At 33.5% G+C, this 115,343-nt stretch carries 106 protein-coding genes, 2 tRNA genes, 3 rRNA genes and 1 pseudogene (2 of these 112 running past the window's edge); 44 read left to right on the forward strand and 68 right to left on the reverse strand.

Going from position 1 to position 115,343, the window contains the following annotated elements:
• From LO744_RS02825 to rrf, 5 genes are all read left to right on the forward strand, one after another.
• Window positions 1-660: ribosomal RNA gene (locus LO744_RS02825) — 16S ribosomal RNA — on the forward strand; it begins 857 nt to the left of the window's first position.
• 298 nt (window positions 661-958) lie between these two features.
• Window positions 959-1,032: transfer RNA gene (locus LO744_RS02830), tRNA-Ile, on the forward strand.
• An 86-nt stretch (window positions 1,033-1,118) separates the two neighbouring features.
• Window positions 1,119-1,192: transfer RNA gene (locus LO744_RS02835), tRNA-Ala, on the forward strand.
• Window positions 1,193-1,413: 221 nt separating this feature from the next.
• A 23S ribosomal RNA gene (locus LO744_RS02840) occupies window positions 1,414-4,174 on the forward strand.
• Window positions 4,175-4,321: 147 nt separating this feature from the next.
• Window positions 4,322-4,429: ribosomal RNA gene (gene rrf / locus LO744_RS02845) — 5S ribosomal RNA — on the forward strand.
• The 16S, 23S and 5S rRNA genes sit together here with 2 tRNA genes alongside, the layout of an rRNA operon.
• Window positions 4,430-5,177: 748 nt before the next feature.
• Here the strand turns inward: rrf and LO744_RS02850 are convergent.
• From LO744_RS02850 to LO744_RS02910, 14 genes are all read right to left on the reverse strand, one after another.
• Window positions 5,178-5,651 (reverse strand): hypothetical protein, encoded by a 474-nt coding sequence (locus tag LO744_RS02850; protein ID WP_230667084.1) that lies wholly within the window; start codon window positions 5,649-5,651, stop codon window positions 5,178-5,180.
• A 64-nt stretch (window positions 5,652-5,715) separates the two neighbouring features.
• The gene (locus LO744_RS02855; RefSeq protein ID WP_230667085.1) at window positions 5,716-6,249 is read right to left on the reverse strand and encodes a hypothetical protein; all 534 of its coding nucleotides are present in this window, start codon (window positions 6,247-6,249) and stop codon (window positions 5,716-5,718) included.
• Window positions 6,246-8,966, reverse strand: a complete 2,721-nt coding sequence (locus LO744_RS02860; RefSeq protein WP_230667086.1) for a COG1470 family protein — start codon at window positions 8,964-8,966, stop codon at window positions 6,246-6,248. The genes LO744_RS02855 and LO744_RS02860 overlap by 4 nt, the downstream gene beginning before the upstream one ends.
• The gene (locus LO744_RS02865; protein ID WP_230667087.1) at window positions 8,959-9,759 is read right to left on the reverse strand and encodes a WxL protein host-binding domain-containing protein; all 801 of its coding nucleotides are present in this window, start codon (window positions 9,757-9,759) and stop codon (window positions 8,959-8,961) included. The genes LO744_RS02860 and LO744_RS02865 overlap by 8 nt, the downstream gene beginning before the upstream one ends.
• A 98-nt stretch (window positions 9,760-9,857) precedes the next feature.
• A complete protein-coding gene (locus tag LO744_RS02870) occupies window positions 9,858-10,433 on the reverse strand; it encodes a hypothetical protein (RefSeq protein WP_230667088.1) in 576 nt (191 codons plus the stop codon).
• A gap of 222 nt (window positions 10,434-10,655) precedes the next feature.
• Window positions 10,656-11,183, reverse strand: coding sequence for a phospholipase domain-containing protein (locus LO744_RS02875; protein ID WP_230667089.1), 528 nt, complete (start codon window positions 11,181-11,183; stop codon window positions 10,656-10,658).
• Window positions 11,184-11,418: 235 nt separating this feature from the next.
• Complete coding sequence (locus LO744_RS02880) at window positions 11,419-13,023, reverse strand: BamA/TamA family outer membrane protein (RefSeq protein ID WP_230667090.1); 1,605 nt, start codon at window positions 13,021-13,023, stop codon at window positions 11,419-11,421.
• 66 nt (window positions 13,024-13,089) lie between these two features.
• Window positions 13,090-13,887: an SDR family oxidoreductase gene (locus LO744_RS02885; RefSeq protein WP_230667091.1), complete on the reverse strand. Its 798-nt coding sequence runs from the start codon at window positions 13,885-13,887 to the stop codon at window positions 13,090-13,092.
• Window positions 13,888-14,565 (reverse strand): hypothetical protein, encoded by a 678-nt coding sequence (locus LO744_RS02890; protein ID WP_230667092.1) that lies wholly within the window; start codon window positions 14,563-14,565, stop codon window positions 13,888-13,890.
• A gap of 224 nt (window positions 14,566-14,789) precedes the next feature.
• Complete coding sequence (locus tag LO744_RS20515; protein ID WP_449508572.1) at window positions 14,790-14,969, reverse strand: bacteriocin-like protein; 180 nt, start codon at window positions 14,967-14,969, stop codon at window positions 14,790-14,792.
• A 182-nt stretch (window positions 14,970-15,151) separates the two neighbouring features.
• On the reverse strand, window positions 15,152-15,646 hold the full coding sequence (locus tag LO744_RS02895; RefSeq protein ID WP_230667093.1) for a hypothetical protein: 495 nt from the start codon (window positions 15,644-15,646) through the stop codon (window positions 15,152-15,154).
• Window positions 15,647-16,111: 465 nt separating this feature from the next.
• Window positions 16,112-17,332 carry a 3-phosphoshikimate 1-carboxyvinyltransferase gene (locus LO744_RS02900; protein ID WP_230667094.1) on the reverse strand — a complete coding sequence of 407 codons (1,221 nt, stop codon included), beginning with the start codon at window positions 17,330-17,332 and terminating at the stop codon, window positions 16,112-16,114.
• Between the two features lie 70 nt (window positions 17,333-17,402).
• Window positions 17,403-17,729: a nucleotide pyrophosphohydrolase gene (locus LO744_RS02905; RefSeq protein ID WP_066682059.1), complete on the reverse strand. Its 327-nt coding sequence runs from the start codon at window positions 17,727-17,729 to the stop codon at window positions 17,403-17,405.
• A gap of 51 nt (window positions 17,730-17,780) precedes the next feature.
• The gene (locus tag LO744_RS02910; RefSeq protein WP_230667095.1) at window positions 17,781-19,187 is read right to left on the reverse strand and encodes a hypothetical protein; all 1,407 of its coding nucleotides are present in this window, start codon (window positions 19,185-19,187) and stop codon (window positions 17,781-17,783) included.
• A 274-nt stretch (window positions 19,188-19,461) separates the two neighbouring features.
• On the opposite strand from LO744_RS02910, the gene LO744_RS02915 reads away from it, so the two are divergent.
• The 7 genes from LO744_RS02915 to guaB all read left to right on the forward strand — a co-directional run bounded on the left by LO744_RS02915 (window position 19,462) and on the right by guaB (window position 25,728).
• Window positions 19,462-19,713: a type B 50S ribosomal protein L31 gene (locus LO744_RS02915; protein WP_066682062.1), complete on the forward strand. Its 252-nt coding sequence runs from the start codon at window positions 19,462-19,464 to the stop codon at window positions 19,711-19,713.
• Between the two features lie 170 nt (window positions 19,714-19,883).
• A complete protein-coding gene (locus LO744_RS02920) occupies window positions 19,884-21,044 on the forward strand; it encodes a GlmU family protein (protein WP_230667096.1) in 1,161 nt (386 codons plus the stop codon).
• Window positions 21,045-21,140: 96 nt separating this feature from the next.
• The gene (locus LO744_RS02925) at window positions 21,141-21,650 is read left to right on the forward strand and encodes an RNA polymerase sigma factor (protein WP_230667097.1); all 510 of its coding nucleotides are present in this window, start codon (window positions 21,141-21,143) and stop codon (window positions 21,648-21,650) included.
• Window positions 21,625-22,299: a hypothetical protein gene (locus LO744_RS02930; protein ID WP_230667098.1), complete on the forward strand. Its 675-nt coding sequence runs from the start codon at window positions 21,625-21,627 to the stop codon at window positions 22,297-22,299. Before LO744_RS02925 ends, LO744_RS02930 begins: the two co-directional genes overlap by 26 nt.
• A 53-nt stretch (window positions 22,300-22,352) precedes the next feature.
• Window positions 22,353-23,606 (forward strand): DUF4252 domain-containing protein, encoded by a 1,254-nt coding sequence (locus tag LO744_RS02935; RefSeq protein ID WP_230667099.1) that lies wholly within the window; start codon window positions 22,353-22,355, stop codon window positions 23,604-23,606.
• Between the two features lie 11 nt (window positions 23,607-23,617).
• Window positions 23,618-24,118 (forward strand): DUF4252 domain-containing protein, encoded by a 501-nt coding sequence (locus LO744_RS02940; RefSeq protein ID WP_230667100.1) that lies wholly within the window; start codon window positions 23,618-23,620, stop codon window positions 24,116-24,118.
• A 149-nt stretch (window positions 24,119-24,267) separates the two neighbouring features.
• On the forward strand, window positions 24,268-25,728 hold the full coding sequence (gene guaB / locus LO744_RS02945; protein ID WP_230667101.1) for an IMP dehydrogenase: 1,461 nt from the start codon (window positions 24,268-24,270) through the stop codon (window positions 25,726-25,728).
• Window positions 25,729-26,619: 891 nt separating this feature from the next.
• Here the strand turns inward: guaB and LO744_RS02950 are convergent.
• A complete protein-coding gene (locus tag LO744_RS02950; protein WP_230667102.1) occupies window positions 26,620-27,690 on the reverse strand; it encodes a DUF4407 domain-containing protein in 1,071 nt (356 codons plus the stop codon).
• A 212-nt stretch (window positions 27,691-27,902) separates the two neighbouring features.
• On the opposite strand from LO744_RS02950, the gene LO744_RS02955 reads away from it, so the two are divergent.
• Together LO744_RS02955 and LO744_RS02960 are read left to right on the forward strand one after the other, a co-directional pair.
• Window positions 27,903-29,786: a zinc-dependent metalloprotease gene (locus LO744_RS02955; protein ID WP_230667103.1), complete on the forward strand. Its 1,884-nt coding sequence runs from the start codon at window positions 27,903-27,905 to the stop codon at window positions 29,784-29,786.
• 52 nt (window positions 29,787-29,838) lie between these two features.
• Window positions 29,839-30,288, forward strand: coding sequence for a hypothetical protein (locus LO744_RS02960; RefSeq protein ID WP_230667104.1), 450 nt, complete (start codon window positions 29,839-29,841; stop codon window positions 30,286-30,288).
• On the opposite strand, the gene ruvC is transcribed toward LO744_RS02960, so the two are convergent.
• Complete coding sequence (gene ruvC / locus LO744_RS02965) at window positions 30,289-30,846, reverse strand: crossover junction endodeoxyribonuclease RuvC (RefSeq protein ID WP_116093810.1); 558 nt, start codon at window positions 30,844-30,846, stop codon at window positions 30,289-30,291.
• Window positions 30,847-30,889: 43 nt separating this feature from the next.
• On the reverse strand, window positions 30,890-31,417 hold the full coding sequence (locus LO744_RS02970) for a 2'-5' RNA ligase family protein (RefSeq protein ID WP_230667105.1): 528 nt from the start codon (window positions 31,415-31,417) through the stop codon (window positions 30,890-30,892).
• Window positions 31,418-31,506: 89 nt separating this feature from the next.
• Here LO744_RS02970 and LO744_RS02975 point away from each other — a divergent pair, with 89 nt between their 5' ends.
• Genes LO744_RS02975 through LO744_RS02985 form a run of 3 tightly spaced genes read left to right on the forward strand, consistent with a single transcriptional unit; the run spans window position 31,507 to window position 33,153 of the window.
• Window positions 31,507-31,830 (forward strand): PadR family transcriptional regulator, encoded by a 324-nt coding sequence (locus tag LO744_RS02975; protein ID WP_230667106.1) that lies wholly within the window; start codon window positions 31,507-31,509, stop codon window positions 31,828-31,830.
• 4 nt (window positions 31,831-31,834) lie between these two features.
• Window positions 31,835-32,452: a hypothetical protein gene (locus tag LO744_RS02980; protein WP_230667107.1), complete on the forward strand. Its 618-nt coding sequence runs from the start codon at window positions 31,835-31,837 to the stop codon at window positions 32,450-32,452.
• Window positions 32,449-33,153, forward strand: coding sequence for a hypothetical protein (locus tag LO744_RS02985; protein ID WP_230667108.1), 705 nt, complete (start codon window positions 32,449-32,451; stop codon window positions 33,151-33,153). The genes LO744_RS02980 and LO744_RS02985 overlap by 4 nt, the downstream gene beginning before the upstream one ends.
• On the opposite strand, the gene LO744_RS02990 is transcribed toward LO744_RS02985, so the two are convergent.
• The 4 genes from LO744_RS02990 to LO744_RS03005 form a co-directional block, all read right to left on the reverse strand.
• Window positions 33,146-34,231: a serine hydrolase domain-containing protein gene (locus LO744_RS02990; RefSeq protein WP_230667109.1), complete on the reverse strand. Its 1,086-nt coding sequence runs from the start codon at window positions 34,229-34,231 to the stop codon at window positions 33,146-33,148. The genes LO744_RS02985 and LO744_RS02990 overlap by 8 nt on opposite strands.
• Before the next feature lie 325 nt (window positions 34,232-34,556).
• Window positions 34,557-35,267 (reverse strand): Dph6-related ATP pyrophosphatase, encoded by a 711-nt coding sequence (locus LO744_RS02995; RefSeq protein WP_230667110.1) that lies wholly within the window; start codon window positions 35,265-35,267, stop codon window positions 34,557-34,559.
• Window positions 35,268-35,318: 51 nt separating this feature from the next.
• Window positions 35,319-35,516 carry a hypothetical protein gene (locus tag LO744_RS03000; protein ID WP_230667111.1) on the reverse strand — a complete coding sequence of 66 codons (198 nt, stop codon included), beginning with the start codon at window positions 35,514-35,516 and terminating at the stop codon, window positions 35,319-35,321.
• A gap of 137 nt (window positions 35,517-35,653) precedes the next feature.
• A complete protein-coding gene (locus tag LO744_RS03005) occupies window positions 35,654-39,019 on the reverse strand; it encodes a methylmalonyl-CoA mutase family protein (protein ID WP_230667112.1) in 3,366 nt (1,121 codons plus the stop codon).
• A gap of 316 nt (window positions 39,020-39,335) precedes the next feature.
• On the opposite strand from LO744_RS03005, the gene LO744_RS03010 reads away from it, so the two are divergent.
• The 4 genes from LO744_RS03010 to rpsB all read left to right on the forward strand — a co-directional run bounded on the left by LO744_RS03010 (window position 39,336) and on the right by rpsB (window position 41,728).
• Window positions 39,336-39,668 (forward strand): hypothetical protein, encoded by a 333-nt coding sequence (locus LO744_RS03010; RefSeq protein ID WP_230667113.1) that lies wholly within the window; start codon window positions 39,336-39,338, stop codon window positions 39,666-39,668.
• Between the two features lie 238 nt (window positions 39,669-39,906).
• A complete protein-coding gene (rplM, locus tag LO744_RS03015) occupies window positions 39,907-40,362 on the forward strand; it encodes a 50S ribosomal protein L13 (protein WP_076560384.1) in 456 nt (151 codons plus the stop codon).
• 6 nt (window positions 40,363-40,368) lie between these two features.
• Entirely contained in the window at window positions 40,369-40,755 is a 387-nt protein-coding gene (gene rpsI / locus LO744_RS03020; RefSeq protein WP_034678948.1) for a 30S ribosomal protein S9, read from the forward strand.
• Window positions 40,756-40,963: 208 nt separating this feature from the next.
• On the forward strand, window positions 40,964-41,728 hold the full coding sequence (gene rpsB / locus LO744_RS03025) for a 30S ribosomal protein S2 (protein ID WP_230667114.1): 765 nt from the start codon (window positions 40,964-40,966) through the stop codon (window positions 41,726-41,728).
• Window positions 41,729-42,029: 301 nt separating this feature from the next.
• Here the strand turns inward: rpsB and LO744_RS03030 are convergent, their stop codons facing one another.
• Complete coding sequence (locus LO744_RS03030) at window positions 42,030-43,283, reverse strand: kelch repeat-containing protein (protein ID WP_230667115.1); 1,254 nt, start codon at window positions 43,281-43,283, stop codon at window positions 42,030-42,032.
• 211 nt (window positions 43,284-43,494) lie between these two features.
• Between LO744_RS03030 and LO744_RS03035 the strand changes: the two genes are divergently transcribed.
• Together LO744_RS03035 and LO744_RS03040 are read left to right on the forward strand one after the other, a co-directional pair.
• The gene (locus LO744_RS03035; protein ID WP_230667116.1) at window positions 43,495-44,544 is read left to right on the forward strand and encodes a sensor histidine kinase; all 1,050 of its coding nucleotides are present in this window, start codon (window positions 43,495-43,497) and stop codon (window positions 44,542-44,544) included.
• Window positions 44,541-45,230, forward strand: a complete 690-nt coding sequence (locus LO744_RS03040; RefSeq protein WP_230667117.1) for a LytR/AlgR family response regulator transcription factor — start codon at window positions 44,541-44,543, stop codon at window positions 45,228-45,230. The genes LO744_RS03035 and LO744_RS03040 overlap by 4 nt, the downstream gene beginning before the upstream one ends.
• Before the next feature lie 112 nt (window positions 45,231-45,342).
• Here the strand turns inward: LO744_RS03040 and LO744_RS03045 are convergent, their stop codons facing one another.
• The 10 genes from LO744_RS03045 to tsf all read right to left on the reverse strand — a co-directional run bounded on the left by LO744_RS03045 (window position 45,343) and on the right by tsf (window position 63,927).
• Window positions 45,343-46,053, reverse strand: a complete 711-nt coding sequence (locus LO744_RS03045; RefSeq protein WP_230667118.1) for a DUF6759 domain-containing protein — start codon at window positions 46,051-46,053, stop codon at window positions 45,343-45,345.
• Window positions 46,054-46,134: 81 nt separating this feature from the next.
• A complete protein-coding gene (locus LO744_RS03050; protein ID WP_230667119.1) occupies window positions 46,135-46,590 on the reverse strand; it encodes a DUF6759 domain-containing protein in 456 nt (151 codons plus the stop codon).
• A gap of 90 nt (window positions 46,591-46,680) precedes the next feature.
• Window positions 46,681-47,358, reverse strand: a complete 678-nt coding sequence (gene trmB / locus LO744_RS03055; RefSeq protein WP_191179217.1) for a tRNA (guanosine(46)-N7)-methyltransferase TrmB — start codon at window positions 47,356-47,358, stop codon at window positions 46,681-46,683.
• 86 nt (window positions 47,359-47,444) lie between these two features.
• The gene (locus tag LO744_RS03060; protein WP_230667120.1) at window positions 47,445-48,221 is read right to left on the reverse strand and encodes a DUF6759 domain-containing protein; all 777 of its coding nucleotides are present in this window, start codon (window positions 48,219-48,221) and stop codon (window positions 47,445-47,447) included.
• 153 nt (window positions 48,222-48,374) lie between these two features.
• Window positions 48,375-49,163 carry a hypothetical protein gene (locus LO744_RS03065; RefSeq protein ID WP_230667121.1) on the reverse strand — a complete coding sequence of 263 codons (789 nt, stop codon included), beginning with the start codon at window positions 49,161-49,163 and terminating at the stop codon, window positions 48,375-48,377.
• A 137-nt stretch (window positions 49,164-49,300) separates the two neighbouring features.
• Window positions 49,301-52,720 carry a T9SS type B sorting domain-containing protein gene (locus tag LO744_RS03070; protein ID WP_230667122.1) on the reverse strand — a complete coding sequence of 1,140 codons (3,420 nt, stop codon included), beginning with the start codon at window positions 52,718-52,720 and terminating at the stop codon, window positions 49,301-49,303.
• 113 nt (window positions 52,721-52,833) lie between these two features.
• Window positions 52,834-55,671 carry a T9SS type B sorting domain-containing protein gene (locus LO744_RS03075; RefSeq protein WP_230667123.1) on the reverse strand — a complete coding sequence of 946 codons (2,838 nt, stop codon included), beginning with the start codon at window positions 55,669-55,671 and terminating at the stop codon, window positions 52,834-52,836.
• A gap of 143 nt (window positions 55,672-55,814) precedes the next feature.
• Entirely contained in the window at window positions 55,815-58,916 is a 3,102-nt protein-coding gene (locus LO744_RS03080; RefSeq protein WP_230667124.1) for a T9SS type B sorting domain-containing protein, read from the reverse strand.
• A gap of 79 nt (window positions 58,917-58,995) precedes the next feature.
• Complete coding sequence (locus tag LO744_RS03085; protein WP_230667125.1) at window positions 58,996-62,898, reverse strand: T9SS type B sorting domain-containing protein; 3,903 nt, start codon at window positions 62,896-62,898, stop codon at window positions 58,996-58,998.
• Between the two features lie 204 nt (window positions 62,899-63,102).
• On the reverse strand, window positions 63,103-63,927 hold the full coding sequence (gene tsf, locus LO744_RS03090; RefSeq protein ID WP_230667126.1) for a translation elongation factor Ts: 825 nt from the start codon (window positions 63,925-63,927) through the stop codon (window positions 63,103-63,105).
• A 148-nt stretch (window positions 63,928-64,075) separates the two neighbouring features.
• Here tsf and LO744_RS03095 point away from each other — a divergent pair, with 148 nt between their 5' ends.
• Window positions 64,076-64,774 (forward strand): DUF6759 domain-containing protein, encoded by a 699-nt coding sequence (locus tag LO744_RS03095; RefSeq protein ID WP_230667127.1) that lies wholly within the window; start codon window positions 64,076-64,078, stop codon window positions 64,772-64,774.
• Window positions 64,775-64,814: 40 nt separating this feature from the next.
• Here the strand turns inward: LO744_RS03095 and LO744_RS03100 are convergent, their stop codons facing one another.
• Window positions 64,815-65,771 (reverse strand): acetyl-CoA carboxylase carboxyltransferase subunit alpha, encoded by a 957-nt coding sequence (locus LO744_RS03100; RefSeq protein ID WP_230667128.1) that lies wholly within the window; start codon window positions 65,769-65,771, stop codon window positions 64,815-64,817.
• Window positions 65,772-65,818: 47 nt separating this feature from the next.
• Window positions 65,819-67,327 carry a glutamate--tRNA ligase gene (gltX, locus tag LO744_RS03105; protein ID WP_230667129.1) on the reverse strand — a complete coding sequence of 503 codons (1,509 nt, stop codon included), beginning with the start codon at window positions 67,325-67,327 and terminating at the stop codon, window positions 65,819-65,821.
• A 120-nt stretch (window positions 67,328-67,447) separates the two neighbouring features.
• On the opposite strand from gltX, the gene LO744_RS03110 reads away from it, so the two are divergent.
• On the forward strand, window positions 67,448-67,792 hold the full coding sequence (locus LO744_RS03110) for a phosphomannose isomerase type II C-terminal cupin domain (RefSeq protein ID WP_230667130.1): 345 nt from the start codon (window positions 67,448-67,450) through the stop codon (window positions 67,790-67,792).
• A 66-nt stretch (window positions 67,793-67,858) separates the two neighbouring features.
• Here the strand turns inward: LO744_RS03110 and LO744_RS20440 are convergent, their stop codons facing one another.
• From LO744_RS20440 to LO744_RS03160, 11 genes are all read right to left on the reverse strand, one after another.
• Window positions 67,859-68,155, reverse strand: a complete 297-nt coding sequence (locus LO744_RS20440) for a transposase (protein ID WP_394799521.1) — start codon at window positions 68,153-68,155, stop codon at window positions 67,859-67,861.
• A gap of 3 nt (window positions 68,156-68,158) precedes the next feature.
• Window positions 68,159-68,380 carry a transposase gene (locus tag LO744_RS03115; protein WP_230667131.1) on the reverse strand — a complete coding sequence of 74 codons (222 nt, stop codon included), beginning with the start codon at window positions 68,378-68,380 and terminating at the stop codon, window positions 68,159-68,161.
• Complete coding sequence (locus LO744_RS03120; RefSeq protein ID WP_230667132.1) at window positions 68,361-68,861, reverse strand: helix-turn-helix domain-containing protein; 501 nt, start codon at window positions 68,859-68,861, stop codon at window positions 68,361-68,363. The genes LO744_RS03115 and LO744_RS03120 overlap by 20 nt, the downstream gene beginning before the upstream one ends.
• A gap of 47 nt (window positions 68,862-68,908) precedes the next feature.
• Window positions 68,909-69,817, reverse strand: a complete 909-nt coding sequence (locus LO744_RS03125) for a glycosyltransferase family 2 protein (protein WP_230667133.1) — start codon at window positions 69,815-69,817, stop codon at window positions 68,909-68,911.
• Entirely contained in the window at window positions 69,818-70,924 is a 1,107-nt protein-coding gene (locus LO744_RS03130; RefSeq protein WP_230667134.1) for a DegT/DnrJ/EryC1/StrS family aminotransferase, read from the reverse strand.
• Complete coding sequence (locus tag LO744_RS03135) at window positions 70,914-72,296, reverse strand: hypothetical protein (RefSeq protein ID WP_230667135.1); 1,383 nt, start codon at window positions 72,294-72,296, stop codon at window positions 70,914-70,916. Before LO744_RS03135 ends, LO744_RS03130 begins: the two co-directional genes overlap by 11 nt.
• A 156-nt stretch (window positions 72,297-72,452) precedes the next feature.
• Window positions 72,453-72,911 carry an acyltransferase gene (locus tag LO744_RS03140; RefSeq protein ID WP_230667136.1) on the reverse strand — a complete coding sequence of 153 codons (459 nt, stop codon included), beginning with the start codon at window positions 72,909-72,911 and terminating at the stop codon, window positions 72,453-72,455.
• The gene (locus tag LO744_RS03145; protein WP_230667137.1) at window positions 72,908-74,125 is read right to left on the reverse strand and encodes a glycosyltransferase family 61 protein; all 1,218 of its coding nucleotides are present in this window, start codon (window positions 74,123-74,125) and stop codon (window positions 72,908-72,910) included. Before LO744_RS03145 ends, LO744_RS03140 begins: the two co-directional genes overlap by 4 nt.
• Window positions 74,115-74,522 carry a sugar 3,4-ketoisomerase gene (locus LO744_RS03150; RefSeq protein WP_230667138.1) on the reverse strand — a complete coding sequence of 136 codons (408 nt, stop codon included), beginning with the start codon at window positions 74,520-74,522 and terminating at the stop codon, window positions 74,115-74,117. Before LO744_RS03150 ends, LO744_RS03145 begins: the two co-directional genes overlap by 11 nt.
• Window positions 74,519-75,706 (reverse strand): glycosyltransferase family 4 protein, encoded by a 1,188-nt coding sequence (locus tag LO744_RS03155; RefSeq protein ID WP_230667139.1) that lies wholly within the window; start codon window positions 75,704-75,706, stop codon window positions 74,519-74,521. The genes LO744_RS03150 and LO744_RS03155 overlap by 4 nt, the downstream gene beginning before the upstream one ends.
• Window positions 75,707-75,710: 4 nt before the next feature.
• Window positions 75,711-76,685 (reverse strand): glycosyltransferase family protein, encoded by a 975-nt coding sequence (locus LO744_RS03160; RefSeq protein ID WP_230667140.1) that lies wholly within the window; start codon window positions 76,683-76,685, stop codon window positions 75,711-75,713.
• 62 nt (window positions 76,686-76,747) lie between these two features.
• On the opposite strand from LO744_RS03160, the gene LO744_RS03165 reads away from it, so the two are divergent.
• Window positions 76,748-77,827 (forward strand): glycosyltransferase family 4 protein, encoded by a 1,080-nt coding sequence (locus LO744_RS03165; protein WP_230667141.1) that lies wholly within the window; start codon window positions 76,748-76,750, stop codon window positions 77,825-77,827.
• Here LO744_RS03165 and LO744_RS03170 read toward each other — a convergent pair.
• The 5 genes and pseudogenes from LO744_RS03170 to LO744_RS03190 all read right to left on the reverse strand — a co-directional run.
• A complete protein-coding gene (locus LO744_RS03170; protein ID WP_230667142.1) occupies window positions 77,824-78,564 on the reverse strand; it encodes a polysaccharide deacetylase family protein in 741 nt (246 codons plus the stop codon). The two genes, LO744_RS03165 and LO744_RS03170, sit on opposite strands and share 4 nt — an antisense overlap.
• A 3-nt stretch (window positions 78,565-78,567) precedes the next feature.
• A complete protein-coding gene (locus tag LO744_RS03175) occupies window positions 78,568-79,323 on the reverse strand; it encodes a glycosyltransferase family 2 protein (RefSeq protein ID WP_230667143.1) in 756 nt (251 codons plus the stop codon).
• A 69-nt stretch (window positions 79,324-79,392) separates the two neighbouring features.
• The gene (locus LO744_RS03180; protein WP_230667144.1) at window positions 79,393-80,151 is read right to left on the reverse strand and encodes a glycosyltransferase family 2 protein; all 759 of its coding nucleotides are present in this window, start codon (window positions 80,149-80,151) and stop codon (window positions 79,393-79,395) included.
• A gap of 139 nt (window positions 80,152-80,290) precedes the next feature.
• Window positions 80,291-81,541, reverse strand: coding sequence for an ornithine--oxo-acid transaminase (gene rocD, locus LO744_RS03185; RefSeq protein WP_230667145.1), 1,251 nt, complete (start codon window positions 81,539-81,541; stop codon window positions 80,291-80,293).
• 231 nt (window positions 81,542-81,772) lie between these two features.
• A pseudogene (locus tag LO744_RS03190) lies at window positions 81,773-81,907 on the reverse strand (acetyl-CoA carboxylase biotin carboxylase subunit); the annotation flags it as partial.
• An 82-nt stretch (window positions 81,908-81,989) separates the two neighbouring features.
• Here LO744_RS03190 and LO744_RS03195 point away from each other — a divergent pair.
• Window positions 81,990-84,095 carry a WG repeat-containing protein gene (locus LO744_RS03195; protein ID WP_230667146.1) on the forward strand — a complete coding sequence of 702 codons (2,106 nt, stop codon included), beginning with the start codon at window positions 81,990-81,992 and terminating at the stop codon, window positions 84,093-84,095.
• A 58-nt stretch (window positions 84,096-84,153) separates the two neighbouring features.
• Here LO744_RS03195 and accC read toward each other — a convergent pair whose 3' ends face one another.
• The 5 genes from accC to pdxA form a co-directional block, all read right to left on the reverse strand.
• A complete protein-coding gene (accC, locus tag LO744_RS03200; RefSeq protein WP_230667147.1) occupies window positions 84,154-85,509 on the reverse strand; it encodes an acetyl-CoA carboxylase biotin carboxylase subunit in 1,356 nt (451 codons plus the stop codon).
• Between the two features lie 98 nt (window positions 85,510-85,607).
• Window positions 85,608-86,090: an acetyl-CoA carboxylase biotin carboxyl carrier protein gene (gene accB / locus LO744_RS03205; protein ID WP_230667148.1), complete on the reverse strand. Its 483-nt coding sequence runs from the start codon at window positions 86,088-86,090 to the stop codon at window positions 85,608-85,610.
• A gap of 127 nt (window positions 86,091-86,217) precedes the next feature.
• Window positions 86,218-86,421 (reverse strand): 50S ribosomal protein L32, encoded by a 204-nt coding sequence (gene rpmF, locus LO744_RS03210; protein WP_076560319.1) that lies wholly within the window; start codon window positions 86,419-86,421, stop codon window positions 86,218-86,220.
• A 59-nt stretch (window positions 86,422-86,480) separates the two neighbouring features.
• Window positions 86,481-87,002 (reverse strand): YceD family protein, encoded by a 522-nt coding sequence (locus LO744_RS03215; RefSeq protein WP_230667149.1) that lies wholly within the window; start codon window positions 87,000-87,002, stop codon window positions 86,481-86,483.
• A gap of 83 nt (window positions 87,003-87,085) precedes the next feature.
• Entirely contained in the window at window positions 87,086-88,177 is a 1,092-nt protein-coding gene (pdxA, locus tag LO744_RS03220) for a 4-hydroxythreonine-4-phosphate dehydrogenase PdxA (protein ID WP_230667150.1), read from the reverse strand.
• Window positions 88,178-88,226: 49 nt separating this feature from the next.
• Between pdxA and LO744_RS03225 the strand changes: the two genes are divergently transcribed.
• Genes LO744_RS03225 through LO744_RS03235 form a run of 3 tightly spaced genes read left to right on the forward strand, consistent with a single transcriptional unit; the run spans window position 88,227 to window position 90,971 of the window.
• Window positions 88,227-88,823, forward strand: coding sequence for a riboflavin synthase (locus LO744_RS03225; protein ID WP_230667151.1), 597 nt, complete (start codon window positions 88,227-88,229; stop codon window positions 88,821-88,823).
• Window positions 88,813-90,267 carry a sensor histidine kinase gene (locus LO744_RS03230; protein ID WP_230667152.1) on the forward strand — a complete coding sequence of 485 codons (1,455 nt, stop codon included), beginning with the start codon at window positions 88,813-88,815 and terminating at the stop codon, window positions 90,265-90,267. Before LO744_RS03225 ends, LO744_RS03230 begins: the two co-directional genes overlap by 11 nt.
• The gene (locus tag LO744_RS03235; RefSeq protein WP_230667153.1) at window positions 90,267-90,971 is read left to right on the forward strand and encodes a tRNA1(Val) (adenine(37)-N6)-methyltransferase; all 705 of its coding nucleotides are present in this window, start codon (window positions 90,267-90,269) and stop codon (window positions 90,969-90,971) included. Before LO744_RS03230 ends, LO744_RS03235 begins: the two co-directional genes overlap by 1 nt.
• A gap of 54 nt (window positions 90,972-91,025) precedes the next feature.
• Here LO744_RS03235 and LO744_RS03240 read toward each other — a convergent pair whose 3' ends face one another.
• Together LO744_RS03240 and rpmH are read right to left on the reverse strand one after the other, a co-directional pair.
• Window positions 91,026-91,736 (reverse strand): cell division ATP-binding protein FtsE, encoded by a 711-nt coding sequence (locus tag LO744_RS03240; RefSeq protein ID WP_230667154.1) that lies wholly within the window; start codon window positions 91,734-91,736, stop codon window positions 91,026-91,028.
• A 155-nt stretch (window positions 91,737-91,891) separates the two neighbouring features.
• Window positions 91,892-92,050: a 50S ribosomal protein L34 gene (gene rpmH / locus LO744_RS03245; protein WP_054511485.1), complete on the reverse strand. Its 159-nt coding sequence runs from the start codon at window positions 92,048-92,050 to the stop codon at window positions 91,892-91,894.
• A 209-nt stretch (window positions 92,051-92,259) separates the two neighbouring features.
• Here rpmH and LO744_RS03250 point away from each other — a divergent pair, with 209 nt between their 5' ends.
• A complete protein-coding gene (locus LO744_RS03250; RefSeq protein WP_230667155.1) occupies window positions 92,260-93,264 on the forward strand; it encodes a DHH family phosphoesterase in 1,005 nt (334 codons plus the stop codon).
• 41 nt (window positions 93,265-93,305) lie between these two features.
• Here the strand turns inward: LO744_RS03250 and LO744_RS03255 are convergent, their stop codons facing one another.
• The 9 genes from LO744_RS03255 to tilS all read right to left on the reverse strand — a co-directional run bounded on the left by LO744_RS03255 (window position 93,306) and on the right by tilS (window position 101,905).
• Entirely contained in the window at window positions 93,306-94,097 is a 792-nt protein-coding gene (locus tag LO744_RS03255; RefSeq protein ID WP_230667156.1) for a patatin-like phospholipase family protein, read from the reverse strand.
• A gap of 67 nt (window positions 94,098-94,164) precedes the next feature.
• Window positions 94,165-94,947, reverse strand: a complete 783-nt coding sequence (locus LO744_RS03260; RefSeq protein WP_230667157.1) for an alpha/beta fold hydrolase — start codon at window positions 94,945-94,947, stop codon at window positions 94,165-94,167.
• Window positions 94,948-94,959: 12 nt separating this feature from the next.
• A complete protein-coding gene (locus LO744_RS03265) occupies window positions 94,960-95,490 on the reverse strand; it encodes a hypothetical protein (protein WP_230667158.1) in 531 nt (176 codons plus the stop codon).
• 180 nt (window positions 95,491-95,670) lie between these two features.
• On the reverse strand, window positions 95,671-96,192 hold the full coding sequence (locus LO744_RS03270; RefSeq protein WP_230667159.1) for an ExbD/TolR family protein: 522 nt from the start codon (window positions 96,190-96,192) through the stop codon (window positions 95,671-95,673).
• A gap of 207 nt (window positions 96,193-96,399) precedes the next feature.
• Window positions 96,400-98,478: a protein-disulfide reductase DsbD family protein gene (locus tag LO744_RS03275; protein ID WP_230667160.1), complete on the reverse strand. Its 2,079-nt coding sequence runs from the start codon at window positions 98,476-98,478 to the stop codon at window positions 96,400-96,402.
• 104 nt (window positions 98,479-98,582) lie between these two features.
• A complete protein-coding gene (locus LO744_RS03280; RefSeq protein WP_230667161.1) occupies window positions 98,583-98,816 on the reverse strand; it encodes a hypothetical protein in 234 nt (77 codons plus the stop codon).
• A gap of 85 nt (window positions 98,817-98,901) precedes the next feature.
• Complete coding sequence (locus tag LO744_RS03285; RefSeq protein WP_230667162.1) at window positions 98,902-99,882, reverse strand: redoxin domain-containing protein; 981 nt, start codon at window positions 99,880-99,882, stop codon at window positions 98,902-98,904.
• Window positions 99,883-100,037: 155 nt separating this feature from the next.
• A complete protein-coding gene (locus tag LO744_RS03290; protein ID WP_230667163.1) occupies window positions 100,038-100,604 on the reverse strand; it encodes an RNA polymerase sigma factor in 567 nt (188 codons plus the stop codon).
• Window positions 100,577-101,905, reverse strand: a complete 1,329-nt coding sequence (gene tilS, locus LO744_RS03295; protein ID WP_230667164.1) for a tRNA lysidine(34) synthetase TilS — start codon at window positions 101,903-101,905, stop codon at window positions 100,577-100,579. Before tilS ends, LO744_RS03290 begins: the two co-directional genes overlap by 28 nt.
• Window positions 101,906-101,991: 86 nt before the next feature.
• Between tilS and LO744_RS03300 the strand changes: the two genes are divergently transcribed.
• The 6 genes from LO744_RS03300 (at window position 101,992) to LO744_RS03325 (ending at window position 106,894) form a co-directional block, all read left to right on the forward strand.
• Window positions 101,992-102,825, forward strand: coding sequence for an OmpA family protein (locus tag LO744_RS03300; protein ID WP_230667165.1), 834 nt, complete (start codon window positions 101,992-101,994; stop codon window positions 102,823-102,825).
• 365 nt (window positions 102,826-103,190) lie between these two features.
• The gene (locus LO744_RS03305) at window positions 103,191-103,838 is read left to right on the forward strand and encodes an O-methyltransferase (RefSeq protein ID WP_230667166.1); all 648 of its coding nucleotides are present in this window, start codon (window positions 103,191-103,193) and stop codon (window positions 103,836-103,838) included.
• 83 nt (window positions 103,839-103,921) lie between these two features.
• A complete protein-coding gene (locus LO744_RS03310; protein WP_230667167.1) occupies window positions 103,922-104,638 on the forward strand; it encodes a C40 family peptidase in 717 nt (238 codons plus the stop codon).
• Between the two features lie 7 nt (window positions 104,639-104,645).
• Entirely contained in the window at window positions 104,646-105,113 is a 468-nt protein-coding gene (locus tag LO744_RS03315) for a DUF1648 domain-containing protein (protein ID WP_230667168.1), read from the forward strand.
• Window positions 105,114-105,140: 27 nt separating this feature from the next.
• On the forward strand, window positions 105,141-105,656 hold the full coding sequence (locus LO744_RS03320; RefSeq protein ID WP_230667169.1) for a hypothetical protein: 516 nt from the start codon (window positions 105,141-105,143) through the stop codon (window positions 105,654-105,656).
• Complete coding sequence (locus LO744_RS03325; protein ID WP_230667170.1) at window positions 105,656-106,894, forward strand: 3-deoxy-D-manno-octulosonic acid transferase; 1,239 nt, start codon at window positions 105,656-105,658, stop codon at window positions 106,892-106,894. The genes LO744_RS03320 and LO744_RS03325 overlap by 1 nt, the downstream gene beginning before the upstream one ends.
• Here LO744_RS03325 and LO744_RS03330 read toward each other — a convergent pair.
• Complete coding sequence (locus tag LO744_RS03330; RefSeq protein WP_230667171.1) at window positions 106,886-107,512, reverse strand: deoxyuridine 5'-triphosphate nucleotidohydrolase; 627 nt, start codon at window positions 107,510-107,512, stop codon at window positions 106,886-106,888. The two genes, LO744_RS03325 and LO744_RS03330, sit on opposite strands and share 9 nt — an antisense overlap.
• Entirely contained in the window at window positions 107,512-108,264 is a 753-nt protein-coding gene (locus LO744_RS03335) for a glycosyltransferase family 2 protein (RefSeq protein WP_230667172.1), read from the reverse strand. Before LO744_RS03335 ends, LO744_RS03330 begins: the two co-directional genes overlap by 1 nt.
• Before the next feature lie 145 nt (window positions 108,265-108,409).
• On the opposite strand from LO744_RS03335, the gene LO744_RS03340 reads away from it, so the two are divergent.
• The 7 genes from LO744_RS03340 to LO744_RS03370 all read left to right on the forward strand — a co-directional run.
• A complete protein-coding gene (locus tag LO744_RS03340) occupies window positions 108,410-108,877 on the forward strand; it encodes a lipocalin family protein (RefSeq protein WP_230667173.1) in 468 nt (155 codons plus the stop codon).
• A 197-nt stretch (window positions 108,878-109,074) separates the two neighbouring features.
• Complete coding sequence (leuS, locus tag LO744_RS03345; RefSeq protein ID WP_230667174.1) at window positions 109,075-111,888, forward strand: leucine--tRNA ligase; 2,814 nt, start codon at window positions 109,075-109,077, stop codon at window positions 111,886-111,888.
• A 238-nt stretch (window positions 111,889-112,126) separates the two neighbouring features.
• Window positions 112,127-112,990 (forward strand): MotA/TolQ/ExbB proton channel family protein, encoded by an 864-nt coding sequence (locus tag LO744_RS03350; protein WP_230667175.1) that lies wholly within the window; start codon window positions 112,127-112,129, stop codon window positions 112,988-112,990.
• Window positions 112,991-113,051: 61 nt separating this feature from the next.
• Window positions 113,052-113,660, forward strand: a complete 609-nt coding sequence (locus LO744_RS03355) for an ExbD/TolR family protein (protein WP_230667176.1) — start codon at window positions 113,052-113,054, stop codon at window positions 113,658-113,660.
• 13 nt (window positions 113,661-113,673) lie between these two features.
• Window positions 113,674-114,216, forward strand: coding sequence for an ExbD/TolR family protein (locus LO744_RS03360; RefSeq protein WP_230667177.1), 543 nt, complete (start codon window positions 113,674-113,676; stop codon window positions 114,214-114,216).
• A 42-nt stretch (window positions 114,217-114,258) separates the two neighbouring features.
• Window positions 114,259-115,101 carry an energy transducer TonB gene (locus LO744_RS03365; protein WP_230667178.1) on the forward strand — a complete coding sequence of 281 codons (843 nt, stop codon included), beginning with the start codon at window positions 114,259-114,261 and terminating at the stop codon, window positions 115,099-115,101.
• A 79-nt stretch (window positions 115,102-115,180) separates the two neighbouring features.
• A protein-coding gene (locus LO744_RS03370) for a DUF308 domain-containing protein (protein ID WP_230667179.1) crosses the window boundary here: on the forward strand, window positions 115,181-115,343 show its 5' portion. The gene runs 26 nt beyond the window's last position; only the first 163 of its 189 coding nucleotides appear in the window; its start codon is at window positions 115,181-115,183; its stop codon lies off the right edge, out of view.

Here is a 115,343-nt window from a genome sequence, read left to right on the forward strand (position 1 = left end):
AAGTTAGCCACCTGGGGAGTACGTTCGCAAGAATGAAACTCAAAGGAATTGACGGGGGCCCGCACAAGCGGTGGATTATGTGGTTTAATTCGATGATACGCGAGGAACCTTACCAAGGCTTAAATGGGAAATGACCGGTTTAGAAATAGACTTTTCGCAAGACATTTTTCAAGGTGCTGCATGGTTGTCGTCAGCTCGTGCCGTGAGGTGTTAGGTTAAGTCCTGCAACGAGCGCAACCCCTGTCACTAGTTGCCATCATTAAGTTGGGGACTCTAGTGAGACTGCCTACGCAAGTAGAGAGGAAGGTGGGGATGACGTCAAATCATCACGGCCCTTACGCCTTGGGCCACACACGTAATACAATGGCCAGTACAGAGGGCAGCTACCAGGCGACTGGATGCGAATCTCGAAAGCTGGTCTCAGTTCGGATTGGAGTCTGCAACTCGACTCTATGAAGCTGGAATCGCTAGTAATCGCATATCAGCCATGATGCGGTGAATACGTTCCCGGGCCTTGTACACACCGCCCGTCAAGCCATGGAAGTTTGGGGTACCTGAAGTCGGTGACCGTAACAGGAGCTGCCTAGGGTAAAACAAGTAACTAGGGCTAAGTCGTAACAAGGTAGCCGTACCGGAAGGTGCGGCTGGAACATCTCATTTTAGAGCGTCTTCGGACGATAAAAAATAAGGACACAATGTGTCCATGCACTTACTTAAAGAGAAGCTTTAGTTTTTATTTGGTTGATATATAAGTATAAGTAAAAAGGTTAAAGTAAAAAGAGCCAAGTGTAACAGCTTGTATTAATTACTCATTACCAATTATTTATTACTTATAATATATATAAGAAATACAAAACCCACTAGAAATTAGTATTAGGGAAGAGAGATTGAGTATGAAGAAGAGAAAAAAGAGATATGCAAATATTACTTATTACTCATCACCCATTACTCATAACAAAGTCTCGTAGCTCAGCTGGTTAGAGCGCTACACTGATAATGTAGAGGTCGGCAGTTCGAGCCTGCCCGAGACTACTAATTTAAATAGAGGTTAGAATCTAGAAATTAGAAGTTAGTTTTTTACTAATCTCTAACTTCTAACTACTAACATCTAAACTAGCGGGGAATTAGCTCAGCTGGCTAGAGCGCCTGCCTTGCACGCAGGAGGTCAAGGGTTCGACTCCCTTATTCTCCACATTGTTATAGTAATATAACATGATTTATGGTTTAATTTTAAGAAGCAAATAGAGCCAAAAACAATATTTTGCGAATTAGATCAGAAATAGCATAAAGATCATTGACATTAACGGTAAAAATATCACAAAGAGAAAACCGAGCGCAATTAAGCGTTTGAGTTTACAAAAATATTTTAGCAGCAATGCTAAAGCAAAAATACTGAACTAATTAATAATTAGGAAAGAAATCGTTAAGGGCGTATGGCGGATGCCTAGGCTTTCAGAGGCGACGAAGGACGTGGTAAGCTGCGAAAAGCTGCGGGGATTGGCACACACGAATTGATCCGCAGATGTCCGAATGGGGCAACCCGTCTGGTTGAAGACCAGTCACTCCGCAAGGAGAGCAAACCAGGAGAACTGAAACATCTAAGTACCCTGAGGAAAAGAAATCGAAGAGATTCCGTAAGTAGTGGCGAGCGAACGCGGATTAGCCCAAAAGCTTTTATATGTTTAATAGAATGTTCTGGAAAGAACAGCCATAGAGGGTGATAGCCCCGTATATGAAAGGCATATTTAAGTGATAAATGAGTAGGGCGGGACACGTGAAATCCTGTTTGAATATGGGGGGACCATCCTCCAAGGCTAAATACTCCTGAAAGACCGATAGTGAACAAGTACTGTGAAGGAAAGGTGAAAAGCACTTCGAATAGAAGGGTGAAATAGAACCTGAAACCGTACGCCTACAAGCGGTCGGAGCCCACAAGTTGGGTGACGGCGTGCCTTTTGCATAATGAGCCTACGAGTTAATGTTACTAGCGAGGTTAAGGACTTCAGGTCCGGAGCCGGAGCGAAAGCGAGTCTGAATAGGGCGCTTAGTTAGTAGTATTAGACGCGAAACCTTGTGATCTACCCATGGGCAGGTTGAAGCTTTGGTAACACAAAGTGGAGGACCGAACCGGTTGACGTTGAAAAGTCTTCGGATGACCTGTGGGTAGGGGTGAAAGGCCAATCAAACTGGGAGATAGCTCGTACTCCCCGAAATGCATTTAGGTGCAGCGTCGTGTATAAGTTTATTAGAGGTAGAGCTACTGATTGGATGCGGGGGAGTCAAATCCTACCAATTCCTGACAAACTCCGAATGCTAATAAATGTTCCACGGCAGTGAGGGCGCGGGTGCTAAGGTCCGTGTCCGAGAGGGAAAGAACCCAGACCAACAGCTAAGGTCCCCAAATCTCTATTAAGTTGAAGCAACGCGGTTGGACTGCATTGACAGCTAGGATGTTGGCTTGGAAGCAGCCATTCATTTAAAGAGTGCGTAACAGCTCACTAGTCGAGCGGTCCGGCATGGATAATAATCGGGCATAAATAGAGTACCGAAGCTATGGATTTACAACCTTGAGTTGTATCTGGTAGGGGAGCATTCTGTTTGCACAGAAGCTGAGTCGTGAGGCTTGGTGGAGCGGACAGAAAAGAAAATGTAGGCATAAGTAACGATAAAGCGGGCGAGAAACCCGCTCACCGAAAGACTAAGGTTTCCTCAGCCATGCTAATCAGCTGAGGGTTAGTCGGGACCTAACGCGAACCCGAAAGGGGTAGTGGATGGACAATGGGTTAATATTCCCATACTTGCTCACACTAAAAAGGGGACGGAGTGCCGTACTTACTGGAGACTGACGGAATAGTCAAGACCTAGCCTTCGGGCGAAGTTGTTGTAGGGAAAGTGCTTCCAAGAAAAGCCGAAGTGAAGCAACCCGTACCATAAACCGACACAGGTAGTCGAGGAGAGAATCCTAAGGTGCTAGAGTGAATCATGGTTAAGGAACTAGGCAAAATAGTCTCGTAACTTCGGGAGAAGAGACGCCATCAGCAATGGTGGCCGCAGTAAAAAGGCCCAGGCGACTGTTTATCAAAAACACAGGACTCTGCAAAATCGAAAGATGCAGTATAGGGTCTGACACCTGCCCGGTGCTGGAAGGTTAAGGAAGGGCGTTAGCAGCAATGCGAAGCGTTTAACTGAAGCCCCAGTAAACGGCGGCCGTAACTATAACGGTCCTAAGGTAGCGAAATTCCTTGTCGGGTAAGTTCCGACCTGCACGAATGGTGTAACGATCTGGGCACTGTCTCAACCATGAGCTCTGTGAAATTGTAGTCTCGGTGAAGATGCCGAGTACCCGCAATGGGACGAAAAGACCCTGTGAACCTTTACTATAACTTCGTATTGACTTTGAGTAAGTAATGTGTAGGATAGGTGGGAGACTTTGAAGCAGGCACGCTAGTGTTTGTGGAGTCAACGTTGAAATACCACCCTTTACTTACTTGGAGCCTAACTTCTTTTAGAAGGACACTGCGTGGTGGGTAGTTTGACTGGGGTGGTCGCCTCCAAAAGAGTAACGGAGGCTTTCAAAGGTACCCTCAGCACGCTTGGTAACCGTGCGTAGAGTGTAATGGCATAAGGGTGCTTGACTGTGAGACCTACAAGTCGATCAGGTGCGAAAGCAGGACATAGTGATCCGGTGGTTCCGTATGGAAGGGCCATCGCTCATAGGATAAAAGGTACTCCGGGGATAACAGGCTAGTCTCCCCCAAGAGCTCACATCGACGGGGAGGTTCGGCACCTCGATGTCGGCTCGTCACATCCTGGGGCTGGAGAAGGTCCCAAGGGTTGGGCTGTTCGCCCATTAAAGTGGCACGCGAGCTGGGTTCAGAACGTCGTGAGACAGTTCGGTCTCTATCTATTGCGGGCGTTAGATGTTTGAGAGGGCTTGATTCTAGTACGAGAGGACCGAATTGAACAAACCTCTGGTGTATCAGTTGTTCCGCCAGGAGCACCGCTGAGTAGCTACGTTTGGAAGAGATAAGCACTGAAAGCATATAAGTGCGAAACTCGCCTCAAGATGAGACATCTTTTAAGGGTCGTGGGAGATGACCACGTTGATAGGCTATAGGTGTAAAGTTGGTAACAGCATAGCCGAGTAGTACTAATTACCCGTAGATTTATAGCCTAATTGGCAACTGCTTAATTGCGCAATTAAAGGTTCTCTCTTTGTGAATATTCTTATCGATAAAACCAGAAGTTAGAAACTAGATATTAGAAGTTAGTTTTTTACTAATCTCTAACTACTAAAATCTAACCTCTTATATACAACCTTTAGGGTGGTTTTAGCGGTGGGGCTCACCTGTTCCCATTCCGAACACAGAAGTTAAGCCCACCAGCGCCGATGGTACTGCGAAAGCGGGAGAGTAGGTCGCCGCCAGTTTTTTTAAAAGTCTCATACATGAATTTGTATGAGACTTTTTTTGCGATATACCCAAAGATTTATCTTTGCAATAAGCAATAAGCAATAAGCAATAAGCAATAAGCAATAAGGTAATAGGTAATAGGGAATAGGGAATAGGGAATAGGTAATAGGTAATAGGGCGCTCCTTCGGAGCGACACCATTGTAGCATATAATAGGAACCAAATGCCTCAGAGCTCCGGAGGAGCGACACTATTATTCAAATTACATTTATCCTTTATTTTCTTAAAAAACTCATGACAAGCATATTTATCTCTTGAATAAAATATGCTATTAATCTGAATCTTTGTTTTATGCTGGCTCTCCTAGCCCGGATAGCAGTAGCAGGAAATATATTCTATCCCAATCTCTTATAGCTCCTTCGGAGCGTAACCTTTGTAGCAGCAGGGAATAATTCTATCCCAATTCCTTATAGCTCCGGAGGAGCGACACCTTTGTAGCAGATAATAGGAACCAAATGCCTCAGAGCTCCGGAGGAGCGACACTATTATCCAAATTACATTTATCCTTTATTTTCTCAATAAACTCATCATAGGCATATTTATATCTTGAATAAAATATGCTATTAATCTGAATCTTTGTTTTTATGCTGGGTTTCCTAGCCCGGATAGCAGCGACATCCTTTTTCTTGACGAAAGGGAAAAGCGGAGGGTGTCATGAAAAAGATACAGCGGAGAGCCGGAAATAGCTCCTGAAAATTAAATTATTTTAAAGAGAACTTATCGTAAATACAATTTTACTGTTATAAGTTGCTGCGGGAATTGTTACCGAAACTCCACTCAGCTGTAATTGAATAGGAATGTTTGAATAAGTTGCTAATGCTGCTACCGCAACAATTCTAAATAATTCAATATCGGTAAGTGTTATTGTTTGGTAAGTCGTTCCGCCACTTATTGTACATAAAAGACATATTGTAGATCCATCTCCTGTTCTTTTAGTACTCAATATTAAATTTGAATTCCATGTTGGATTAGACTCATAATGTACTGAGACCTTTCCACTCGCTAGCAGTAATGGGACACCTGCTGTTAATAGTATTTGATTGGTTGCACTTTCATAAGTTCCTGCATAGTTTGAACCGGCTGCAGTAATTGATGGTATTGTCACTGTCCAGTTATTTCCTCCTACGGTTAAAGATCTTTGAGCTTTTAGCGTACAGAATAATAGTAAAGAGAGTATCAAAGTTATTTTGAATAAATACCTTCCATAAAAGATAGTATAATTTGTTTTCATCTTCGTTTTTTATTTATTCAGTGATTGTGTACGTAATTATGACAGGCGTATTTGCTCTTTCAGATAGATTACTATAAGTATTTGCCGATAAGCTTATGGTCAGCCGATGGCCGTTGTTTGCGCCATTCCCTGTATATGCACCTCCTATTCCGCTGATTATTGTTTGTGATGTTGTATTTAATGTTACCTGAGCAGATGGTGTTCCTAATGTTCCACCTCCGGAACCGGAAGCTGTTGCTGCCTGAATTTTAATATCGATTCCAGGGATTACTTGGTTGATTGAGGCGGTAATTTTTCTGGTAAGTCCTCCTAAAGCTATTGCGGATGTGTAATTAATCCATTTTGTTGTATTAACAGCTGGTGCAACAATAGGATTTCCTGCTTCTGTAGGAGCTGTGAAATTCATTGTAATAACTCCACTAGGCTTAATATCCATTAAAGTAACAATGGGTAAAGTTACAGCCACAGTACGATTTCCTGTAGTTTGTGAATACAGATTGGCGGAGATCATAAAGCTGACAAAAAAAACTAATTTGGAGTAATTCATTTCCGCTTTTTATTTTCGTTATAACTTACCTTGATGGTTTCCTGCTGATATTTTATTTCTGATGATTGCTTAATGACATTAATGATTATATTTTTAGTTTCGTCAGATTTTAGATTAAATTCAAACTGGTCAATTGGGATTTTATATTTTTTGTCTAAACCGTTTCTGTAAATTTTAACCTTCCAATCTCCGGGACGCAGATATGTAAAATCAAAATAATCTCCCAAAAGTGCCAGTTTTCTAAATATCTGATTACCGTTTGTAACTTCAATAATCAGATTTTGATTTTTCTTTTTATTAGTTGAAAGCTGAGCAAATTGCAAATTACTTTCATGTTCTTTATATTCTATTTTTCCCTGAATCTTTGCAGCACTCGTTAATCCAAAACTGTAAATGTTTTCTTTACCGGCTAAAATTAATGATACTGGGACATTTTGGTCGGCAATATCATTGATTTCTGTAGTTGTTCGGTCGATTTCTAAAACATAATCTCCTGGATTTACATTTTTAAATAGGTAATCTCCGTTTTTGTTGGTGACCGAAAGATGATTTCCCATCATCAGGCGAATTCCTTCAACTTTTTTTACCCCTAAGTTTTTTATGTTTCCTGACAGCGTAGTATATTCTGCAATTTTTTGAGTCGGAATATTCATTCTTAAAGTATAACGCAACGAAAAGATAAAATCTTTATTTCCCAATTCTCCACGCTGCAAATTGTACCTCGTTGAAATATCCACCTCATGCCCTTTAAAAATTTGTTGATGAAAAAGAAGCTCAAAAAGATTTCTATCTTTATAATAATCTTCAGGCATATAATTGTTCTGATAAAAAAGGCTGAAATAAGATTTATCTGAAAAGCGACTTAAAACTCTTGCTCCAAAATAAAATTGCTTCTCATTTTTCAGTTGGTATCGAGATGTGAGTGCATAACTTCCATATATATTAAATGAGGTTTTAAATTTTTCAAAACCAATATTAGCAGTATAAAAACTAGATTTTCCAGAAAAACCAGTCAGAAAATTATCAGTTTTTCCAAATTGCCCATCAATGTTTAGCTGGAATATTCCGATTTGCTGATTAAGAGTGAGTTTAAAAAAACGTTCTTTATAATCAAATTCTTTGGGCATTAAGCGGTCTTCATATCTTTGGGAACCATTGTAAACATAAATATTTCCGTTATTAGAATATTTATATTGAATTCCATATTGCAAAAATTTACGATAAGGCGCTGCAAAAAATAAGGTGTCACGCTGGAAGTTTTTAGCATCCTGCACATAGTTTGCTATCACATTAATCCTCTTAGATAACTGATACTGAAGATTACCGTTAATAGTATTGGTATTATTAAAATATCCCGCATATTCAGGGCTGGCTCTCATATACATTACATTTGCATTTATTTTATTATAATTTGCAATGGTTTGTATCATATACGCTGTTCCATCTGTTTTTTCTGTTTTGCTGTATGCTGTTTCCCCCGAAACTTCAAGATTTTTATTGAGTTTAAATTTTCCTGTGAGGTAAGGTAGATGTGCATTTGAATCTAGTCTTATATTGCTAAAGGCTAAATCTGTATTTTCCTTTCTCGGAGTTTTGTACAAATATCCTACAGTAATTTCCGATTGTTTTGCAATTTTAAATTTAGAATAGATATTAAATTCATCTTTAATATCTCTGAAAAACCTTGGGTGATTATAAAAACCTCCAAAACTTATCTTTTTTAGGTTAAAACGAATTTCTGCACCTCGGCCATATCTGGCATATTCGGTTAGAAAAGAAGAAGAATAATTTTTATCCCCCAAATGAATAAAAAGATTTTTTCGGGTGTAATTCACAAAATATTCTTCATATTGAGTAAAAGAATTAAAGTCTATAGGATTTTTGGTAACGGCATGAAACTCTAAAGTGTTTTTATTTTCACTGTCTAAACTTCCCTTTCCATAAAGCTCACCCTGAAAACCATTTTTATATTGACCTCGATTTTGCATGCCCAGCATAGCAAGAGATGCCGAAACCGGAAATCTGTGGTAAATATCATCTTCAATGGGTTTTATAGAAATGATTTTTACAGTCGAATAGGCAATTTGATTTTCTTGAGGATGGTCTTTAGAATAAACAGAAAGATTTAGATTCTGAAACTCATTTTTACTCAAATTCGATGAAGTAATTTTACTAATGGTAATTTTTTTACTTTCCCCAGGAGCTAAAATTAAAGACGTATTTTCATCAACGACAGCATTTTTGCTTTCTAAAATTAAATTTTCAGAAACGTTTCCATCATTTTTTAAAAAGAAAATAGATTTAATTATTTCCCCAGCTTTTATAAACTCTGGTGAATCTAAAAGGGTGAGGGAAAGCTTTCTGTTTGCAGAAATCAATAATTCTGTAGTTTGGGTAAACTTTTCACCTGTAGTTATTTCGGTTCCTTCCAGTACAACAGAATGTTTGCCTTGTGGTGCTTCTGTTGCAATCTGTAAAGGGACAATGTAGATTTTACTTTCATTTGGGGCAACACGTATTTCACCATTTTTTAAAATAGGAGTGATGAGATGGTGAGAAGTTTCAGCTTTCAAATGATAATTTTTTGCCATGGAACTCTTATTTTCTATTGTAAAAGAAACAGAAGTAGATGTTCCCGGTTTCAGACTATCTTTTTTTTGAGAAAACAGAGAAGCTGGGAATAGCAGGATATAATAAATAATCCATTTTTTAATCATTTTTTACTTCTAGTTCTACATTGAGAGCGAAAGCATTTTCTTCTTCATCGGTAGCAATTAGTACGGCATTATATTTATCTGGAGATATTTTGCTGATATCGATATGATAATATTTTGAAGTTTGGGGTAATAATCCCGACGCCATACTCGAAAAATTTCCGAGTTTTTCTCCTGTTTTTTTGTTGTAAATCTCAACGGTTACGGTTGGTTTACAATAAAGGTTTCCTTTGTTGGCAATAGCTACTTTTAGCATTTGCTTTCCTTCTTGTTTTTCAATCTTTATACCTTCAAATTTTAAATCAGGCTTTGCTTTTTCTGAATCGAAATCTGTAATCACCTGAATTGCATAGCGAATAATCGAGGTAATATTTACACCCTGTTTGTTATTATTGGGATTTATCTCCTCCACGGGTTCTACCATAATTACACTCCAATACGTTCCTGGTTCGGAAATATTGTTGGGAACGTTTATTTCATAATAAACTTCTGTTTTTTGTTTAGCTTTCAGAGTAACAAGATTGGTATTCATTTTTATCCAACCAGAATTTGTCTTACTGTTAGTTTGAGGGGCGGAGTAATAGATGGTACCATTAGATTTATAACTGTAATCTTGAAGAAACAGTTTTACACTTTGTATTTGATTGCCTGTATTTTCTATTTCAATTTTTCCCTTGTAAACTTTTCCGTTTTCTATATTGTAAGAATGTGAAAGCCCATTGATAACCACAATACCGGCTTTCAGGAAACAGAATTGAAGGAAGAAAATGAGCAATACGAGAATGCTCTTTATCATTGTTTTGTAAAGTTTGGTGTTTAAAATTGATAAAACAAAATCAAGAAGAAATAGATTTCTCTTTTTCTTCTTGATTGTAAAAGATGAAATCGGGTAAATTAATTATCCGAAATCGTATACGTGACAGTTGCTACCGTAGCTGCCACTGCTTGTAAATTATCATAAATAGCTACACTACCAGAACCACCTCCCGCGGCCAGAGCATAGGTTAGATTATGACCATTACCGGCTCCGTTACCGGTATAAGCACTTCCTATTCCTGAAATAATGGTTTGGTCTGTTGTGCTTAGTGTTAACTGTGCAGCCGGATTTCCTACTGATCCTCCTCCAGAACCAGTAGCCGCCGCCGCCGTTAAGTGAATATCAATTCCATCAATGATAGGGTTTACCCTTACAGAGACAGTACGTGTAGGTTCTGCAACCGATTTAATAGAAGAATAATTTAACCAAAGCGTGCTGTTGGCAGCGGTTGGAGTCACAGCATTTCCCGCTTCTGTGGGTGCTGTAAATCCTAAAGTAATGTTTTTTGTAGCCTTGGGTTCAATATCAACTAGTGCAACTTCAGGTACAGAAATAGTTACAGTGTGATTGTCTGTGTTTATTTGAGCTTTAAGATTTGCAGATAGAGCAAATACAGCAAAAGTCATAGCTAAGCTAAATGTTGTTTTTTTCATGGTTTTAGTATTTTGAATTGTGAAGTTAATAAAATTCATTAGAATATGATATAATAAATAACAATAATTTATTGTTAAATTTTCATTACTTTATATTTTACCGCATTATGATGAATAATTACTAAAGCTAGTGTGATGGATTTTGTGACCTTAATCACTATAAAAAAGTCTTATACAGAAAACTGTATAAGACTTTTTAAGGTTTTAAAAATGTATCTAAAACTAAATAGAATCTATTGCAGATTTCTCAAATTCTACTCTTCCTGCAAAATGCCAACTGTTGGTATTAGATTTTATTTTGAAATCGTACCAGCCTTTTGTTTTGTCTAAGTTTAGATTTATTTTTTCTTCATGTGCATTAAGAGACAGCTCGCTTATGTAATCGGTATATTTGTTTTCTAAGCTAATGTTTAATGTGTTGGTAGAAAGATTAATGAGTTTTATATCTACTTCATGTGTTGAGATATTGGTAGATAAAGTTACTTCCAGCTCAGTTTTTTTGGTGCCTTTAAACTTTCTTACAAAGCCATTGGAGCCTATTATTTCATAGCTGTATTTTTCGATATCTACAGTATGCGAAATTTCATCATTTGAAGGTAGGGTAAATGAAAAATAATAATCTTTGGTATTAAATTTATTTTTATCATAAATAATTAACGATACCGGAGTCTCTTTAAGATTGGTCATTACAATCTTATTACTTTTGAGATTGACATCGTAGTTGCATGGTAATGGGATAGATGGTTTCATGTCTCTTTTTCTGAATTTCAATAGGTTTTTGCATTGAGTTTTTTCAGCGTATTTTGAGAGATGGTGCGTAATTTTAGTTCGAAAAAAAACTAAATATTTCTGAGACCAAATGTAGATGAATAGTATTACCTGTTCCTTAATTATTTATTAAGTGTGAAATATTATTTCAGTATAAAATGACGATAAGAATTAATGTAATGATAATGTGATAAAGTAAAAATAATAGAAAATCACTTTAAAAACGGCTCAGAATTCCCCAGTGAATTTTGATGTCATTAAACTTAAAAGGGTTACCAAACTCGTTACCATTAGAAAGCTGAAAACTCATTAAACCAAGCGGAATAAAGAAATTAAAACCAAGGCCTACACTGTACAATTTGGGCTTTACATTGAGCGATTTGTTATTGAGCTGTCCGTACTGCCCGAAAACATCAAAAAAGGCCTGATTTCCGATGAGATATCGGTATTCCATACCTGCGTAGTAATAGAAATCGGCGGCGAGAGAGTTTTCATTAAAACCCCGGAGTGAATTCCAGCCTCCAAAACGGTACAATTCGTTGGCGGAGAAATCTATTTTAGAATCCATCATTGCACCTTCTCCTTTGATGTTGAGAAAGTGGTTTCTGTTGATATGATAATTGTATTCACCAAAAAAGTAAAACTGATTTTGGTTGGCTTTTATATTTTCACCGGTGTAGTTTGTGGCCAGAAAATCGTATCCTACATTCAGTTTAGACTTGTAAAGAAAAAGGTCAATGTCGGTAGGCTCGGTCATGTCAAAGAAAATACCAATCCCTTTTTTGTTATAATCTTTCCCCTGAATATAAAGGCTGTCGATGATTGTAGAAGATTCAAAAGTTCCTCGTAAACCAATTTTCTGTCTGCTGTTGAGATGATAATAAAATGCGGGTAAGGCTTTTACATTAGCAAAAGTAGAATCTTGTCTGAAGATATTCACTTTCATATTTAAACCTACATTAGAATTAAGTAGATACGGAATATCGGTTTGCAAATCAAAATTCTGACCTTTGTCAGGGTTTCTCTGCCAGTAAAGATTAACTGTTTCAAAACCGTTGAACATGTTTTTAAAATTCACATTCAAAGTACCATTCAAAGTAAATTTATCTGTTTTATCATTTCCGAAACCGATAACTCCATCAAAAGTATTGGTTTTTTTCTTCTCCATAAAAAGATAAATCTGTGTAGAATCTTTTGTGAAAAGAGTCTGTGGTTGCCGCTCGAGCATGATAAAAGGATGACCCTGAAAATTTTTATTAATGGCAATAAGGTTTTTGTCATCGTAAGTTTTGCCTTTAAATTCTTTTTCAAGATTTTTTATAAATCTTTTCGGAACTCGGGTATAACCTTTTGCTACAAAACCATCGATTGTTCGTTTATTATTTTTATTAATATCAAGTTCTACAACAGGGTAACCGTTTTTCTGCCCTGTAAATTTAGACTTGATTCTACTAAAAGCAAAACCGTCATCTATATATTTTTTGCTGATATTTTTTTTAACTGAATCTAAATTTTTGGTAAAAAATTCTTTCTCTAGTTTAAATCGATTGGTAATAGAATCGGAGAGATTCACATACGTTTCGTTGAAATTTTTTCCTTTATCGTAGAAAATTTCCGTACTGTCGCCTTTTATTTTCACCTCTTTTAATTCAGTGAAAAAATAATTGCTTTGAGCTAAAGAGTCAAGAAATTTTGCAGCAGAAAGGGAGTCTTTTACCTTTTTCTTAACTTTCGTTTCGGTATCAATCAGAAAATAATGCTTCTTCTGCGCTTGTACAAAAACGCAAAATAGAGCAAAAAATATGTTTAAAAATAACTTCAATCTCTTACAAACAAGTAACTAATTTACCTTTAATATTATTAATTTCTAACAACTAACAACTAACAATTATTTATCCAGTTTATTATATTTCTTCATTAAATTCTCATAAGTTCCCTGTGGAAGAATCCACTTCAAAGGAACCCCGATTTTTTGCCCGAATTTACCAAAATAATAATGCGCTTTCCACTTATTTTTAGTTAAAAGTTGGTCAACATATTCTGCGACTTCTAAAGGTTCTGTGCCATCTCCAACGTGAGAATTCATCAAAGCATATACTTTATCGAATACCGTTTTGTAAGGTTCAGAAACTTTTGTTTTTACACGGTTTTCTGCAATATTGGTTTTAATATCACCTAAATGAAGCGAACAAACATTGATATTCCAAGGATAAACTTCGTATCTCATCGCTTCGGTAACTTTATCTAAAGCCGATTTTGAAGCCGAATAAAATCCACGGAAAGGCAATCCCATTTCACTTCCGATGCTGGAAACGTTGATGATTTGCCCAAATTTATTTTCACGCATTTTCGGCATCACGGCGCTCATCATTTGTACAGCTCCTACAAGATTTAAATTGAATAATTTTAAAATATCTTCTTTTGTAGAATCTTCCACAGAACCTACCATTCCCATACCTGCGTTGTTAATTAAAACATCAATCCTTGTTTCTGTTTTTAAAACTTCAGTAATGGCATTCTGAACAGCGTCATTATCTGTAATATCTGTCGGGATAGATTTAAAGTACTGACTTTCGGTAAATTTTCGGCTCAATCCGTAAACGTGATGACCTTTCTTTCCGAAGTATTCTGCTAATACGAAACCAATTCCTGAAGAAGTTCCGGTAATGATGATTGTTTTTGACATTTAATAAATAAAATATTGTTTTGAATTTGGGATTTGTATTACAGTTTCTCCCGGTGTAAAATTATCCATTTTTATAAGTGTTTTCCACTTATATTTGAATTCTTTATGGAAATTTTTTTCAAGAGGTTCTTTATCATCTTCAAAACAAGGATAATATTGGTCATCAACAATAACCTTTCCTGTTGAAAAGTTAATTTCACTGAATCTATTAAATTGGCAAGTATCATCAAATTTAACGACTGATCCAATTAAATAGAAATCATTATTTTGAAACCTATAGGTATGTTTATAAGTATAGGTATGTCTTGAATTTGTACTATATGATTGTGAAATAATTATTACTCCATTTTTTATGCTGACTTCTGGCAAAGTGTTGTATTCAGGCGAAAATCCTGTTTTTGATCCTAAAATTACAGTTGGATTTTTCTTCCAGATTTTCAGTTGCCCATTATTGTTTTTTATAATGAAAATTTCTCTCTGAAAACCTCTATTAAAATCTTCATTATTTCTTTTATCTGAATTAAAAACAATTAGTGTTTCGTCTTTTCCGTCTTTATCTAAATCTCCTTTGGTTTCCAAAATTTTTTCATAGCCTTTTGGGACTGCAAAGTTTTTCAATTCCTGCGATTGAGAAATTGAAAAGAGTAGAATGGCAAAAAAAGAAAAGAGTTTTTTCATTCCTCAATTATTAAGAATTTAATCCAATGTCATTTTTTTTTATAGATCTTTCTTTAATTTACTAATCGTTCATTTTTATGAATGGTAAATTTATGTAAAAGAACCAAAAAATAAGACTTTCAAAATCATAAATCTATAAAACCCTTATAAAATTGATGAAAAGATATTTCCAAAAAAATTCCTGAAGACATGCTTCAGGAATTTTTTAGTATTTAATTGTTTTTTTAGTCAATTGGTCCACCAGGACCTGTGCTTCCACATTGGCTTCCATTAGGAGCACAGTAATAAGCTTGGCGCGGAATACAGCATCTGTAATATCCTGTCAAGCAAATTTGATTACAAACTTGGATGCCCCCGTTAACACTTTTCAATTCTTGTCTTGAAATTTTTTTTAGATTTTTCATAGTAATTAGTTTTTAAATGATTTTTCTGGTTTGTGATGTTTAATGCGCACACTATCAAATATATAAATTATTTATCAACCTTACGAGAAATTTATTTATTTTATTTCTAAAAAGAAATTTTCTGTTTTTTTGAAAGGAATTTTAAAAAATAGAATGATACAGAAAGAAGATATTTTGAAGCTTTAAAAGCTTAATCCAATATCTTCTTTCTGTATCATTCCGGTATCTTCCAAATTACAGATACAGCCTTTTACTGTTTTATAATTTCCATTAATGCGCGTTTCTTTTTTCTTGTTGTCTGTGATGATAATTCCGGCAGTGTAAACTTTGCCTTCCGCATGATAGGTTCTGAATAACAAGTATTCAAACTCATGATTTTTAAAGGAAAGATTATCGACTTCCATTCCTGCATTTTGTATTCCGCCACCTCGCCAATAAGAATTATAATGAAATTTTTTCCAGCTTTCTTTGTTTTTTTCGGAAGGAAATTCCATCTCTACTTTATTTTTAGTTCCAAAACGATACTGGATGTATTTGTTGGTCTTATCTTTCACCAAAGACATTTTCTTTCCATTTTTAGTTTCAAATGAATAGATGATTTCTTCATTAGGTAAAAGATATTGTGCCCAGAATGTCAACGGAACTAAGAGATATAATATAATGAATAACTTTTTCATTTAATTTTTTTTAGATAAAACTTTTTAATTCTAAAAGGAATGATGATAATCCAAATAAGAAAAGTGTTTATTGTGCTCAAAGGTCTAATTATTTTATATAATAGCTTTCTTAAAAAGATATCGAAATTGTTAGCAAAACTTATTAAGACCGAATCATAATGATTAAAAGGATTATCATACCAAGATAAATCTTTTCTTTCAGTGATGGTATAATACCAGAATAATATATTAAAGATTAATAAAACAACTGTCGTAAAATAATTTTCATAATACAAACTGATGATAAATATTGATAAGATTAGAATAATAAATAAATGAAATTGGATACTTATAAATTCATAATATTTAATCATATCAACAATATTCATCAAAATACAACAAACTAAAACCAATATGATGAAAGTTTTAGCAATCTTATTGATTTTGAAAAACTTGCTGGATTCAATATTCATTTTAAAAGTTCAATTATTTTTCTAATAAAATTTTCAAATCCTCCCAAAACATCGGGTAAGATTTTTCAACTACATTTTCATCTTCAATATTTAATTCTTTAATCAAACTAAACGGCGCAAAACTCATTGCCATTCTGTGGTCTTGATAAGTTTTAATGGAAATGTTCTCTTCAGGCTCATTAAAATCAATTGATTTTATGGTTAAATCTGTGATTTCTGTTTCTGTGCCCAGTTTTTTCAGTTCATTATATAAAGCCAGCAATCTGTCAGTTTCTTTTACTCTTAATGTACCCAAACCTGAGATTTCAAAAGGTACTTTTAAAGCTGAAGCTGTTACACAAAGTGTTTGAGCGATATCCGGACAGTTATTCATATCCAAAATAATCTTTTCCGGAAACTGGAAGTTTTCAATAGACTCAAGAGTCAGTTTGTGCTCATTTTCTGTGAAAATAGTTTTAATACCGAAAAACGTTTCATAAATATCGGCAATCGCAGAATCTCCCTGAGTTGACTCCTTGTAAAAACTTTTCAGGTGAATGGTTTCTCTTCCCAAAGCAGCAAAAGAGTAAAAATATGACGCCGAACTCCAATCACTTTCGACCTCATAGTTAATGGTTGAAAGTTGATGGTTGATGAATGGTTCTACCTTAATTGTGTTTCCGATGAAGCTGTTTTTGATTCCAAATTTGGTCAAAATATCCAAAGTCATTTCAATATACGACCTTGAAGTAACCTCACCAATCAGATTTATTTCCAAACCATTTTCCAATTTTCCGGCAATTAAAAGAAGAGACGTGATAAACTGGCTGGAAATATTTGAAGGAACGTCTACTTTTGTTTCTGTGATTTTTCTGCCCGTAATTTTCAAAGGCGGAAAACCTTCATTTTCTAAATACTCAATTTCAACTCCAAGATTTTGTAAAGCGGTAACCAGATTTTTGATTGGTCTTTCCTTCATTCTTCCGGAACCGGTAAGAATCGTGGTTTTACCATCTTGAATTGAATAATAAGAGGTCAAAAAACGCATTGCGGTTCCCGCATGATGAATATCTACAATTTCCGTTTCCTCAGACAATGCTTTTTTCAGCAATTGGGTATCCTGAGAATTCGATAAATTCCCGATTTTTATGTTTGAAAATAGACTTTCCAAAATCAACAAACGATTCGAAATACTTTTCGAACCGCTGATTTGTATGGTTTTGTTTTCTCTTAGTTTTGATTTTTCTAGCTTCATATTCTTAAGATGGAAGTTGGAAGCTGGATGTCTAATATTTCATTAAACTTCCGACTTCCATCTTCCTACATTATTTCAATTTCTCATTATTCTGATGACGGTCTTTGTCGCGATCAGTTTTTATCTTCATTTTTTTGTCAAAAGCTTCCTGTAGATTGACTCCGGTTTGATTGGCTAAACATAAAGTTACAAACAATACATCTGCCAATTCCTCACCCAAATCTTTGGTTTTATCGCTTTCTTTTTCGCTTTGTTCGCCGTATCTCCTTGCGATAATTCTTGCGACTTCGCCCACTTCTTCCGTAAGCATTGCCATATTGGTCAATTCATTAAAATAACGAACACCAATGGTTTTTATCCATTCGTCGACTTGCTGTTGCAGGTTTGTGATTTCCATAATTTTTTAAAGAGCCGTTTTTTTAAATTAACAATTAACAATTAACAATTATTATTGATATGCTCCTAATGTTGGATTAGTTGTTCTTGAAACTCCTACAATATCGGTAGGAACGGTATTGGCAACTGTTACATCACCCTTGTTTTTTGCGGGAGAATCAGCTTTTACTCTTAAATTCATCTTCGCCGCAAAATAATTCATAAATCGAGGGTCTTGATTTTTTATACTTTGAATGACTCCGGGGCCAGTAAAATTAAATCCTGCTTCGTTCTCACTAGTGTACTTTATTAATGAGTTTTGAATTAAAAAATTAAATTGATACGCACCTACTTTTTCTAAATTTATAAAATTATCTCTATCTGAATATACGATACTATTAAGAATACTTAAATTTTCAAGAGCTGCATAGTCATTTTGCCCGGCATCATTTTTCCATTCGTTGGTGGCAAAAATCCCCATACGGCTTCTGTCATTCATGGTAGCAGAATAGTTTGCAATTGTTGCATGGGTAAAAGTATAATTTCCACCATAAAAAATTCCAATACAAGATTCTCCGCAGTTGTTCATGACCAGATTTTCAGCATTTATTTTTGAACCTACGGCATAAATACCGTATTCCTGAAAGGTATGAATGAATGAATTTTTGATTGTTGCATTAGCTTGTTTCATATCAAGACCTCTCGTTCCTCCAAAAAGGCGAGTATGATTCATATTCAAAATAGAAGAAGCTTCCATTTTAATAGAATTCCAGTTTCTTGGGATGGTGTCATAGTAAGTGTCATTTCGGTCTCCACGAATAATTACCTGATCGGTTGCGGTTCCGTTGATATCTAAAGTAGCACCCGCAGAAACTTTCATTCCGCTGTTTTTATGAAAATATACTTTTGTTCCAGGTTGTATATTTAAGTGAACTCCAGTATTTATTGTCAAATCACCATAAATAATTTTAGCTTTATTACTAGACCATGTAGCGTCAGTGGCAATCACATTCGGGTTTGTAGGGGTTTTAATGAAAAACTCGGCGTCTTGCACAACAGAGAATAAAGTTACATGTTGCTGTCCGGCTCCTGTAGTAAATAAAACTCTATCTTCGGCAATCGCTTCCGGACCTGTAGCCTGAGGAGCAATCTCTACAAAAATATAAAGACTGTCTTTTTTTCTAAGCGGAACATTCTGAAAATCGTGTCCTGTTTTTCCATCTACATTTATTTTATATAATGATGCCGCTCCTTTTTCAAGATTAATTCTTGGAATCATCACATCCTTATCTTCATTATTAAATACTTTTACCACATAGGTTTCTGAGCGCACCTGATGATAAACTGTATCACAAAATACGGTATCTCTAGAAAAACTAAGTTCCTGAGAAGGAGCATCAAAAGTAATATCATCTTTGTCACATGAAATGGCTAAAAACAGCATCCAAAAAGATAAAAAGAGTAGTGATTTGAATTTCATAGGTAGAAATTTTTTGTTTTATTTAAGGTCATATGTTATCGCTTATCTTCATTGTTTTTTGTAGTCAGAAGCAGTCTTGGCGATTTCATGGAGGTTAAAATTTATATAAGTTTCAAATTTAACGAAAATACTTTAATTTTCTTATCTTTTAAAAATAGTTGACAAGGTATTTGTATATTATAAAAATTATTGTATTTTTGCAACCTAAAATTTAGCAGAAGAAATACCATTACTATTTCGAAAGCAAAACTTTAATTTTTTAAAAATTTGTATTATGAAAAAAGGAATTCACCCAGAAAATTATAGACTTGTTGTTTTCAAAGATATGAGTAACGACGACGTATTCTTAGGCAAGTCAACAGCTGACACAAAAGACACTATCGAGTTTGAAGGAACTGAGTACCCATTGATTAAAATGGAAATCTCTTCTACTTCTCACCCTTTCTACACAGGAAAAACTAAATTAGTTGATACTGCAGGTAGAGTAGACAAGTTTATGAACAAATACAAAAAATTCGCTAAGTAATTTTTTGTTATTAAAATATTTTAAAGTCTTCCGATTTTCGGGAGACTTTTTTTATGAATTAAAAGACAGAAATTAGAAGTTCTAGGTTAGAAATTAGTTTTACTATTTGTATTTTTGTTGAGTCTCGAATCTCGAAACATTGAACATACAACTTTAAACCCGAAACTCTCATGCAACTCGTATTCTCTGATGCACAATATTGGGAAGATTTTCTTCCGCTTACTTTTACAAGACCTGTCGCTGAAATGCGATGTGGAATTCTTACCTTCTCTGAAAGATGGCAAAAAATATTAGAGAATACCGAAGTTTCTTTTTTTACAGAGGCTTATCTTCAGCATAAATTTGCTGAGCCACAAAAAAAAGAAAGTCTCTTTTTGGTAACCAATTTTTTACCAACCGAAACCGTTATCCAGCAAATTAAAGATTTGAATCAAGGTGAGGCTTTGGTATATGAAGATGAACTGGTTGCTGCAAAAATTAATATGGAAGGTTTTTCTCTACATCAGATTGAAAAAATGACTGATATTAAAGAAGAGCTTATTTTCTTTAAAAAACCGACCGATTTATTTACTTATAATAAAGAAGCTATCAATTTTGATTTTGAATTGCTTACCAAAGGAAAACAGTCTCAGGAATTATCTTCCACCAATGGTTTTTTAGGAAATAAAGAAGATTTGTTTATTGAAGAAGGAGCTGAAGTAGAATTTTCAACCATCAATACCAAAACCGGAAAAATATATATTGGCAAAAACGCAGAAGTGATGGAAGGCTGTAATCTTCGTGGTCCGATTGCCCTTTGTGAAGGTTCTAAATTTAATTTAGGAGCAAAAATTTATGGTGCAACGACGGTTGGTCCACATTCTAAAGTAGGTGGTGAAGTAAGCAACATCATTATTTTTGGGTATTCTAATAAAGGTCATGATGGTTTTGTTGGAAACTCTGTAATTGGAGAATGGTGTAATCTTGGAGCAGATACCAATTCTTCTAACTTAAAAAATAATTACGGAAACGTAAAGCTTTGGAATTATAGAACAAAAGATTTCCAGGATACAGGTTTGCAGTTTGCAGGTTTAATAATGGGAGACCATTCTAAAACAGCAATCAATACCCAATTAAACACAGGAACAGTAATTGGTGTGGCTTCTAATATTTTTAAAGAAGGTTTTCCTCCTAATCATATTGAAAACTTTTCATGGGGCGGTTTTAAAGATGATGAACGTTTTAAATTAGATAAAGCTTACGAAGTTGCCGAAAAAGTAATGGCTCGTAGAAAATTGCCTTTAACAGATGATGATAAAGGGATTTTAAAACATATTTTTGACGAATATTAATCAACTATAATTGAAAACTTCAAATTTTTTGAAGTTTTTTTATTTTTAGTGTAATATATTTCGATTTTAGATTGTCTTACTAATAGAAACAAAATTATGACTCAGGAAACTTTTAGGAGTACGGTATTTATTCTCAGAGATGAGATGTTCCGTTTTGCGAAAAGGTTTGTCATGAGTAGTGATGAAGCAGAAGATGTAGTACAAGATTTGATGATTAAATTCTGGCAGAAAAAAGATGAGCTCGGGCAGTTTGGGAATTTTAAATCCTATGCTTTGAAATCTGTAAGAAATGAATGCCTCAACCGATTGAAGCATCACGATGTAAAGTTAGGTTTTGCAGATATGCAGCTTCATCGTTCAGAATTGTACAGTATGGATGTTAATAATCTGAAAGAACAGATTATCGGGTTTATCAACCAGCTTCCGGAGAAGCAGAAAACGGTGATACACCTTAAAGATGTAGAAGAGTACGAAGTGTCGGAAATTTCTGAGATGTTGGAAATGGAAGAAAATGCAGTAAGGGTTAACCTGATGCGCGCAAGACAAAAAGTAAAAGAACAAATCTCACAATTGATGAGCTATGAGCAAAGACAAATTTCAAGATAAATATAACGAAATCTTCCAAGGGTTAAAGGAAGAAAAGATGAACTGGGATTTTGATGATTTCCTGAAAAAAGCTGAAGGAAATGAAGATGAGGTTTTAGACAATGAAACGCCAGTCATTCCGATTCAAGGTAAAAAACCTGCGCTTCCGAAATGGTTTTGGATGGCGGCAAGTGTGGTGATACTTTTGGGAATTGGCTTCTTGTTTAATGAAAATCAAAACGGAGAGGTTGTAAATCAAGCTAAATTGGTTGAAAACGAAATTCAAAAGCAAAAGTCTGATTTTATAGAGGAAAATCATAATCACGATTCGCAGGTTGCTGCTCATTTTGTTGATTCTGCGTCGGGAGCTAAAAAAGATTCAATTTTTATTGAAAATTCTATTGCTGAAAAAGATGTTTTAGATGAAATTCTCTCTAAAAAAAGCAGGATAAAAAAAGAATCGAAGCCGAGATTTGTTTATAACTCAGAAAAAAACAATCTCAATCAGAAAGATTCTACAGGATATCAAGGTTCTTATGTTATCGTTAACGGAAAACGTATTGATAATATGGAAGAAGCTATAAATGTAACAAAATATTCGTTCCAGGTGGTTGCCAATAATGTGAATCAGGCATTGGCTCCGAAGGTGATGGATAATGTAGATTATTAACAACAGATTATGCTACTGATCAGGCTTATAATCAATTAATTTAAACTGAACTTATGAAAAAAATATTCATTATATGTGCTCTTGTGCTGTCTCATTTCTTTAATGTGTACGGGCAAAAGAATAAGTTAGACCAGCTTTTTGATAAATATCAGGAAACTGAAGGGGTTACCTCTATTAAGATTGCAAAACCAATGTTTGGGATGCTTAGTAATCTTAATATTGCCGATTCAGAATTAGACCAAATTAAGCCTTTGCTTTCAAAGATTGACGGGCTTAAAATTCTGATTACCGAAAATGCAAAAGGAGACCTTGCGAATGTGAATAAAGAAATTTCATCGTATTTAAGTAATTTAAATTACAATGAAATAATGTCTGTGAAAAATGCGGGAAGTAAAGTTAAATTCCTTTCTTCGGAAGCAAAAAATGACGGTACGCTAGATAATATGCTTTTAAGCATTGATAGTGGTGGTGGAGAAAATATTCTCGTGATGTTGGATGGGAAAATTTCTATGGATGACGTCAATAAAATTCTTAACTCCAGCGAAACGAAAACCACTACTACAAGAACTACGGTTACCAATAGTTTTGCCTCAGAAAATACATCTTCTTACCTAAATGGTGAAAGCAGAAATATAGGCGAATTTTCTAAAATCGATGTTAGTTTAGGCATTAATGTAAATTTTAAGCAGGAAAATACATCGAGTGTAAAAGTTTTGGCAGATGCAGATAAGCTTCAACATGTGATTACCAAAGTTGATAATGGTGTTTTGAAAATTTATATTGATAATAAAAAAGAAAAAAACCTGAAATTTAAAAACCTCACGGTAAATGTTTCTTCGCCTAAATTGAGTATGATTAAAGCTTCTACTGGGGCAGCATTTACAACTGTAAATACTTTAAACGAAAATAATTTGGATGTTAATGTAGAGTCAGGTGGTTCTGTAAAAGGTACATTTTCAATTTCGGAAACGGCAAATATTGAAGCCAACTCAGGTGGAGATGTAAAAGCGAATCTTAGAACTCAGAAATTTATTTTAAATAATACAAGTGGAGCGAGTGTAAGATTAGAAGGTTTAGCAAAATCGGCAGTAATGAATGTTAACAGCGGAGCTTCTTGCAAAGCAGAGACATTTGCTATCAATACTGCACAGGCAGAATGCACATCGGGTGCAAACCTTTCTTTATATGTTAAAGACAAATTAAAAGCAAATGTTTCTTCTGGAGGTTCAGTAAAATTAAAAGGAAATCCTGAATTAGATTCTAGGGTAGATAAGGTTTCGGGAGGAAGTTTAAAACAAACCAACTAAAAACCAATACCATGAAAATTTTTAAAAACCTTGTTCTAGTCTGTTGCGCTTTATTATTAATGCAATCTTGTATCGTTTCGAGCAAACCGAATATCGATTTTTTCTCAAAATCAAGTGATGATTATCAGGATGCACAATTTGCAAGCTTTAATGTACCATTATTTTTAGCGAAACCTTATATCAAAAAAGCTTTGAGAGAAGAAGGTGAAAGCGAAGCTGCCATTGCCATGGTAAAAAAAGTTTCAAAAATAAAAATGATGACCGTTGCCAACGGAAGTGAAGCAATGCTGAAAGACTATGCCAATTATCTGAAAAATGAAAATTACGAAGATTGGGCAACTATAAAACATGATGGAGATAACGTCAATATCAGAGTAAAACAAAAAGGAGACGTCATCAAAAATATGCTGATTACGGTCAATTCAAAAAAAGAAATGGTGTTTTTGGATGTTAAAGGGAGCTTTACGGCAGATGATATTTCCAGAATGATTACTATCGCATCAGATAAATAACTTCATATTCAACTATATTTAATTTTGTAAAAGTCACTGTTTAAGGTGACTTTTTTCGATTTATATCATGAATCATTAAGTTTTGTTTAAACTATTTAAATCTATTTTCATATTCCGACAAAAAGACTTAATTTTGCAAGAAAGTAAAGATGTCTATTCATAACAAAATTGTAGAGACAGCCATCACTTTCGATGACGTGCTTCTAGTCCCTGCTTATTCTGAGGTTTTACCTAACCAGGTTTCATTAAAATCAAGACTTACCGATAAAATTACGCTTAATGTTCCGATCGTTTCCGCTGCAATGGATACCGTTACAGAGGGTGATTTGGCGATTGCTTTGGCAAGAGTTGGTGGTTTGGGTTTCATTCATAAAAACATGACGATTGCCGAACAGGCTGCTCAGGTAAACAGAGTTAAGCGTTCTGAAAACGGAATGATTTCTGACCCTGTAACACTTTCGAAAGACCATACTTTAGCAGAGGCTAAAGAAACGATGGCGAAATATAAAATTTCTGGTCTTCCCGTTGTGGATGCCGAAAATACGTTGATTGGTATCATTACCAACAGAGACGTAAAATATCAGGAGAATCTTGATATGAAAGTGGAAGAGATTATGACTAAAAATAATCTTATCACTTCTGATAAAGATACAAACCTTGAAAAAGCGAAAGAAATTCTTCTTAATAGTAGAGTTGAAAAGCTTCCTATTGTTGATAAAAACAATAAATTGGTAGGTTTAATTACTATTAAAGACATCGACAATCAATTAGAATATCCAAATGCTAACAAAGACGAAAGCGGTCGTTTAATCGTTGGAGCCGGAGTTGGAGTAGGTGAAGATACTTTAGATAGAATAGAAGCTTTGGTAAAAGCCGGAGTTGATATTATCGGTATCGATTCTGCTCACGGGCATTCTAAAGGAGTTTTGGATAAAATCTCAGAAATCAGAAGCAAATATCCTGATTTGGATATCGTTGGTGGAAACATTGTAACTGCTGAAGCTGCTGAAGCTTTAATTAAAGCAGGTGCAAACGTTCTGAAAGTAGGTGTTGGCCCGGGTTCTATCTGTACAACGAGAGTTGTGGCTGGAGTTGGAGTTCCTCAGTTGTCTGCTATCTACAACGTTTACGAATATGCTAAATCTCAAAATGTTGCTGTAATTGCAGATGGTGGAATTAAACTTTCCGGAGATATCGTGAAAGCTATTGCAAGTGGAGCTGGAGCAGTAATGTTGGGTTCTCTTTTAGCTGGAACTGATGAGGCACCAGGAGAAGAAATTATTTTCCAGGGTAGAAAATTCAAAACTTACCAAGGGATGGGAAGTCTTTCTGCAATGAAGAGAGGTGGAAAAGAAAGATATTTCCAAAGTGAGGCTAAAAAATTCGTTCCGGAAGGAATTGAAGGTAGAGTTCCAAGTAAAGGTAAATTGGAAGATGTTATTTTCCAGTTAGTTGGAGGTTTAAGAGCCGGAATGGGATATTGTGGTGCAAAAGATGTTGAAGCTTTGCAAAAAGATACCAAAATGGTCATGATTACAGGAAGTGGTTTGAAAGAATCTCACCCTCATGATGTGATTATCACGCAGGAAGCTCCAAATTATTCTTTATAATACATTAGAATATATACATAAAATACCTCCGAATTTTCGGAGGTATTTTTTTAACCAAAAAATTAAATCATGAGAAAAATTGAACTTTCATCATTTGTATTTCTATACTATCAACTGTGTTTTCTTTTTTTTGTACTTATCCGAGAGCCTTTTGGGGGCTCTACGAATAAATACTTTTAAACTTTTTTTCACCATCGAGCTTTTAGCTCCCTCGAAATCTTAGATTTTCATCATTTGTGTTTCTATATTATCAACTGTGTTTTCTTTTTTTTTGTACTTATCCGAAAGCCTTTTGGAGGCTCTACGAATAAATACTTTTAATTTTTTTTTCCATCATTGGTTTTTACCTCCTTCGAAATCTTAAATTTCCATCATTTGTGTTTTTATACTATCAATTGTGTTTTCTTTTTTTTTGTACTTATCCGAGAGCCTTTTGGGGGCTCTACGAATAAATACTTTTAATTTTTTTTTCCATCATTGGTTTTTACCTCCTTCGAAATCTTAAATTTCCATCATTTGTGTTTTTATACTATCAATTGTGTTTTCTTTTTTTGTACTTATCCGAGAGCCTTTTTTGGGCTCTGCGAATAAATACTTTTTAAATTTTTTTTCATCATAGGTTTTTACCTTCTTCGAAATAATTAAATTTTCATCATTTGTGTTTTTAAATTCAAATTAAAAGAAGTGTTTTTTTTCTCTTAACTTTCATAATGTAAATTTATCAACATAATAAACGCCATCATAATAATTCATTTAGATATATATCAATATGATTGTAGATATTTATCTATAGTTTAATATCATTGGATTGTACTTGGGTTTATATGGTTTAAAATAAAGAACTCGCAATTCATTGCGAGTTCTTTATTATGAATGGATTTTATTAAAATATTAAGTTTTTAACTGGTCTTTAAAATCATCAATTCGAAAATCGGTCAGTGCATTTCCTTTTTCAATTTTTTCTTTAGCATAAAGACGGAAGTCATTTTCAGTTTTCTCCAAAAGATAATCATAAGGCCCCACCGACGAAATGAGTTTTACCAAAACCGGAGAGATTTCCAAGGTGATAAATAATCCCATAATAAACGCTGCTGCTGTGGCGATTATTGCTGAGTTTTTTCCCAGTTCATCTAATGCCTGCAATCTTGCTGCAAACCCGTTGAATTTATCTTCAAATGTTTCGGTAGATTTTCTTTCAGTTTCGAGGTTGCTATAGACTTTAGAAATTTCTTTATCGAGATACTCCAGCCTTGTTGCGACTTGTTTTTGATAGTTTTCTAAATCTTGTCTTCGTTGCTCTTTTAATTCCTGCTTTCGTTTGGCATTAGAACCAAATCCTACTTTTCCGCTGGTTAAATTAGATTGTTTTCCTAAAATTTCTTTTTCAAGTTCTACGGAAGCCGAATCATAAGACTTCTGATATTGAGCTATTTTGTCGGAGATTTGTTTTTTTTCAGTTTCAAAAGGGCCGCTCTGCTGAAGGATTCTTCCACTCATTTGCGTTTGAAGGTCTTTTTTGTTTCTCTGAATAATGGTATTCAGCTGTTTATTAACTTCTTTTTCAAAAATTTTAAGCTCTAAAGGTTTAGAAATAATAATTCCTAAAAAAGTTGCCAAAATTAATCTGGGGATAGACATTAGAATCTGATTCCACCAGGTTCCTGTTTTTTTGATGGAAGAAACTATGTACCTATCCAGGTTAAAAATCATTAGCCCCCAAAGAATTCCAAAACCAATGGATGCCCAAATATCATCGAAAATAGTAAACATGGCATAGGTTGCAGAAAGGGTTGCAAATAGGGCGGTAAAGAATACAATTCCTCCTATTCCTGCAAATTTATTCCACTCACTGGGTGTTTTTCTTAAGATGTGGATGTTTCCACCAGAGCAAATCAGGAGAAATTTCTGAAACCAGTTTATTCTGTGATTCGTTTGATATAGAGTTGCTTGTGCGTTTTTCATTATTGAAAATTTATACATAATTAGTATTAAAAACCATACCATTGTTACAGATAGTAATATGTTTTACCAAGTAATTTTAAAATATTAATTATAGTAAAGGTTTTAAAATGTGTTAAATTTCAAATAGTATTTAAGTTTTAAGTCTTTAGTGTATTGGAATTAATAATAAATTAATAGTTTTGCAATCGAATATTAAAAATAAATAAATAAAAATGAAAAAATTCAGTACCCTATTTGTACTTATGTTTTTTATTAATTCATTTTCGCAAGATTCTCATAAAGAATGCGGTTTTGATGAGGTAATGAAAAAATTGGATGCCAGACATCCTGGTCTAAAAAAATATAGGGAAGAAGGAGAGCAGAAGATTCTCGGTATGAATCAACAGGCTTTTCTAAATAAAGTAGGAGCAACAACCTCAAAAAATGCTCTTTATACGGGACAGATTTACGAAATCCCAGTAGTAGTGCATGTAATAGAATCTCAGGATCCCGCAAATGCGAACTTGGCAGTTACAGATCAGGAAATTATCAATTGGATAGGAAGAGCAAACAGTATGTACGCCACGACTTATGGTGGTAACTTTTATCCTGAAGGGACAGGGGCTACAGGAGGAAATGTAATACCCTTTAAACTTGTTTTGGCAAAAAGATCACCTTCATGTATGCCTACAACCGGAATTATACGATATAACGGAAGTGATCTTCCTGGTTATGATGATAGTGGAGTATCAGATACAGGAGCTACAGATTCACAAATTAAAAATCAGTTAGCACCACACTGGCCGGAAAATTCATACTTTAACATTTATGTAGTCATTGGTTTCGATGGTCAGCAACAGTTGTCTTATGGACTTATGGGCTATGCTGCATTTCCAAGCTCGTATGATTATGATTATGAGAGCTTTATGAAGGTAGCAACGATAAAGAATCAAAATGACACGACACTTACCCACGAATTAGGTCATGCTTTTGGTTTGTATCATACTTTCCAAGGAGTTGCTTATACCAGTCAAACAACTTGTCCGGTAAATAATAATTGTGCGACAGATGGTGACAGGGTTTGCGATACTTCTCCTTCTAGAAGTATGTATAGTGGTTCAACACCAAATAATAACGCTATAGACCCTTGTACCAACCAAAACTATGACGGAACCCAGTATAATATTATGAATTATACCAATTCAAACCGTAAGTTTACTTCTGGGCAGCGTGATAGAGCCATTTTGATGATGATGGAATACAGAAAAGATCTTCTGAATTCTTTGGCAGGTACTGATCCTGCAACAATTGTTGCTTCCCCGGTTTCTGTAGTGAATGCACAATGTAGTCCTTCGGGAATAGTTAATCAAACCAATAGTGCTGTAGGACCAACACGAGTAATTTTTGGAGCGATTAATAGTATGAGCAATGGGTATGATTCTGACGAAGCAACTCCTGTTTATTATGCAAACTATGCTACAGCAACCTGCATAAGACCTGCTTTTTTTACAGATATTCCATCAAATACAGCAACAGAGCTGAGAGTAACTTATGCTTATACATTTAATCATGCTGAAAAATTTAAAACGAAAGTTTGGATTGATTATAATAACAATGGTGTTTTTGAAAACTCAGAGCTTATAGTTAATAACTTATCAGCGAATTTAACAAACTCAGGGCTTACATTATCCAATAATATTACACCTCCTGCGAATGCTGTAAAGAATGTATACTTAAGGATGAGAATAGCGGTAGATGCCGCTACATTTAATGGAGTAACTTTCCCTGACTTCGATGCATGTTCGCAGTTACAATATGGTCAAATGGAAGATTACGCAGTGAGGATTTCAGAAACCTTAAGTACTTCTGATATTAAAAAAGATAATTCTGAAACTAAAATTGTTTTTATCAAGACAGATAATAAACTTCAGTTATTTGGAAATAATAACGCGAAATTCGGAAATTATCAAATTTATGATATGAGTGGTAAATTGATACAGAAAGGAAATTCAGATACCAATGAAATTCAGATCAATCAGCAATTAATGAAAGGTTCATATATCATTAATTATTCTGAAGGTGATAAAAAAGTTTCTAAGAAATTTTTAAATAATTAAATTCAATAAAAGCCCTTTTTTAAGGGCTTTTATTATACTTGAATGACATGATATGAAAAAAATATTAAGTGTATTACTTTTCTGCTTCTTCATCATTAGTTGCCAATCACAGAAAATTGTTGACCTGAAAAATGGTGAAGAAATAACAAAGTACTTCTTAGGAACTTGGACGTTTGTAGAAAAAAAATATAAAGACAATGGAGAAATAAAAGTTTTTAACCTTCATGAATGTATGAAACAGTATGAGCTTATCTTTAAAAATGAAAATCAAAAAACGTTAATGACCAAAACATTTGCTACAAGCGAAGATTGTAAAATAAAAAGTAAAACAGATGATTTTTTGGTCACCATAAGTGGTGGTTCTTTTTCGTACAAAGAAGAAGATCTAAAAAAAGTTGAACAGTATAAAATCTACTCAGAAAATAAATTTTCAATTATTTACGGCGATATTATTAATGGAAAGGTTACCGAAATTGAAGACTTCTATCAGCGAAAAAAATAATTACTTCAACCGATCAGGGTTCTGTTTTAAAAAACTATCCCATCCTGAATACGACTTTGTATCTGCAATGGTTCCTGAGTTGAAATGATGACAAACAGCAACGGCTAAACCATCAGAAGCATCCAGATATTTTGTAGGAAATTCTTTTAGGTTTAAAAGACTCTTAAGCATTCCTGCGACCTGTTCTTTACTGGCATTTCCGTTTCCAGTGATTGCCATTTTTATTTTTTTTGGAGAATATTCGGTGATAGGAATATTACGGTGAAGACTTGCTGCCATTGCTACGCCTTGAGCTCTGCCAAGCTTCAGCATTGATTGTACATTCTTGCCAAAGAAAGGAGCTTCTAGGGCTACTTCATCCGGATGAAATTCATCAATTAATGCCAACGTTTTATCGAAAATGTATTTAAGCTTGGTCTCATGATTCGGATATTTTTTTAAAATCAATTCGTGAATGGAAATCATTTCCATTTTTCCTTTTTTTACCGATATTAAACCGAACCCCATAATAGCTGTTCCGGGGTCAATTCCTAAAATTATTTTCTCTACTGAAACCATCGCTTCAAAGATACAGCTTTCTTTATTTTAGCAAACCATAAAATTATTCCTGAGATAGCTTTTTTTCATTAATAGAAATCCACTTTCCATCGTGTCTTAATAATAATATTTTATCAACTATGAATTTAGTTTTGTAGTTTTTATCTTCATAAATCTCCCAGGCTTTTAGAAAGTTTTCAAAAGTAAGATTCCTATATCCTACAGTGACATGGGGACTGAATGAGTCTCTTTCAAAACTAAACTTTTCTTTTACATTTAAATAAAGCTGTTTTAAATATTCATTTTCTTCAGGTTTTACATATAAAACAGGATTAGCAGGGTTGGGAAAACTACCAAAGCCATTGAGCACCATTTCAAAAGGAGAAATAGTAGTATCGATTTTTTGAAATGCAGTATGAATGTCTTCTTCTAATTCTATTTCTCTTGAAAATGGTGGAGCTAATGTAATATGCGCATCATTAGTCAATGCTTTAGAATTTGCAAAATTCCTTGCTAAATCTTCTTTAAAAACTCTTATCTCATCAATGATTTTCTGGTCGGGATAAATAGCAATGAAGTACATTTTTTTCATGTGGTAAAGGTAAGATTTATTTCAAGTTGATAATTTATTTATATACATAAGAAAATTATGCATATATTTGTTAGGTATTAATATTACGAATGAAAAAAAATAGCCTTTACAAAGGAACGCTTCAAAACATCATTTTAAAATTGCTTTCAAAAGAAGTAAAAATGTACGGATATCAAATTACTCAGCGTGCAAAAGAACTGACGGAAGGAGAATTGGAAATGACAGAAGGTGCCTTGTATCCTCTTTTGCATAAATTGGAGGCCGACGGAATTATCAGATCTGAAGTGCAGGAAATCAACGGTAGAAGCCGGAAATATTATTTGCTCACTGATAAAGGTAAAAAACAACAGGCAACACAGGAAGATGAAATGAAATCTTATCTGTTTAATCTTAAAACCATTTTTGATATTTAAAATTATGATGACTAAAGAAAATCTTACAGAAATAGAAAAATATCTAAAAAGCAAAAATCTAAGTACTTCTGTGTTTGTTGAGGTTTACGATCATTTTGTAATGCAGATTTCAGAACTAATGAATAAAAATGAAATTACTTTTCAGGAAGCTTTCCTACAGACAAAAATCAATTGGCAAGATGAACTGAAAATGGTGAAGGCTGATTTATTTTCTTTTAAAAGAATTGCGAAAATTGAGAAAGGTATTTTACAAGACCGCTTCAGAAGAATGATGACTATTTCTTTTGTGTTTTCGGCGATTTTGGGAATAATATTTTATTTTAACGAAGGTGTTTATTTATATATTCAAGGGACTTTAATTATGATGCATTTATTCTTTTTGATCTATCATTTTATATTTAAGAAAATGAGTTTTTTAGAATATCAGAAAATGTCTTTTCATCCATTATTGCTAAGAAATTTATTGTTGATGTTAATTATTCTTTCTATAAGTACGATGTTTTTTACAACTGAAAATTTATGGGAGTTTCCTCTGAATCATATGGCTGTCACATTTGCAGTAATCCTTCAGATTCAGTTGCTTTATTTCAGAGCTAAAAAAATAAATGTTTTACTATCATGACGAGCGAGCAAAACAACGAAATAAGAAATTATCTTTTAGCTAAAAAGCTTCCGGTAGATCTAATGATGGAAGTAGAAGATCATTTTGTAAGCCAGATTAATGAACTGCAGGTAGAAAAAAAAATATCTTTTGACGACGCGTTTAATGCTACGATAATTTCATGGTATGATGATCTTAAACTTTTTTGGGAGGGAAGCTGGAGCCAGGAAAATACTTCAACTCTCATCAAAAAATCTACAAAGCAGAAGATGTTTTTTATCCTGAAAAAATCTGCGGTAGTTGCTGTAATAAGTTATGTTGTAATGCTTCTATGTTATTTTTTACTTCCTTTTGAGGTGTTTAGAATTAGCTTTGGCGTTTTAATAAGTTTAATAATGATTTTTCCTCTGATTATTTACATTAAAGAAAAGAAGTATTTTGATTTACCTAAACAGTATAAAAATATTCGTCTCTCGGCGTATCAAGATATGGTTGTTGCCTTTTTTATTTTTCCCATGTCTTCAGGTTGGCTTTTCCGATTTGTTTTGGAAATGAATGATGGTTTTTTAGATGTAAACTTTATGAAAGGAATTGTCGCCAATTTCTTATTTGCCTTCTTTTTCTTTTTTGAAGCCGCGATTATTATCTGTCAGCAAAAATATCTTGAAATAATAAAAAAAATAATCCCTTATCTACAGGAGAATTTTAAGATTTCTAATTAGTATTTTCCAGTATATCTGAAACCTCTTTAATCTTTAGATGAGGTCTGAAAGACGTCGATTTGCCTTTTTCTTCATCAGCGATATTAGATAAAATAATGACCGAAGTTTTGGTTTCGGGATAGTAAATATTAAGCGAAGGAGCGCCTTTCACATAACCACTGTGAAAATACGAAACAGGCTTGTTGTCATTCATCATAATTCCCAATCCGTAACCCATCGTCCCGAAAATGGCGTGCTGTCTTTCTGCACCTTTAGAGGTGAATTTTTTCAATGTTTCTGGTTTGATGATTTTTCCGGAGTATAAAGCATTGTTCCATATGAGTAAATCGTCAATGGTTGACAAAACTCCGCCTGCCGCAATTCCTATTTCTTTATTACTCAATCTTTTTGGCATATTTTCTATCGCTTTCTGAGTTTTTGAATTTCCTACATAGGTTTTAGCAAAATTTTCTCCTTTGAAAGATGTTCCGGTAGATGAATTTTTCATTCCTGCTTTTTTTAATAAATCGAGCATGTTTTCATCAAATGATTTTCCTGAAACCGTCTCGACAATTTTACCTAAAGCATTATAACCGTCATTTGAATAATTAAACCCCGAACCGCTTTTAAACAGCAGCTTTTCGCCAAAATTGTTTAAACCTGAACTGTGATTTAAAAGCTGTTGAATCGTAATGTCTTCGTAATCTTTTTTTTGAAAATCTTTGATGTATTTTGATGCTTTGTCATCGAGATTTAGTTTTCCCTGCTCCATTTGAAGGAGAATAAGAACTGCTGTAAATTGTTTGCTGATTGATGCGATAGAAAATACAGTCGTATTGTTGATTTTAATTTTATTGCCAAAATCAGAGAAACCATTATTCTTTCGATAAATCTCAATACTATCTTTAAAAATACCGACACTTCCGTTAAAATTATATTTGTTAAAAACGGAATCAATCTGAGTTTTGTATAGTTTTTTTTGAAATACGGTAACTGCAGAATCAGCGATTGCTTTTTTGTTGATGGGTTTTGATATTTCAGCTTTTTGGCAGGAAAATAATAGTAAAAAAGCAAAAGTAATGGATATTAAAAATTTCATATTTGGGTCTTGGTTTCTCTAAAATAAGAATTTTTTTTCAATTTAAACTTTAAGTACTTGTTTCAATTTAAATAAAAAAACTCCGCAATCTGCAAGAGTTAAATAAAAATTACTTTTAGAGCCTGTTTAAGTTTTATTGATTTAAATTCTGTAAGATTTTTTTCAATCATTTTTTTATATAATTCTCGCAGATTTTGCTGATTTAGCAGATTAAAAACAGAGAAATCAATCTGCTTAATCAGCGAGATAAATTATTTCCATTTAAATTTAAACAAGCTCTTAAAAAATCAAAAGTTAAGCCACTAAAATTTAGAATAATAAAAAGTTATTTTAAAATCAAATCACAAAACCAGAAAACGTATTCTCCTTCTTCTTCATTTTCATCAGATTTTGGTTTCGGATAGGTTTTCTTTACTGTTTCACCAATTTCGAAATCAATTGGTTTTTTAAAAATAGGACCATCAAAAGTGAAAGTGTGAAATTCTCCATTTTCACCGCAAGGGTCAACGTTTTCGGGTAAATCTTTAATGAAATCTTTATCAATAATTCTTCCTGCAAAGCTTTTATCAAGATAAGTTTCGTTCACACAGGTGACAATTGTTTTAAAACCCAATTCTAAAAATTCATGGATGAGGTCTGATGTATTCTGCTTCCAAAGCGGAAAAACGGCTTTCATCCCAATAGCTTCTAATTGGTGTTCCCGGTATTGTCGTAAATCTTCCAAGAAAATATCCCCAAAAATAGAATGAGTGACTCCTTGAGACTGTATTTCACTCATCGTATGAGTCATAATCTCCGTATATTCCTCCATTGATGGTTCTGCAGGAATTTCCATTTTGATTAAAGGTAAGCCTAAACTTTCAGCCTGTTTTTCCAATAGCGAAACATGAACGCCGTGCATAGAAATCCTCTGAAACTCTTTATTTAAGCTTGTAAGTAGGGCGGTAACCTGAAATTGGTCCTCTTTTAAAATTTTATATAAGGCAAGAGCAGAATCTTTTCCGCTGCTCCAGTTGAATATGGCTTTTGGTTTCATGCAATAAATATGAACTTAACGATTTCAAAATTTAAGTAGTTTAAGAATATTTTATCTATTATTCGGCTTTCCGAAATTATTTAGTTCGTTAGGTTCTGTCTTGCTTCTTTCGGCTTCTTGCCTTTTTTGCAATTCTTCAGTATTCCTGTTCATATCACTTTTATGCGTGGTGTCCATAGGATATGAATTACAGCTTTTTAAGAATATTACAGCGAAAATTATCAGTGTCATGAAACAGAATCTTTTCATTTAATTTTTTTAAAGAGGGTTAAAATGAAATATACAAATCATTCAAAAATACAAAAAAACCTCAAAGAAAAATCCTTGAGGTTTACTTTATAATTATTAAAGCAGTTAATAGTCAATAATTGGCTACGGCCCTGCCGTTACATGTTTCTTCTGTATTTACCGCCTACTTCAAACAAAGCATTGGTGATTTGTCCAAGAGAACAGTATTTCACGGCATCCATCATCACTTCAAATAAATTTTGCTGATTGATGGCAGCATGTTGTAAAGTTTTCAAGGCAGCCTCAGATTTATCATCATTAGATTGTTGGAAATTATGAAGCGTTTCAATCTGAACCTGCTTTTCTTCTTCAGTCGAACGGATAACTTCTCCCGGGCGAACCGTTGGTGAACCATCTTTTCCAAGGAAAGTATTTACCCCGATAATTGGATATTCTCCTGTGTGTTTCAACCATTCGTAATGCATTGATTCTTCCTGAATTTTTGAACGTTGGTACATCGTTTCCATCGCACCCAAAACACCACCTCTTTCTGTGATTCTGTCGAATTCTGCATAAACCGCTTCTTCCACTAAATCAGTTAATTCTTCAATAATAAATGAACCTTGAAGTGGATTTTCGTTTTTCGCTAAACCTAATTCTTTATTAATAATCAACTGAATCGCCATTGCTCTTCTTACCGATTGCTCAGTAGGAGTGGTGATTGCCTCGTCATAAGCATTCGTGTGCAATGAATTACAGTTATCGTAGATTGCATACAATGCCTGAAGAGTCGTTCTGATATCATTGAAATCAATTTCCTGAGCATGAAGTGAACGACCTGAAGTTTGAATATGATATTTCAACATCTGGCTTCTTTCGTCGGCACCGTATTTCAGTTTCATGGCTTTTGCCCAGATTCTTCTTGCGACACGTCCGATTACCGAATATTCAGGGTCGATTCCATTCGAGAAGAAGAAAGATAAGTTTGGAGCAAAATCATTGATGTCCATTCCTCTAGACAAATAATATTCCACGTAAGTGAAACCATTTGCCAAAGTAAATGCCAACTGAGAAACCGGATTTGCGCCCGCTTCTGCAATGTGATAACCAGAAATCGAAACCGAGTAGAAGTTTCTTACTTTTTCAGTGATGAAATACTCCTGAACGTCACCCATCAATCTCAAAGCAAATTCTGTAGAGAAAATACATGTATTTTGAGCCTGGTCTTCTTTTAAAATATCAGCCTGAACAGTTCCACGAACGGTTGCAATCGTTTTAGCTTTAATTTCAGCATAAACATCCGCAGGAATCACTTCGTCTCCTGTAAGTCCTAATAATTGTAAACCTAAACCATTGTTAGATGGTGGCAATTCTCCGTTATATTTTGGTCTTGCTAAACCTTTATCGTCAAATTTTGCTTTTAAAGCTGCTTCAACCTTAGCCTCAAGCTTATGTTCAGCAATATATTTTTCAACATTTTGGTCGATGGCTGCATTCATGAAGAAAGCCAGCAACATTGGCGCTGGACCATTAATCGTCATTGAAACTGAAGTCAATGCATTTACCAAATCAAAACCTGAATATAGTTTTTTAGCATCATCCAAAGTTGCAATAGAAACTCCTGCATTTCCGATTTTACCATAAATATCTGGTGGTAAAGCAGGGTCTTGTCCGTATAAAGTTACAGAGTCAAACGCTGTAGATAAACGTTTTGCAGGCATTTCCGCAGAAACGTAATGGAACCTTCTGTTGGTTCTTTCAGGTCCGCCTTCTCCGGCAAACATTCTTGTCGGGTCTTCTCCTGTTCTTTTGAAAGGATAAATTCCCGCGGTGTAAGGGAATCCTCCAGGAAGATTTTCTTGGCCTTTCCATTTAATCAAATCACCCCAGTCGGTATATTTTGGTAATGCAATTTTTGGAATTCTTAAGTGTGATAAAGATTCTGTTGAGGTTTCAACTTTTATCTCTTTTCCTCTTACAAAGTATGAATAAAACTCAGTCTTGAAAGCATCTTTCGTATCATCCCAATTTTTTAAGAAGTCGATATTTTCCTGTTGAAGCGCTTTTTCTGCTTTTTGATATTCTGCATCTAAAGTTTCATTGGAAAGGAATTTTTTCACCCCTTCAATATGATACATTTTTCTCGCAAGCTCAGCTTGTTTCTCGATGTTTGCATCATAAATTCTATTGTTTTCAACAATTTCAGAAAGGTAACGAACTCTTTTTGGTGGAATAATCGTGATGTCTTCAGAAACTTCTTGCTCAACAAAACCTTTAAATTGAGGAGCATTGTCACCCTGAGCTTGTCGAAGGGTATCATTTACTTTTTCTACTAATCTATTGTATAAATCGGTTGTTCCGTGGTCGTTAAATTGAGACGCTTTTGTCGCATAAACCGGCATGTCATCCAACGGACTTTCCCACAATAAATGGTTTCTCTGGAACTGTTTTCTTACGGCTTGAAGTGCATCTAAAGCTCCTCTTTTGTCAGATTTATTTAATGCAACTAAATCTGCATAATCTAACATGTCGATTTTTTCCAACTGCGTAGAAGCTCCATATTCAGGAGTCATCACGTACATTGACACGTCAGCAAAATCAGAAACTTCCGAACCTGACTGCCCAATCCCTGAAGTTTCCAAAATGATAACATCAGGATGAGCTAATTTCAATACATTTAATGCTGAATGGATGAACGGAGAAACTGAAACGTTATTCTCTCTGGTCGCCATCGAACGCATATAAACTCTTGGGTCATTAATCGCATTCATACGAATTCTATCGCCCAAAAGTGCACCTCCGGTTTTCTTTTTCGAAGGGTCGATAGAGATGATGGCAATTTTTTTATCGGTGTTTGAACGTAAGAAACGTCTTACCAATTCGTCTGTTAAAGAAGATTTTCCGGCTCCACCAGTACCTGTGATACCGATGATTGGAATATTTAAATCTTTTGATTTTTCGTCAATCGCTTTTACTAAATCTGGTTTTTCTTCTGAGAAGTTTTCAACCGCAGAAATGATTTTAGCAATGCTTGTAGAGTTTTCAAAACTGATAGAGTCTAAATCTTCAGTTTTAACGTCTCTTCCTGTTGGGAAGTCGGATCGTTGAACCAAATCATCAATCATTCCCTGTAATCCAAGCTCACGACCGTCGTCCGGAGAATAAATTCTGTCGATTCCGTACGCCATAATATCTTCGATTTCTTCAGGCAAGATGACACCGCCACCACCACCAAAAATCTTGATTTGCGAAGCGTTTTTTTCTCTTAAAAGATCGTAGATATATTTGAAATATTCATTGTGACCACCTTGATAAGAAGTCAATGCAATAGCGTTTGCATCTTCCTGAATAGCAGTGTTTACCACTTCTTCGGCAGATTTGTCGTGACCAAGGTGAATGACTTCGCATCCTGTTCCTTGAATCACACGACGCATAATATTAATCGCAGCATCGTGCCCATCGAATAACGATGCGGCTGTTACGATTCTTACTTTGTTTTTAGGAGTATATTTTTGGGTTTCCATATAAGTTCTCGAAAATTTCTTGAAGTTTCAAATATAACAATAAATTAAAAATTGGTATATTGAGTTTAATGTGTTGATTTTCATTGGTTTGTTTTGTTTTGGGTATGTTGGTTTTCTCCAGTTTAGCAAACAATCGTTCGGTAGCTTAGGTTCGCATAGATTGGCCTTCATTTGAAAGGATATAATGAAATTTTAAAATTTACATTTACCAACATTGAAAATAAAATGGATGTATGATTGTTGTAGGGATATTTTGTTTGCTTCTTAAAGTGATTGCAAAAGTTTAATTCTTTATTTTTGCATTATATAATATAGTATGAAAAGAGCATTGATGTATTTTGTGTTGGGAACCGGAATTATTTTTCTGATTAATTATTTATTCATGGAAGTTCAGGATCTTGGCTTAGAGCTTTATTATGCTATGGCCTTTGGTCTCGCATGGGGATTGGCTTATTTTTTAGATGATGCTAAATTTTCACTTTTCCAAAAAATGGGATTGTCTTTTGGTGTGATGGCGCTTTTGGTTGCCGTTGGTGCGCTTATCTTTAATTTAGAATTGGCGATTCCTTCTATTATTAAGTTTTCGACTGTTTTCGTAGCTTATTATTTGTTTGCAAGTTTCAGAGGAAGTAAATCGTTGCGTAATTAATCTATACGTTATCATTTTGTAATTTAATTAACGGGTTGTTTTTTCAACTTTATTGAAGATTAAATTTCTGATTTCTAATTATAAACAATGATATTGTGATTCTTTTTAAGGGACTAACTTATTAAATATCTTTATTTTCAATACTTTAATTCAAAATATATTTTCAGATTAAAAAAATATGCTTACCTTTGCACACCCTTTTAAGGGAAAAATTATGTTTAATCTTTAACTAAAACGTGTGAATACATTAAGTTACAAAACTGTTTCAGCGAACAAAGCTACTGCTAATAAAGAATGGGTTGTGGTAGACGCTGAAGGACAGCCGTTAGGAAGACTAGCTTCTACGGTTGCAAAGATTTTGAGAGGTAAGCACAAAGCAAACTTTACACCTCACGTAGATTGTGGTGATAATGTTATTGTTTTGAATGCTGGGAAAGTTACTCTTTCAGGAAATAAGTGGAACGATAAGACTTACATCTGGCATACAGGTTACCCTGGTGGTCAGAAGTCTATGACAGCTCTTGAACTTCAGAAAAAAGATTCTTTAAAAGTATTGGAAAAATCTGTAAAAGGTATGCTTCCAAAAACAAGATTAGGATCTGCATTGCTTAAAAACCTTTATTTATATGAAGGAACTGAGCACAAGCATGAAGCTCAACAGCCTAAAACAATTAATGTTAACGAATTTAAATAATTAATTATGTCTATAGTTCACAAAATCGGAAGAAGAAAGACTTCTGTAGCTAGAGTTTATGTAAAGCCAGGAACTGGTAACATTACAGTAAACGGTAAAGATGCTGCAACTTATTTCTCTACAGACGTGATGGTTTACAAACTAAACCAGCCGTTTATCCTTTCTGAAACTGTTGGTCAGTATGACGTTACCGTAAATGTTTTCGGTGGTGGAAATACAGGTCAGGCAGAAGCTATCAGATTAGGTATTTCTAGAGCACTTTGCGAAATTAATGCTGAATTTAGATTAGCATTGAAGCCTGCAGGTTTACTTACAAGAGATGCAAGAATGGTGGAAAGAAAGAAACCAGGTCAGAAAAAAGCAAGAAAGAGATTCCAGTTCTCAAAACGTTAAGATTTGCTGTTGGCGAATGGCTTTTGGCTATTGGCTACAGAAAGTTACCAACTTTTTATCAACTTATTAACTCGGCAAAAAGCCAATTGCTATTAGCAATAAGCAAATGCCAAATTGCCCGTTACGTTTAGCATCCAAACGCTTCTCCCATCTAAAGAAGTTGTTGATTGTTTAAAAAGCGGAAAGTAAACTAACAAAAACAGAAAACATGGCAAAAGCAAATGTAAAAGACCTTCTAGAGGCTGGTGTACACTTCGGTCACATGACTAGAAAGTGGAATCCAAATATGGCTCCATACATTTTTATGGAGAAAAATGGTATTCACATTGTAGACTTACATAAAACAGCAGTTAAATTGGATGAAGCGTGTAGCGCTTTAGAAAAATTAACTTCTGCAGGTAAAAAAGTTCTTTTTGTTGCTACTAAAAAGCAAGCAAAAGAGGTAGTTGCTAAGCACGCTGCTGAACTTAATATGCCTTATATTACAGAAAGATGGCCGGGAGGTATGTTAACGAATTTCGTTACAATCAGAAAAGCTGTAAAGAAAATGAACCATATCGACAAAATGAAAAAAGACGGTACGTTCGAAACTTTATCTAAAAAAGAAAGATTACAAGTTGACAGACAAAGAGCTAACTTAGAGAAAAACTTAGGTTCTATCTCTGACATGGTGCGTCTTCCTTCTGCAATCTTCGTTGTAGATATCATGAGAGAACACATCGCTGTAACTGAAGCTAAGAAATTAGGTATTCCAGTTTTCGGTATTGTTGATACTAACTCTGACCCTAGAAAAGTTGACTTCGTTATCCCAGGAAACGATGATGCTTCTAAGTCTATCGATATGCTTTTGAGCGTTGTTTCAGAATCTATCAAAGAAGGTCAGACTCAAAGAAAAGCTGATAAAGAAAAATCTAAAGAAGAAGGTGAAGTAGTTTCTGCTGATAAAGATGCAGATTTCGACGCTGCTGAATAATTAGAGACTTCTCAGAAATATAAAAGCGACTCAGTTAATCTGGGTCGCTTTTTTTTTTGCTAAAACCCATTGTACATTTTGTAAATACCTTTAAATAATTTTATTTCTTTACTAAATGAAATGTCTTTGTTTATTTTAAAGAAAGAATTTAATGTAAGAATTCTGTCTTTCTTAGCGATTAAAAAACGCAAGGCTAAACAAAGAAATTAAAAAAATGCTGAAAATAAAGATAAACCAGGCGGTTTCAATTATTTTCGAAAGACAAATCTTCAAAATATACAACAGGTTATTTAAAGTATAATTAGTGAATAATTTGAATTTTCTTAGATTGATGATTCCCGTTTTGAGATAAGGTAATAAAATAAATTCCTGTTGCTAGATTGAAATCAAGCAGTGATATGATTTTGGAACCTGCACGATTTTCAATTTTATTATTTTCTCTTACCAAACTACCTTTTGCATCCCATATTTTCATAGAGATATTACCATTTTCTGATGTACAAAAACTTATCTTAGGATTTCTTCCACTAATGGTTTTCATATTTCTAAGATGGCATGTATCGGTTTGAATATCAGAAACGGATAAATTCTCTTCAGCATAGATTTCAGTATTGGTTAAATAACTAGTTTGAAAGCCACCGGTACAAAACAGTTTCCATGTTCCATTTAATAATATTGATGTAGAATTGCCGGTATTCCATGATGTAGGTTTAGATGTTAACGTAGTCCAAGTATTAGCTTGCGGATCATAGAAATAATTTTCATCGGAAAACGTATTGAAAGTATTATCTGTTGTACCTCCAATTAAGATTAATCCGTTTTTCCAAGGTTTTAATTCAAAGAAAGTTGTTGTTGATCCGGGAAAAGCAGCACCTTGCGTCCAGGTGATGTTTGTACGGTTGTTTTGATTGATTTCTCCTATCCATACATTGTTATAGTATGTTGGTGAGAAAGTACCATTAGAACCTCCTACATATACAAGCTTGTTTCCATGTAGAGATAATGCGCCGTATGATAATGCACTTCCGGAAGAAGGTATAGGAGTGGCAGCTTTCCACTTGTTTGTATGGATATTATAAACAAAAGATTCTTCACTATTGTAGCTTCCCACAGTATAGATTAAACTGTCCTGATAGGCTACTGCATCTCCATCTGTATAAGGATTTAGAGTATCTGCTGCCTGCGTCCAAATATTATTCGGAATATTGTATTTATAAACTTTTTTTGTAATAATTCCCGGCGTAGTTACCATTCCACCAATAATATAGATATTATCACCAATTTTAGCGCTGGATGAACCTAAAATTGGTGTAGGAACGTTTGCCATTGTTTCCCAGATATTGCTTCCAAGGGTGTAACGGTATGTTTTATTGGATATGATTTCCTGATCATTTCTGCCCCCCATCACATATATATAGCCTGTACCATTTTGGATGTGGCTTTCTGTATTAGCGGCACGAATTCCTTCAGGTAAATTAGCACCTAAAGACCATTGCGCAGAAAGCGCACTAAAAAATACACAATGGATAGATAATAAGAATAGTAGTTTTTTCATAGTTTTTTTGTTTAACTAGTTTAAAGGTAATATTACTATTCATTGTAATTTTTTTGTGAAACAGACTTCCAGTGAATGCGAATATTTAGCGTCTTAAAGAGTGTAAAAGCACGCATGATACATTGATTGATGATTATAGATATTTGGTTGATTCAAACCGGTTATTTATTACAAAATATCTAACAGAATATTAAAAAAGCTACATTTGTTAATGCAAAAAAAATGGCTATGGCATTTTCTATTATGGCTTCCTTATTTAATTTTGGAAGTCAATACCGAATTCTATTGGATGCAACTACAATATCAGCAGCCGGTTTGGTCAACACTCATCCATGCATTTTCAGAAGAATTTTTACAATTGATACTGCTAAAAGTTCCTATGGTGTATTTAATGTTTTATTATATTGAAAAATATAGATATCAACGTAAAAATAATTTGAAATTAGGTCTTATTTTAAGTTTTATTTTGATGTTTTTTTCATTAGCAGGATATGTTTTTTTGATGAAGTTTACGGTACCTTTTATTTATTCACACATGAAAATTGTTGGGCTTGGGGGCTTTGGAACTTTGATAAATTCATTTATGGATAAAATTTTTGTTGCTGGTATTGCCATTGCCCTGAATGAATATGATAACAGTCAAAAATTAAAAAAGCGAGAGCAAGCCTTGTTGAATGAAAAGATGCAAAGTGAGCTTGGCTTTTTAAAATCTCAAATTAATCCTCATTTTTTATTCAATACACTGAATAATATTTATTCTTTGGCGAGAAAAAAATCAGATGAAACCCCGCAAATAGTTATAAAACTATCAAAACTTTTGCGCTATGTGCTGTATGGTACAGAAATGAAGTTTACCGAAATTTCGAAAGAAATCGATTTTTTGATTGATTATATAGATTTACAAAAAATAAGATTCGACAAAAGATTAAAAGTTGATTTTCACTTTAATATAGACGATGATAATGCTCAGATATTACCTCTATTAATGATTCCTATTATAGAAAATGCCTTTAAGCACGGTGCCGCCCAAAGTACTAAGAATTCTTTTATCAATATTGACTTGAAATTGAAATCGGGAATGCTGCAATTTAAGCTTAATAATTCTTTCGAAAACGCAGATGTAGAAACAAAAAAAGGAATTGGCTTGAAAAACTTAAAACGACAATTAGAGTTGGTTTATTTTGATTATAGTTTTATAGAAGAAATCAAAGAAAATATTTTTTGTACAGAACTTAATTTAGATTTAAACAAGACTTTATGAGAATAAAATGTTTAATCATAGAAGATGAGCCACTTGCTGTTGAAGTTTTAAAAGACTTTATAAAAGATGTTCCCTTTTTGGAACTGGTAGGCGTTTGCCATGATGCAATTTGTGCGATGGAGATTTTGAAGGAAAAAAAAGTAGATCTTATGTTGTTGGATATCCATCTCCCTAAAATAAAAGGATTAGATTTTTTACAAACACTTAAAAATCCACCCAAAGTAATCATTACGACTGCTTACCACGAATTTGCAGTAAAAAGCTACGAATATGATGTGGTAGATTATCTGATGAAACCCATAGAGTTTTCCAGATTTATGACAGCAATACAAAAAATTTTAAAAATACAAACCACAACAGAATCTTCTCCCAACGAAGTTTTAGCAGATCTATATTTTACAGTTAATAAGAAAAAAGCAAGAGTACCCCTTCAATCTATTTTGTACATTGAGAGCCAGAAAGAGAATATTAAAATTGTGATGGAGGACAAAATCTTGATAACGAGATACTCCATTAGTGATATAGAAAATAAGCTTCCGGACGACTTTATCCGAATTCATAGATCTTTTATTATTGCTAAATCTAAAATTGACTTTTTTGATGCTCAAGATGTAGAAATTAAAGGGAAAGCGATTCCTATTGGAAGGAATTATCGAGATTTTGTCCGAATGAAATTAGGAGTGTGATATTGGTCGTCGCTTTGTGATTCTAGAAAAATTTAATTTGAAAGCTTTATCTTTAAAAATAATAAAACCGCTGAAGAAATTCAGCGGTTTTTGCTTGTTTATAGTATAGGAATTATTTTTTCTTCTTTTTTTTAGAAACCAGGATGGGTTTGTTTTGTACATTTTCTAAATCTTTGCTGGCTTTGTTTTCAGCAATTAAATCTGATTTGAATCCTGGGTTTTGTAAAACGACAACAAGGCTTTTATCAATGTCTTTTGAGCTTTTATATTTTACATCACAAACGTTTCCTGAGATGGTGTATGAATCTTTATTCATCACAATAAAATTTTCACCTTTTGCAGGTACCGCAAGATTATAAAACTTCTTTCCGGATATTTCTAAAACCAAATCGCAGTCAGAATTATTTTTGAGCAAGAGAATGACTTCGTTATTGCTAATATCTTCATTAAACATATTGTTTAGGAGCTTTTTTGTCTTCTCCTTATGTTCTTCCGGTGTTTCAGACATTAGCTTTCTAAAAACTTCCTGATTGGCTTCAGTGTCTTTTTTATGGCTTAATTGATCGGGTAGTTCTATGAAAACAGGTCTTGCTTCCATTGGTTTTGCATTTTTTGCACCTTTTGTCCATTCAGCATTTTTCAATGCGATGACATGCTGCTTTAGAATTCTTTTTTTCGGATCTTCGGGATGTGCGTTCCCAAGATATTCTTCAATCTCATTGATGTTTGTACTTTTCAGTATATCACCTTTATCAGTATTATTACTGGCGCAAGATGATAAAATGAGACTAAAGAAGAAAAAAGCAAGTGTTTTTTTCTTCATCAAAATGTGTTTTAATAAATTCTGAATGTTAATCAGAACTTTTTGTTAATCACAAAGTTAAACAATTATAGCTATAATTGTTTAGTTTGATAATTTTATATTGAAAGAATTTGTGATAAATTTTGTTTTCTCATAAACTGAGTTGCAAAGCATTCCCGACAAATTGTAATTCTGATTTTTAGGCACCATTGCTGCTCCCGTTTTATGAGCACCAATAGGAATTTTTTTGAAATAATTTTTACCGCTGATTGTTAAAACCATATTACAATTTGATTGGTTTTCTACAGTGATTGATACATTCGGACTGTTTGAAGAATCATTAAAAAGGCTATTTAAAACCTCTGCTGTTTCGGGTTTGTAAACTTTTATTAAGGCTTCATATTCTCTTTCTGTTTGTGCTGCAGAACTAGTCTTTGTTCCGGTGTTTGAGATGGGAATAGAAGGCTTTCGGATAGGTCTCTTAATGCTGTGATTGACAGTGCCGCAACTATTCAGAAATAGAAATATAAGAAGAGTAAAGAGAAAAAGCTTTTTCATGCTATAAATTTAAACTTTTTATTAAACTTAGAAATGCTTGCTTTATTGCTAAAAAAAGCTGCAAAAATAATTTGCAGCTTCAGTATAGATTTAATTAATCTTAAATTTTATATAGGTAATTGTTTTCCCTTTTGCTGAAAACAACTCTTCGTAATACGTTCTGATATCTCTTAAATGAGGCGTATTGGGCTCGTATTCTAAAGCTCCGTAGATGTCGTGATGTGCCGAAATGATTTCGTAACCTGCACCTTGCAAATATCCCAAAGTATAGCCATGCAAAAATTCTGAATCAGTTTTTAAATGTACAATTCCTCCGGGTTTTAAAAACTTCTTGTATCTCTCTAGAAAGTCAGGGTGAGTTAATCTATGCTTGGTACGCTTAAATTTTATCTGCGGATCTGGGAAAGTAATCCAAATTTCATCAACTTCATTTTCTGCAAAATAATACTCAACCAATTCAATTTGAGATCTTAGAAAACCTACATTGTTCATGCCGTTTTCCGCTGCTTCTTTGGCTCCGAACCAGAATCTTGCGCCTTTAATATCTATCCCGATAAAGTTTTTATCGGTAAAAGTTTTTGCAAGACCTACCGTATATTCTCCTTTTCCACAACCTAATTCCAAAACAATGGGTTGGTCGTTTTTAAAGAAATCTTTTCTCCAGTTTCCTTTAAGTTGAAAACCGGTAAGGGCTTCATCTCTTGTCGGTTGAATGACGTTTGATAATTTTTTGTTTTCAGCGAATCTTCTTAATTTGTTTTTGCCCATGAAATATATATGAAATGCTGCAAAATTACGAAAATTATGCAGCATTTAAATTTTTAATTGAAACGAAAAGTTACAGATTATTATATCTATTTTGATGAGCTTCCTAATGCCACCAATAATGGTTTTTTTATGGTTTTTTGAGAAGCATATTGTGATCCACAAACAATACTTGTGAATAGATAATCTCCTTTTTCTACCACGATAGAATTGTCTCCATGAGCCGGAACCGGAAGTCTGTATTTTGTATTTCCGATACCTTCAATTCTTACGATAATGTTACAGTCAGACTTGTTTTCAATCATCACGATACACTCTTTTGCAGTAGGATCATTGTCAAATAGAGAGTTCAGGATTTTTACTGTTTTATTTTTATGCTCTAAAGGGTTTTCTCCCATCAGCATATTAAATTCTGATGCTTCTGTATCTGCAATCAACTTAGTATTCTTACCTCCAGCAGAGGTTACGTAAACGCTTTGTGCCGAACTGGGTGTATAGGCAATCGCAGATTGACCAACTTGCAATTGTTTTTGGTATTTTAAAATTTGTTTCTGCTTTATTGTCGCATTTATCTCCTCGAAAGAAACTTTTGTAGAAGGTCCGGTTTTTAGCCTTGCAAGATTTTCTTGCATCTCGCGTACTTTTTTATCTCCTGGTGGAGCATTTTTAATATACTCTTTCATAAAATCCATTACTCTCGGTTTCAAAACAGATCGGCGAGGGTCGTCTGGATGGGCATCTCTCAGGAAAGCATTGAGTTCATAAATATTCTTGCTTTTAAGAATGTTACTGTAATCTTTAGCCTTGTTTTGCGCAGAAAATGTAAGAAATAGTAAAGGACTAAAAAGTAAAAATAACTTTTTCATGGAATAATAAATTTTAATTATGGGGTATGAACCAATTTTTAAATTGTTTAAACTCGTTTTGAATTGACGATATTATTAAAATTAAACAAATTTAAAAAAAGCACTACCGTTTAAAGTGTTATGATTTTTTTTAATTGAAAACTCTCTGCAATATTATTTTACCACATCTTGAAGATGAGAGTTTTTTAATCTTCTTTGATAAATTGGAAGGTATTTTTCGATAGGTAATTTTATGGCTTCAAAATTTCCTGTTTGTGCATATACTTCAATGTTTTCTGAAGTGTAGACAAATTGTAAAAAGTTATCGATAAGATTTTCAGGAATTTTAAGTCTTGTGAAATAATCAGTTCCCAGGTAGTTTTTGATATTGGTTATAGAATTATTCATTCTTTCATAAGCTACCAATCGCTGCTTTTTCTTACGGTCACCGGAAAGAATATCAAATATACTTTCTAAACTAAAGGTAAGACCACCGTCTCTCAGTCCTGCAACAGGAAGAACGGGTGAAGTACCATCGCCCTTAGGTTCTGGAAGACCAATGACTTTTTTTAAGGCAAGTACTTTATCTTCTTTGCGGATAGAGTTGACATCATATCTCAAATTTCCGGTAGGTCGGAATCTGCTGATGACAACTTCCTGAATATCGTAATAGGCTACTTTTAATTCAACTAAATTTCTAGTAGTAAGCATTTGTGGTGTTAGTTTTACATCTTTTCTTTCGGTAATGATTGATGTAAAGCGAATAATATCTCCGGGCTCTGCTTTTAAATTAAATTCTCCACTATAGGAAGTCAATACAGTTTTGAGTGTCGTAAGATTGGTGACATAAACCTGATTAAGATAAAGCACAGAATTATCTCGTAAAAAGACTTCACCAGAATAATTCTGTGCATTCATTTTACTTATAAAAACCAGTAATATAATTAAAAAAAGTTTCTTCATATGTCGTGCAAAATTACATAAGAATTGTGTCAGTTTTTATGTGAGATTTGTCAGAGTGTGGTTAAAGTTATATTAAACTTTATAATAAACTGTTAATGTATGTTATAGAAAACAGTTTTTATCATTAAAATTTTAAATTATTTATCCCAAAGACTGTTATTTCTGTGTTTCACCAATAACCAACTTGAATATTTTACACTCGTTACATTGCCAAGTTCCGTCCAGCTTATAAAATACCAATAAGTTGCCGTAGAAACTGGTCTTCCTTTTACGTTTCCATCCCAAGTAAATTTATTGGCAGGCGTTCCCCGGAAAAGTTCGGCTCCGTAACGGTCAAAAATTCTAAATTCAAGATTGTCTTTGCTCATTAATGCAGAATAATCTATCTCGTCATTTCTGCCATCACCATTGGGTGTTATGGTATTAATTAAATTAATGATGACAAAGTCTTTTTTCACAATATCGCACTTCAGAGAATCTCTCACATAGATGGTATAAGTTCCTCTTTTTACATTGGTAAATACATTAGAAGGCTGCCAAAAAAAGCCGTCTAGAGAATATTCATAAGCTGGTGTACCGCCAGTTACAGTGATTGTTACGGTAGATTCGTTAATGTCAATTAATGTAATTACCGGTAATGTAGAGGTAGAAACATTTACAAACTGTCTGTAAACGCAGCCGTCAAAAGTAAGTTCAACCCAATAGTTGCCAGCTGGAACATTAGAAATCGATGGCGTTGTATCTCCTGTGCTCCAAAGATAAGCGTCAAAACCGGGACCTGCATCTAAGGTGGTTGTGGTATCAGGACAAACTATTTGATTTAATAAAATATCAGATTTTTTAGGTGTTTTAAGAGTAATTCTTAAGGTTGCTACATCAGGACAGAAGCCACTTTTTTCAAATCTTATGTAATATACATGAGATCCGGTGAGTGTTACAGCGCCACTAATTGGGGCAACATCATTTTGTGCATCTGAAAGAGTTGTATGATAGCTAACCACTACCAATGGATCTATGGTAAACTGATCTAAGAAAACGGATAAATTCATTGGTTTTACTCCGTCTAAATCATCATCGCAGAAAGTAGTGGTAAATAAATTTTTAATTAATATCAGTTTGGTACCTACGGTAAAATTAACCTGCTGAATTACGGGAGCACATCCATCCGGAGACTCTACGCGAATGTAAATTGTAGTATTGGTATTGTAACTCCAGTTATTGGGAAGCGTAGCAGCATTTCCTAAATTGGCATCTGCTAAAAGGGCATAATATCTTACATTGGTAAAGTAGGCGGGGTTATTTAATATCAATTGGGTAATATCTGATAATACGATGTTCACCGTTCCATCCATATTTTCATCACACTGATTTCCCATATTTGCAGGAATTACTATCGCTAAAGGAAATAAATTTAAAGTAATCTGTGCAATGCTTTTACAGCCTGTAGTATTTTTTACGACAACATAAACGATAGTTCCATTCGGAGCAGAATAGGTAGTGGGAACAGTTATTAATGCAGCTAAATTTTCGTTTTGTGCGTCAAGTAAAGATGGATAATAAGTAATGGTTACCGGTGTGTTTGTAGTAACAATTGCTGAAGTAAGATTATAAGTTCCACTACCATTAATGTTACAAGCGTTTAATGTCGCATTATTTACGGTTACCGGATGAATATTGAGGGTTACTGTAATGGTTTCGCAATCCGGAAAGTTAGGGTTATTTCCGCAGAAAGTATACACAAAGGTGTCTGTTCCTGCAACAGCAGGATTGGTTACGGTGTAGGTGATAACTCCTGTCGCAGTATTAATGGTTGCCGTTCCTAAAGCTGGTGCGGTGGTAATGGCAACTGTTGAGGCAACTGGAGTTTGGGTAGACGTTGTAAATGCTGGAGTAATAACTTTTGTCTCACAGATGTCATAAGTGACAGCCGACTGTTTCATACAATTTAAAACCTTGAAAGGTGCTGTAATCAACGGAGCACAAGTTCCCATGGTCACCGAACAGGTATAATTTCCAGATGCGGTAGGAGTGTAGGTAGGAAATACAGCTCCTACAATAAGAACTCCACCTACATACCATTGATAAGAGTCGTAGATAACAGGGTCTACAGTAAGAACGATTCCCGGTACACAATCTCCGCCGGATTTTAAAATAATTGGTTGTGTTGAGAATCCTGCAAAGAATCCTCCATATCCTACGGCATCACTTCCTGCTGTAATTCCTGCTGTAATTGCTTTTGTTGAGTTTACGGTAATTGTTCCTGTTGTATTGGGAATGCCATAGGTTACCCAATTGGTTGTTCCTGTCATGTCAAACGGTCCAGTTCCTGCTGGAGGAGGGGTTCCGTTTACAAAAACAGTGGCTCCTCGTTCGGTAATAAGATTTAATTTCGTGGGAATGGTAAGAATTCCTAAAGGATTATTATTGGTGTGCACCAAATTTTCATTAATAAATCCTATTTCGTCAATCTGTTTTGGCAGATAGCAGTTGAGTGCAGGGATAAAATTAAAACCACCCGTTGCGACTTCATTCACTGTAGCAGCAGCTCCTGCGAGCATTTGGTAAACGTAAGCATTTTTGCTTGTTACAATATACAGGTTATAGTGGGAAGTTCCTTGAAGTTGATATTTCGTATCTGGAATTACAAAATATTGCCCCGTATTCAGGTTGGCAATGGGTAGCAATTCATTATTTACATATACGGCAGTATTATCTTGAGTGGCAATTACCAATGCGCTTTCCATATTGCTGCCGATATTTCCGTTACCTTTTACAAGAGCAAAAGTATTCCCTAGCTGGCTTACTGGTATCGACTGATCCATCAAAATATCAGAACTGGTAGGATTGTTTCCGGCATATTGTCCGTTGAAGTTTCCGTTGGTGATATTTACAGGTTTTGTGGCTACTACTTTAGCTCCAATAAATCCATCAAAATTTCCCGCAATATTTCCTATACCATCAAGAATATAAGACTGCCCTTTGTTTAAGGTAAATGTAAGCGTGGGATTGGTTGTGCCTGTAGTTCCGTTTGAAAACTGTACTGTATTTCTGTAGCCAGAGATGGTAACCGTTGTATTGTCTTCGGTTGCTAATACACTCGTCATAAAATTGAGAATATCATTGCTTACCGTAATAGGAGCAGAGGCTATATGAAAAGTTGTACCGGTGGAAGCAATTCCTTTGGAAGTAATAATTTCTGCGTGGTTAAAAACCGAAAACCTTAGATTGGCATAAAAAGGAAAGTCTGCTTTTACATATAAACCTTTTGAAGTAGAGGTGAAAAGATCGGTCTGCAGAGTCGTAATAATGTAATCTCGAAGTACATCAAATTTTTGAGGATTGTTTTTGCTAATGGTTACTGTACCGATAACGACGTTGTTATTGTATATACTAACAACAAATGGAGTCGTACGGTTGGTTGATAGATAAAGTGTTTGATGTGGGTTTGGGTTTGTTGTACGATCTACCATAGGGGCAAACCAATGTTCTCTATCCAATTGAGCGAATGTAGTAGAGAATATATAAAAAATAAGAAAAAAAGATAGAATTTTCTTCATATTGGACTTGATTTTACTACAAATTTAATAATAAAATACGTTAATAGTTTTAAAAAAAAACAAAAACCACGATTTGATATCGTGGTTTTTATAATATTTGATTTAAAAATTGATTATTCTCTATTTTTCAATAAAATCCAGCCTGAGAATTTAATTGGCGTTTTGGCTTTGCCATTTTCATTCCAGCTGATGTTGTACCAATAGTTTCCTGTAGAAACTTTCTTTTTATCATTGGTAGTTCCATCCCAAGTATAATTATTTTCTTTATTGCCTTGATGAATTCTGTTTCCGTATCTGTCAAAAATATTGAATACCAGATTTGGCTTATTAGCAAGAGCAGAGTAGTCTAAAATATCATTTACTCCATCTGAGTTTGGAGTGATTACATTCACAATATTCGGAATGGTAATACTTACTTCAATCGGTACACAAGTGAATGTGTCTCTTACGTAAACTTTAACATCACCTCTAGGAAGATCTGTAAATACGTTTGAAGACTGGAAGTTGTTATTATTTATTGAATATTCGTAAGGGCCAACACCTCCGGTAACATATACTGTAATGCTTGTATTAGACACCTCAATGTTTGTAATAACCGGCTGCTCAGAAGCGTAAACTTTTACCGCTTGTTTTACCGTACAGTCTCCTGTTTTCAATTTTACCCAGTAAGTTCCTACTTCAACGTTTGAGATTGTTTGTGTAGTAGCTCCTGTGCTCCATAAGTATGATGCAAATCCTGGCCCTGCATCTAATACCGTTTTGTCTTCAATACATATTATTTTATCAACTAATACAGCAGACTCTACTGGTGCTAAAACTATCAAGGTTACTTTTGCCACACGATAGCATCCATTTGCATTCGTTACTCTGATGTAAACAACACCATTTGGAGCAATATAATGATCTGGAACCAAGATTTCATTTGTTTGGTTATTAGCATCAGTTAATGAAGGATAATAAGTTTTAGTAACTCCAGGTTGACCGGTTACGTTAGCGTTTATCAGATTAAATAATCCTGTTGCGATATTTTCTTCTAAGAAACAAGTTCTTAATGTGGTATCATTTACCACTGGGCTTTCTGTTACAGTCAGAGTAAGGGTAATTTCCTCACAATCTACAAATTCAGGATCGTTTCCGCAGAATTTATAAACAATGGTATCTGTTCCTACAAAACCATTGTTTGGAGTATATCCTATCACTCCGGTTGTAGGATTGATGATGGCGGTACCATTAGCTGGTGGTGTAATAATCTGAACGCTACTTGCTGTAAATAGCTGTGGAGACGTCGTAAACTGTGGAATAATATTTAAATATCCTTCACACACGGTTTTAGTCTTAGCTGTTTTCTGAAGACACGTGAATACTTTAAATACAGGAGTAGTTGCCGGCAGACAAGTACCTACGGTAATTCTTACAGTATAATTTCCTGCAGTAGGTGGATTATAAGTGTTCGCGTTGGCTCCAGGAATTGCAACATTATTTCTGTACCATTGATAAGTGTCGTAACTATCATCAACTTCTAAGATCAATCCTGGAATACATTCTCCTGTTTGTCTTGCAATAAGTGGAATTGAAGAGAAACCTGCAAAATATCCGCCATATCCTGCTGAGCTATATCCGCCATTAATTCCTGCTGTTACTGCTTTTGTAGAAGTAATCGCTAGGTTTCCTGTAACGGGTTGTATGGCATACGTTACCCAGTTGGTATTTCCTGTAAGTGGGAATGGACCTTGCGCGGGAGTAGGAGTTATTGCTGGACCCCCATTAATGGAATAAGTAACAACAGCACCTGCTTCGGTAAGGATATTAAGCTTTAAAACAATTGCTCCTGATGAACCAGGCATTTCTTGTACTTTACCAATCTCGTCGATTTTTCTTGGCAAAAAGCAGTTCAATGGTGGGATATAGTTGTAACCTCCTGTTTCTGTACCTGTTCTTCCAACTAATTGATATAAATAGATATTTTTAGTTGCCTTTATATACATATTGTAATGCCCGCTTGTACCTTGCTGTACGTAATTATTCTCTAGAATTCTATAATAGTCTCCTTCCGCTAGCGTTGCTACTGGCGTTGCGTTTCCATTAAGATAAATTTCGGTATTGTTTTCGGTCGCAACAATTATACCTCCCTCCGTATTAAATGAAGGAATTGGAGATAAACTTCTTACCATGGCAAATTCGTCTCCAAGACGGTCTACAGGAACCGATTGATCCATAATAAGATCCGATCCGTTACTTGTTTGTCCTGTAGCATACATTGCATTAGCATTTCCATTGGTTACAGAGATTGGTTTGTTAGCTACAATTTTAGATCCAATAAAACCATCTCTATTAGCTACAACATTGGCTTGCCCTGCTAAAATATAAGACTGTCCTTTATTTAAATTGAACGTTAATGTAAGTGGAGGGGTTGTATTATTTACAAACTGAACATTTGCATCATACCCCGAAACTGTTACTGTTGTAGCATCTTCGGTTGCCATAATTCCGGTTGTGAAATTATGAGTGCTAGATGTGGTTGTGATAGGAGCCGCCGCAGCATAAAACTTTGTTCCTATTCCTGCCTTGCCTTTTGAGGTGATAATTTCACCATGGGCGCTCATTGCTGCTCTTAATGATGCAAAATAGGGCTTGGTTCCTTTGGTGTAAACTCCCATATTGATTGCGGTAGATGCCATATTGTCATTATCTGTCCAAATAAACTGTGCTGGTAGAGGGAATGATTGTGGGTTATTTTTACTAATTGTAACTGCTCCTATCTGGATATTGTTATTAAAGATTTTTACTTCAAAAGGAGCGACTGAATCTGTAGAGAAATAAAGGGTGTGAGTGTATGGAGTGCTGTTTTGACTATCAAAATATGGCGCAAACCAATGATCTGTATCTCTCTGAGCAAAGAGTAAATTGCTACTAAAGAGCATTAATAAAAAAGTGAGTAAAAGTTTTCTCATAATGTAGAATTAGGATTTTTACAAAAATAATAGAATAATTTAAAAGAACTATGAAAAAAGTTTTAAAAAATGAAAAATAATTAAGAAATAGGTAAGAAAAAGCCACAACCGTTAAGTTGTGGCTTGATTGTAAGAAGTTATTCTTATTCTCTATTTTTCACTAAAATCCAACCGGTGTATTTAATTGGAGTTTTTGCTTCATTAGGTTCATTCCAGCTGATGTGGTACCAATAAGTTCCGGTAACAATCTTTTTATTAGAGTGGGTTCCGTCCCATCTATAATTATTAGATTTATCCCCTGTGAATATTTTGTTACCATATCTGTCATAGATTACGAAGGTAAGATTTCCTTTATAAGCCAGCTCTCTATAGTCAATGTAATCATTTAGATTATCCCCATTAGGAGTAATTGCATTGACTAAATTAGGTACCGTAATTTCTACAGAAATAGGATTACAGTTGAAAGCATCTTTTACATAGAATGTATGTTGCCCTCTTGTAAGATTGGTGAAGACATTAGAATCTTGCCAAGCGGCTACTCCGTCTACAGAGAACTGATACGGTGCTACTCCTCCGCTTACAATCACAGTCGCTGTATTGTTGGCAATTTCAATTGAAGTAATGACAGGATCTTGTGCTTTCTTCACACTTACAAACTGTTTTACAGAACATCCAGAATCTTGAAGAATTACCCAGTAATCACCTACGGCAACTCCTTGTATTGATTGTGTGCTTGCTCCTGTGCTCCAACGGTAAGATTGGTAACCAGGGCCTGCATCTAGTGTTGTTTTGTCATCAATACAAATGTATTTATCAACCAATATCGGTGATCTTTTTGGAGGAGTCACTTTCAGATTGATTTTAGTGATTGCATAGCATTTATTTGAGTTGAAAACTCTTGCATATACTGATCCGTTTCCAGAAATATAAGTGTCAACTCCTACAATTTCATTAGTACCATTACTTGCATCTACCCATGTAGGATAGAATTTTTTTGTAACCGGTGATTCAGCAGTTACATTAGCGCTCAGTAGATTAAATTTACCTTTAGTTTCGTTGTTTTCTAAGAAACATTCTGTTAAAGTATCTTCTTTAACTACTGGAGTAGGGTAGAAGTCTAAAGTGATTTTTGCATTTCCTACGCAGCCTTCACTTGTTGTTACTTTTACATACACCGAGCCTAATGCTGAGAAATAATTGGTAGGATCAGGAATCGGATTTGTATTAGCTTCTAAATTGGCTAAAGTAGTATAGAATTTTTTTGTTGTTGGTACCGCATTGTCAGTAACATTTGCGGTCGTCAAATCAAAAAATCCGTTTCCTGCATATTGACAAGCATAGATTGTTCTGTCTGTAAGTACAAAAGGAACTACGTTTAAGTTTAAAGTTATCTGTTCGCAATCTATAAATTCAGGCGCATTGCCACAGAATTTATAAACAATTTTATCTACTCCTAAGTATCCTACATTTGGAATATACGTTATTACTCCTGTAGCTGGGTTAAGCGTTGCTGTTCCTTTTGTAGGTTGGGTAATAATCTGAACTGTACCTGGTACAGGAGTTTGAGTTGAGTTTGAAAATACTGGAACAATTGCTTTGGTACCACAAATATTTATATTTTTTGTAGTTTGTACCAAACACGTAAATACCTTGAATATTGCTGTTGTTAACGATTGGCAAGCTCCCATAGTTACCTTTACGGTATAGTTTCCTGCAACGAGAGGTGTATATGTATGAGTCGTTGCCCCAGGAATTAATACTCCATTTAAATACCATTGATAAGTATCATATCCATCATCAACCTCTAAGATAATTCCCGGAATGCATTCTCCTGTTTTCTTTGTAATAATAGGGATTGAAGAAAATCCTGCAAAATATCCTCCATATCCGGATGTGTTATATCCGCCATTAATACCCGCAGTTACTGCTTTATTAGATAGAATAGAGAGATTACCCTGTGCCCCTTCAATCGCATAAGTTACCCAAGCAGTGTTTCCTGGCAATGGGAAAGGCCCCTCTGCGGCAGTAGGAGTTATAGGTGCACCACCATTAGTAGTATAAGTAACAGTGGCACCTGTTTCTGTGATAATGTTGAGTTTAATTAACATATCCGCCGGAGTAGGGTTGCCGGGAAGTGGCATTTCGTTAATTAATGCTATTTCATCAATTTTTCTAGGAAGGAAACAGTTCAATGGTGGAATATAGTTGAAGCCACAAGTTGCAGTGTTGTTACCTACAGAAACCAATTGATATAAATAAACATTTTTAGAAGTACTTATCAACATATTAGCATGATTCCCTGTGCCTTGAGCAATATATTGATCACCCATGATTCTATACCATTGTCCTTGTTGTAGCGTAGCCACTGAAGTAGTAGATCCGTTAAGGTAAACTTCAGTATTATTTTCTGTAGCTACAATAATACCTCCTTCAAGATCGGGGGTGCTAGATCGTGTTCTTACCATTGCAAAAGTATTTCCCAATCTCTCAACAGGAACAGATTGGTCTAAGATGGCATCAGATCCACCCGTTAATCCGGTAGCTCCGAAATTTCCGTTAACGTTTCCGTTGGTTAATGTAATGGGTCTATCCGAAACGATTTTGGCACCCATAAATGGAGCTGCGTCTGAAGCACTTCCTGCAAAAATGAAAGATTGACCTTTATTTAATGTAAAAGTGTGAGTATTAGCAGGAGCAGGGGCAGTAGGCGCTCCAAAAAAAGTGATATTGCCATTCCAAGTTACTGTAACTACCGTGCTGTTTTCTGTAGCAAGTACCCCGGCTGTAAAATTATTTGATGTAGCTCCTGAAGGAGTATTGGCTACATAAAACTCTTTACCAAGGCCTGCCCTTCCTTTACTGGTCACAATTTCTGCGTGTGTTTGGTTAGAAACCATTCTTAATGTACAGTAGAAAGGTTTTGCTCCTTTAAGGTATATACCCTTTGTGATGACATTAAATGTGTCTGCGTTAGAGTTTGTTGAAATAACTGGGCTTGGAATTGCCAAAACACCAGGATTATTTTTACTGATGGTAATGGTAGAAACCGCTGGTGCAGGTAACGGCGCATTGTTACTGGTAACAGTTACTTCAAACGGAATTACCGAATCTGTAGATAAGTAAACCGATTGTGTGTAGGCTTGCGTAAAGTGAAACGGTGCTATCCAATGCTCTGTATCTCTCTGCGCAAACAGAGACGTAAACATACTGAGTATTAATACTAAGCTGAGTAGAAATCTTTTCATAAAATATAGAATTAGGATTTATACAAAATTAAAATAATATTTAATATATTGTTAATAAATCATAAAGAAAATTTAATATCTACTCTCGATTCTTTATTAATAGCCATCCAGAATGAGAAACTGGTAATTTTGTATCGGGCTCAATCCACTTAAGAATATACCAATATGTCCCTGTTGATAGATTTCTTCCGTTAGATTTTCCATCCCATTTGTAATTATTGCCCGAAGATTTATAAACTGCTGCACCATAACGATCAACAACTTCAATACTTACCTGCTCTTTTATTTTTAAATCTGAATAATCTAATACATCATTTCTTCCGTCGCCGTTTGGAGTGATGGTGTTGATTAAATTTAAAATTAAAAAATCTTTAATAACTGTCTGGCAGCCGTCTCTTCCGATTACATATGCTTTGTAAGTGCCTCTCGTTAAACCGGTAAATACATTAGAATTTTGATAATCTGAACCATTTAAAGAATATTGATAAGGAGCTGTGCCTCCTATAACATTAATTGTTGCAGTAGTTCCTGTAACTATAATGCTTGTAATAGTAGGAGCTTGTGCCGCAGTTACGCTTACCGTTTGTCTGTAGGTACAGCCATTAAAACCTAAATCTACATAGTAAGTTCCTATGCCAACTGTAATGGTTGAGGTTGTTGCTCCCGTGCTCCATAGATAAGATGTAAAGCTATCTCCGGCATTCAATATTACTTTGTCATTTGAGCAGATAATCTGATCTTTCAAAACATCAGATTTCTTTGGAGACTTTAAGCCAATGATTAATGTGGCTGTATTTGGACATCCGTTAGCGCTTGTAAATCTAATATAAAATGTTGTTGCTGTAATAATGATTTGGTTAGCGGATACAGCGTTGTTTCCTGATTGAGCGTTTGCTAATGTGGTGTGGAAAGTTAATGCTACAGACGGATCTGTAGTAAATTGACTTTTATAGTCATTAAGATTTGCGCTTTGCGAACCGTTTAAATCATTATCACAAACTTCAGCGGTGACGTTTGATGAAAGTAATGTGATTTTATTCCCGATTTTAAAATCGATTTGCCCAAAAGATGAAGGACAAATAGTGCTTGATCCATCTACTCTTACAAAAACGGTAGTGTTTACGGTGTAAGTCCAGTTTGTTGGGAGAGTGTTAGTGTTACCCGCATTGGCATCGGCTTGACTTAAATAATATCTTATCGTAAAATTTGCAGAGTTTGTTACAATTTGTGGACTTACAGTATTGAAGTTTACGTTTACGATTCCATCAAGATTATCATCACAAAGAGTACTATTAAAATTCGCAATATTGATAGTAGGAACAGCATTTACTTTTATAGCTAAATTAGCGGTATTAAAACACTGTGTGGCATTAGTAAATCTTAAATAAAAAATTCCCGTTGCTCCATTATTAATTGTTTGTGTTACAGGGATTACGTTTGCGCCAGTTTGTGCATCTGCCAAACTACTGTGGAAAGTAACGGTGGTCGCAGCATCTGTTGTGAAAATGCTTTTATAATTATTTAGATTGACCGTTTCAGAGCCATTCATATCAGTGTCGCAAATTCCTAATACTTGTGTTGGAGTTAACAAAGGAACTTTGTTTTTAATAACAAAATTAATTTGCCCAAAAGCTGGAGGACATCCGTTTGTGCTCTCAACTCTTACATAAACTGTTGTATTTGTAGCGTAGTTCCAATTAGTTGGTAATGTATTGTTGTTTCCTGCAGTCGCATCAGCTTGATTTAAATAATATTTTACAATAAAATTAGCTGAATTAGTAACAATCTGTGGAGTAACAGTTGCGAAATTTATGTTAATAATCCCGGAAAAATTATCATCACAAAAATCTGCATTATAAGCAGCTGTATTGATATTTGGTGACGGATTCATTGTCAGCGTAATCTGTGCTACTTTAGAACACCCGTAAGCTGAAGTTACGTTAGCATAAATAATTCCTGCAGGTCCTGTGTAATTGGTTGGATCAGTAATTTGACCCGTTAAATTTACATTGGTAAAATAAGTAATATTGGCTCCAGCAGCCGATGTGATATTTGCAGTAGTTAAATTGTAAGTTCCATTTCCTGAAGCACTATTACAAATGCTTATGGAGGCGTTGTTTACTTGAAGAACATCAGTATTGATAATAATTTTAAAATATTCAAATGCGAAAGGATTTCCATTTCCCTGAATATAATAAATAAACTGGTCTGTTGTATTTACTGTTGTCGCATTTGGTGTGTAAGTAATCTGACCGTTGGCAGGATTTACTGTCGCAGTTCCTGATGTAGGTTGAGAAATAATTGCAGTAAATGAAGGAACAATTGTTTGGGTAGCATTGGTAAATACAGGAGTAATGACTTTGGTATTACAAGATCCGATGGTATAAGTTGTTGTCGAAATTGGTGGACAAAGTATATAATTATATATTGCAGTCAATTTTGTTTCACAATTATTCTTAGTAACTGAGCAAGTATAATTTCCGGCACCATACAGTTCCGGATTAATAGAAAAACTTGTAGCTCCAGGAATTGCAACTCCATTTAAATACCATTGATAGCCGTCGTAATTATTGTCAACCTTCAAAAGAATTCCGGCGTAGCAGTCACCGGTTTTTGTAATCGCTGGTACTGATGAAAATCCTGAGAAATATCCCCCATATCCTACAGCACCACTTCCGGCAGCAATTCCGGCAGTCATTGCTTTGGTAGAATTTAAGGTCACATTCCCTGTCACATTCTGTATAGAATAGCTTACCCAGTTCGGATTTCCTGTTACAGGATAAGGCCCGTTTCCTGCTGCAATATTACCTCCGTTTAAGGTTACAACAGCTCCTGTTTGAGTAATAATATTTAATCTGGTGGCAAAAGTTTGACCTCCAATTCTGTTGATAAATCCTATTTCATCAATTTTATTAGGCATAAAACAGCTCAATGGCGGGATGAAATTCATACCTCCTGCAGCATATTCATTTCCGTTGGTAGCGCCAGAAAGCAATTGATACACATAAACATTTTTGGTTGCAGAAATATTCATATTATAATGACCATTTCCTTGGTTGATATATCTTGTACTAGGAACTAAATAATATTGTCCTTCATTTAGAGTGGTAACCGCTCCCGTGCCATTGAAAGTGATTTGCGTATTGTTTTCTGTAGCAATAATCAAGGCTGTTTCCATTTGAGAAGCTACGGTACCATTTCCTTTTACCACAACAAAATCTTTTCCTAAACGATCTACTGGAACCGCCTGATCCATCAAAATATCATTGTTGGTAAGATTTTGAGAAGTATAGGCCGCATTAAAGTTTCCGTTGGTCACAGAAATTGCTTTTGTAGCAACAATTTTTGCTCCTACCAATCCTGTTTTATTGGCATTTGACCAAGAACTAACAACATCTAAAATATAAGATTTTCCTTTATTAAGAGTAAATGTTCTTGTGGGCGAAGATATTCCGTCTGAAAATATGATATTCGGATTGTAACCAGAAATCGTAACAACCGTGTTGTCTTCTGTTGCAGTAACCCCAATTGTAGCACTCATATGATCTTCAGATCCTGAAATAGGAGCTACCCCAGCATAAAATGTTGTCCCTAAACCTGCTGCACCTTTTGAAGTAAGGATTTCAGCATGATTGGGCATTGCAAATCGATAATTGGCAAAGAATTTTTTAGAACCTTTTACATTCAATCCCATGTTATTCGAGATGAATAATTGGTTTTGTGCTGATGTTATCAAAAAATTGTTGGGAATAATTACTTGCGTCGGATTATTTTTACTTACCTGTACCGTTGTGTACAATGTATTATTGTTGAAAATTTGTACCGGAAAAGGTATCGTTTCATCGGTAGATAAATATAAATATCCTTCAAGACCGTTTGTTCCAGCTTTTGCAGACATTGGAGCGAACCAATGCTCGGTATCGAGCTGAGCATTGAATAATAAACAAAAAAAACTGCAAATAAGTAGTAAATATTTTTTCATGCCTAAATTTATCGGGCGACAAATCTAAGTATTAATAATCACATTTTTACGGTGTTTTTTTAACGCTTTTTTAATATTTATAGAAATGTGGAAAAGTTAAAATTGCCTTCATATATTGTTAATATTGTAATGTGAAAATCAGAGACAAAAAAAATCCCGATGAAAAACTCATCGGGATTAATATTTTAAAACTTGAAAAAGTTATTATAAGCTAACTCTTACAAATCCTGTTACTTTAAGATCTCCGTTTACAGATTTTACATAGTCAGCAACTGAAATAGAGCTGTCTTTAATGAAATCTTGGTGTACCAAAGTGTTGTCTTTGTAGAATCTCTGCATTTTACCTTTCAAGATATTCTCGATAATGTTTGCAGGCTTACCTTCTTCAGTAAGTTTGTGTCTTTCGATTTCCAATTCTTTATCAATCGTTTCCTGAGAAACAGAAGTTTCGTCAAGAGCGATAGGGTTCATTGCAGCAGCTTGCATAGAAACAGATTTAGCAGCCTCGTCAGCACCGTCTACTTTAGCAGAAAGTGAAGTGATTGCAGCGATTTTGTTTCCAGCGTGGATGTAAGCTCCCAAGAAAGGTCCTGTAATTCTTTCGAATGCACCAATCTCGATTTTCTCACCGATAACTCCAGTTTGCTCGATTAATTTCTCAGCAACAGTCATTCCGTGGAAATCTGTAGCTAATAATTCTTCTTTAGTAGCAGCGAAAATAGCCATTTCAGCAATTTCGTAAGCTAACTCGATAAACGCTTCGTTTTTAGCAACAAAGTCAGTTTCGCAGTTTAGAGAAATAATAACACCTAACGTGTTATCTTCATTTACTCTAGCGATTACAGCACCTTCAGAAGAATCTCTGTCTGCTCTGTTAGCTGCAACTTTCTGTCCTTTTTTTCTAAGGATGTCAACTGCTTTTTCGAAGTCTCCTTCTGCTTCAACTAGAGCTTTCTTGCAGTCCATCATACCTGCACCTGTTTGGTTTCTTAATTTTGCTACGTCTGCAGCAGCTGGTGAATAAGACATAATATTTATTATTTTTTTATTTAAAATTATAATTAACTTTAATAGTTTATTTTTGAGCAGGGCAAAGATAATGATTTTAATGATAAACTAAAAAATGACTTTTAACGTTATAGTATTAATTTAATAATTTTTTAAAGGTTTTTACTCCATGAATAAAATATTTCTAATCTTATTTCTATCCATTTTCAGTTTGGGGTTTTCTCAAAAAAAGAAAAAAAGTAAGTCTAAAGTAGTTGCAGAAAAGGAAACTGTAATTATTTATACGCTAGAAGAGGCGCAGACAAGTGCAGAAGCAAGAATAATTGCAGGCTTTATTAAACAAAATCCTGGGCACGAAAAAAATGATGAACTTAAAAGAAAATTAATTACCATCATCATGGCAGATAACTCTATTGAAGCCAAACCTACGATTAAACCAATCAGCAAAGACAAAATTGAAAAAATTGTAAGCAACAGTGAGCTCAATAAAGGCAAAACGATAGCTTCTAATTCTAAAACAACAACTCCTGAAAGAACAGTTTCTTACGCTTCAGCAGGCAGTTCGAGTAAAAAATCGGCTCCTAGTGAAGAGGGAAAGAAAACGGCTTCTTATTTGACGCATCTTTTTAATAACGATCCAAGTGATAAAGAAGCTTACATTAATATCAGAAATAAATCAAAATGCAGATTGATTGTAAAAATAAGCGGAAAAAAATATTATAATCTTGATGTTCCCGCCAACGGACAAAATTTTATAATGGTAGAAAAAGGTGATTATGTTTTAACAACCTCGGTTTGTGATGCCAAATATTCTTCTCTGAAGAAAATAAATAAAGATATTGAGATACAGCTCGATGTAGCTGAGTAAAAATAAAAAAGCGGTTAAGAAAATTCTTAACCGCTTTTTTTTATCCTTTAAATTGCCCCATGGCAATAAACTTGTCTTGTCTGTGCGTTTCAAGCTCTTTTCCTGTAAATTTAGAGAATGCTTTAATATTTTGTAATATAGAAGCTTTTAAATTTAAATAAGCAACTTCAGGATCGTAATGTGCTCCACCAAGTGGTTCTTCTACGATTCCGTCGATAAATTTTTCTCTTAATGCATCTGCAGGAGTAAGATTTAATGCATTTGCAGCATCTTCTTTATGGTCCCAGTTTCTCCAAAGAATTGAAGAACAGCTTTCTGGTGCAATTACCGTGTACCAAGTGTTTTCTAACATATACACTTTGTTACCAACACCAATTCCTAATGCACCACCACTTGCTCCTTCGCCAATGATGTAAGTGAAGATAGGTGTTTTAAGCATTGTCATTTCAAAAATATTTCTTGCAATCGCTTCACCTTGTCCTCTCTCTTCAGCTTCCAAACCAGGATACGCTCCCGGTGTATCTACTAAAGTTACTACAGGAATTTTAAACTTCTCAGCTAATTTCATTAGTCTTAAAGCTTTTCTGTAGCCTTCCGGATTTGGCATCCCGAATCTTCTGTATTGTCTTTCTTTGGTTGTTCTCCCTTTTTGGGTTCCCAAAATCATGATTCTTTGGCCATCAAGTGTAGCCAAACCACCAATCAATGCTGGGTCATCTGCGAAGTTTCTATCACCGTGAAGCTCAAGGAAGCTTCCTTTATCTACCATACCTTTAATGTAATCTAAAGTATATGGGCGATCCGGATGACGCGATAACTGTACTCTTTGCCAAGGCGTAAGATTTCCATAGATCTCTTTTTTGGTATCTCTGATCTTATCTTCGATTTGACTGCATGCTAATTTTACATCAACACCACTTTCTTCTCCTACCAAAGAACATGTTTGATATTGATCCATCAGCTCTTTTATAGGAAGTTCGAAACTTAAATATTCCATTCTTGAAGTAAATTAAATCTTTCAAATGTATGAAAAATTATGAAAACCTATTTAAAATTATTTACAGCATTGCTTATTCTAGCGATACTTTCTTCTTTTCCAATGAGTTCTAAAATATCCGGAACGTCTGGTCCTTTCAATTCTCCTACCAAAGCTAGACGTAAAGGCATCATTACTTTTCCCATTCCTAAACCTTTGTTTTCTGCAAAATCGTGTAGGTTTTGCTTAATGTTTTCAGAAACGAAATCATTAATTGAATTTAAATTTTCAGCAAATTCAGTTAGAAGAGCAGAAGTTTCATCATTCCAAGCTTTTTTTGAAGCTTTCTCATCGTAAGAAGTAGGCGCTTCGAAGAAAAACTTTCCATTTTCGTAAATATCTTTCGGGAAAGTAGCTCTCTCTTTCATCAGATGAATGATTTTTAATAACTTTTCATCTTCGATTGTTAAATTTGATTCTGAGTTTTTAAGAATATTCATCAATTCTTCAGCAGAAGTTTTTTGAATATACTGATGATTAAACCATTCAGATTTTTCTTTGCTGAATCTTGCGCCTGCTTTATGAACTTTATGTAAATCAAATTCTTTGATCATTTCTTCCAAAGACAAAATTTCTTTATCATCTGCAGGAGACCAACCTAAAAGTGCCACCATGTTGATGAATGCTTCAGGCAAATATCCACTTTCTCTGTAGCCTTTAGATACGTGTCCTGTTGCAGGATCTGTAAAATTTAATGGAAATACTGGGAACCCAAATTTATCACCATCTCTTTTGCTTAATTTTCCTTTTCCTTCTGGTTTCAAAATCAAAGAAAGGTGGGCAAACTCAGGTGCTTCCCAACCCATTGCTTCATATAATAAAGTGTGTAAACCTAAAGAAGGCAACCATTCTTCTCCACGAATAACGTGAGAGATTTCCATTTCGTGGTCATCGATGATGTTGGCGAAATGATACGTCGGCATTCCGTCGTTTTTTACTAAAACTTTATCGTCTAAAGTATCTGTATTTACGGCAGTGTTTCCACGGATAATGTCTACTAAACCTAAAGTTCTGTCAACAGGCATTTTGAATCTTACAACGTAAGGGGTCTTTGCATCCAATAGTTTCTGAACTTCCTCTTCAGAAAGTGAAAGGCTGTTTTTTAGACGGTTTCTGGTTTTATTATCATAAGAAAAAACATCACCTTTAGCTTCATATTCAGCACGGATGGCGTCTAACTCTTCAGCAGTATCAAAAGCGATGTAAGCATAATCAGTCTTAAGAATCTGCTCTGTGTATTTATCGTAAATATCTCTTCTTTCAGATTGTCTGTATGGAGCAAATTTTCCGCCTTTTTTAGGGCTTTCGTCCGGAATAATTCCGCACCATTCCAAAGCTTCTTCAATGTATTCTTCAGCGCCCTCAACATATCTTGCGGTATCTGTATCTTCTATTCTCAATACAAACTCGCCACCTTGATTCTTCGCAAAAAGATAATCATATAATGCGGTTCTTACGCCTCCCAAATGCAAAGGTCCTGTAGGACTTGGTGCAAAACGGACTCTTACTTTCTCCATTTTAAATAAAATTTCTGCAAATTTACTTAAAATTAAATATTTTAATGATGTTTAATGTTTTCTATATTGGTTTTTTTAATCTTAATATTTACATTTGTATAAATTTAGAATTCAAAAAATATGTTAGAAATTGGCGAAAGACCTTGGGGGAAATATTATGTTTTGGCAGACGAACCTAATTATAAACTGAAAAGAATTGAAGTAAATCCTGGGCAAAAGCTATCCTATCAATATCATCATAAAAGACAAGAACAATGGACTATCATTGAAGGAGATGCTACCATCATCTTGGATGACAAAGAAATAAAGTTATCTTATGGAGAAAGTATTTTTATTCCATTAGGAGCTAAACACAGAATCATGAATCTTTCAGAAAAGCCGGTTATCTTCATAGAAGTACAAACAGGAACTTACTTTGGAGAGGATGATATCGTGAGGTTGGATGATGAATATGACAGAAAATAATTTATTTTCTGATAATCTCCTCTTTTGTTTAGTAAGTATCATTCGTTAATTATTCATCATTTTTTTTTAAGGTTTGAAAATTATGTTATAAATATTTCCAAATCCTGAAAAGATATTCTCCAACGCTTTTTCAAGAGTTTGCCAAGAGGTATAATCTTTTGCACGAAGCCATTCATACTTTATTTTTCGCCAAAGAATTTCAATAGAATTAAGATGTGGACTATATTTTGGAAGATAAAAAATTTCAATATCTAACTTCTTCCATTTTGAAATTTGGGTTTTAAATTCCTTAGAATGATGTATCTGTGCATTATCTAAACAAATAACAGTCTTCTTTGTGATTGTTTTTGAAAATTCATCAATGGCCTAAATCACAAAATCAGAAGTTATTTTTCCCATATGATGACGCTGAAAAAGATTATTATTCTTAGACATAATCCCAAAAACATTGATTCTTTTACTGTGCCTGGGTATGATTTTTACATTTTCATTTTTTTGTTGCCAGTGGTAAGAAATGGAGGGAGTTAAAGAAAATCCGCTCTCATCAGCAAAGTATACATCCAAATAATCATCTTTCGTCAGATTCATTAAACTCTTCAATTGCTCTGCTTTCAATAGATATTCTTCCTGATTTTGTAGAGGTTTGAGCCAACATCGTATTCTTTTCCAGACATAATCTTTTTTTTAGAAAGATTTTTAGCATTCTTTCTGTAACACGTTCTGAAAGATTTTCATTGATAAAACAGGTCGTTTCTTTCACAGAATCTCCCTGATCTATTTTATCCAAAATACTTTTTTGTTCTTCTGAAGAAAATGAAGAAAAAACACTTATCCTTCCTTGTCCCTTTTTCGTATAAAGGCCTATAAACCCTTTATCTTCATATGATTTAATCCATGAATAAACAGCTCTGATTTGTACTGAGAAAATATCCGAAATCTGCTTTGCTCTAATGCCATTATGATTCATGATCAAACTTTTGGCACGGTCTCGAACGAAAGAATTTGGATGGTGGCTGGACATCATTTTCAAGGTTGCCATTTCATTTTCATTTAAAACTATAAATTTCATCCTTTAAAGTTGTAAAATATTGACGAATAATTAGAGCGTACTACTTATTAATTTTTTAACATTAAAAGTTTTAAAAATAAAATAGGATTTTTATATTTTAATTTATACTTTTCTTTTTTCCATTCTATTTTTAAATGATTTTTTTCTTTTTCAGTAGCTTCTGACAGTAAAATTTCATACTTAAAGTGAAGAAGTTTTAGTTTATATCTTTTATGAAGTTTTTTGTCGTTTTTTATATAATCAATATATTTATTGGTTACTTTTTCATATGAATCTTTCATTAGTCGCCAATTTCTGGAAAGGCTGGTAGAAACAATTCTGTAATAAAATAGCTTTTTATTTATAAATCCTAGTTTAAAACCTTTTGATATTAACCGAAGGTTCATATCCCAATCTTCTGTATTTACGTTTTCGTCAAATGGATATTTTATTAAAATTTCTTTTTTTACGAAAGTTCCAACATTTACAGTTTTATTTTCAGTAACATTATCGTGAAAAAAATTAATAATATTTTGCGTTATATACTCTTTTTCTTTTTGACTATAAGCATCTGTTAATTGATCTTGTTCCTGATAATATTTATATCCATCGGTAAGGAGAAAATCTGTATTAGGGTTTTCTTTGAAATATTTTATTTTCTCTTCTACACTATTTTGTGTATACCAATCATCACCCGAAAGAATGGATATAAATTCACCATTAGTGTTTGAAACTAATATGTTAAGATTTTTTGAAATTCCAAAGTTTTCTGTATTTCTGAGAATTTTATGTTTTATAGCTGATTGAGAAAGTACTTTTTTGGCAATTTCGAAAGTTTTATCATTAGAATTGTTATCGAGAAAAATTATTTCAATATTCGGATAAGTTTGTGATATTGCAGAAATACAAGCTTGCTCGATGAATTTTTCGTGATTCATCGTTATAATAATGATACTTACAAGAGGATTGTTTTCCATTTATTCAAAGCTATTCATTGCATCAATAATATAAGTTACTGATTCTTCATCTAAAACAGGACTTATTGGAAGACTCAAAACTTCGTCGCTTAATTGTTCGGTAATTGGGTATTTGAGGTGGTTGTATTCGGGGTAGCATTTTTGTAAATGTGGCGGAATAGGATAGTGAATTAATGTTTGAATTCCTTTATCTGCTAAATATTTTTGTAATCTGTCTCTTTCTGCGCTCCTAATTATATATAAGTGCCAAACATGTTCCAAATCGTTCTCTTTTGTGGAAGGTAAAATAATTTTAAAATTGATTATTTCGTTGGAATATCTTTCTGAAATCTGTCTTCTTCTATTGTTTTCTTGATCAATATATTTTAGCTTTATATTTAATACACTTGCTTGAATTTCATCGAGTCTAGAGTTTAATCCTTTATAAATATTAACATATTTTTCGTTTGATCCATAATTAGCAATTGCTTTTATTGCAGACGCCAACTCATCATCATTTGTTGAAACCGCTCCTCCGTCTCCTAAAGCGCCTAAATTTTTTCCGGGATAAAAGCTAAATCCTGATGCGTCTCCAAGATTACCTGTTTTAACTCCTTTGTAAATAGCTCCAATTGCTTGAGCATTATCTTCAATCAATTTAAGATTATGTTTCTTTACAATTTCTGAAAGTTTGTTATTATAAGCTATTTTACCATATAGATGAACGGTCATAATAGCCTTAGTTCGTAAAGTTATGTATTGGTCTATTTTATCAATATCAATATTTTGAGTATTAATATCCGGCTCTACAAAAACAGGTATAAGATTATTATCTGAAATTGCTAAAACAGAGGCAATATAAGTATTTGCAGGAACAATAATCTCGTCACCTTCCTTAAATGTTCCTAATTCTATATAAGCTCTAATGATTAATCTGAGAGCATCAAGACCATTTGCTACTCCTATAATGTGTTTTGATCCTATATATTGTGCAAGATTTTTTTCGAAACTTTTTGTTTCATTACCTTGAAGATACCATCCGCTACGGAATGTTTTTAGCAAATTGTATTCAATTTCTTCTTGGTGAAGTAGATTAATTTTTTGTAGGTCAAGAAATTTAATTTCCATAAATGGTAAAGTATTTGGTTTTCTTAATAATTTTTTTTTGTTTTATTTGCTCAAGAGTAAATGAACTTTTATAGAATCCTTCTTTGTAATAACTTTGTTGGTTATCTACAGCAATAATATTAGTTTTTAATTTTTTTAAATCCGTTTTCCAGCTAGGATATTCTACATCCATTTCCCAAGATGCCCGATTATGAAATCTTGTATTGATGATGTCTAAAATAGGAGATCCAGGTAAAAAAATAATTTCTTTGTATTCTTTACTTATTTGCTGGGCTTCTAAAATGTAAAAATACTCATTTTCTGAAATAAGTAATCCTGATACCGATCTGATATTTTGTGTGAAAATGTGTTTTTGATTTAATAAGCTGTCTGATAAGTAGGTATATTTTATTCTATGGATGAAAAAAGTTGCTAATACCAGACCCCATAAGAATAAAAAGAAAATTTTTCTTTTTTCTATAAATTTATAAAGAAAAATTAAAATAAAAAAAATAGGAGTGTTATATCCCCACGAAATTGAGGATGACCAAGCTAAAAATAAAATTAAAAAAATAAATTTATCCTTAGGTTCATATTTTAGAAATAACACGATGAGTATTAAAAATAATGAATGTATTCCTAAAAAAATACCTTCATTAAGAAATGGAAAAATAATAATGATGGGGAAAAGTATCACTAAAAAGTATTCGACAGTTTTTCTGTTTATTTTTATAAAGTAAATTAAAATTAATGAGAAAATAAAGGCGAAGGTTAATTTTTTTTGCTCTAAAAAATAAACAGCAATACTACTTTCATAAAAGTTTGAAGATGCAGATGAATTAAAAACCTGATTAAAAAAAAAATCAAAATTGTTTAAAATATCATAATGAAATAAAGAGAAAATTAGAAATAACGTTGTAAAAATGAAAGTTTTTAAGTCGCTTTTATTTAATAGCCTGTTATGATATAAATCTTTTATAATAATTAGGCTCATTACAAAACCAAAAATAAAAAAAGATTGCTTTGTCAATGCTGCAAAGATTACAAAAATAAGAGCACTTAGATACCATTTTTTATTATAAAAAAACAGGGATAAAACAGAAAAAAAAATTCCATCAATAGTATGCCATGGCATAATGGGAAAAGAATGAAGAAAACAAATAAGTAAGAATATGGTGACCTGAATATGTGAGTTTTTAAAAATAAGTCTTTGAATAATATGACAAATAATAAAACTTTCTATAATAACAAATATTCTAGAAATTAATATTAAAAAATCCGAATGATCAGGGATTATTTTAAGTAAATAATCCCAAAAAAATAAACTAAAAAACGGCCTTATATAATCGAAATCTTTGTATATTTTTTGCCCTATTTTAATTCTCTCAATCATCGAAAGCTGGTAACCGAGATCAAACTGATTTATAGAATAAATAGATATAAAAACAAGATATAAACAAGATAAAAATAATAATAATATATTACTACAAGTTTTTTTAGGGAAATTGTATGGCAATATATTCATAATAAATTAATGAAAATATGAATTTTAATGCTGAATTCTTTTTCGTGCAGGGTTACCAAACCAAATTTCTCCTTCTGGTATGTCTTTAGTTACTACACTTCCTGCTCCGATTATTACATTTTCGTGAAGAGTTATTCCTGGTAATATAGTTGAATTTGCTCCAATCGAAACTCCTTTTTTTATAATGGTTTTTAAAAGATTAAAATCTTTATTTTTTGAAACAGGATGTTTGTCATTAGTGAAAGTTACATTTGGGCCTATAAAAACATTATCCTCAATTGTAATCCCATCCCAAATTTGAACTCCTGGTTTTATGGTTACATTATTTCCAATAATAACATCATTTTCAATAAAGACATTATAATTAATATTGCAATTTTCGCCAATTACTGCATTGCTAAGTATTACACAATATTGCCAGACCATAGTGCCATCTCCAATAGAATTAGTTAAAACTTCAGCGGTAGGATGTATTTTTATCATAGAGTCAATAGTTTTTGTATTTGATCAGAAAAAATTTCAGGATCTAAGCTATAGTCTTCATGGAAATCCTCCGAAACTTGAGGGTAAATGTAAAAAAACAAATCAAAATTCATATGTTTAGCCATTGTAGAATAAATTGAAAAGTCTCCCCATACAGAACTAAGCCAAGTTAAACCTTTTGCATTAGGTTTTGTAAATAAAATATTAGTCCATGCTGCACCACTTGGTCCAATAATGTAATCTGCATTATTCATCAAGAATATTTGTTCGTGTATATTTAGTTCTTCAAAAAAGACTTCTTCAAACCCATGATTTTTAGCTATTTTAGCTATTTCTTCTTCATTATATTTTCTAAACTCAGATTTTCTTGAAATAAAAACCTTTTCTATAGGTTTTATATTTACCTTTTGATAATTAAGATTTTCGAAACTTGTTTTTCTTAAGTATTCCAATGAATCTTTTGAAAGCTTCGTAAAGCCCGACTCATATTTTTCTCCGGGCATTATATTAGGAATCGTATAGTTAGGACTTGTTATATGCCACAGTTTGTCAAATTGATAATAATTTTCATGTCCAAGAAATAATATTTTATAATCTTTTAAAAAAAATAGTAATAACTCTTTCAGATTTTCTATTTCTTCAACTTTCTTATCTACTATAATTATTTTATTCTTGGAATCAGGTATGTATTTAAAAAATTCAATTTTTGAAAGAATTTCTGTAAAAAAGTGATAGTAATTGAATGTGAAAATACCTCCCAAAAAAATTCCTTCAGTGCTGAAAGTGATTTTTTTATAGTTTTTCACCTTTGCTAGTGTTATGGAATGCTGAACAAGATTAGTTGTATTGTACACATATATAATTCTATTATCGCTATGCCATTTTTCATAAAAAATTTTTCCTTTTTTTATTTCTAAAAAGTAAGTTGAATTAGGAATGCATAATATATCTTTAAGTACGAAAATTTCAACCGCATTTACATTGGTTTTTACTGAAACTTGAGGTTTTAAAAATGTTTTAGGTAAAAAAATATCTACATCTTCCGATTTTTTTACGATATATCTTTTGATGAAATATGAAGAATTAATTAAATTTAGAGGAATGAAATCTGTTACTAATCTCTTTGCTTTTCTAAAAAATGATTTTACATAGTATTTTTTTCTTAAAAATATAAGCTGCTTTTCTAAATTTTCTATCTGTTCCCTATTGTCCATATTTTAAAAATTCAGAATAATCTCTAATGTAATCTTGTTCATCATATTCTATACTCGCAATACAGATCTGAACAGCATTATGGCTATACTTCATGTCTCTCCAACACATTTTTGGAATATAAAGACCTATATTTGGTTTATCCAATAAAAAAGTTTCTTTATCTCCATTGCGTAATTCTGTAGTTACTTGTATTCTTCCAGCAACAGCTATAAGTATTTGTTGTAAATCAAAGTGGGAATGGCCACCTCTTTCCACTTCTTCAGGTGTATAATAGGTCCAATAAATTCTTTTAGGGACAAAAGGGAGGTTGTCATTTTCTGCAATAGAAATATAGCCTAAAGAAGATTCTCCAATCTTTGGAAATTCTATAAGAAAAGGTGATGTATAGTCTATCATATAATTTCTTTATAATAGTTAATAGTTTCTGTTACCATTTTATCAATGCCAAAGTCAGATTCTATTAATTTTCGCGCATTTAGTGATATTTTATTTTTTAAATCGTTATTTTCGAAAATAAGACCTATTTTTTGGTGAAAATTATTTTCGGTAGCAATTAATCCATTTTCGTAATTCTGTATGATTTCTTTGAAAGAGTCTATATCAGAGCATATTACAGGTTTTTGCATTGCCATTACTTCTAACAAAGATAAGCTAAAATTTTCACCTTTTGACGGAAAACAAACAATTTCTGCCTTGTTGATAAGTTGTAGGATATCTTCCCTATTTTTGTTACCATAGAAAATAATAGATTTTTTTATAGTTAAATAACTAATATCTTGCTCAATAAGATTTTCATAGTGATTTGGATTTCCTATAAAATGTAATGTTGCATCGGGATAAATTTTTATTACTTTTAAAAAAGATTTAAGAAGAGTGTCTGCTCCTTTTTCGAATGATACATTTCCCAAATAGAAGATAGATTTAGAAATTTGTTTTATGTTTTGAAGAGGTTTATAGAACTTTTCATCGATACCATTATAAATTAATTTTGTATTTTTTATTTCGAATGTATCCTTGTTTATTTTTTCATTATATTTTGAAATTGTTATAATGTTTTTTGACTTTTCAAGAGTCAATTTTTCACAAAATACACGACCTTTATGTACTTTTTTATAACCGAAATATTTCTCCAAAATTGTCCAAGAGCCATGACATCTTATCACAGAAGGTAAACTATTGGGAATTGCTAAGGCTAAGCCTTCAAAGTCATGTGTTTCTATAATGTTAAAAGTGTAATTATTGTCTTTAATCCAACTTTTTATCCTTTTTGAAATTATTTTTTTTTCAAATAAATAAATTTTATTGTGTAATTTTTCTAAAAAATTAAATTTGCCTGTAAATGATCTTAGCAATTCAAGGATAGGGTTTGCTTTGAAAATATCTTTTATTGAGTATATATTTATATCATGTTCTTTAATTTCAAAGTATTTTTTTGAAATTAAAAAAACATTTACTTCTATCCCTCTTTTTTTTAACTCTAAAGAAAGATTTTTATAAAAAATTCCAGTTCCTCCAACTTTTGGGTTGAGGGAACATTGGTACTCTCTAGTTAAAATAAGTACTCTTTTGATTTCGTTCATTTAATTAGCTTAAATTAAAAACAGTATTTACCCAATTGTCTAAAGTGTATTTGTAATAAATATCTTCTGAAAGTTTCTGATAATCCGTTTCAAAAAAAGATTTTTCAATATTACTTAAATCATCATTCAGAATCAAGATGTTTTCTGGATTATAAAAATCGTAATTTTTAATGGTTTGATTATCTGTAATGAATTTCTTCTCAAGTGCCATCGCTTCAAAAATACGGAAACTAAGCCCCATCTGATTATCACGTTGAAGATCAAGAATTACTTTCGTGTTTTTATATAGCTTAGGTAATGATTGCTGAGGAATATTTTTGGTTCTGAATTTAATAATATTCACATTTTTAGAATCTACAATCTGTGTAATCTTATTTTTCCAGCTTTTTTTTCCGGCAACAATGGTTTTAAAATGAATCTTCAAATTCTCAATCTGATTAATTAAAATATTAAGTTTCTGCAATCTCTGCGTATCATACGAAGTGATATAAAAAAGATCAAGATGTGGATTTTGCTGCTCAAAAGGGCAGTGTGTAAGATAATTATAATTGGTTATTTTTTTAAATCCATGCTCTTTTACATCTTCATCATCAAATGAAAAAACAGTGTCAAAAAAATGTAAAATATGATTAGCTGGATTTCTAGACATGCTGTCGTATAAATAGGCAATATTTCGGTCAGTATATTTTCTTATTACTTCATGCACACGTTCTTCTATACTTTCAGGATTGATAACTAAAATCTGATCCTGCTTTCCTATTTTCTTGAGAGAATCGATAATGAAATTCTGCCTTTTCTCATGTTTTAGGTTTTTTCCGATAAAAACTTTGCTCATGGCATTTTTGAACCTTGCTCCAAAATTTTTGTGCGTAAATGCTCCAATGTTGATGTGGTAGGCGTCTACGCCTTTCTCTTTCAGTTTATTTACGATATGTTCATCATAATGCCAAAAATCAAAACTGATTAAACAAATTTTCATAAAACAAAAGTAAAGATTTTAAAGTTTAAATTTCTAATTTTGGGGAAAAGCCCGTGTTTTTCATGAAAAAGAATATCCTTATCGACGTTGAACGACTAAAATATCCTAAATCAGGAATTGCAAATGTTTGCATTTCATTAATAAGAGGGATAGACGAAAAAGTGTGCCATTTCAATTATACGCTTTTCGGGCCAGAGAAAAATATTCCTGCGACACCATCTGATTTTAAGATTATTAACTGGAAGTTTTGGCATAAAAAAATTAAAATAAATACATCGGATTTCTCATTAATTCATGTAACACATCAGCTTTCAGATTATTTTCATTCTAAAAAAAGTAATCAGAAAAAAGTGGTTACTTTACATGATTTGAATTTTCTTCATGATAAAAGTTCTGCCAGAAAAATTGAAAAATCCCGAAAACTGGTTCAAAAAAACATTGGAAATGCTGATGCCATAGTTTGTATTTCAGACTTTGTGAAAAATGACTTCCTTAAAAATAAGCATTTGTTTACTTTAAAAAAAGACGTAAAAGTCGAGACAATTTACAATGGATTGATTTTTCCTGAAAATGAAAAGTTTAGTTCTGAAAAAAAATATGAATTTATCGACAGAAAATTCATTCTGAATATCGGTGTTCTTTTTCCCAAAAAAAATCAGGAAGTTTTGCTCAATCTAATCATTGATAACGAAAGGGAGTTGGTTTTAATAACTTCTTCGGCAAAGTCTGAATACAAAGAAAAGCTTCTTGAGAAAGTTAAAAATTTAGGTTTAGAAAAAAGAGTTCATATTTTAGAAAATGTAGAGAATGACGAAAAATATTTTCTTCTTCAGCACTGTGAATCGTATTGTCATCCTTCATTGGCAGAAGGTTTTGGTATTCCTCCGGTTGAAGCAATGTTTTTTGGAAAGCCCATCTTTCTAAGCAATTTAACCAGTCTTCCTGAAATTGGCGGTGATCTTGCTTTTTATTTTAATGATTTTACATCAGCTTCAATGAAGAAAGTATATGATGAAGGAATTGCAAAATTTAATGCAGATAATGAAAATTATATAGCAAAATTAAAGGAAAGAGCTTCAAAATTCAGTTATAAAAGCATGGCTGAATCTTATGAACGGTTGTATGAAAATTTACTGAATTAAAGCTTCGTTTTGCCAAACTTGAGCTTCCATTTGAATACTTTTAGCGAATCACCATATTTGATGTCGATACGATTGACTTCAAATCTGTTTTTAAAAGGATAAGATGCTACATTGTTCCCGATTCTCATCGCAGAAATAATTCCAATGCTGTCGAGCATTTCGAAAAACTTTTTTTTGCGCTCTTTTTCTTTCGGAAATTTTCCATAGGGATAAGCAAGAACTTTTGTGAAGTTAATTTTCTGTTCTTCTAAAATTCTAATGTTTTTTAATAAATCCTCTTCCGATTCTTCTAAGCTCATTTGAGCAAAATTCTTGTGAGAATGACTGTGTAAGGCAATTTCTACCAAATTAGAATCTAAAGATTTTATTTCATCAAAATTCATATAAATGCGTTCGTTTTCATTTATGTTGTTCTGAATGAAGTAGGTAGGAATAAAGATAGTAGCTTTTAGTTGATGTTTTTTGAGTAATGGAATCAGATATTGTAAATTATTATAATATCCGTCATCGAAGGTTAAAATAATTTTATTTTCAATAGATTCTGAAGACTGCAAATCTTTGAAAAATACTGTTTTGAAATTATTTTTGATGTAAATTAACTGTTCCTCAAGATTCTCTACTGTTACAATCAGATCGTTTTTATAAGCAATTGATTGCGGTAAAACCTGATGATACATCAAAATTGGAATTCTTTTTTTTCGTGAAAATCCCAAAATCCGTTTTAAAAACTGAATCATGATTTATTTGAATTTATGGATTTCGTGAAGCTTCTTATATTTAAGAAAAGTGTAAAAAGCTGCTGTTGCTGCTGCATAATAGCCAACCAACCCGTCAAGAAAACCTAACCGTAAAAAATAAGATTTAAAGAACTGAAACATAGGTTTAAAGAGAATTTTAAAAATATTAGATTTTTTGCCATTCTTATACATTTTTTCAGCCATCATCGAGGTGTACTTATTAGACTTTTCGATGTGGTGATAAATGTCTTTGTAGGTGTAATGGTTGATTTTTCCTTTCAGTTTTCCTTTAGGTTCTGTCGTAATGAAGACTTCATGTACAATGTCTTCAGAATATTTTCCGTACCCTTTTCTGAAAAGTCTTTCTCTTTTTATGTTTCCCCAACCTCCATATTTTAAGGTTTCTCCCAAGAAAATATTGTTGAATTCAGCGTCATAAACATTGAATTCGGGTTGAGGTTCTGAAATTATTTTCTGAATTGAATTTTTTAACTCTTCATCAGGGATTTCATCAGAATCTAAAAACAAAATCCATTCTGAATTGCATTGTTCAATAGCAAAGTTTTTCTGTTTTCCAAAACCCAGAAATTTTTGCTGAATAAATTTTACTTTCGGAAATCTGGAACAAATCTCTTCTGTACAGTCTTTGGAAAAGCTGTCGACAATAATGACTTCGTCTGCTAAATCGTGAATTGCATTCAGATTTTTTTCGATTATTCTATCTTCGTTAAAAGTAATTATTGCTACCGAAAGCTTCATAGATTGATGACTTACTGCTGCAAAAATACAGTTTATTTTCAGAATTTTAAAGCTGAAAATAAATAATCGTTATGCGTATTCTTCTTTTAAGAATTCGTACGTTTTAAAAGAGCTTAAAGCACTTAAATAGGAGAGTATTAACCCTTTTTTTCCGTCTAAAATACCTAGTTTTAGAAAGTACATTTTAAAGAAATTGAAAGCACTTTTTGATAATTGCTTAGCCATTTTATAGTGTACTCCTTTTTCATGCAAGTCTTTTGCTTTTAATTTTGAATAGTGAATGACCTTTTTGTAGTAAGCATCATAAGAGTCAAAAGAAAAATGAAGAAGATAGTTCTGTAAAGTCCCCGGATTGTCAACATTACTTAACCCTTCATGTACTCTTTTATTTTCATCATAATGGGCCACTTCTTTTTTGAAGAGACGGATGTTTTTATCATTTTGAGTTCCTGAATAATTTACCTTCTTGCCCATGAAAAAGAATTTTCTTTTAAAAAAATATGCTTTTTGGGTAACAGGTTTTTTTATTTCTTTTAAAATTTCACTTTTTAATTTCGGAGTGATTCTTTCATCAGCGTCTAAAAAGAGAATCCAGTCGTTTTTTGCATATGAAATGCAGAGATTGCGCTGTTTGGTAAAATCTTCAAATTTATTTTGATAGAGTTTTACGTTGGGATATTTATTTTTTATAATGTCAACGGTTTTATCTGTGCTAAAAGAATCTAAAACAATGATTTCGTCGGCAAAGGAAACTGATTTTATAGCATCTTCAATATTTTTTTCTTCATTAAAAGTAATCAGCAAAGCGCTTATTTTCTGATGTTGCATAGCATTCACATTATATAAAAATCTTAGATGAAAAATAAACACAAAAGTTAAACAATCGTTTGTTCTATTTTTTTAGATAAAAAAATAACACTCTGATTTAGAGTGTTATTCAATTGGAAATATTTTTAAATATTTGAATTTATTTCTTATAATTCAAAATTGTTTGCTCAATAATCTTCACGCAATCTAATAATTGTTCTTCTGTAATAACCAATGGTGGAGCGAGTCTGATGATGTTTCCATGAGTGGGTTTAGCTAAAAGTCCGTTTTCTTTTAATAGTAAACAAAGATTCCAAGCAGTAGAGCTTTCAGGAGTGTCATTAATTAGAATTGCATTTAATAAACCTTTTCCTCTTACCTTGGTAATTAGGTCTGATTTTTCAATCAATTTTTCAATTTCACTTCTGAATAATTTCCCTAGTTCTTCAGCTCTTTCAGAAAGTTTTTCTTCTTCTACCACATCAAGCGCCGCAATGGCAACCGCACACGCAATAGGATTTCCTCCAAAAGTAGAACCGTGCTGCCCTGGTTTGATGACATTCATAATTTCATCATTCGCCAAAACTGCAGATACAGGATACATTCCTCCAGAAAGTGCTTTTCCTAAAATTAAAATATCCGGTTGTACATCTTCGTGATGACAAGCAATCAGCTTACCGGTTCTTGCAATTCCTGTTTGTACTTCGTCTGCGATGAAAAGAACATCGTGTTTTTTACATAGTTCTAAAGCGTTTTTTAGGAAGTTTTCATCCGGAACATAGACTCCAGCTTCACCCTGAATTGGTTCTACTAAAAATGCTGCAATATTTTGAGCATCATTTTGTAAAACTTCTTCTAAAGCAGCAAGGTCATTGTAAGGAATTTTCACAAAGCCAGGCGTGAAAGGACCGTAGTTTTTATTGGCATCAGGGTCGTTTGAGAAAGAAACGATTGTAGTGGTTCTTCCGTGGAAGTTGTTTTCACAAACTACAATTTTAGCTGCGTTTTCAGAAATTCCTTTTACTTCATAACTCCATTTTCTCGCTAATTTCACTGCCGTTTCTACAGCTTCAGCTCCAGAATTCATTGGTAAAACTTTATCAAAGCCGAAAAGGGTCGTAATTTTTTTCTCATACTCTCCCAAATTTGAATTGTAGAATGCTCTTGAAGTTAAAGCCAGTTTTTTTGCCTGATTTACCAAAGCATCAACAATTTTCGGGTGTGAATGTCCTTGGTTAACCGCTGAATAAGCCGAAAGAAAATCGTAATATTTTTTACCTTCAACATCCCAAACAAAAACACCTTCTCCTTTATCTAAAACCACAGGAAGCGGATGATAATTGTGTGCACCATGTTTTTCTTCGAGTTCGATGAAATATTGTGAATTTTTTGTTTGTTCTGTTGTTGACATATTTTTGCTTTTTTACAAAATTAAGGATAATAAACCAGATGGTTCAACAGAATAATGGTGCTGAATATTAGATGTATTTAAGTGTGTTTTGGTGATATGAAATGATACTTTAGAAGATATTGCTCAAACTCATTATGACTAGCAGTTTTTATATCTTTTATAATCAAATTAAATCATAAATAAAAAAACCGCCTCAAAAACTGAGACGGTTTAAACGTATATCAAAAAATCTTAATGATTTTCATATTTTCTGTCCATTACAAAACTCTCCATGAATTTTGTCGTGTAGTTTCCTGAAAGATAATCTTCATCTTCCATCAACTGTCTGTGGAAAGGAATGGTCGTTTTTACATCTTCAACATAGAATGATTTTTTGCTGGTGGATATTTTTTATTAAGTTTTCAATATCTTTCATTTATTTTTTAAATTTACTTTTAATCTATTGGTCATGAAATTTCTATTATTTTTTTCTTTTTTCTTTTTGACGATCTGTATTTCGGGACAAAGGAAAAGAGAAGCGGAAGATTCTGTCAGAATAATGTTGCGGCAGAAATTTTTTTATGAAGAAAAAGGGAAATTTGGACTTAAAGACAGTCTTGATAAAAAGCTTACTCATGCGATATTCGACAATATTGATTTTTTTGATGAAAATTTATTTATAGTCGAAAAAGATTCGCGGTTTGGAGTAATTAATCATTTGGGAAAAACAATTGTTCCGGCTCAATACAAGAGCTTGAAAACAGGCAAATCTAATTTTGCAAATCAAAATCAAATCGACAAAGAAGAAATTGAGAATTATTTGAAAGATTTTATTTTTTCTTATACCAATGAAGATTTATATGAAGAGCAGTACGGAATTTATTCGAAAGATGGAAAATTGCTTTATCCTCCTATAATTCACCGTTTTTCTGAGGTTAAAAAATATAAGAATATTGTTTATTTTATTGTTGTTGAATATCCTATAACAGAAGGATTTGTTGGAGAGTACAACGGAAGTACATTAAAAGTGAGTCAGCGAAGACTGGTAAAATTTCAAAATAACCAATTTAGCAATCAACCTATACAGGTAGATTATGATGATTTAGGTTTTTTGCCTATTGAAAATAAAAACATTTTGTTCTACAGAGAGAGTTTAAAAGGAGGTTTCTACAATATGGAAACCGCTCAGAAAACAGAACGGAAATATAAAGGTTACGAAGTTTTAAACAATAAGATTTACGCGGCTAAAGAAAAGTTCTATAATTACATTCTTGATGAGAATTTCAAAGAGACCATTAGTAAAGACAGCATCAGCAAAATCGTAAACGGCTATCTATATCTAAATGAAGGCGGGAATTTTCGTCTGATGAAAGATGATGTAAAATCTAAATTTTCTTATCCATTAATTGAACCTGTATCTCATTACTTTGATTACGGTCATTATTCTAAGAACGAAAAATATGAAAATTATCTAACTGAGCTATTTAAGTTTTATCCTGATAAAGGTAAATATGGACTTATTGATTTTAATGGTGAAATATTCGTCGAACCAAAATACAGAGACATTAATATTTATCCATTGCGACAATATGTAGGAGAAAGTTACAATGAAAAGCTGGAAAATGAGTACAAGAAAAACCATCTTGAGTATCTCATTATTCCAGGAGGGCTTTTTGCTCCTGAAAGAGTTTGTTTTAATGAATTTAAAATCATTAATTCTCTAGGTGAAGAAATCGTTTATCTCGATGAAAAAAACTACAAAACTTACGTAACGAATGATAATTTCGGGACGTACAGCAAAAAAGGAATAACAAAAGATTTTTTTTACAGCAGTTCTAATCGTCAGAGTGGTTTTTTTGTGTATGATATAAAATCTGGAAAGATAATTTTAGCATCAGATAATGGTAATTTTTCTCTGAGGAAAAACGGTGGTTTCGTACTAAGGGCTTACGATGAAAACATCAACGTGCATACAGTTACGTATTACAGCAACAGGCTCAATAAACTATATGAGGAAAAAACACCAATAAAAGAATATTATGAAATAGAGAGAAGTGTCATAAAAAGCAAAGAAATATACTTCTTTAAAAATAATAAAGTAGGGTTGATTGATTTTGAAGAAAAGGAAGTTTTGCCTGCGAAGTATGATAACATTAAAATCGTGAATTTTCATTATTATAACTATTATCACAGAAGCGAAGATGATCTTGTAACTTCATTTATCGTGACCAAGAACGGGAAAACTGGTTTGCTTAATGAAAAATACAAGAAAATAATTCCACTAGAATATGATGAAATTAAATACCTGAGCAATCCTTATTTTGAAGCTTATCTAGTGAAGAAAGACAACAAATACGGTTTGGTTTCTAAAAATAATGTATTGCTTGCACCCATCATTTACAACAGTGAAATTTATTTTGATGAGGAAAGAAAACAGTTTGATCTGAAAAATGAAAATAGGGTAGTTTTTATGCTTGATTACTCAAAACAGGATAAGAATATCTGGTATAATGTTTACGACGACAAAAAATATTATATGTTTAAAGATGGAATTATCTCAAAGATTGAACAGTAAAAAACACTACAAAAAAACCGCCTTAAAAAAGGCGGTTTCATGTTTATCTCAAAAAATCTTAATGATTTTCATATTTTCTGTCCATTACAAAACTCTCCATGAATTTTGTCGTGTAGTTTCCTGAAAGATAATCTTCATCTTCCATCAACTGTCTGTGGAAAGGAATGGTCGTTTTTACTCCTTCAACATAGAATTCTTCCAAAGCACGCTTCATTTTTGCAATTGCTTCTTCACGGGTTTGAGCCGTTGTAATCAATTTTGCAATCATAGAATCGTAGTTTGAAGGAATGGTATATCCTGAATAAACGTGTGTGTCTACTCTGATACCGTGTCCTCCAGGAATATTTAATCCAGTGATTTTTCCCGGTGAAGGTCTGAAATCAGCGTAAGGGTCTTCTGCGTTGATTCTACATTCGATTGAGTGTAATTTTGGATAATAATTAATTCCTGAAATTGGAGTTCCAGAAGCTAATAAAATTTGCTCACGAATTAAATCGTAATCTACAACTTGCTCAGTAATAGGGTGCTCAACCTGAATTCTCGTATTCATTTCCATGAAATAGAAATTTCTGTGCTTGTCAACCAAGAATTCGATAGTTCCTACCCCTTCATAACCGATAAATTCTGCTGCTTTTACTGCTGCTGCACCCATTTTCTCACGAAGCTCGTCAGTCATGAATGGAGAAGGAGTTTCTTCAGTTAATTTTTGGTTTCTTCTTTGTACAGAACAGTCTCTTTCAGAAAGGTGACAAGCTTTACCAAATTGGTCACCTGCAACCTGAATCTCGATATGTCTAGGCTCTTCAATCAGTTTTTCCATGTACATACCTCCGTTTCCGAAGGCAGCAACAGCTTCCTGAATTGCAGATTCCCAGTGTTCTTTAAGGTCTTCAGCTTTCCAAACAGCTCTCATCCCTTTACCACCACCACCTGCAGTAGCTTTGATCATTACCGGATAGCCTGTTTCTTCTGCCGTTTTTACTGCGTGCTCATAAGATTCAATTAAACCTTCAGAACCAGGTACACAAGGTACATTTGCCGCTTTCATGGTTGCTTTAGCATTTGCTTTATCTCCCATTCTCTCGATTTGCTCAGGACTAGCACCAATAAATTTGATACCATTTTTCTGGCAGATTCTTGAGAAATTAGCGTTTTCAGATAAGAAACCATACCCTGGGTGAATTGCATCTGCATTTGTAATCTCTGCAGCAGCAATAATATTAGAGATTTTAAGATATGAGTCTTTGCTCATTGCAGGACCAATACAAACAGCCTCGTCAGCAAATCTTACGTGAAGACTGTCTTTGTCGGCAGTAGAATATACTGCAACCGTTTTGATTCCCATTTCTTTACAAGTACGTAAAATACGCATTGCAATTTCGCCACGATTGGCAATTAATATTTTTTTGAACATCTTCTTAAATTTGAAAATTAGATAATTTGAAAATTAGATTAATGTTATTTGAATGTAGAATTTTAGTCTAACATCTAATGTCTAACATCTAACTTCTATTAAGATGGATCTACTAAGAATAAGGGTTGGTCATATTCAACAGGAGTAGCATCATCAACTAAAATCTTCACGATTTTACCGCTTACTTCAGACTCAATTTGGTTGAATAACTTCATTGCTTCGATTACACAAACTACTTTTCCGTTAGATACTTCGTCACCTACATTTACAAAAACATCTTTATCTGGAGATGGTTTTCTGTAGAAAGTTCCGATCATTGGAGATTTAATAGTTACATATTTACTATCATCAGATGTAGCTTCTGCTTTTTCTGGAGATGCAGATGCTGCTGCAGGTGCATGTCCTGGAGCTACTTGTTGTGGAGCTTGCTGATACATTGCTGGCTGAGCTACATAGCTTACTTCATTACCTCCTAGTGGAGTTTTAATAGTAATTTCGAAATCTTTAGTTTTATATTTTACTTCTGAAACTTCAGCTTTAGATACAAACTTGATAAGATTCTGTATGTCTTTAATGTCCATAAAATTGATATTTGATTTGCTGTCAAAGATACCAAAAAAACACAAAAAACAACAAAAAACCGCCAAATTTTATAAAAATTGGGCGGTTTCTGTATTAAAACGAGTGTTTTTCGATGAAAAGCGACTCTTAGTTTTCTTCAGTAGTTGCTACTTCTTTTTCCATAACTATTTTACCTCTGTAATATAGTTTTCCTTCGTGCCAGTGAGCTCTGTGGTATAAATGCATTTCTCCTGATGTTGCATCTTTTGCTAATTGAGGAACTACAGCTTTATAATGAGTTCTTCTCTTATCTCTTCTTGTAGACGATTGTCTTCTCTTTGGATGTGCCATTTTGTAATAACTTTTTTAATTGATGAGTGATGAGATTCATCATCTCATCATTAAACTATTTAATTTTTATTCTTTAAATTTTTTAAAGCGTCCCATCTTGGGTCACTTTTTTGTTCTTCCTCTTTTATTTCTTCTGGACTGAATTTTTCAAGGGTTTCCAAATCTTCATCACTTATATTAGGTGATACTTTTTTCATGGGTATTGAAAGTGCCACATTTTCATATATCAATTGTGAAATATTAAAAGCGTGGTCGTTTGTAGGAATGGTGATAACGTCTTCTTCGCTGTCATCATACTCTTCCCCAAACTTTACCAAAATACCAATTTCGTTTTCAATAGCGTATGTAAAATCTTCGTTGGTGATATCACAAACCAATTCTACTGTACCATCTACTCTTATTTCAAATTCTAAAAAAGTAGTGTGTTTATCAAGTAAAACATCTACTGCAATTTTAGGATCTGTAAATTCTTGATCAGTCTCAAATAATTGAAAGAACTCTTTATCTATCTCAAATTTGAACTCGTGCTTGCCGGTTTTTAAACCAGAAAAGCTTACATCGTAGTTTCTTAACTTGTCCATAAAATGAGTGTGCAAAAATATGCATTTTTTTTAATATTACAAATAAAATTCATAACAAATTAATTTTTATTCATTTACAGATTTTATATTTCGCTTTCTATAGGTAAATCTTCATCAATTCCATTGTCTGAAGGCATCCTTCTTGGCTGTAGACGATTGCTCATCAAATCTTTATAATCATTTCTATGATTATAGATTTTAATTGCCGTAAAAATGGCCTCCATGAAGCTTTGTTCATCGGCAATATTTTTTCCTGCAATATCATAGGCTACACCATGATCGGGAGAGGTTCTGATAAATGGAAGTGCTGCCGTATAATTTACACCTTCTTCATAAGCCAGTGTTTTAAAAGGAGCTAATCCCTGATCGTGATACATCGCCAGTACAGCGTCATAGTTTTTGTATTTTGCCGGCTGGAAGTAGCTGTCTGCAGGGAAAGGGCCAAAAGTAAGAATTCCACTATCTGAAAGTTCTTTTATTGCCGGAGAAATGATTTCTATTTCTTCATTTCCGATTACTCCACCGTCGCCTGAATGAGGATTTAAGCCTAAAACAGCAATTTTGGGTCTTCTGATAGCAAAATCTTCAATCAATGTTTGATTTAAAGCGCGAATCTGTTTTTTTATTTTTTCTTTAGAAATGTTTTCAGCAACCTGAGAAATAGGAATGTGGTGAGTAGAAACCGCTACTTTCAAATCTTCCGATACCAAAAACATTAATCCTTTTTTATTAAATTTTTCTTCAAAATAACCGGTGTGACCTGCATGTTTAAAGCCCATTTTCATCATTTCATCTTTGTTGATGGGTGCGGTTACCAAAACGTCAATTTCACCCTTCATTAAAGCTTCAGTTGCAGCTTCTAATGAGTCTATTGCCATTTTTGTAGATTCTTCTGTAGGTTTCCCCAGTTCTACATTAGAATTTTCTTTCACCAGATTTACCATATTGAGCTTTCCGCTTTGGGCTTGCGAAGCTTCAGTAATGTAGTTGAAGTTTAAATTAAGCTTAAAAAGGTTTTTTTGATAGGTGAAAAGTTTACCCGATCCAAAAATAACTGGAGTGAAAAAATCTGTAATGGTTTTGTCAATCAGAGACTTCATGATGATTTCGGGGCCAATGCCGTTGAAGTCACCAATTGAAATTCCTACTCGTACTTTATGGTTTTTTGGGCTCATTTTGATTATCTTTGAAGATTATAATTTTACAAATTTAGCAAAAAATAATATGTTCACAGGAATTATTGAAGCAGTAGGAGTTATTGAGAAGATACAAGAAAACGGAACGAATATAGACTTTACCCTAAGTTGTCCTTTTACAAACGAGCTAAAGATTGACCAAAGTCTTGCGCATAACGGCTGTTGTTTAACGGTTGTTGAGATTAAAGATAATCAATATGTGGTTACCGCAATCAATGAAACGTTAGAAAAAACCAATTTAGGCAAATGGAAAAAGGGGAGTGTGGTAAATTTGGAACGTTGCATGAAGATGGATGGAAGGCTTGATGGGCATATTGTACAAGGGCATGTAGACAAAACCGGAGAAATTGTAAGCATCGAAAACAAAGATGGCAGTTATTTTGTTACTGTAAAATATAATTCAGAAGGTAATTTTGTTACAGTTCCTCAAGGCTCAATCACGATGAACGGAATTAGTTTGACGGTAGCTAAAAGTGAAGATTTTCAGTTTTCTGTAGCAATCATCCCATATACTTGGGAATTTACCAATATGAATACTCTTCAGGTGGGCGATAAAGTCAATCTTGAGTTTGATATTATTGGTAAGTACATTTCAAAACTAATTAGCAGGCAGAATGGCATTTAATAAATATAAAGGATATAGCTTAAGGAACCGTGTATTTTTCGGATTCTTATTAATATGTCTTTTAAGTGTTGCCGCATCTTCTCTGGTTCCTTACTTTGTTTTGCGAAATAATGCATTGGAGCAAAGTAAAATTGATATGCAGGAGAAAACCAATGCGGTGATGGCCTATTTTGATTATGCTTTGAGTCGTACTACGGTACAAACTGAAGATCTTAGAAAGGTTTTAGGAAATAAGATATTCGAAATTGCCGATATTAACCAACATGATATCATTGTTTATGATCTGAAAGGGAATTATTTGCTGTCAAATAAAGATTTGAATCTTGTTGATCGCAAAAAAATCCCAATGGATGTTGTTAATAAGCTCTTATCCAAAGAGACTCGATATGATGTTCGTGGGTATGATGCTTCCAAAGATGCGGTGTATACTTCATCGTATCTTGTTCTGAAAAATAATATGTGGGAACCTATAGGGATTATCTATATTCCGTTGTATCATAATGAGTCTGCTTATATGGAGGTTTTGCATAAGTATGTGATTTATATCCTTTTAATAGATTTAATTATTATTGCTTTCAGTATCTGGCTGAGTTGGGTTACTTCAAATAATTTAGCGAAAAATATTACGAAATTCTCTGATATGATTACGCGTATCACTCTTTTTGAGAATGAAATGCGCCCGATTAAATATTATAAAAATGATGAGTTGAATGCTTTGGCGAGAGCCTATAACAGGATGATTCTTCAAATTCAGGATCAGAAAGAAAGGCTTCGTTTTAAGGCATCAGAAGAAGCGTGGCGTGAAATGGCGAAACAGGTTGCTCATGAAGTGAAAAATCCTTTAACACCGATGAAGTTGACTATTCAGAATTTTGAAAGAAAGTTTGATCCTCAAGATCCAAATATTACAGAAAAAGTAAAGCAGATGAGCAAAACAATGGTTGATCAAATTGATGTTATTGCGACGGTAGCTTCTGCCTTTTCAGAATTTGCAAAACTTCCCGAAAAACATAATGAAGTCATTAATCTGAATAATGAAATAGAGGATATTTTAAGAGTTTTCAATGATGATCAGATATTTGTTCATTCTAATAAGAACAATATTATGATTACGATGGATCGTGTTTTCCTTTCGAGAATTATTACCAATTTGGTGACCAATGCTAAGCAGGCTGCAAGTGATGATAGAGATCTTTTGGTGAATGTAGATATTGAGCAGCATCAGAGAAGGGTGATAATTTCTGTGCAGGATAACGGAATCGGAATTCCTGAGGATATGTATGAAAAGATTTTTGAGCCTAATTTTACCTCAAAAAACAGTGGGATGGGGCTTGGTTTATCAATGGTTAGAAAAATGGTAGAAGATTATAAAGGAGAGATTTCTGTGAAATCTGAAGTGGGGAAAGGTTCTACATTTATCATTACTTTACCGACTAATTTATAGTGAAGCCTTTTACATTTAAACAGTTCGAAATTCAGCAGTCGAAAAACGTTTTCCGTGTAGGAACAGACGGTGTTTTGTTGGGTGTTTTAGCAAATGTTAATCATGCTTCAAAAGCTTTGGAAGTTGGAACCGGAACGGGCTTGATTTCTTTAATGTTGGCTCAGAGAAATGCTTCGGCTCAATTTTTAGGAATTGATATTAATGAAGATGCAGTAGACCTTACTCGAAGTAATTTTGAAAATTCACCTTTTACTACAAGATTAAAAAATAATCATCAGGATTTTAAAAGTTTTGAATCGGCTGAAAAATTTGATTTAATTGTTTCAAATCCACCTTATTTCGAAGAATCTGGTTCTGAAAAAGATAAATTGGCACGTCAAACCGTAGAGTTAAACTTCTTACAGTTGATTGCGAAATCATCAAAACTGCTTTCTGAGAACGGTATTTTATCAGTTATTATTCCTTTTGAAGCAGGAGTTGATTTTACGAGAATTGCTTTAGAGAGTCAATTGTTTTTGAGTCGAAAAATTAATATTATAGGAATTGAAAACTCAAAAATAAAACGATTGGTCTTAGAATTTTCTTTAGAAGAAAAAGAGGTTGAAGAATCTGATTTTATTATAGAAAAAAGTCCGAGACAATACTCGGACCAATATCTTGAACTCACCAAAGAGTTTCATGTTTTTAAAGAAGTTAGAAATTAGATTTTAGAGGTTAGTAATATTTTAATCTCTAAATTTTTCAATCTTTTAATAATTTTATTCGAATAATTCAGACGTATCAAGTACTGTAACCTTTCCATCTTCGCATCTGATTGCTTCTCCCGGGAAATTTTGAATCATATGATAATCATGGGTTGCCATTACGACAGCGGCGTGATTTTCTTCAGCTACTTTTTTCAGCAGCGTCATAATTTCGTTAGAAGTTTCAGGGTCTAAATTTCCTGTTGGCTCATCCGCTAAGATTAAGTCAGGGTGATTCAGAAGAGCTCTTGCAATGGCGATACGTTGTTGTTCTCCACCAGAAAGTTCATGCGGCATTTTGTGCTTTTTGCCTTTCATGTTTACACTTGAAAGCACTTCATTGATACGCTCGTCAATTTTTGTTTTGTCGCTCCATCCTGTAGCTTCTAAAACAAATTTTAAATTTTTCTCAACCGTTCTGTCAGAAAGCAACTGAAAGTCTTGGAAAACAATCCCTAACTTTCTTCTTAGGTTAGGAACTTCTGATGCTTTTAATTTAGCCAAATCAAAACCTACAACTACTGCTTTCCCTGAAACCAATGGGATGTGTCCGTAAAGGGTTTTCAAAAGAGAGCTTTTTCCGGAGCCTGTTTTTCCGATAAGATAGCAGAATCTTCCTTTTTTTATAGTAAGGTTGACGTCAGAAAGTACCGTGAAACTTTTTTGGGCAATCTTTGCGTGTTCCAGGCTTACAATGATGTCTCCGGTGGTATTTGTATGTGGCATAAATTTAATTTTTATAGGCTTTACAGAAAGCTCTTTTTTCAGATTTTAAAAATAAAAAAAGATATTTTATAAACCTAAAAATTAAGATATTTTAACAACAAAAAATGCCTGAAAAAGTACTTTTCAAGCATAATCTGTATATTGTAACTAAAGAATTATCTTTTAGCTCTTGCAGAACTTACTGAAAGGCTTTTTCTGCCTTTAGCTCTTCTTGCAGCTAAAACTCTTCTACCGTTTGGTGTAGACATTCTTTCTCTGAAACCGTGTTTGTTTCTTTTCTTTCTTTCTGATGGCTGGAACGTTCTTTTACTCATTACTATATATTTTAGTCGTAATTATCTATTAATTTTCAGGTTGCAAAGATATCAATTTTTTTATTAGATACAAATATTACCTTTCTTTTTTTGAAATATTTTTAATTGATTTATAGATAGGTTAATGAAAAAACTGAGCGCATGCTGTTTTATATTTACTATTCATTCCGTTTAAAACCTTTATCTTTGGAAACTCAAATTTAAAGAAAATGTTTACACCTGCAGAACTTTTAGAAATCAAGCAACTTCTAGTACCGGAAAATAAAATTGTTATTCTTACCCATTACAATCCGGATGGAGATGCTATTGGCTCTAGTTTAGGCTTAAAACATTACTTAAAAGCTAAAGGTTTAGAAGCTGAAGTTGTTGTTCCCAACGATTTTCCTAAGTTTTTGAAATGGATGCCCGAAGCGAAAAAAAATATTGTAGGCGAATACAAAAGAAAAATAGCTTTTGATATTATTAATGAAGCCGATGTTATTTTCTGCCTTGATTTTAATTCTCCGGCAAGAATTGGGATTTTAGGAGATTGGTTAATGAGAGCAAAGGCAAAAAAAATCCTTATCGACCATCATCAGCAACCCGAAGATTTTGATTTCGTGTATTCGGATACCGTTATTCCGGCGACTTGCCAGATGGTTTATCATTTCATTGAAGCGATGAATGATGAAGATTTAGTTAATAAAGATATTGCAGAATGCCTTTACACGGGTATTATGACCGATACAGGAGGTTTCCGTTTCCGTTCTACAAGTGCGACTACGCATAGAATTGTTGCTAATTTAATTGAAAAAGGAGCAGACCCATCTGTCATTACATCTAATACTTGGGATACCAATACCGTTTCACGTTTACATTTACTGGCGCTAATTCTTGGTAGAATAGAAGTGGTGAATGACGGAAAAGTGGCGGTTTTATATTTAACAAGAAAGGAACTTCAGGAATATGGCTTCCAGAAAGGCGATACAGAAGGTTTTGTAAATTACGGACTGAGTATTGTCGGAGTAAGAATGGCTGCATTCTTTATGGAAGATTTATATGAAGATTTCATTAAAATTTCTTTCAGAAGTAAAGATGAGGTCGATGTTAACCAGTTTTCAAGAAAATATTTCAGTGGAGGAGGTCATATCAATGCTGCAGGAGGAAAATCTATGGAATCTTTACCAGACACCATCGAAACCTTTAAAAGCAGAATTGCCGAAGAGAATTTGTAATTAGTTACAATAATTAACAATTGACAATTAAAAATTAACAATTATAATTTCTTATAACCTCTTTCCTCAAGTTCGTTACAGGTATATTCGTACACTTCCTGAAACATCACATCCAGAAACTTTTTATTGAAAAGACTGAATTTGGTCATCTTGGGTGGGTCTAAAAATATATCACAATGGCTTACTTTCGAGTAAACAGATTTGGCGATGGCTAAATGTAAAATACGGTCAAATTCTTTCATGAGACTCATGTTTTCAAGCCCGTCATAGCTGATGGAATTGACATGTGAAGCAATCAGAAAATCGCATTTGTCAATAATCGGTTCTATCGGAAGATTATCTAAAACTCCGCCATCTACATAAATTTTCTCACCAATCTTTACAGGAGGTAAAACAAAAGGTACGCTTGATGAAGCCAAGAGAGGCCCAAAAAGCTCACCTTCAGAGAAAAAATCTACAATGCCGTGAGTCATTTCTGTAGCCGCAACATACATCGGAATTTTTAAAATCTTAAAATCATCTTCAGGAAAATGGTCATTAAAAAGTTTAAGAATAAATTTTGAACTAAAAATTCCGTTTTTGGAAAGCTTAAGATATGAACGTGAAAAAAATGTGGTTTGTCTTACAATCTCCATCATTTCGTCAGGTGTTTTTCCGAATGAGTAAAATGCGCCAACAATAGAGCCCGCGCTTGTTCCCGAAATAATATCCGGTTTAAGGTTGTATTCTTCCAGTGCTTTTAGAACAGCAATGTGGGCAATTCCCCGCATTCCGCCGCCGGAAAGTGTAAGTCCTATAATGGGTTTCTTTTTTTTGAAAGAAAATAAATTCATTGAAAAATTTAAGCCTTACTAAGATATGATTTTATATATAAACGGAACTCAAGATTGATAAATGATTTTAAAGAACCAATTTTTTTGGTAAATGATGCAGAAGTTCAGTATTGATAATTTCGGCACAGATAGAAGGTTTTTCCCAATGTCCGTTGTGTCCACAGTCAAGTACGTATGATTTAATATTGGTGCGGTCTGGAAGGTTTTTAATGGTGTTTTCTGTTTTTACGGCATTGTCATGTTTTCCGGCAAGAACTAGAATTTTACATTCCAAGTTTTCTAAAATATGTTTTTTATCGGTTCTTTCCACCATTCCTTTTACACAAGCCAAAGCTCCAAGATTATTCGTTGAAAGGGCAACTTCCAAAGCGGTCTCTATTTTTCCTTCCAGAACGTCTCTTTCGTTAGGATTAAATAAATTCGGAATTCCTACTCTTGCATAATGTGCAAAAGCATCTTTTATCACTCGGTAGCTTTTTTTACGCTGCTCTTTTTTCTCTTCATCATCCGGAAAGTAGGTAGAGAAAAATAAAGTAAGACTCTTTAAATACTCCGAAAATTGCTCGGCAAACGCCAAAGAAACATAGCCACCCATTGAGTGACCAAGCAAATGGACATTTTTTAAATTTTGATCATCTAAAACTTTTTTTACTTCTTCAGCCATCATTTCCATGGTATGAACTTCAGCTAAAATATCCGATTTCCCATGTCCCGGAAGATCTATTTTCAGTAAAGTAAAATCTGCGGAAAGTTTTTTCTCCAAATCGCTCCAGATTGAAATGTTTTCCATAAAACCATGAAGTAGAACTAATGTTTCTTTTCCGTTTCCTTTTTTTTCAAAATTGAGCATAGCTTTAATATTTTAGTATTTAATATCGATATAGTCTACAAATCCTGAACCATTTACCATATCCTGAAGTCTGTATGTTTTTCCGCCGTCTTTAGAAGCAAAAGTTTTGGTGCCTTTTCTGGTGTATGGTTTTCCGTTGTCATTTTCAGTGATTTTTTGTGTAATCTCACCGGTAAAATTCATGTGTTTTGGTGAAACGACTTGTATAAAACCTTTAATAGTTACCGAATTATTTCCTGATTTAATACTTCCTGAAACATCATAATTATCTCTTTCACCCTCAATTTGTGTAAACTTTACAGTTCCTGAGTATTTGAGTGAACTGTCATTCTGATAAGTGAATGCATGTGTTCCGTTAAAATCTTTAAAGCGATTTTCACTGTTTTTGGCTTTAATGCTGTCGTTCAGTTTTGTTCTTGCTGCATTAATGGAATCTACAATTTTTGTGCTGTCAACTTTGTTGTTAACTTCTGTAGTTTCTTTCTTTGAGCATGAAAAGCTTAGAATTCCGATTCCGGCTGCAATTAAAATGTTTTTCATCATGGTTTGAATTTTTTTACGCTCAAATTTATATAAAAAAAGAGCATTATAAAAATGCTCTGAGGTTTTTAAAATTTATTAGCCACTCAAACACGAATATTTTACTGAATAAGATTTGTGCATTGGTGGGAAAAAATATAAATAAGTGTACTTTGAAACTAGGAATTTGTATTCCCTAGAAGTTTATTTTATTACGTTTTCATAAACTTTCTTTTCCCAAGGTTTGATGTCACTTATTCCGTAACGTTCTTTTTTAGAAATCGAAATATTATCCATCATATCAACGAAATTTTTATAATTAGCATCATCTGTAGGTTTTACAATAATGGTGAAAATTTCTTTTTTCGGAGCGTTCTCATAGGCTTTAGAAATAATTTTAGAAACGTTTACTCCGCTATAGTCTGTTTCTTTTAAACCAGCTTCTGTAAGGTCATTTTCATTGCTTTGATGATAAAAAATACGGTTATTTTCTCCGATGATAAAGGTGATTTGATTTTTCTCATCAATATTGTAATTTGTAGGATATGGATCATCATTTTTTGCAGGCAAGCCTAAATCCATCACGTTGGGTTTTGAAAAACTTGATGTAAACATAAAAAACATTAAGAGTAAAAAATTTAAATCGACCATCGGTGTCATATCGATTTTAATGAGTTTCTTGTTTTGTTTGCCTTTAGATTTTTCTTGGGTAATAACTTCAGCCATAATTCAGTTTTTTAAATGTTGAACGAATTTTTAAAATCAATGAAATTTTATTTCACTTTAAATTGATTCGATGCAAAGTTTATACCTAAACATTAGCTTTAGTGTTAAATTGTTAAAATAAATTTTGATTTGGTAATTGATTGGTGTTTTCATTAAAAAAGCCTTATCAAAATGAATTGATAAGGCTTAAATTTATAATGGGTTGTCTTATTTATTATTCTTAAAATAATTAACACCGCATTCTAAGAATTTTTTAAACTTCTCTTTTTCCATGTAACCAGAAACGGGAGTATTGATTACTTTTCCATCCGGAGTCAAAAGAACGTAGTGTGGTTGAGAATTATTATTAAAATTAGCGGTCTGGAACAAACTCCATCTGTCGCCAATTGTTTTTACTTTTTTCACCTGCCCGTCTCCCAAATCAATTTTGGTTTTTTGGTCTTCAGGAAGTTCTTCTTTGTCGTCTACATAAAGAGAAGCAAGAACAACATCGTTCTGAAGAATTGGTAAAATGTCTGGTTCGCTCCAAACGAATTCCTCCATTTTTCTACAGTTTTCACAACCGTAACCAGTGAAGTCAATAAGGATTGGTTTGTTTTCTTTTTTTGCCAATTCTATAGCGTTAAAGAAATCATGTTCCGGGTGCATTCCCAAAATTCCGTCTTTTTCATTGTGGAAATAGCTAACATTCAATGGAGGCAAAATTCCGCTTAATAATGATAGTTTTGGTCTTTCTGCAGGAACTAATCCTTGAATTAAATATACTACAAAACCAATTCCTAAAACTCCAATAATTTTTCTTGTTATAGAGATTTTCGGCTTTTTGTCATCGTGAGGGAATCTTATTAATCCGAATAAATAAATAACCAATCCGATGGCAATCACAATCCAGATTGCGATGAAAAGTTCTCTTTTAATTAAGAATGTTTTAGATACTAAATCTGCTTTTGATAAGAATTTTAAAGCTAAAGCCAATTCTACAAAACCTAAAACAACTTTCACGGTATTCATCCATCCTCCAGATTTTGGAAGACTTTGTAAAGCTTGTGGGAAAAGTGCCAGCAATCCGAAAACAATTGCCCAAGCCGATCCGAAACCTGCTAAAGCAAAAGTAAGTAGCATAGGAACGTTTGCCGAACCTGTAATGGCGCTTCCCAATAAACCTCCTAAAATAGGTCCTGTACAAGAGAAAGAGACGATAACTAAAGTTAAAGCCATAAAGAATATACCAATGATACCGCCAGTTTCTTCTGCTTTTGAAGATTTGTTGGCGATAGAGCTTGGTAATGTAATGTCATAATATCCGAAGAAACTTCCTGCGAAGAAAATAAAGATGATAAAGAATACAATATTTAACCAAACATTGGTCGAAATTTCGTTGAAGACATTTCCTGCAATTCCATCAATTAAATGGAATGGAATACTTAGTGAAACAAAAATCACAAGAATGAAAAACCCGTAAACCAAAGCATCTCTTTTACCTTTTGCCGGATTTTTATTTCCTTTTGTAAAGAAAGAAACGGTAAGCGGAATCATCGGAAAGACGCATGGCGTCAACAAAGCAATTAAACCGCCGATGAAGCCTAGTAAAAGATACGTCCAGTAATTTTCAGCTATTTTTGAAGAGCCAGTTCCGCAATCTGTTAATGGTTTTGAGATGTCAATTGACGCTACTTTTAATTGTTTAGGGTCTAATTTTGAAGCCTCAACGATGGTAGAATCTCCTTTTACAGGATTTCCGGTAAGAGTTTCTACAACTTTGGCAGAATCTTTAGTTGCCTCAGTTTTATCATCAGCTAGAGTTTCTTCTGTCGCTCCTGTTGGAGTTATTTTTTTATTGAATTCTAAAGTATTCGGAGCCAAACAAACTCTGTCATCACAAGTCTGATACGTGATTTCAGCAACTACGTCTCCTACTTTTGTGGGGTCTTTTAGTTTAAATTTTTGCTTAAAACCTGCAGAATTTGAATAGTAGATAATCGTTCCACCAAAAGCTTCCGAAAATTCTTCATGCTTTTTCCCAACTTCCTGAAATTTACCAATCAGTTCTATATTTTTACCAGAAACTATATATTCTGTAGGAATCCCTGTATCTTCTGGGATATCTCTAGAGTAAATGTGCCATCCGCTTTCAAGCGTTGCATTCAAAACGGCTTCGTATTGGTTGTTACCCAATTCGTTGACGGTGAATTTGAATTTTACTGGATTTTTTATTTGTGCCGAAATTCCTATAAAAAGGAAAAGAAATGTCAATGTAAAGAATTTCAGAATTGTATTAGATCGCATACATTAAAATGATATTTAATTAAAAAGATTATAGATACCTACAAAAATAAACGTTTAAAATGTTTTACCCAAGTTTAATTTGTATTTGGTAGTGAGCTTCTGGGTTAAAATGTAAAACCGTATTCAAGATTAGCGACAAAACGTCGCGTTAAACCATCAGGTCTTACATCACGTACCAGAAATGGTGCTCCTATACCGAGTTGAAAACCATTGCTTTCATTGATTTTGTAGTTGAGAAATAAATTTCCATTAACCGTAAGTCCTTCCGAATCTTCTATCGTTCTTTGTACACCTTCATCACTGGTAAATTTATCTTTTGAAAGATGATAAATACTCAATAAACCCGGTGTAATCTGTAATTTGTTGCCAATTTTGAAAGGATAAGATGCCCGAAACAAGAGGTTTTCGTTACGTTTGAAGTTATTATAATTGTGAAAGAATATCTACTGTAGATGCTCTTACTTTATAATCTGGATCAAAGTGTCTCCAGGTAATTTCTTTGTTTTCATTGAGAATGAAAGTCGCAGAAACTGGAAGCCTTCCAGATTGGTCTGATCTACTGTTGGCAAAATCATCCTTTAATTTTGAGTTGTAAAACTCCAAAGTTTTTTGATCAGGAGTGTATAAAACATCAAATGCTTCGGCTATTTTGTACCCTTCATCATATAAAACGGTATATTTTGTATTGGTTTTCTCGATCGTTTTTTCAATAAACTCGGGTTTCTCTGGGGAGATAATCACCAGCTTTGCATTTTTGTTTTGTAATTCAGGAGAAAGGTCTTGTAAATCTTTCACATATTGATTACAGTAAGGGCACCATTGTCCGCGGATAAATACCAGAATGATTTTTTGTTTTTGATTATTCAAAGAAAATGATTCACCAAACTGATCTTTTGCAGTGAAGTTTTTTATTTTGTCTCCCACCATTTTCCCTTTTACCTGATCGATAGCTTTCATTGCGCTCTTAGGTTTTTTGCTGGTCATGCTTTTTTGAAGTACCGCATTTCCTACCTGTAAAAATTGCTGGGCATTATAATATCCAAAATCATATTGTACAAGTTTACCTTTGCCATCCAAAAACAGAAATGAAGGGTAATTTGTGATTCTGAATTTCTTCACCAATTCAATGCCTTCTTTATTATTTTCAGCATCTATTGCGAGATTTACAAAATGTTCATTAAAAAATTCTCCCAGTTTCTCATCGGGAAATGTATTCTTCTTCATCAGTTTACATGGGCCACACCAGGTGGTAAATAAATCGATAAAGATGAGTTTGTTTTCTTTTTGGGCAATCTTTTTTGCTTCTTCCAAGTTTACATTTTGAAAATTGATGCCTTTTGCTTCTTGCGCACTTACAGAAATCCCTATGAACAGGAAAATACTGTATATAATTGTTTTGAACATAATAATTGTTTTTTAAGTTCTTGTTAGTGTTTAATGATACATTATTAGCTTTTGGAGATGTTGAATGCCAATCAATCAGCCAAAAACGAACAGCTACTAATTAAGTTCCTCAGAAAAAGAAAAAATCACCCGAGAGTCAAGTGATTTGTTTTAATTTATTGATTTTCAGGTTGAAAACTTTCGTTTTTTATTTTTCGAATCTGTTCTACGCATTTGTACTTTTGGTTTTGCGCATTATGCTTGCTAGAATATTGATATTTATCTTGAATCTCCTCAATGCTTTTATTTCGGATGAAAATATCATGAATCAGATTTTGGCAATGAACAGATATAGATTGTAGGTAGCCGGTAAGTTTTTCCCAGTAATATTTTTCGTTTTCTATCGCCGAATTTATTTCCTGTTGATGTTCTATAAAATAAGTGTCAGGAAATTCAATATAAAAACTTCTGTTTTTTAGTTTTTTCAACCACAGATTTTTAGAAATCCCCACAATATAATTGCCAAGACAGGTGTAGACTTCAAAATGATCGGCATTTAGTTTCTCATAAAGAATCAACAAAGAATCCTGGAAAACATCTTCTGCGTCTTCCAAACCTCCTTTGTTATTGAGGATGAATCTTTTGGTAAAGACAAAATACTGTTGGTATAAAATACCAAAGGCTGCGTTGCTATCTGCTATAAAATCTTCGATGGCTAAAGAATTGGCAGTTCTTCTATCCATTGTACAATTACTTTTTTGGGTGTATCGTTGTTTGCCTGAAATCTGCGGTCTTGTCGGTAAGGAATTATTCCTAAAACCTGATCTTCACCGTCGCACAAAATCCAGATTTTTTCTTTTTCTAAAACAGAGATTTTTTCGTCTTTAAAAAATTTGGATACTTTCTTTTTTCCTGCAAATTTTACAGGATAAAAAATGTCACCCTCTTTTTTTGTTCTTAATTTCAGTGGGAAAATAAGTTTTTCAGCATCAAATTGCCAGATGAAATCTTTTGGCGCATTGATGTGCTTAGAAATATCAATGTTTAATCTGTTTTGATTCAAATCAAGACCATTAGTTAAAATGATTTCTTTATAAATTGTGTTTTTTGAATTTAAATTACTGAAAATCAATTCTTTTCTATTGATCGTTAATTTGAATTCTTTCGAATAAAATGAACTTCCCGTTTCTGCCAAGAAGATTTTTTCATTTTCTTCAGGCTGTGTAAATCCATGTTTTTTAAAAATCTCAAACTTTACAAAATCACTTTCCAAAGCAAGTTTTTCTTTCGATAAAATTTTATATTCTTTATCGCTAATTAAAAGCTTTGTTTCAATCTCCTGAATTTGTTTTTGTACAAAATCTTTTGTTTGATTTAAATAGGAAATACTTTTAGCAAAATTTTCCAGAAAGTTTTCATTGGTTTCAGATAATTTAGGAACAATTTCGTTTCGTATTTTATTTCTTAGATAATCACTTTTTTTGTTGGAAAGGTCTTCACGAAATTCAATCTTATTTTCTTCTGCAAAATGGTAAATCTCTTCTTTTGAAAAATTTAATAGTGGTCTGAGGATATTATTTTCATTGGCAGGAATTCCGCTTAAACCATTGATGCCCGAAGCTTTTGATAAATTAATGATAAAGGTTTCCAGCTGGTCATTTAAGTGATGAGCTGTTACCAAGAAATCTAAATTCTCTTGCTCCTGAATTTTTCTGAAAAACTGATAACGAATTTCTCTCGCCCAAAGCTGAATAGAATTTTCAGGCTTGTTATCAATCTCCGAAACTTCATATAAATGAAATTTAATATGGTTCTTTTTACAGAAATCTTCCACTACTTTTTGATCGGAAACAGAATCTTTACCTCGAAGTTGATAATTAATATGAGCAATCTGAAACTCGTAACCCAAATCTCGTAACTCATTAAAAAGATACGCTAAAACCATAGAATCTGCACCTCCGCTTATGGCCAAAAGATAGGTGGATTTGTCTGACGACTGAGCAAGATTTTGAAGCTGTTTTTTGAAAGCGAATCGTGTAATCATAGTGCTCAGAATTTCTTTTGTACAAAGATAATCCTATTTATTAAAATGAATTTTGTTACCTTTGAAATCGTTTAAAAAGTTTATTTATGAAGATTTTTAAAGTTTTATTAGCTTCAGTAGTGGTGTTGGGAATGACATCTTGCGTTAGTAAGAAGCAGTATGATGCCCTAAGTGGCAACTACAAACAGTGTATTGAAAATATTGGAGAGAGACAACGTGAAATTCAGGATTTGAAAGGTCAGAATTCTACATTGGCGGCGGAAAATAACTTATTAAAAAGTCAGCACGATGCTTTGAAATCATCTTTGGATGCTTGTCTTTCAAATACAGGAAAGAGCTCATCGAATATTGATAAATTGGTTGGTGAGATTAATGCATCAAACTCGTATATCAAACAGCTTATTTCTGCAAATGCGAAAAATGACAGCTTAAATTTAGCGTTATCAAACAAGCTAAAAAGATCTTTGGATAATATGGCTGATCAGGATGTTCAGGTAAAAGTTCTTAAAGGTGTTGTAATGATTTCATTATCAGATAAATTGTTGTACAAAACTGGTGACTTCAATGTTTTACCTGCAGCTCAGGAAGTTATAGGAAAAGTAGCAAAAGTGATCAACGATTATGATAAATATTCTGTATTGATTGAAGGAAATACAGATAACGCACCATTAAACTCTGCAAACGTGCCAAGAGACAACTGGGATCTTTCTGCATTGAGAGGTACAGCAATTGCTAAAGTATTGCAAAGTCAGTTTGGAGTAGATCCTGCAAGAATTACAGCGGGTGGTCGTTCAGAATACAATCCTAAAGCAACAAACATGAGTGTTTCTGGAAGAGCTGAGAACAGAAGAACAGAAATTATCATCATGCCTAAGCTAGATGAGTTTATGAAATTGATGGATATTGCTCCTAAGAAGTAATAAGACAAAATTTAAATAAAAAATTCCGATAAGTGATTATCGGAATTTTTTTTTGTCAAACTACATCTTCTTTTTTCAAGAGTTTTATAATTTGATCCCAGAAATAACTGCGTTTTCTTTTTGGGAAACTATGTTTTGTGGATGACTTGGTGGTCGTGTAATTCTTATCGTCATTCACGGGTAATAAATTTGTTTTCATCATCTTCATTTAAGTATTTTTACCTCCTTCTCTGTTTTTGCAGTGCCGCAAAGTTATTGAGCTTTCATCAACAAAACAATCCGTATTTTTACGGATGTTTTTTTGAGAAGCATTCGTAGCAAGACACCGAATTATTTTAATTAAATTTGAACAAATAAAAAAAATAATGAGTTTTTTTGAAGAAAAAAATCCTGAAATGGATCGATATTTGGAAAATCACGCTTCTTCTGAGCCTGAAAATCTTAAAAAATTAAGAAGAGAAACTTTTCAGAAAACCACTCAGCCGCATATGATTTCCGGTTATCAGCAGGGAAGGCTTTTAACGATTGTTTCTAAAATGCTAAATCCTAAAAATGTTTTAGAAATAGGTACTTTTACAGGATATGCTACGCTTTGTTTGGCAGAAGGCCTTTCTTCTGATGGGAAAATAACGACCCTTGATGTTAATGAAGATTTGGCTTACCTTCCCAAAAAATATTTCTCTGAAAGTAAATTTTCAACACAAATTAATTTTCAAATTCAGGATGCAAAAGAGTTTCTGCGAAATACCGATGAGGTTTTTGATTTGATTTTTATTGATGCTGATAAAGAAAATTATGCAGAATATTTTAGATTAATTAAACCAAGAACAAAATCGGGTTCTGTTATCCTATTTGATAATGTACTTTGGTATGGTAAAGTTTTAGAAGAAAACCCTAAGCAAAAATCTACGCAGGTCATTAAAGAGCTTAATGATTTGGTGGCAAAAGATGAAGATTTTGAAAATCTTATTTTACCTTTGCGTGACGGAGTAAATTTCCTCAGAAGGAAATAATTTGAGGTTGAGTGTAAGGTTAAGAATTTTACAGCGTTATTTTTCTAAACCTCAACCTATAGCTGACCTTTTAATAAAATACAATGAATAAAGGAATTTGTACAGTAACTGTCGCGCCTGTTCGTGCTGAAAATTCAGATAAAGCAGAAATCGTTACCGAAATTTTGTATGGTGAGAGTGCTGATATTTTGGAAGTAAATAAAAACTGGACGAAAATAAAAATGCACTACGACGGTTATGAAGGCTGGATGGACACCAAGCAAATTAAACCCGTCACTGAAGAATATCTTAGTAATAGAAAAGTAAATTTAATTACCGAAGATTTTTCGTCGGTAATGACTCTGGAGGGAAAAACGCTTTTGTCAATGGGTTCTGAAGTAGAGTTTCCGGCGGTTGCATCGAGAAGAAGCCACGATACTCGTGAAAGTATTGCTTTGACGGCAAAAGAATTTCTCAACATCCCTTATTTATGGGGTGGGAAAAGTTTTTTTGCAGTCGACTGCTCTGGTTTTGTACAATTAGTTTATAAAATTCACAATGTAAAAATGCCCAGAGATACTTATCAGCAGGCAGAAGTGGGGGAGACTTTGAGTTTTGTAGAAGAAAGCCAGCCAGGAGATTTAGCCTTTTTTGAAAATTCCGAAGGCAAAATTATCCATGTCGGAATTATGCTAGAAAACCAAAAAATAATTCACGCTTCCGGAAAAGTGAGAATAGATACGCTCGATTCTAGTGGTATTTTTAATAAAGAGATGAATAAACATACGCACAAACTAAGGGTGATTAAAAGCGTTCTATAAATCTCTTATGGAAAGCGTTATTTTTTTTGTTTTTGATGTGCTGACTTTGGTGTTAATCCTTTTTTTATGGATTTATACTGTAAGAGTATTTAAAAAACTTCCGGAAAAAATCCCTACCCATTTTGATTTTGAAGGGAAACCGGATTCTTTTAGCGGAAAAAGATTTATTTATTTTCTGCCTATTTTATCATTGATATTTTACATAGCTTTCTATTTTATTACCAGAAATCCCGAGTCTGGAAATTTTCCAGTTGAGATTACCACGGCAAACGGTGAAACTCAATTTTTCATCATGATTTTTTTGATGAAATGGCTTCTGTTTCTCATTGTACTTCTGTTTTTAAACCTTCATGATTATACGATAAGATATAGTTTTAATGCTGATTCAAAAGCGAGAGTTCATATCTTATTATTTATTCCCTTTATTTTTATAAGTGTAATGGTTGCGATTGTCACAGCTTATATTTATGAATAAAAACCAATATATTTTTTTTAACTAATAATGAAAACCACAAAAACATTAGCTCAAATCTCAAGTTCAAAAGGGTTTCAGCTCTCGGAGATTTTGGTGAGCTGGCAATACTATACCGAAGAAACGGTAATTTTAGCATATTCTGAAATCAAAAGAAGAGGAATTCAAATCAATGAAGAAATAGAAAAGCTAATTACTGCATTTTCTGAAGCTCAGGGAAAACCTATTTCCCAACTTGAAACTGAATTGTTTGAAACTAAAAATGTAACCAATTATCAGGAATATTATAATTCTTTACCTAAATTCTCAGAAACGTCGAATGACGAAACTAAAAGGCTTGAAAAATTGAGAAGAGACCAAATGTTCCAAAGAGAAGTGATAGAAAAAAAACAGGCTAATAAAGATATTCTCTATGGTGGATTATGGTTTGGAGGTGGTCTTGTGGTAACCTTAGTTTCTGTGGCAAGCGGAAAAGGTGGTCCTATTGCTTACGGAGCGGTAATCTTTGGGGGAATTCAGTTTTTTAGAGGTTTAATGAAAAGCTAATGATTTTTTTATACAACATATTTGTAAACTGTCTCATTTTAGGAATGAAGGTTTTGTCGTTGTTTAATGATAAAACTAAAAAAGGAGTTGAAGGTCGACAACAATCTTTAGAGATTGTGAAAACAGCATTTTCTGCATCAGATAAAGTCTTGTGGATGCATGCCGCAAGCTTGGGAGAATACGAGCAAGGTCTTCCTGTTTTAGAAAAACTTAAAGAAGAGTTTCCTACTCATAAAATTTTAATTACCTTTTTTTCTCCGTCGGGATATGAAAATGTAGTTAAGAAAAAACATATTGCAGATGCTATTTGTTATCTTCCTTTCGATAGAAGAAATACCATAAAAGAATTTACCTCTCAGTTTGATTGCGAGTTGTTTTTTACCGTTAAATACGATTACTGGTATAATCTCTTGAATGAGCTTAAAGAGAAGAATATTAAAATGTTTGTGATTTCAGCATTATTTTATGAAAGCCAGTCTTTTTTTACCACCTATGGGAAGTGGTTTGTAAAACAGCTGAAGCAGAATATAAGCTGGTTTTTTCATCAGACGCAGCATTCATATGTTTTAGCTAAAAGTATTGGTCTACTAAACTCTTCGGTAACCGGAGATACCCGATTTGATAGGGTAAAGCAATTAAGACTTAGAAATAATCATGTTGATTTTGTTGAAGAATTTATAGGAAAAGAAAAGGCAATGGTCTTTGGAAGTTCATGGCAGGCGGAAGAGAAAATTGCAAAAATAGTTTCAGAGAAAAATCAGGATTTAAAAATAATTATCGCTCCTCACGATTTGAAAAGAGTAGAAAACTTAAAGCAAATTTTCCCTACCGCAATTTTATACAGCGAATTAAAAAACTCTAAAACGTTCCAGCCCTCCAACTATCAAACTCTCATCATCGACAGTATCGGGCTTCTTTCAAAACTCTATTCTTACGCTGATGTTGCAGTTGTTGGAGGTGGTTTTCACGATTCTGGTCTTCACAATATTTTGGAAGCGGCAACCTTTGGTGTTCCTGTGATTTTTGGCAATAAGTACAAGAAAAACCCTGAAGCTGATCAGTTAATTTCGGCTAAAGGAGGAAAGTCTTTTGAGGATGAAAATGAAGCGGCTCATTTTGTTTTAGAGGTATTTAAAAATGAAAAAATACTCATTGAAATGTCTGAAAATGCAAAGCAATTTATAGATAGACAGCCGGAGTCTTCAACGCTTATTCTTCAGAAAATTGTATCACTTTAAAAATCCCTGATTCTTAATATCTTTTATAATCAAATCAAAATGCTCTGGAATTCTTTCGACGCTAAACCAATTAAAGTCTACGCCGTTATTGATAAATAGTTTCTCAAGATAAATATTGTTGGTGATTTTGTCGTGTGCAACTGAAAGATATTCATCAATTTCCATCCAATAATCTTCATCTAGTTTTTTAGTTAAAGCTAAAGCTTTTACGATTTTATTGATGATATAAAGATAAAGTTTGTACATGTCGTTGAATCTCTGACGGCTCAGTTTTTCATTGCTTTCAAGTATTTCGTTGATTAGTAAAAGGTTTAAACTAATGTCTCCAAATTTGTCAGTCGTTACTTTTACGTGCTCTGTAATTTGTGAGCTTATTTTTCGGATGAGCCCGATGAAATATTTTTGATTGCTGATGTATTTAGAAGCATATTCTACTTTCTCTTTTATCAATTCTTCCATGGCATCACGCTTCAGGTCTACGGTTTCGTGATCGATTAATTCAAAATATAATTTTTTAGATAAAATCTCATCCTTCCTTAATAATCTGAAAATTAATCGGTCTTTTTCTACCGGTGAAAGTTGGCTTAATGCTGTTTTAAATTCTTTAGAATACTCCATTAATTAAATATTTTCGAATATTTTATAAATCCGTTTAATGCCCAGTTTGCGGTGTAATAAAGAGATTTTAAGGTAGAAAATTTCATGAAATCTTTATAAACAAGATACTGATCTTTTACAATATTCTGTTTTTTTCTAGAAATGCTGTTTTCTCGCATCCTGTATTTTGCCATTGTTTTTGGAAGTGGTTTGCCTACAGGAATTTTCTTTAATAAATTCAGCCACATCACATGGTCTTCCCTTTTACTACCTTCCGGAAAATATTCTTTTCCCACCCTTTGTGAATCGTACATCGATGATAGAAGAGAAAATCTGCAGGTTTTAAGCAAATTATTAAAAGTAACTTCTTTATCAGCTTTAAAATCTTCAATTTTTGGAACTAAATTTTCATCACATCTTGCATAATTAGAATAAGCAATTTCTGCATTTTTACGCTTCATAAAGTTAGTCATTTCTTCAAGAAAGTTGGGTTCCCAAAAATCATCAGCGTCAAGAAAAGTAATAAACCTTCCTGAGGCCTCTTGTAATGATAGATTCCTAGCATGGCCTGCACCACCATTTTTTTTAGCAATAATTAATTTTATTCTAGGATCTTTATATCTTTGAATGATTTCAACTGAGTTATCTGTCGACAAATCATCTGTAATGAGCCATTCCCAATCGGTAAACGTTTGATTCATTACCGAGCTGATTGTTTCCTCTAAAAAAGGAGACGAATTGTAACAAGGGGTAATGATAGAAACTTCTGGCACGTGTTTTTTTTTGCAAATATAACGCTTTGTGAATGTATTTTCTTCGGAGAATTTTTAAGGAAATGTAAATTATAATTCAAAATTCAAAAAAAATGATTGGATTTTTAAAAAAAATCATAATTTTAACCCTTGAAAAATTTGATCTATGAAGAAATTAGCATTATTTGCAGGATTATCATTATTAGCTTTTACAGGATGTAACGACGACGACGTACAAGAACAGATATTTCCTATTGTTGGAACGTGGTCTCCTACCAAAGAGGTAAGAACACAAGTTCCCTTAGATGGAATTGGTTTTTCTGACGAAATTGGGTATACAGACTGTCAGAAAGAAGGAAGGTGGGTTTTTAATGAAAATATGTCTGGGCAAAGAACAAATAGAGATATGGCTGGTATGACTCCAACCTGTACTACGACTTCACAGCGTAATTTTTCCTATGTATATAATTCTTCTGAGAAAAATTTCGAGATCAAATATCAGGGAACTGTTGTTTCAGATAAAGGTAAAGTGACTTTGTTGGATGCAGAAACGTTAAATCTGAAAATTGAAGATACTACAGATCCTACTATTTATAAGTCTACAACCTATACTTTTAAAAGAATTCCGCAATAATAATCAGTGTTTCAATTCTAATATATAATCTCATCGCAAGGTGAGATTTTTTTTGTTTATAAGAATTACATTGTAATTAATTAAAAATTCAATTTACATTAATTTTATAATCATTATTTTTGTGAAACTAGATTGAGAATTGATAATGAAATTAATTCTAATATCTAAAGTCTAACATCTAACATCTATAATAAAAAGTGTTTTACGATCATCAGCAGATAGAAAAAAAGTGGCAGAAATACTGGGAAGAAAACCAAACGTATAAGACTTCCAATAACACAGACAAACCAAAATTTTATGTTCTCGATATGTTTCCGTATCCGTCGGGAGCGGGGCTTCACGTAGGTCATCCGCTTGGATATATTGCGTCAGATATTTACGCGAGATATAAAAGACATCAGGGGTTTAATGTTCTCCACCCGGTTGGTTACGATAGTTTTGGGCTTCCTGCTGAGCAGTATGCCATTCAAACCGGAACCCACCCCGCTGTTACTACTGAGCAAAACATTACAAGATACGAAGAGCAGTTAAGAAAAATTGGTTTCTCTTTCGATTGGAGTAGAGAAGTGAGAACTTCTGACGCTTCTTACTATAAATGGACACAATGGATTTTCATTGAATTGTTCCATTCTTGGTATAATAAAGATACAGACAAGGCAGAATCTATCGATACTTTAATCAAGCATTTTGAAGAAAAAGGAACAGTAGGATTAAATGCCAATCAAAATGACGAATTAAATTTTACGGCAGAAGAATGGAAGTCTGCTTCTGAAATAGATAAAGAAGATATCCTTCTAAATTACCGTTTAGCCTACAGAGCGGAGACGACGGTAAACTGGTGTCCTGCTTTGGGAACAGTTTTAGCCAACGATGAGATTAAAGACGGAAAATCTGAAAGAGGAGGTTTTCCTGTTTTCCAAAAGAAAATGATGCAGTGGAGCATGAGAATTTCTGCTTACTCTGAAAGATTATTACAAGGTTTAAAAACTTTAGACTGGCCACAACCTTTAAAAGATTCTCAAGAATACTGGATTGGGAAATCTCAAGGCGCTCAAGTGAAATTTAATGTTGAAGGTCATGACGAGATTGTAGAAGTTTTCACCACAAGACCTGATACAATTTTTGGAGCAACATTTATGGTTTTAGCTCCGGAAAATCCTTTAGTGGAAAATATTACGACTGATACTCAAAAAGCTGAAGTTGATACTTATATTGAAGAAACTTCCAAAAAGACTGAGAGGGACAGAATGTCTGACGTTAAAAACGTTTCAGGTGCTTTCACGGGAAGTTATGCAATCAATCCGTTTAGCGGGGAAAAGATGCCAATCTATATTTCAGATTATGTATTGATGGGCTACGGAACGGGAGCTGTAATGGCTGTTCCTGCACATGACGAGCGTGATCATAGATTTGCGAAAAAATTTAATTTAGAAATTAAAAAAGTTGTAGAAACAGAAGAAGATATTCATGAAAAATCTTTTGATTCTAAAGATTCTGTTTGTGTAAATTCTGATTTCTTAAACGGATTAAAATATAAGGAGGCTAAAGCATTAATTATTGATGCTATTGAAAAGAAAGCAATTGGCCACGGAACTACAAATTACAGACAGCGTGATGCAATTTTCTCAAGACAAAGATATTGGGGCGAGCCCGTTCCTATATACTATAAGGATGGAATGCCTTACACGTTGCCAAATTCTGCATTGCCTTTAGAACTTCCTGAAGTTGAAAAATATTTGCCAACTGAAGATGGTGATCCGCCATTAGGAAATGCAAAGACTTTTGCTTGGGACGAAGCGAACCAAAAAATTGTTGATACCAATTTAATAGATGATAAAAATGTATTTCCATTAGAATTATCTACAATGCCGGGTTGGGCGGGAAGCTCTTGGTATTTCCTTAGATATATGGATCCAAAAAATGATGAGGTTTTTGCTAATAAGGAATTGTCTGATTATTGGGGACAAGTAGATTTATATATCGGAGGTAGTGAGCACGCAACCGGTCACTTATTATATTCTCGTTTCTGGAATATGTTCTTAAAAGACAGAGGATATATTAAAAATGATGAGCCTTTCCAAAAGTTGATTAATCAGGGAATGATTTTGGGGATGAGTGCTTTTGCATATAGAGTTGAGGGGACTAATCAGTTTGTATCTAAAAATCTAGCAAAAGATTATCAGACTCAGGAAATTCATGTTGATGTATCTTTATTAAAAGGAACATCTGATGAATTAGATACTGAAGCGTTCAAATCTTGGAGACCAGATTATGCTGATGCAGAATTTATTTTAGAAGATGGAAAATACATCACAGGTCGTGAAGTAGAAAAAATGTCTAAGTCTAAATACAATGTGGTAAATCCTGATGACATCTGTGAAGAATATGGAGCAGATGGTTTAAGATTGTATGAAATGTTCTTAGGTCCATTAGAACAATCAAAACCTTGGAATACACAAGGATTAAGCGGAGTTTACGGTTTCCTTAAAAAATTCTGGAATCTTTATTTCAATGAAGATACTTTTGAAGTTTCTGAAGAAGAACCTACAAAAGCAGAATATAAAGTATTGCATACCTTAATAAAGAAGGTGGTGTACGATATCGAAAACTTCTCGTTCAACACTTCTGTGTCATCATTTATGATTGCTGTAAATGAATTACAGAAATTAAAATGCAACAAACGCAATATTTTACAGCCTTTAGCCGTTATAGTTTCCCCTTACGCACCACATATTTGTGAAGAGGTATGGAATTTGCTGGGGCATAACTCTTCAATTGAGTTTGAAAAGTTCCCAATTTTGAATGAAGAATATTTAGTTGAAGATGAGATTGAGTACCCTGTAAGCATAAATGGTAAGATGAAATTTAAAATTGCTCTTCCTGCAACATTATCAGCCAAAGAAGTAGAGGATTTAGTGCTTCAAAATGAGAAAATGGGAATGCTTTTAGAAGGTAAAACCCCTAAAAAAATCATCGTAGTACCAAAAAAAATCGTTAATATCGTAATTTAAAAGAAATTTAACATTGATAAAATCAAAAAAATAGAGGTTTTAAATTTTTGATTTTCTAACGTATTTTGTGAAATTAACAAATATTAATAAAATATTCAAAGATAATTACGATATCGGAATCTTATCAAATTATCATTATGAAAAAAAGGCAAAATCTTATATGATACTATTGTATTTTAATTAATTTTGCCTTTATTTTACAACTCTAAAATTTTAAAACAATATAATTTAGTTAAATATGGAAATGAATGTTTCAAAAAATGATGAGCAAGTAGTTGCTAGAAAAGCAGGAGGTCTTAATCCAGCTGTAATTCTTCCTATCCTTTTGGTTTTAGGATTTTGTGTTTGGTTATTTGTCTTAGGTAACCCTGGTAATTTTAAGGCTGATCCAAAATTGTCTGGACTTTCAGCTGCCTTTACAGATGTAGAGCGTAAAGACTTACATCCATTAGGGTTTATGGGTATGATTTATATGGGAGGGATTATTGTACCATTCTTGGTTTCATTCATGATTATTGTAATCGTTTTCTCATTTGAAAGATATTTTGTATTAAGCAAAGCTTCAGGTGCAGGTAACGTAGATAACTTCGTAGTGAAAGTAAGAAGCTTATTAAATAGCAATAAAGTTGACGAAGCTTTAGAAGAGTGCGACAGACAGCAAGGTTCTGTAGGGAACGTTGTAAAAGAAGGTCTTATTACTTACAAAGCTTTAGCTCACGATACTACTCTAAATAAAGAGCAGAAAATGGTAGCTCTAAACAAAGCTATCGAAGAAGCTACAACTCTTGAGATGCCAATGTTGGAGAAAAATATGATGATTCTTTCTACTTTAGGTACTGTTGCAACATTAGTAGCACTATTAGGAACAGTAATCGGGATGATTGGAGCGTTCTTTGCTTTAGGTGCTAGTGGTGGTACTCCTGATGCTGCTGCTTTATCAATTGGTATTTCTGAAGCATTGATTAATACAGCTTTAGGTATTGGTACTTCTGCGGTAGCGATTATTCTTTACAACTTCTTTACTTCTAAAATTGACGGATTGACTTATAAGATCGATGAGATCGCTATGAGCATTCAGCAGTCTTTTGCAGAATTTCACTAAGAAATAGTGATCCTGTGTTTTTACACAAAAAAAAGAAGTTTTAATAATTAGATAATAAATAATGGCGAGAATTAAACCAAAAAGACATGGTGTAGTGACCGATATGACGGCAATGTGTGACGTTACGTTCCTACTACTTACGTTCTTTATTATGACCACTCAGTTCAAAAAACCTGATGTGGAGCAGATCAAACCGCCATCTTCAATCTCAGAGAAGTTACTTCCTGATGCAAGTTTAATGACTATTAACGCTACTCCGGACGGGAAATTTTATTTTCAGCCAGTAGAAAATGCAAAAGAGAGATTAGAGCTTTTAGAAAAAATGGGTGAAAAGTACAAAGTTACTTTTGATGATAAACAAAAAGCTGCATTCCAAAAAGTACAAGCTATTGGTGTTCCTATGAGCCAATTGAGAAGCTATTTGGATTTGCCAGAAGATGAGCAAAAAAATTATAAGAGCCCTACTGGGGTTCCTATGGATAGTACAAATAAGCAGTTAACTGACTGGGTAGAACAAAGTTTAAGCGTAAATCCTGATTACAAATTAGCAATCAAAGGTGACGTTACAACAGAATATCCTAAAGTGAAAAGTTTATTTGAGGGTTTAAGAGATATTAACTTTCTTAAATTTTGGTTGATTACGTCACAAGAAGGTAAACCTAACGAATAATTAAGAATAAGAAATGGCACAAGTACAAGTACAGGATAAGAGCGCCAAAGGTGGCAAAGTTCGTTCCAAGAAAAACAACCCTGCCGTCGATATGACGCCAATGGTTGACCTTAATTTCTTACTATTGATGTTCTTTATGTTTACATCAACGTTTAGTAAACCCAATGTGATGGATTTAGGGCTTCCGGCAAAACCGGATCCTACAAAGCCTCAACCACCACCAAACGAAATTGATTTATCCAATTCTATCACTTTGCTTTTAGGAAAAGATAACAGAGTGTTCTGGCACCAGCAAGACCAAGCAGGTCTTAATGATCAGACGATGACTGAAACTTCTTTTGACAGAGAAGGGATTAGAGAAATTATCAAGCAAGCAAAAGCCAGAGCTAAAAAGAAAGAGCTGTTTACAGTGATTATTAAGCCAACGGATGATGCGGTATATAAAAACTTTGTAGATATTCTTGACGAGATGGCAATTACAAAAAGCGAAAGATATGGGGTAACCGATCTTAAGCCTTATGAAAAAGCTGTGTACGATAAGAAAGTGGGTAACTAATTCGGTTACCGCAAAGTGTTTAACATTTAAATTTGCAATACAATGGCAGATGAAAATATATACGGTCAAAATCTTACTTTAGACGAGATTGTATTTGAAAATAGAAATAAAGCATATGGTGCTTACGATCTTAGACATCAGTATCCTAGATTACTGACAAAGTCTTTTATTATTGGTACAGGATTGTTCTTGGTTACTGCTTTATCTCCTTTAATTTATATGACTATTAAAAGTATGAATGAAAAGGAAGCTGTAGAGGTAAAATCTGATTTGGTGGAAATCATCGAAGAAGATCCTATCATAGAGCAACCAAAGGAAGAGGAACCACCACCACCGCCACCACCAGTGGTAGAGGAGAAAATTGAAATTATTCAAAACGTAGTTCCGGAACCGGTGAAAGCTCCTAAAATAGAGACTCCACCACCTCCGATTTCTGAACAGTTAAAAACGACTACTGGTGCGGTTTCTCAAGAAGGAGTAAAAGCTCCTGCTTATACGCCACCACCACCACCACCATCTACAGGTACTAAAGCTTCAACAGCTGAAGTTAAGCCACAAGTAGATGAAAAAGCGATTTACACTGAGGTAGAGCAGACTGCAGAATTCCCTGGAGGAATTAATGCTTTCAGAAGAAAAGTTTCTGAAAACTTTGATAGTTCAGCTATTGAAGGTGCAGATGGAGTGGTAAAAGGAGAAGTTACTTTTGTTGTTGAAAGAGATGGTAGTATTACAGATGTTAAAGTGAGCGGTAAAAACCCTGACTTTAATTCTGAAGCTGTAAGAACTGTAAAATCGATTAAAAACAAATGGGCTCCTGCAAAAATTAATGGTCAATCTGTACGTTACAGATATAGACTTCCATTAGCGATGCAACCGCCAGAATAAGTTATTAGTTTATTTTAAATAATAATTAAAAAAGAGAAGCTTATGCTTCTCTTTTTATTTTTTTTAATATTTTTGTTGTATGATGTTCAACTGGTTATCTTTAGTCGCAGGAATTTGTTACGTAGCCCTAGGAATCGTAATGATGGTTTATAAATTCCTCGAGCCAATATATGCATATGCTCTGGGAGCTGTATTAATACTTTATGGAATCTTCAGAATCTGGAGAGCAATATCAAAATTCA

Origin of the sequence: Chryseobacterium turcicum (genome assembly GCF_021010565.1) — a bacterium.
Classification (GTDB): Bacteria; Bacteroidota; Bacteroidia; order Flavobacteriales; family Weeksellaceae; genus Chryseobacterium; species Chryseobacterium turcicum.

Excerpts from the sequence above, each read along its gene's own strand:
- LO744_RS02855 (WP_230667085.1), bottom strand. The coding sequence starts at position 6,249 with ATGAATTACTCCAAATTAGTTTTTTTTGTCAGCTTTATGATCTCCGCC.
- LO744_RS02860 (WP_230667086.1), bottom strand. The coding sequence starts at position 8,966 with ATGATTAAAAAATGGATTATTTATTATATCCTGCTATTCCCAGCTTCT.
- LO744_RS02865 (WP_230667087.1), bottom strand. The coding sequence starts at position 9,759 with ATGATAAAGAGCATTCTCGTATTGCTCATTTTCTTCCTTCAATTCTGT.
- LO744_RS02870 (WP_230667088.1), bottom strand. The coding sequence starts at position 10,433 with ATGAAAAAAACAACATTTAGCTTAGCTATGACTTTTGCTGTATTTGCT.
- LO744_RS02875 (WP_230667089.1), bottom strand. The coding sequence starts at position 11,183 with ATGAAACCATCTATCCCATTACCATGCAACTACGATGTCAATCTCAAA.
- LO744_RS02885 (WP_230667091.1), bottom strand. The coding sequence starts at position 13,887 with ATGTCAAAAACAATCATCATTACCGGAACTTCTTCAGGAATTGGTTTC.
- LO744_RS02890 (WP_230667092.1), bottom strand. The coding sequence starts at position 14,565 with ATGAAAAAACTCTTTTCTTTTTTTGCCATTCTACTCTTTTCAATTTCT.
- LO744_RS20515 (WP_449508572.1), bottom strand. The coding sequence starts at position 14,969 with ATGAAAAATCTAAAAAAAATTTCAAGACAAGAATTGAAAAGTGTTAAC.
- LO744_RS02895 (WP_230667093.1), bottom strand. The coding sequence starts at position 15,646 with ATGAAAAAGTTATTCATTATATTATATCTCTTAGTTCCGTTGACATTC.
- LO744_RS02900 (WP_230667094.1), bottom strand. The coding sequence starts at position 17,332 with ATGAAGCTAGAAAAATCAAAACTAAGAGAAAACAAAACCATACAAATC.
- LO744_RS02905 (WP_066682059.1), bottom strand. The coding sequence starts at position 17,729 with ATGGAAATCACAAACCTGCAACAGCAAGTCGACGAATGGATAAAAACC.
- LO744_RS02910 (WP_230667095.1), bottom strand. The coding sequence starts at position 19,187 with ATGAAATTCAAATCACTACTCTTTTTATCTTTTTGGATGCTGTTTTTA.
- LO744_RS02915 (WP_066682062.1), top strand. The coding sequence starts at position 19,462 with ATGAAAAAAGGAATTCACCCAGAAAATTATAGACTTGTTGTTTTCAAA.
- LO744_RS02920 (WP_230667096.1), top strand. The coding sequence starts at position 19,884 with ATGCAACTCGTATTCTCTGATGCACAATATTGGGAAGATTTTCTTCCG.
- LO744_RS02925 (WP_230667097.1), top strand. The coding sequence starts at position 21,141 with ATGACTCAGGAAACTTTTAGGAGTACGGTATTTATTCTCAGAGATGAG.
- LO744_RS02930 (WP_230667098.1), top strand. The coding sequence starts at position 21,625 with ATGAGCAAAGACAAATTTCAAGATAAATATAACGAAATCTTCCAAGGG.
- LO744_RS02935 (WP_230667099.1), top strand. The coding sequence starts at position 22,353 with ATGAAAAAAATATTCATTATATGTGCTCTTGTGCTGTCTCATTTCTTT.
- LO744_RS02940 (WP_230667100.1), top strand. The coding sequence starts at position 23,618 with ATGAAAATTTTTAAAAACCTTGTTCTAGTCTGTTGCGCTTTATTATTA.
- guaB (WP_230667101.1), top strand. The coding sequence starts at position 24,268 with ATGTCTATTCATAACAAAATTGTAGAGACAGCCATCACTTTCGATGAC.
- LO744_RS02950 (WP_230667102.1), bottom strand. The coding sequence starts at position 27,690 with ATGAAAAACGCACAAGCAACTCTATATCAAACGAATCACAGAATAAAC.
- LO744_RS02955 (WP_230667103.1), top strand. The coding sequence starts at position 27,903 with ATGAAAAAATTCAGTACCCTATTTGTACTTATGTTTTTTATTAATTCA.
- LO744_RS02960 (WP_230667104.1), top strand. The coding sequence starts at position 29,839 with ATGAAAAAAATATTAAGTGTATTACTTTTCTGCTTCTTCATCATTAGT.
- ruvC (WP_116093810.1), bottom strand. The coding sequence starts at position 30,846 with ATGGTTTCAGTAGAGAAAATAATTTTAGGAATTGACCCCGGAACAGCT.
- LO744_RS02970 (WP_230667105.1), bottom strand. The coding sequence starts at position 31,417 with ATGAAAAAAATGTACTTCATTGCTATTTATCCCGACCAGAAAATCATT.
- LO744_RS02975 (WP_230667106.1), top strand. The coding sequence starts at position 31,507 with ATGAAAAAAAATAGCCTTTACAAAGGAACGCTTCAAAACATCATTTTA.
- LO744_RS02980 (WP_230667107.1), top strand. The coding sequence starts at position 31,835 with ATGATGACTAAAGAAAATCTTACAGAAATAGAAAAATATCTAAAAAGC.
- LO744_RS02985 (WP_230667108.1), top strand. The coding sequence starts at position 32,449 with ATGACGAGCGAGCAAAACAACGAAATAAGAAATTATCTTTTAGCTAAA.
- LO744_RS02990 (WP_230667109.1), bottom strand. The coding sequence starts at position 34,231 with ATGAAATTTTTAATATCCATTACTTTTGCTTTTTTACTATTATTTTCC.
- LO744_RS02995 (WP_230667110.1), bottom strand. The coding sequence starts at position 35,267 with ATGAAACCAAAAGCCATATTCAACTGGAGCAGCGGAAAAGATTCTGCT.
- LO744_RS03000 (WP_230667111.1), bottom strand. The coding sequence starts at position 35,516 with ATGAAAAGATTCTGTTTCATGACACTGATAATTTTCGCTGTAATATTC.
- LO744_RS03005 (WP_230667112.1), bottom strand. The coding sequence starts at position 39,019 with ATGGAAACCCAAAAATATACTCCTAAAAACAAAGTAAGAATCGTAACA.
- LO744_RS03010 (WP_230667113.1), top strand. The coding sequence starts at position 39,336 with ATGAAAAGAGCATTGATGTATTTTGTGTTGGGAACCGGAATTATTTTT.
- rpsI (WP_034678948.1), top strand. The coding sequence starts at position 40,369 with ATGTCTATAGTTCACAAAATCGGAAGAAGAAAGACTTCTGTAGCTAGA.
- rpsB (WP_230667114.1), top strand. The coding sequence starts at position 40,964 with ATGGCAAAAGCAAATGTAAAAGACCTTCTAGAGGCTGGTGTACACTTC.
- LO744_RS03030 (WP_230667115.1), bottom strand. The coding sequence starts at position 43,283 with ATGAAAAAACTACTATTCTTATTATCTATCCATTGTGTATTTTTTAGT.
- LO744_RS03035 (WP_230667116.1), top strand. The coding sequence starts at position 43,495 with ATGCAAAAAAAATGGCTATGGCATTTTCTATTATGGCTTCCTTATTTA.
- LO744_RS03040 (WP_230667117.1), top strand. The coding sequence starts at position 44,541 with ATGAGAATAAAATGTTTAATCATAGAAGATGAGCCACTTGCTGTTGAA.
- LO744_RS03045 (WP_230667118.1), bottom strand. The coding sequence starts at position 46,053 with ATGAAGAAAAAAACACTTGCTTTTTTCTTCTTTAGTCTCATTTTATCA.
- LO744_RS03050 (WP_230667119.1), bottom strand. The coding sequence starts at position 46,590 with ATGAAAAAGCTTTTTCTCTTTACTCTTCTTATATTTCTATTTCTGAAT.
- trmB (WP_191179217.1), bottom strand. The coding sequence starts at position 47,358 with ATGGGCAAAAACAAATTAAGAAGATTCGCTGAAAACAAAAAATTATCA.
- LO744_RS03060 (WP_230667120.1), bottom strand. The coding sequence starts at position 48,221 with ATGAAAAAGTTATTTTTACTTTTTAGTCCTTTACTATTTCTTACATTT.
- LO744_RS03065 (WP_230667121.1), bottom strand. The coding sequence starts at position 49,163 with ATGAAGAAACTTTTTTTAATTATATTACTGGTTTTTATAAGTAAAATG.
- LO744_RS03070 (WP_230667122.1), bottom strand. The coding sequence starts at position 52,720 with ATGAAGAAAATTCTATCTTTTTTTCTTATTTTTTATATATTCTCTACT.
- LO744_RS03075 (WP_230667123.1), bottom strand. The coding sequence starts at position 55,671 with ATGAGAAAACTTTTACTCACTTTTTTATTAATGCTCTTTAGTAGCAAT.
- LO744_RS03080 (WP_230667124.1), bottom strand. The coding sequence starts at position 58,916 with ATGAAAAGATTTCTACTCAGCTTAGTATTAATACTCAGTATGTTTACG.
- LO744_RS03085 (WP_230667125.1), bottom strand. The coding sequence starts at position 62,898 with ATGAAAAAATATTTACTACTTATTTGCAGTTTTTTTTGTTTATTATTC.
- tsf (WP_230667126.1), bottom strand. The coding sequence starts at position 63,927 with ATGTCTTATTCACCAGCTGCTGCAGACGTAGCAAAATTAAGAAACCAA.
- LO744_RS03095 (WP_230667127.1), top strand. The coding sequence starts at position 64,076 with ATGAATAAAATATTTCTAATCTTATTTCTATCCATTTTCAGTTTGGGG.
- LO744_RS03100 (WP_230667128.1), bottom strand. The coding sequence starts at position 65,771 with ATGGAATATTTAAGTTTCGAACTTCCTATAAAAGAGCTGATGGATCAA.
- gltX (WP_230667129.1), bottom strand. The coding sequence starts at position 67,327 with ATGGAGAAAGTAAGAGTCCGTTTTGCACCAAGTCCTACAGGACCTTTG.
- LO744_RS03110 (WP_230667130.1), top strand. The coding sequence starts at position 67,448 with ATGTTAGAAATTGGCGAAAGACCTTGGGGGAAATATTATGTTTTGGCA.
- LO744_RS03115 (WP_230667131.1), bottom strand. The coding sequence starts at position 68,380 with ATGAATCTGACGAAAGATGATTATTTGGATGTATACTTTGCTGATGAG.
- LO744_RS03120 (WP_230667132.1), bottom strand. The coding sequence starts at position 68,861 with ATGAAATTTATAGTTTTAAATGAAAATGAAATGGCAACCTTGAAAATG.
- LO744_RS03125 (WP_230667133.1), bottom strand. The coding sequence starts at position 69,817 with ATGGAAAACAATCCTCTTGTAAGTATCATTATTATAACGATGAATCAC.
- LO744_RS03130 (WP_230667134.1), bottom strand. The coding sequence starts at position 70,924 with ATGGAAATTAAATTTCTTGACCTACAAAAAATTAATCTACTTCACCAA.
- LO744_RS03135 (WP_230667135.1), bottom strand. The coding sequence starts at position 72,296 with ATGATTGAGAGAATTAAAATAGGGCAAAAAATATACAAAGATTTCGAT.
- LO744_RS03140 (WP_230667136.1), bottom strand. The coding sequence starts at position 72,911 with ATGATAAAAATACATCCTACCGCTGAAGTTTTAACTAATTCTATTGGA.
- LO744_RS03145 (WP_230667137.1), bottom strand. The coding sequence starts at position 74,125 with ATGGACAATAGGGAACAGATAGAAAATTTAGAAAAGCAGCTTATATTT.
- LO744_RS03150 (WP_230667138.1), bottom strand. The coding sequence starts at position 74,522 with ATGATAGACTATACATCACCTTTTCTTATAGAATTTCCAAAGATTGGA.
- LO744_RS03155 (WP_230667139.1), bottom strand. The coding sequence starts at position 75,706 with ATGAACGAAATCAAAAGAGTACTTATTTTAACTAGAGAGTACCAATGT.
- LO744_RS03160 (WP_230667140.1), bottom strand. The coding sequence starts at position 76,685 with ATGAAAATTTGTTTAATCAGTTTTGATTTTTGGCATTATGATGAACAT.
- LO744_RS03165 (WP_230667141.1), top strand. The coding sequence starts at position 76,748 with ATGAAAAAGAATATCCTTATCGACGTTGAACGACTAAAATATCCTAAA.
- LO744_RS03170 (WP_230667142.1), bottom strand. The coding sequence starts at position 78,564 with ATGATTCAGTTTTTAAAACGGATTTTGGGATTTTCACGAAAAAAAAGA.
- LO744_RS03175 (WP_230667143.1), bottom strand. The coding sequence starts at position 79,323 with ATGAAGCTTTCGGTAGCAATAATTACTTTTAACGAAGATAGAATAATC.
- LO744_RS03180 (WP_230667144.1), bottom strand. The coding sequence starts at position 80,151 with ATGCAACATCAGAAAATAAGCGCTTTGCTGATTACTTTTAATGAAGAA.
- rocD (WP_230667145.1), bottom strand. The coding sequence starts at position 81,541 with ATGTCAACAACAGAACAAACAAAAAATTCACAATATTTCATCGAACTC.
- LO744_RS03195 (WP_230667146.1), top strand. The coding sequence starts at position 81,990 with ATGAAATTTCTATTATTTTTTTCTTTTTTCTTTTTGACGATCTGTATT.
- accC (WP_230667147.1), bottom strand. The coding sequence starts at position 85,509 with ATGTTCAAAAAAATATTAATTGCCAATCGTGGCGAAATTGCAATGCGT.
- accB (WP_230667148.1), bottom strand. The coding sequence starts at position 86,090 with ATGGACATTAAAGACATACAGAATCTTATCAAGTTTGTATCTAAAGCT.
- rpmF (WP_076560319.1), bottom strand. The coding sequence starts at position 86,421 with ATGGCACATCCAAAGAGAAGACAATCGTCTACAAGAAGAGATAAGAGA.
- LO744_RS03215 (WP_230667149.1), bottom strand. The coding sequence starts at position 87,002 with ATGGACAAGTTAAGAAACTACGATGTAAGCTTTTCTGGTTTAAAAACC.
- pdxA (WP_230667150.1), bottom strand. The coding sequence starts at position 88,177 with ATGAGCCCAAAAAACCATAAAGTACGAGTAGGAATTTCAATTGGTGAC.
- LO744_RS03225 (WP_230667151.1), top strand. The coding sequence starts at position 88,227 with ATGTTCACAGGAATTATTGAAGCAGTAGGAGTTATTGAGAAGATACAA.
- LO744_RS03230 (WP_230667152.1), top strand. The coding sequence starts at position 88,813 with ATGGCATTTAATAAATATAAAGGATATAGCTTAAGGAACCGTGTATTT.
- LO744_RS03240 (WP_230667154.1), bottom strand. The coding sequence starts at position 91,736 with ATGCCACATACAAATACCACCGGAGACATCATTGTAAGCCTGGAACAC.
- rpmH (WP_054511485.1), bottom strand. The coding sequence starts at position 92,050 with ATGAGTAAAAGAACGTTCCAGCCATCAGAAAGAAAGAAAAGAAACAAA.
- LO744_RS03250 (WP_230667155.1), top strand. The coding sequence starts at position 92,260 with ATGTTTACACCTGCAGAACTTTTAGAAATCAAGCAACTTCTAGTACCG.
- LO744_RS03255 (WP_230667156.1), bottom strand. The coding sequence starts at position 94,097 with ATGAATTTATTTTCTTTCAAAAAAAAGAAACCCATTATAGGACTTACA.
- LO744_RS03260 (WP_230667157.1), bottom strand. The coding sequence starts at position 94,947 with ATGCTCAATTTTGAAAAAAAAGGAAACGGAAAAGAAACATTAGTTCTA.
- LO744_RS03265 (WP_230667158.1), bottom strand. The coding sequence starts at position 95,490 with ATGATGAAAAACATTTTAATTGCAGCCGGAATCGGAATTCTAAGCTTT.
- LO744_RS03270 (WP_230667159.1), bottom strand. The coding sequence starts at position 96,192 with ATGGCTGAAGTTATTACCCAAGAAAAATCTAAAGGCAAACAAAACAAG.
- LO744_RS03275 (WP_230667160.1), bottom strand. The coding sequence starts at position 98,478 with ATGCGATCTAATACAATTCTGAAATTCTTTACATTGACATTTCTTTTC.
- LO744_RS03285 (WP_230667162.1), bottom strand. The coding sequence starts at position 99,882 with ATGTTCAAAACAATTATATACAGTATTTTCCTGTTCATAGGGATTTCT.
- LO744_RS03290 (WP_230667163.1), bottom strand. The coding sequence starts at position 100,604 with ATGGATAGAAGAACTGCCAATTCTTTAGCCATCGAAGATTTTATAGCA.
- tilS (WP_230667164.1), bottom strand. The coding sequence starts at position 101,905 with ATGATTACACGATTCGCTTTCAAAAAACAGCTTCAAAATCTTGCTCAG.
- LO744_RS03300 (WP_230667165.1), top strand. The coding sequence starts at position 101,992 with ATGAAGATTTTTAAAGTTTTATTAGCTTCAGTAGTGGTGTTGGGAATG.
- LO744_RS03305 (WP_230667166.1), top strand. The coding sequence starts at position 103,191 with ATGAGTTTTTTTGAAGAAAAAAATCCTGAAATGGATCGATATTTGGAA.
- LO744_RS03310 (WP_230667167.1), top strand. The coding sequence starts at position 103,922 with ATGAATAAAGGAATTTGTACAGTAACTGTCGCGCCTGTTCGTGCTGAA.
- LO744_RS03315 (WP_230667168.1), top strand. The coding sequence starts at position 104,646 with ATGGAAAGCGTTATTTTTTTTGTTTTTGATGTGCTGACTTTGGTGTTA.
- LO744_RS03320 (WP_230667169.1), top strand. The coding sequence starts at position 105,141 with ATGAAAACCACAAAAACATTAGCTCAAATCTCAAGTTCAAAAGGGTTT.
- LO744_RS03325 (WP_230667170.1), top strand. The coding sequence starts at position 105,656 with ATGATTTTTTTATACAACATATTTGTAAACTGTCTCATTTTAGGAATG.
- LO744_RS03330 (WP_230667171.1), bottom strand. The coding sequence starts at position 107,512 with ATGGAGTATTCTAAAGAATTTAAAACAGCATTAAGCCAACTTTCACCG.
- LO744_RS03340 (WP_230667173.1), top strand. The coding sequence starts at position 108,410 with ATGAAGAAATTAGCATTATTTGCAGGATTATCATTATTAGCTTTTACA.
- LO744_RS03350 (WP_230667175.1), top strand. The coding sequence starts at position 112,127 with ATGGAAATGAATGTTTCAAAAAATGATGAGCAAGTAGTTGCTAGAAAA.
- LO744_RS03355 (WP_230667176.1), top strand. The coding sequence starts at position 113,052 with ATGGCGAGAATTAAACCAAAAAGACATGGTGTAGTGACCGATATGACG.
- LO744_RS03360 (WP_230667177.1), top strand. The coding sequence starts at position 113,674 with ATGGCACAAGTACAAGTACAGGATAAGAGCGCCAAAGGTGGCAAAGTT.
- LO744_RS03365 (WP_230667178.1), top strand. The coding sequence starts at position 114,259 with ATGGCAGATGAAAATATATACGGTCAAAATCTTACTTTAGACGAGATT.